General features: G+C 71.8%; 67 protein-coding genes and 7 pseudogenes. 36 read left to right on the top strand and 38 right to left on the bottom strand.

The genetic code is table 11. The features are described 5' to 3' along the window. A pseudogene (locus RM812_RS28395) lies at positions 1-261 on the top strand (hypothetical protein); the annotation flags it as partial. 17 nt (positions 262-278) lie between these two features. Then, positions 279-1,043, top strand: coding sequence for a bestrophin-like domain (locus tag RM812_RS28390; RefSeq protein ID WP_311578272.1), 765 nt, complete (start codon positions 279-281; stop codon positions 1,041-1,043). Positions 1,044-1,177: 134 nt separating this feature from the next. Here RM812_RS28390 and RM812_RS28385 read toward each other — a convergent pair whose 3' ends face one another. Beyond that, positions 1,178-1,675, bottom strand: coding sequence for a hypothetical protein (locus tag RM812_RS28385; RefSeq protein ID WP_311578269.1), 498 nt, complete (start codon positions 1,673-1,675; stop codon positions 1,178-1,180). A 331-nt stretch (positions 1,676-2,006) separates the two neighbouring features. Between RM812_RS28385 and RM812_RS28380 the strand changes: the two genes are divergently transcribed. Beyond that, positions 2,007-2,687 carry a class F sortase gene (locus RM812_RS28380; RefSeq protein ID WP_311578266.1) on the top strand — a complete coding sequence of 227 codons (681 nt, stop codon included), beginning with the start codon at positions 2,007-2,009 and terminating at the stop codon, positions 2,685-2,687. A 33-nt stretch (positions 2,688-2,720) separates the two neighbouring features. Here RM812_RS28380 and RM812_RS28375 read toward each other — a convergent pair whose 3' ends face one another. Then, on the bottom strand, positions 2,721-3,557 hold the full coding sequence (locus RM812_RS28375) for a polysaccharide deacetylase family protein (protein ID WP_311578262.1): 837 nt from the start codon (positions 3,555-3,557) through the stop codon (positions 2,721-2,723). Between the two features lie 110 nt (positions 3,558-3,667). On the opposite strand from RM812_RS28375, the gene RM812_RS28370 reads away from it, so the two are divergent. Both RM812_RS28370 and RM812_RS28365 read left to right on the top strand, forming a co-directional pair. After that, positions 3,668-4,129: a universal stress protein gene (locus RM812_RS28370; protein ID WP_311578260.1), complete on the top strand. Its 462-nt coding sequence runs from the start codon at positions 3,668-3,670 to the stop codon at positions 4,127-4,129. A gap of 101 nt (positions 4,130-4,230) precedes the next feature. After that, complete coding sequence (locus RM812_RS28365; RefSeq protein WP_311578257.1) at positions 4,231-5,649, top strand: amino acid permease; 1,419 nt, start codon at positions 4,231-4,233, stop codon at positions 5,647-5,649. Between the two features lie 10 nt (positions 5,650-5,659). Here RM812_RS28365 and RM812_RS28360 read toward each other — a convergent pair whose 3' ends face one another. Further along, positions 5,660-6,475, bottom strand: a complete 816-nt coding sequence (locus RM812_RS28360) for an alpha/beta fold hydrolase (RefSeq protein WP_311578254.1) — start codon at positions 6,473-6,475, stop codon at positions 5,660-5,662. 58 nt (positions 6,476-6,533) lie between these two features. Between RM812_RS28360 and RM812_RS28355 the strand changes: the two genes are divergently transcribed. Further along, complete coding sequence (locus RM812_RS28355) at positions 6,534-7,007, top strand: MarR family winged helix-turn-helix transcriptional regulator (protein ID WP_311578251.1); 474 nt, start codon at positions 6,534-6,536, stop codon at positions 7,005-7,007. 82 nt (positions 7,008-7,089) lie between these two features. Here the strand turns inward: RM812_RS28355 and RM812_RS28350 are convergent. Next, positions 7,090-7,254: pseudogene (locus RM812_RS28350) on the bottom strand (CapA family protein); the annotation flags it as partial. A gap of 231 nt (positions 7,255-7,485) precedes the next feature. Here RM812_RS28350 and RM812_RS28345 point away from each other — a divergent pair. Beyond that, positions 7,486-8,040: a sigma-70 family RNA polymerase sigma factor gene (locus tag RM812_RS28345; protein ID WP_311578275.1), complete on the top strand. Its 555-nt coding sequence runs from the start codon at positions 7,486-7,488 to the stop codon at positions 8,038-8,040. A gap of 140 nt (positions 8,041-8,180) precedes the next feature. Next, positions 8,181-8,696, top strand: coding sequence for a hypothetical protein (locus RM812_RS28340; protein WP_311578248.1), 516 nt, complete (start codon positions 8,181-8,183; stop codon positions 8,694-8,696). Positions 8,697-8,941: 245 nt separating this feature from the next. Here RM812_RS28340 and RM812_RS28335 read toward each other — a convergent pair whose 3' ends face one another. Continuing rightward, positions 8,942-9,805, bottom strand: a complete 864-nt coding sequence (locus tag RM812_RS28335; RefSeq protein ID WP_311578245.1) for an Fpg/Nei family DNA glycosylase — start codon at positions 9,803-9,805, stop codon at positions 8,942-8,944. Between the two features lie 48 nt (positions 9,806-9,853). Further along, the gene (locus RM812_RS28330) at positions 9,854-11,974 is read right to left on the bottom strand and encodes a SpoIIE family protein phosphatase (protein ID WP_311578242.1); all 2,121 of its coding nucleotides are present in this window, start codon (positions 11,972-11,974) and stop codon (positions 9,854-9,856) included. 134 nt (positions 11,975-12,108) lie between these two features. Here RM812_RS28330 and RM812_RS28325 point away from each other — a divergent pair, with 134 nt between their 5' ends. After that, entirely contained in the window at positions 12,109-13,530 is a 1,422-nt protein-coding gene (locus tag RM812_RS28325) for a lipase maturation factor family protein (RefSeq protein WP_311578239.1), read from the top strand. 53 nt (positions 13,531-13,583) lie between these two features. Here RM812_RS28325 and RM812_RS28320 read toward each other — a convergent pair whose 3' ends face one another. Genes RM812_RS28320 through RM812_RS28295 form a run of 6 tightly spaced genes read right to left on the bottom strand, consistent with a single transcriptional unit; the run spans position 13,584 to position 23,147 of the window. Then, positions 13,584-16,607, bottom strand: coding sequence for an alpha-mannosidase (locus RM812_RS28320; RefSeq protein ID WP_311578236.1), 3,024 nt, complete (start codon positions 16,605-16,607; stop codon positions 13,584-13,586). A 31-nt stretch (positions 16,608-16,638) separates the two neighbouring features. Then, a complete protein-coding gene (locus tag RM812_RS28315; protein WP_311578232.1) occupies positions 16,639-18,672 on the bottom strand; it encodes an endo-beta-N-acetylglucosaminidase in 2,034 nt (677 codons plus the stop codon). Continuing rightward, positions 18,669-19,964, bottom strand: a complete 1,296-nt coding sequence (locus tag RM812_RS28310) for a glycoside hydrolase 5 family protein (RefSeq protein ID WP_311578229.1) — start codon at positions 19,962-19,964, stop codon at positions 18,669-18,671. The genes RM812_RS28315 and RM812_RS28310 overlap by 4 nt, the downstream gene beginning before the upstream one ends. Before the next feature lie 49 nt (positions 19,965-20,013). Next, complete coding sequence (locus tag RM812_RS28305) at positions 20,014-20,925, bottom strand: carbohydrate ABC transporter permease (RefSeq protein WP_311578226.1); 912 nt, start codon at positions 20,923-20,925, stop codon at positions 20,014-20,016. Beyond that, positions 20,922-21,848: a carbohydrate ABC transporter permease gene (locus RM812_RS28300; protein WP_311578223.1), complete on the bottom strand. Its 927-nt coding sequence runs from the start codon at positions 21,846-21,848 to the stop codon at positions 20,922-20,924. Before RM812_RS28300 ends, RM812_RS28305 begins: the two co-directional genes overlap by 4 nt. 6 nt (positions 21,849-21,854) lie before the next feature. Further along, on the bottom strand, positions 21,855-23,147 hold the full coding sequence (locus RM812_RS28295; protein ID WP_311578220.1) for an ABC transporter substrate-binding protein: 1,293 nt from the start codon (positions 23,145-23,147) through the stop codon (positions 21,855-21,857). A gap of 215 nt (positions 23,148-23,362) precedes the next feature. On the opposite strand from RM812_RS28295, the gene RM812_RS28290 reads away from it, so the two are divergent. Then, positions 23,363-24,409: a LacI family DNA-binding transcriptional regulator gene (locus tag RM812_RS28290; RefSeq protein ID WP_311578217.1), complete on the top strand. Its 1,047-nt coding sequence runs from the start codon at positions 23,363-23,365 to the stop codon at positions 24,407-24,409. Positions 24,410-24,540: 131 nt separating this feature from the next. Here RM812_RS28290 and RM812_RS28285 read toward each other — a convergent pair whose 3' ends face one another. Then, on the bottom strand, positions 24,541-25,023 hold the full coding sequence (locus RM812_RS28285; protein ID WP_311578215.1) for a GNAT family N-acetyltransferase: 483 nt from the start codon (positions 25,021-25,023) through the stop codon (positions 24,541-24,543). A 55-nt stretch (positions 25,024-25,078) separates the two neighbouring features. After that, positions 25,079-25,255, bottom strand: coding sequence for a hypothetical protein (locus RM812_RS28280; protein WP_311578212.1), 177 nt, complete (start codon positions 25,253-25,255; stop codon positions 25,079-25,081). A 472-nt stretch (positions 25,256-25,727) separates the two neighbouring features. On the opposite strand from RM812_RS28280, the gene RM812_RS28275 reads away from it, so the two are divergent. Further along, entirely contained in the window at positions 25,728-26,171 is a 444-nt protein-coding gene (locus RM812_RS28275) for a hypothetical protein (protein ID WP_311578209.1), read from the top strand. 211 nt (positions 26,172-26,382) lie between these two features. Here RM812_RS28275 and RM812_RS28270 read toward each other — a convergent pair whose 3' ends face one another. From RM812_RS28270 to RM812_RS28245, 6 genes are all read right to left on the bottom strand, one after another. Continuing rightward, on the bottom strand, positions 26,383-27,876 hold the full coding sequence (locus RM812_RS28270) for an SDR family NAD(P)-dependent oxidoreductase (RefSeq protein ID WP_311578206.1): 1,494 nt from the start codon (positions 27,874-27,876) through the stop codon (positions 26,383-26,385). 103 nt (positions 27,877-27,979) lie between these two features. After that, positions 27,980-29,320, bottom strand: coding sequence for a wax ester/triacylglycerol synthase family O-acyltransferase (locus RM812_RS28265; RefSeq protein ID WP_311578203.1), 1,341 nt, complete (start codon positions 29,318-29,320; stop codon positions 27,980-27,982). Positions 29,321-29,577: 257 nt separating this feature from the next. Next, the gene (locus RM812_RS28260; RefSeq protein WP_311578199.1) at positions 29,578-32,196 is read right to left on the bottom strand and encodes a PA14 domain-containing protein; all 2,619 of its coding nucleotides are present in this window, start codon (positions 32,194-32,196) and stop codon (positions 29,578-29,580) included. A 169-nt stretch (positions 32,197-32,365) separates the two neighbouring features. Beyond that, complete coding sequence (glgC, locus tag RM812_RS28255) at positions 32,366-33,586, bottom strand: glucose-1-phosphate adenylyltransferase (protein WP_311578196.1); 1,221 nt, start codon at positions 33,584-33,586, stop codon at positions 32,366-32,368. Positions 33,587-33,637: 51 nt separating this feature from the next. Then, positions 33,638-34,849 carry a glycogen synthase gene (glgA, locus tag RM812_RS28250; protein ID WP_311578193.1) on the bottom strand — a complete coding sequence of 404 codons (1,212 nt, stop codon included), beginning with the start codon at positions 34,847-34,849 and terminating at the stop codon, positions 33,638-33,640. Between the two features lie 118 nt (positions 34,850-34,967). Then, entirely contained in the window at positions 34,968-35,717 is a 750-nt protein-coding gene (locus RM812_RS28245) for a ferric iron reductase (RefSeq protein WP_311578186.1), read from the bottom strand. 228 nt (positions 35,718-35,945) lie between these two features. Between RM812_RS28245 and RM812_RS28240 the strand changes: the two genes are divergently transcribed. Next, the gene (locus RM812_RS28240; protein WP_311578182.1) at positions 35,946-37,091 is read left to right on the top strand and encodes a DMT family transporter; all 1,146 of its coding nucleotides are present in this window, start codon (positions 35,946-35,948) and stop codon (positions 37,089-37,091) included. On the opposite strand, the gene RM812_RS28235 is transcribed toward RM812_RS28240, so the two are convergent. Then, positions 37,081-38,391, bottom strand: a complete 1,311-nt coding sequence (locus RM812_RS28235; RefSeq protein ID WP_311578179.1) for a transglycosylase family protein — start codon at positions 38,389-38,391, stop codon at positions 37,081-37,083. The genes RM812_RS28240 and RM812_RS28235 overlap by 11 nt on opposite strands. Before the next feature lie 179 nt (positions 38,392-38,570). Between RM812_RS28235 and RM812_RS28230 the strand changes: the two genes are divergently transcribed. After that, complete coding sequence (locus RM812_RS28230) at positions 38,571-39,371, top strand: maleylpyruvate isomerase family mycothiol-dependent enzyme (RefSeq protein ID WP_311578177.1); 801 nt, start codon at positions 38,571-38,573, stop codon at positions 39,369-39,371. 134 nt (positions 39,372-39,505) lie between these two features. Here RM812_RS28230 and RM812_RS28225 read toward each other — a convergent pair. Beyond that, positions 39,506-39,766 (bottom strand): annotated as a pseudogene (locus tag RM812_RS28225) (glycosyltransferase); the annotation flags it as partial. A 524-nt stretch (positions 39,767-40,290) separates the two neighbouring features. Beyond that, positions 40,291-40,845 carry a DUF2690 domain-containing protein gene (locus RM812_RS28220; protein ID WP_311578174.1) on the bottom strand — a complete coding sequence of 185 codons (555 nt, stop codon included), beginning with the start codon at positions 40,843-40,845 and terminating at the stop codon, positions 40,291-40,293. Between the two features lie 561 nt (positions 40,846-41,406). On the opposite strand from RM812_RS28220, the gene gndA reads away from it, so the two are divergent. Next, positions 41,407-42,843 carry an NADP-dependent phosphogluconate dehydrogenase gene (gndA, locus tag RM812_RS28215; protein ID WP_311578171.1) on the top strand — a complete coding sequence of 479 codons (1,437 nt, stop codon included), beginning with the start codon at positions 41,407-41,409 and terminating at the stop codon, positions 42,841-42,843. A 778-nt stretch (positions 42,844-43,621) separates the two neighbouring features. On the opposite strand, the gene RM812_RS28210 is transcribed toward gndA, so the two are convergent. The 4 genes and pseudogenes from RM812_RS28210 to RM812_RS28195 form a co-directional block, all read right to left on the bottom strand. Beyond that, the gene (locus tag RM812_RS28210) at positions 43,622-44,260 is read right to left on the bottom strand and encodes an aspartate/glutamate racemase family protein (protein ID WP_311578168.1); all 639 of its coding nucleotides are present in this window, start codon (positions 44,258-44,260) and stop codon (positions 43,622-43,624) included. A gap of 70 nt (positions 44,261-44,330) precedes the next feature. Further along, positions 44,331-44,675 (bottom strand): GNAT family N-acetyltransferase, encoded by a 345-nt coding sequence (locus tag RM812_RS28205; RefSeq protein ID WP_311578165.1) that lies wholly within the window; start codon positions 44,673-44,675, stop codon positions 44,331-44,333. A gap of 34 nt (positions 44,676-44,709) precedes the next feature. After that, entirely contained in the window at positions 44,710-45,129 is a 420-nt protein-coding gene (panD, locus tag RM812_RS28200; protein ID WP_311578160.1) for an aspartate 1-decarboxylase, read from the bottom strand. Between the two features lie 397 nt (positions 45,130-45,526). Further along, positions 45,527-45,800 (bottom strand): annotated as a pseudogene (locus tag RM812_RS28195) (nucleotidyl transferase AbiEii/AbiGii toxin family protein); the annotation flags it as partial. Between the two features lie 56 nt (positions 45,801-45,856). Here RM812_RS28195 and RM812_RS28190 point away from each other — a divergent pair. Both RM812_RS28190 and RM812_RS28185 read left to right on the top strand, forming a co-directional pair. Beyond that, a pseudogene (locus RM812_RS28190) lies at positions 45,857-46,222 on the top strand (transposase family protein); the annotation flags it as partial. 48 nt (positions 46,223-46,270) lie between these two features. After that, positions 46,271-47,125, top strand: a complete 855-nt coding sequence (locus tag RM812_RS28185; protein WP_311578157.1) for a hypothetical protein — start codon at positions 46,271-46,273, stop codon at positions 47,123-47,125. A 149-nt stretch (positions 47,126-47,274) separates the two neighbouring features. Here the strand turns inward: RM812_RS28185 and RM812_RS28180 are convergent. The 4 genes and pseudogenes from RM812_RS28180 to RM812_RS28160 form a co-directional block, all read right to left on the bottom strand. Next, a pseudogene (locus tag RM812_RS28180) lies at positions 47,275-47,559 on the bottom strand (helix-turn-helix domain-containing protein); the annotation flags it as partial. A 686-nt stretch (positions 47,560-48,245) separates the two neighbouring features. Further along, positions 48,246-49,289 carry a hypothetical protein gene (locus RM812_RS28170; RefSeq protein ID WP_311578154.1) on the bottom strand — a complete coding sequence of 348 codons (1,044 nt, stop codon included), beginning with the start codon at positions 49,287-49,289 and terminating at the stop codon, positions 48,246-48,248. 31 nt (positions 49,290-49,320) lie between these two features. Continuing rightward, the gene (locus RM812_RS28165) at positions 49,321-51,267 is read right to left on the bottom strand and encodes a DNA/RNA non-specific endonuclease (RefSeq protein ID WP_311578151.1); all 1,947 of its coding nucleotides are present in this window, start codon (positions 51,265-51,267) and stop codon (positions 49,321-49,323) included. Between the two features lie 82 nt (positions 51,268-51,349). Beyond that, on the bottom strand, positions 51,350-54,733 hold the full coding sequence (locus tag RM812_RS28160) for an ALF repeat-containing protein (RefSeq protein ID WP_311578141.1): 3,384 nt from the start codon (positions 54,731-54,733) through the stop codon (positions 51,350-51,352). Between the two features lie 513 nt (positions 54,734-55,246). Between RM812_RS28160 and RM812_RS28155 the strand changes: the two genes are divergently transcribed. Further along, a complete protein-coding gene (locus tag RM812_RS28155; protein WP_311578128.1) occupies positions 55,247-55,918 on the top strand; it encodes a hypothetical protein in 672 nt (223 codons plus the stop codon). A 296-nt stretch (positions 55,919-56,214) separates the two neighbouring features. On the opposite strand, the gene RM812_RS28150 is transcribed toward RM812_RS28155, so the two are convergent. From RM812_RS28150 to RM812_RS28140, 3 genes are all read right to left on the bottom strand, one after another. Next, positions 56,215-56,457 (bottom strand): DUF5302 domain-containing protein, encoded by a 243-nt coding sequence (locus RM812_RS28150; RefSeq protein ID WP_311578123.1) that lies wholly within the window; start codon positions 56,455-56,457, stop codon positions 56,215-56,217. Positions 56,458-56,600: 143 nt separating this feature from the next. After that, complete coding sequence (locus tag RM812_RS28145) at positions 56,601-58,016, bottom strand: DEAD/DEAH box helicase (RefSeq protein ID WP_311578108.1); 1,416 nt, start codon at positions 58,014-58,016, stop codon at positions 56,601-56,603. 191 nt (positions 58,017-58,207) lie between these two features. Beyond that, on the bottom strand, positions 58,208-58,858 hold the full coding sequence (locus RM812_RS28140; protein ID WP_311578098.1) for a TetR/AcrR family transcriptional regulator: 651 nt from the start codon (positions 58,856-58,858) through the stop codon (positions 58,208-58,210). Positions 58,859-59,135: 277 nt separating this feature from the next. Between RM812_RS28140 and RM812_RS28135 the strand changes: the two genes are divergently transcribed. The 13 genes and pseudogenes from RM812_RS28135 to RM812_RS28075 all read left to right on the top strand — a co-directional run bounded on the left by RM812_RS28135 (position 59,136) and on the right by RM812_RS28075 (position 80,265). Then, positions 59,136-60,689 carry an MFS transporter gene (locus tag RM812_RS28135; protein ID WP_311578089.1) on the top strand — a complete coding sequence of 518 codons (1,554 nt, stop codon included), beginning with the start codon at positions 59,136-59,138 and terminating at the stop codon, positions 60,687-60,689. A gap of 103 nt (positions 60,690-60,792) precedes the next feature. Next, positions 60,793-61,092, top strand: a complete 300-nt coding sequence (locus tag RM812_RS28130; protein ID WP_311578075.1) for a hypothetical protein — start codon at positions 60,793-60,795, stop codon at positions 61,090-61,092. A gap of 170 nt (positions 61,093-61,262) precedes the next feature. Further along, positions 61,263-64,595: an alpha-L-rhamnosidase gene (locus tag RM812_RS28125; protein WP_311578072.1), complete on the top strand. Its 3,333-nt coding sequence runs from the start codon at positions 61,263-61,265 to the stop codon at positions 64,593-64,595. Between the two features lie 187 nt (positions 64,596-64,782). After that, complete coding sequence (locus RM812_RS28120; RefSeq protein WP_311578069.1) at positions 64,783-65,832, top strand: endonuclease/exonuclease/phosphatase family protein; 1,050 nt, start codon at positions 64,783-64,785, stop codon at positions 65,830-65,832. A 70-nt stretch (positions 65,833-65,902) separates the two neighbouring features. Continuing rightward, positions 65,903-66,250 (top strand): DUF1330 domain-containing protein, encoded by a 348-nt coding sequence (locus RM812_RS28115; protein WP_311578066.1) that lies wholly within the window; start codon positions 65,903-65,905, stop codon positions 66,248-66,250. Positions 66,251-66,301: 51 nt separating this feature from the next. Beyond that, positions 66,302-67,315: a LacI family DNA-binding transcriptional regulator gene (locus tag RM812_RS28110; protein ID WP_311578063.1), complete on the top strand. Its 1,014-nt coding sequence runs from the start codon at positions 66,302-66,304 to the stop codon at positions 67,313-67,315. Positions 67,316-67,726: 411 nt separating this feature from the next. Next, positions 67,727-72,012, top strand: a pseudogene (locus tag RM812_RS28105) (discoidin domain-containing protein). An 83-nt stretch (positions 72,013-72,095) separates the two neighbouring features. Next, a complete protein-coding gene (locus tag RM812_RS28100) occupies positions 72,096-73,106 on the top strand; it encodes a LacI family DNA-binding transcriptional regulator (RefSeq protein WP_311578060.1) in 1,011 nt (336 codons plus the stop codon). Between the two features lie 152 nt (positions 73,107-73,258). After that, positions 73,259-74,674 (top strand): extracellular solute-binding protein, encoded by a 1,416-nt coding sequence (locus RM812_RS28095; RefSeq protein ID WP_311578057.1) that lies wholly within the window; start codon positions 73,259-73,261, stop codon positions 74,672-74,674. Between the two features lie 67 nt (positions 74,675-74,741). After that, positions 74,742-75,701 carry a carbohydrate ABC transporter permease gene (locus RM812_RS28090; RefSeq protein WP_311578053.1) on the top strand — a complete coding sequence of 320 codons (960 nt, stop codon included), beginning with the start codon at positions 74,742-74,744 and terminating at the stop codon, positions 75,699-75,701. Positions 75,702-75,719: 18 nt separating this feature from the next. After that, complete coding sequence (locus RM812_RS28085; protein ID WP_311578050.1) at positions 75,720-76,595, top strand: carbohydrate ABC transporter permease; 876 nt, start codon at positions 75,720-75,722, stop codon at positions 76,593-76,595. Between the two features lie 163 nt (positions 76,596-76,758). After that, positions 76,759-78,363, top strand: a complete 1,605-nt coding sequence (locus tag RM812_RS28080; RefSeq protein WP_311578046.1) for a glycoside hydrolase family 13 protein — start codon at positions 76,759-76,761, stop codon at positions 78,361-78,363. Between the two features lie 114 nt (positions 78,364-78,477). Further along, positions 78,478-80,265: an ATP-binding SpoIIE family protein phosphatase gene (locus RM812_RS28075; RefSeq protein ID WP_311578012.1), complete on the top strand. Its 1,788-nt coding sequence runs from the start codon at positions 78,478-78,480 to the stop codon at positions 80,263-80,265. A gap of 4 nt (positions 80,266-80,269) precedes the next feature. Here RM812_RS28075 and RM812_RS28070 read toward each other — a convergent pair whose 3' ends face one another. Further along, positions 80,270-82,222, bottom strand: a complete 1,953-nt coding sequence (locus RM812_RS28070) for an ABC transporter ATP-binding protein (RefSeq protein WP_311577998.1) — start codon at positions 82,220-82,222, stop codon at positions 80,270-80,272. Between the two features lie 225 nt (positions 82,223-82,447). Here RM812_RS28070 and RM812_RS28065 point away from each other — a divergent pair, with 225 nt between their 5' ends. After that, on the top strand, positions 82,448-83,347 hold the full coding sequence (locus tag RM812_RS28065) for a lysylphosphatidylglycerol synthase transmembrane domain-containing protein (protein WP_311577995.1): 900 nt from the start codon (positions 82,448-82,450) through the stop codon (positions 83,345-83,347). Between the two features lie 253 nt (positions 83,348-83,600). Here the strand turns inward: RM812_RS28065 and RM812_RS28060 are convergent, their stop codons facing one another. From RM812_RS28060 to RM812_RS28050, 3 genes are read right to left on the bottom strand one after another with little or no spacing between them, the layout of a single operon-like run. Beyond that, complete coding sequence (locus RM812_RS28060; protein ID WP_311577985.1) at positions 83,601-84,818, bottom strand: NAD(P)/FAD-dependent oxidoreductase; 1,218 nt, start codon at positions 84,816-84,818, stop codon at positions 83,601-83,603. Beyond that, positions 84,815-86,218, bottom strand: a complete 1,404-nt coding sequence (locus tag RM812_RS28055) for an FAD-dependent oxidoreductase (RefSeq protein ID WP_311577975.1) — start codon at positions 86,216-86,218, stop codon at positions 84,815-84,817. The genes RM812_RS28060 and RM812_RS28055 overlap by 4 nt, the downstream gene beginning before the upstream one ends. Continuing rightward, a complete protein-coding gene (locus tag RM812_RS28050; RefSeq protein WP_311577971.1) occupies positions 86,215-87,654 on the bottom strand; it encodes an FGGY family carbohydrate kinase in 1,440 nt (479 codons plus the stop codon). The genes RM812_RS28055 and RM812_RS28050 overlap by 4 nt, the downstream gene beginning before the upstream one ends. A gap of 274 nt (positions 87,655-87,928) precedes the next feature. Between RM812_RS28050 and RM812_RS28045 the strand changes: the two genes are divergently transcribed. From RM812_RS28045 to RM812_RS28025, 5 genes are all read left to right on the top strand, one after another. Next, on the top strand, positions 87,929-88,930 hold the full coding sequence (locus RM812_RS28045; protein ID WP_311577938.1) for a hypothetical protein: 1,002 nt from the start codon (positions 87,929-87,931) through the stop codon (positions 88,928-88,930). A 34-nt stretch (positions 88,931-88,964) separates the two neighbouring features. After that, positions 88,965-90,557, top strand: coding sequence for an amino acid permease (locus RM812_RS28040; protein WP_311577926.1), 1,593 nt, complete (start codon positions 88,965-88,967; stop codon positions 90,555-90,557). 206 nt (positions 90,558-90,763) lie between these two features. Continuing rightward, positions 90,764-91,843, top strand: a complete 1,080-nt coding sequence (locus tag RM812_RS28035; RefSeq protein WP_311577923.1) for a mechanosensitive ion channel family protein — start codon at positions 90,764-90,766, stop codon at positions 91,841-91,843. Positions 91,844-91,971: 128 nt separating this feature from the next. After that, the gene (locus RM812_RS28030) at positions 91,972-94,191 is read left to right on the top strand and encodes an NADP-dependent isocitrate dehydrogenase (RefSeq protein ID WP_311577914.1); all 2,220 of its coding nucleotides are present in this window, start codon (positions 91,972-91,974) and stop codon (positions 94,189-94,191) included. Positions 94,192-94,517: 326 nt separating this feature from the next. Continuing rightward, positions 94,518-95,318, top strand: coding sequence for an N-formylglutamate amidohydrolase (locus RM812_RS28025; RefSeq protein ID WP_311577902.1), 801 nt, complete (start codon positions 94,518-94,520; stop codon positions 95,316-95,318). Positions 95,319-95,453: the final 135 nt, after the last annotated feature.

The following is a 95,453-nucleotide window of genomic DNA, read 5'->3' as shown; positions in this document are numbered from 1 at the left end:
GCGCGTCCCAAACCCACACCGACGCCGGCGCCGGCACCCACGCCGCCCCGGACTCCGGTCCCGGTCCGTCCTGCGGCGCCCGCGCCCGAGCCGTCCGCCACCGCGACACCGCGGCCGTCACTCAGCCCGGTGCACTACCCGCACTACCGCGCCACCCGGCCGCACCAGCGGTCCTCGCGCGGGGCCACGTCGCCGCTCGTCTTCGTCCTGCTCATCACGGTGCCCGCGGTGGTCGCCGTCGCCGCGCTCCGTGCGCGCTGATCCTCTGGAGGCCTCCCTTGCCGGAATGGCTTGTTCTCACCCTCGCGATGCTGGCCGCCTGTGCCGTGGTGGTCGTCGTCACCCTCGTACGGCACCGCACGGCGTCCGACGACGAGGACCCCACCGAGACCCCGGACGTCATCGAGTACATGACGATGTGGATCGGCGTGGTGTACGCCATCGTCCTGGGCCTGGCCATCGCCGGCGTCTGGGAGGCCCGCAGCGCCGCCCAGGACCACGTGCAGACGGAGGCCGTCGCGCTGCACGAGATCTCGGAACGCGTCCGGGTCTATCCGCCCGACGTCCGTGACCGCATCCGGGATGATGTCAACGCCTATGTCGGACACGTCGTCACCACCGAGTGGAAGACCATGGCCGACCACGGCCGGGTCACCGAACGCGGCACCGAACTCCTCGACCGTGTCCGCGCGGACGTCACCGACTACGAGCCGCGGTCGGACTTCGAGGCGCAGGCCTACCAGCCGCTCGTCGACCAGGTGACCGCGGCCGACCAGGCCCGCATCGCCCGCTCGGAGTCGACCGGGGCCACCATGCCGGGCGTGGTGTGGTTCGGGCTGATCGCCGGCGCCGTCGTCACGATCGGGATGGTCTTCGCCCTGCAGATCCGCCGTACGACACGCGAACTGGTCCTCGCCGGGCTGTTCTCGGCGCTGATCGCCTTCCTGCTCTTCCTGATCTGGGACTTCGACGCGCCGTTCAGCCGCGGCGTCGCGGCGTCGACGGAGCCGTTCCTGAACCTCTTCCCGGGGGTCGAGGGCTGAGGCGGCCCGCACGGGTGCTCTCCCGGCCCCCCGGTCGGCGGGCCCGCCCCCGAAGACGGAGTCCGCACGGTCGGAACGGGCACGGGAACCGGGACGGAGACGGGGGCCGGGACGGAGACGGGGGCCGGGACGGGTCAGAATCGGCGCTCGGCCCGGCGCCGCACCCAGAACAGGCCGCCGCAGGCGACGGCCGCCGCGACGAGCCCGGCGCCGATCGCCAGGTCGGCCCGGGTCGCCCTGCCGGAGCTGCTGCCGCCGACGCCGGCGCGGACACCGCCGATGACGGTGAAGGCCGCCGGACGGGTCAGCCGCCTGCCCGAGCAGTTCACCGTGACCGTGATGTCGTACGACCCCGGCCGGGCGTCCTGCCGGATGGTGGTGGTGCCCCTGGACGTGTCGTTGGCACCCGCCACCGGGGTCAGGGAGGTCGTCCGGAACGCGTCCGAGGTCATCGTTCCGCCCTGCGGGCAGCCGTCGACCGTGACGGTCATCAGGCCGCCGCGGGCGACCGTGCTGGGCAGGGCGACGATGTTGCTCGGGGTGTGGTCGGCGCCGGCGGTGGCCGTGGGGGCGGTCAGCCCGAGGACGGCGACCGCGGCGCCGACGGCCGCCAGGGAACGAGTGTTACGCATGTGATCCTCCGCGGAAGACGCCCCGGGACCCGTCCCCGGTCGATCGGCGAGACAGCGCCTTCCTGATAGACCCTCAGTTAGCGCGCGGTCCACCGCATTTCGGAGTGGTCCGTCCTGGTGAGAGGCACGACCACCACCTGATGCCGTCTCAGGTGACGCGGCGTCACGCGCCGTCGCAGGAACGTCCTCACCGGGAACATCCCGGACGGCTCACGGCAGGGCGTGGGCGCCACCCGTTCGCCGTCGTCCCGTCGCCGCTCGCACGCGCGGCGCCTAGCGTTCTCGTATGCGCGGACGGCGCGGCGACGGCCGGGCCGAGAGGGGATGGCGAATGTATGCGTCCGAGCTGGCCGAAGAGGAGGAGCGCCCCAGGAAGCGCGCTCCCTGGGGCGTACTGGCGCTGGTGCTGCTGACCGGGCTCGCGCTCATTCGAAACGGTTCGGGGGAGTTCGACGCGGGCCCTCCGCGGCCGGCGTCGGCCGCCGCCTCGGACAGCCGCGTCGCCGCCGGCGACAGCGCCGCGCGTGGCGACGGCGCCGCCGGCCGCGCGCCACTGCCGTACGCGGTGCCCGACCGGGTCTCCGTCCCCGCCATCCAGGTGGACGCGCCGATCATGCCCGTCGGTCTGGACGCCGACGGCTGGGTCGGCGCCCCACCGCCGGAGGACCCGAATCTGGCCGGCTGGTTCACCGGCTCCGTCTCGCCCGGGGAGAAGGGCACCGCCGTCGTGGTCGGCCATGTCGACAACAAGCAGGGCCCCGCGGTCTTCTACGGACTCGGGGCCCTGGAAAAGGGAAGCGAAGTGGAAGTCCACCGCCGGGACGGCAAGACGGCGGTGTTCGATGTCTATGGCATCGAGTTGTTCGAGAAGGACGATTTCCCCGGCGACCGGGTCTACGCCTCCAAGGGCAGCCCCGAGTTGCGGGTCATCACCTGTGGCGGCGGTTTCTCCCCGCAGAACGGCTACGAGGGGAACGTCGTCGTCTTCGCCCGCCTGGCCGGGGTTCGCTGAGCGTGCCACGGCCCGCGCGGGCGTACGGAGGTCTCAGACGTTCCGCCGCCGGGGGACGGTGAGGTGGTAGCCGGAGTCCAGCAGCTCGGGCAGATAGGCGCGCAGGGCACGGACGCTCTGCGAGCGGTCGCCCCCGGCGTCGTGCGAGAGCACCACGACGCCAGGGGCGGCGCCGTCCTCGACCCGGTCGACGATGGTGCCGGTGCCGGGGGTGGTCCAGTCGAGGGTGTCGACGGTCCAGGCGAGCGGTTCCATGCCGAGTTCCGCGCCGAGCTGGAAGGTGGCGCGGTTCCACGCCCCGTACGGTGCCCGGAACCAGCGCGGCGGCTCGCCGTACGCCTGCTCGACGACCTCGCTCGTGCGCTCCATCTCGGACCGGATGCGGCGCCGGGTGAGACCGGTCAGCAGCGGGTGGGACCAGGTGTGGTTGCCGACCACGTGTCCTTCGTCGGCCATCCGGGACAGCAGGTCCTTGTGGTAGTCGACCATCTCCCCGCACACGAAGAACGTGGCGCGCACGTCGTACTTCGCCAGGGTGTCCAGGATGTCCGGGGTGTAGCGGGGGTCGGGTCCGTCGTCGAAGGTGAGCAGCATGGTGCGGCCCCGGCCGGACATGCGCAGGATCGGCTCACTGCGCACCGGGGGCCGCCGGGGGGTGGCACCGGGCGCGTCGTACCCGGTCAGGGGCTGGAGGCGGTAGGCGGAGGGCCTGAGCGGGCGGTGTGCCGGGGGACCCGGGGCCGGGGCGACCGGCCGGGTCGGCCCGTCCCCCAGGCCCACCGCGAGCGCACCGGCGGTGCCGACCGCTCCCACGGCCGCGGCGCCGGCGAGCAGAGCACGGCGCCGTGTGAGCGACTGATCCTTCTGCATGACTCATCAGTCGCCCGGCCACGGTCCGACGCACCTGAGCAACACCGGCGCGGCGGCACCGAACCACCCGCCCGGCCCAAGATCAGGAACGACTCCGATAACCTCGCCGCGTGACGGAACAGCACTCCCATCAGTTCGAACGGGGCACGGACGGACCCAAGGTCATCGTCGTCGGTGTGGACGGCTCCGACTCCTCGCTCCGGGCCGCGGCCTACGCCGGCGGTCTGGCCCGGCGGCAGGGCGCGCTGCTCGCCGTGGTGTACGTGCAGCCGGTGCTGGCGGGAGGTGCGGCGCTCGGGGCGCCGGTGGTGGAGACGACCGACGAGATCGCCGAGGACCTGGTGGCCCACATCCGGGAAGCGGCCGAACGGGTCAAGGGGATATTCGACCTCCGCTGGGAGTTCCACACGTTCCGCGGCGACCCGTACGGCGGTCTGGTGAGGACGGCCGACCAGCTGAAGGCGGACGCGGTGGTGGTGGGAGCATCCGAGCAGGCCGGTCACCGGTTCGTCGGCTCCGTCGCGGTCCGGCTGGTGAAAGCGGGTCGCTGGCCGGTGACCGTGGTGCCGTAGGCCCCTCCGAGCGGTGCGTGCGTCGTGGCTTCCGTCGCGGGCGTGTGTGAGTCATCATGATCCACCGTCAGCCGTTTGCCGTTCACAAAGAGGTGAGGCGCATGGCCGGGTTCCGCATGGGTGAGGGCGTTCTCCGTCGCAAACCCATCGAGCACATCGAGGAGACCGAGAGCGCCGAGGGCGGGGGCCTGGAGCGCACGCTGGGGCTGTGGCAGCTGACCGCGATCGGCGTGGGCGGCATCATCGGGGCGGGCATCTTCACCCTGGCCGGCACGGTCGCCAACGGCACGGCCGGCCCGGCGGTGCTCGTCTCCTTCCTCATCGCCGGCGTGGCGAGCGCGGCGGCCGCGCTGTCGTACGCCGAGTTCGCCGGGCTGATCCCGAAGGCGGGGTCCGCGTACACCTACGGGTACGCGGTCCTCGGTGAGCTGGCGGGCTGGTTCATCGGCTGGGACCTGCTCCTGGAGTACACGGCGATCGTGGCGGTGGTCGCGATCGGCATCTCCGGCTACTTCAGCTTTCTGATCGGCGAGCTGGGCGCCGACCTGCCGAACTGGATGCTGGGCGCGCCCGGCACCGGTGACGGCCACCGGGTCGACCTGTTCGCCGCGGTGCTGTGCCTGTTCATCGCGTACCTGCTCACCCTCGGCATCAAGAACGCGGCCCGCTTCGAGATGGTCGTGGTGGTGCTCAAGGTGCTGGTGGTGCTCCTGGTGATCGCCGTCGGCGTCTTCCACATCGACGCCTCGAACTACCACCCGTTCTTCCCGTACGGGGTGAGCGGGGCGTTCACCGGGGCGGCGACGGTGTTCTTCGCGGTCTTCGGCTACGACGCCATGTCGACGGCGGCCGAGGAGTCGAAGGACTCCCAGCGGCACATGCCGAAGGCGATCGTCTACTCGCTGATCATCTCGATGGTGCTGTACGTGGCCGCCTGCCTGGTGCTGACCGGCATGCAGAACTACCGGGACATCGACAAGGAGAGCGGATTCTCGACGGCGTTCAAGTCGGTGGGACTGGCCGGCCTGGCCGATGTGATCGCGGTGGGCGCCATCATCGGCATCCTCACGGTCATGTTCACCTTCATGCTGGGCGTCACCCGTGTGTGGTTCAGCATGAGCCGGGACGGGCTGCTGCCCAAGTGGTTCGCCAAGACGCACCCGACGCGGCGTGTGCCGACCCGGGTCACCTGGATCGTCGGGGCCGCGTCGGCCGCGATCGCCGGGTTCCTGCCGATCGGCGAGGCGGCCGAGCTGACCAACATCGGCATCCTGCTGGCGTTCGTGGTGGTGTGCGCGGCGGTGATCGTGCTGCGTTACCGGCAGCCCGACCTGCCGCGCACCTTCCGTACCCCGTTGATGCCCGTCGTGCCGGCACTGGGGATCGTCTTCTCGATCTGGCTGATCACGTTCCTGCAGTGGCAGACCTGGCTCCGCTTCGCCGTGTGGTTCGCGGTCGGCCTGGTGGTCTACTTCGGGTACTCCTACCGGAAGTCGGAGCTGGCGCGCCGCCGGTCGTAGTCGGCGCGCGTCAGAGGGTGCGGAGGAATGCGGCGAGGATCTCGTTGAAGACCTCGGGCTTCTCCATGTTCGGGTAGTGCGCGGCGCCTTCGACGGTGACGGAACGGCCGTCCGGGACCGTACGGGCGAGCCGCTCCGCCTCGGCGATCAGGTCGGGCGCGTCCAGGCCGCCGTTGACGGTGAGGACGGGGACGTCGATCTTCGGGACGCGGGCCCACGTGCCGGTCAGGGGCACGTGCCGGTTCTCCTCGTCCGGGGTGTGCTTGGAGAGGGTGCCGAGGGCCATCTCGCGCAGCCGGCGCCCGATGGCCGGGTCGATGTCGTCGGGGCTTCGGTGCTCGCCGGGCACGAAGCGCAGGAAGGCCTCGAGCCAGCCCTCGACGTCGCCCTCACCCAGTGCGCGGGCCTGCTCGGCCTGCACCTGCCGCACCCACGGGTCGGTGTACTCGAACTCGCTGGTGGCCGCGCCACAGGCCACCACCGCGCGGACCAGCTCCGGGTACTCCAGCACCGTGTCGGTGGCGATGGCCCCGCCCATGGACACACCCACGAGCACCGCGGGGCCGGCGTCGAGGTGGCGCAGCAGGGCGGCGAGGTCGTCGGCCCAGCGGAACGGCCCGGTCGCGTTGGCCGAGGCGCCGTGGCCGCGCACGTCGGGGGCGATCACGCGGTACCCGGTGGCCAGGGCCGGTATCTGGGCGTCGAAGACCCGGTGGTCGGCGAATCCGGAGTGCAGCAGGACGACCAGGTCCCCGGCACCGGCGTCACGGTAGGCGAGGTCGCCGTCGGCGGAGGGGAAGAAGCGCAGATCCGAAGCAGCAGTCATGACAACCAAGGTGTCATCTTGTCCCCGGCTTTGGCAACTGAGATGTCATGATGACGAGGTGAACGACATCGACGGACCTCTCCCCCCGGACGTGCTCGCCCGCCGCCTCACCGAGGTGTACGACCTGATCGGCCCCCTCTACAGGCGGACCCAGCGCAGCGTCGAGCAGGGCCTGGCCGTCCACGGCCTGTCCGTGGGCGTCCGTGCCGTGCTCGCCCTGCTGCACCGCAACGGTCCGATGACCGTGCCGCAGATGGGCCGGGCCCAGGCGATCAGCCGTCAGTTCGTGCAGCGCATGGTCAACGACGCCGCGGCCCGGGGCCTGGTGGAAAGCGTCCCGAACCCCGCGCACCGACGGTCGTCGCTGATCCGGCTCACGGACGAGGGCCGGGCCGCGATCACCGCCGTCCTGGACCGGGAGCACCTGGTGCTGCGCGAAGTCGGCGGGGACCTCACGGACGCGGACGTCGCCACGTGTCTGCGGGTGCTCGGGGCCATGCTGGGCGCCCTCGACCACGTGGACCTCGCGTGACCTACTCCCCCGCCGCCGACCCGTCCTCGGCCGCGCCCCGGCCGAGGCGCACCACCCGGCCGGCGCCGGCGTCGGACCACCGCGGCGGCACGCCGCCGGAAGCGGCCGGCGTGAACACGCCGGCGTCCGCGGCGGAGGGGGCCGGGGCCGAGCGCGCCGCCGGCTCGTGATGGCGGGCCTGACAGGCCGCGCCGGCGGCGAGAAGGGCGGTCAGGACCAGGGCCACCTGCCGACTGCGTGTGATCATCCGTTCACTCCGCTGGGGTCGCACACACCAATGAAAGTCGCATTTACTGACAAATAGCTAAAGAGGCTCCCGTCGTCAGGGAGGACTCCGACACGCCCATTAGCCCGTCCGGCGTGGGTGAACCGGGTGCGCCGACCGTTCGTCGAACCGTTCGTCGACGCGATCGACCGTCCGCCGCACGCCCGTGCGCGCACCCTGTCCCCGGACGGCGCCCTGCGATGCCATACGGCCATGACGGCCGGAATCACCCTGACGGACAGGACGCACGGGACGACCGCCGAGCACGAGCTCGCCGCACTGCAGCGCGAGCACGGCCGGCCGCTCTTCGCACTGCTGCTGCGGCTGAGCGACGGCGACCGGCAGCGCGCCGAGGACCTGTTGCAGGAGACCCTGGTCCGCGCCTGGCAGCATCCCGAGGCCCTGCGCGCCGACGACTTCGACTCGGTGCGGCCCTGGCTGCTCACCGTGGCCCGGCGCCTCGCGATCGACGCCCGCCGGGCCCGGCAGGCGCGGCCCCCGGAGGTCGGCGACGCCGTGCTGGAGAACGCGCGGGTCTGCGCCGACCACGCCGAACGGGCCACCGCCGCCCTCGACGTGCGCGAGGCTGTGAAGACGCTCACTCCGGAGCACCGTGAAGTCCTGGTGCTGGTGTACTTCCAAGGGGCGAGTGTGGCGGAAGCCGCGGCAACCCTGGGCATTCCACCCGGTACCGTGAAGTCCCGCGCGTACTACGCGCTGCGCGCCCTGCGCAGGGTGCTGCCGGGATACACCGCCGACCTGCGGTGAAACCGTCCCTATGGTCAAGCCTCCGTAAAGCGCCTTGCCGTGGACCCCGGTTGAGTAATCGGCTGTCCTCATCCGTGTTCCGGGCGGGGGCCCGTGACCCGGGTCGTGCGACACGCAGCACCGGAGGAAGGCAGGAAGGGATGCAGCACACAGGTCCAGAGAGCACGGACGGCAGTGGCGGGGGCGAACTGGCCGTTCCCATGGCGTGGTTGTACGCCGAGTACATCGCCGACGAGCTGCTGCGGACCGGCGACCTGATGCCGCCGACGTCCTTCGAGTTCCGCGCCGGGCGCGACGCCCTGGCGCTGACCGTCTTCCTGTCCGACACCGACGACGAGCTGAGCGGCATCCGGGTCGTCACCCGGCTGGAGACCTGGCTGTCCCTCACGGCCTACGACCAGCCGTGGCAGGAGTGGGTGCGCGACCGTCTGGCCGAGGCCACGGCCGAGGCGGTCGCCGCCGGCCGGCACTCGCCGGACCTGGAGCTGGCCCGGGCCGCCTGGCGCTGGCTGCGGGAGACCGAGCTGCTCGCCCCGGACCTGGACGCGGTGCCCGGCGGGGCGCCGGTGACCGGGGAGGACGAGGGGCCCAAGGTGTGGACGCCGGCCTGGCAGCTGGGGCTGCCGCTCGGCCACCTCGCCATTCACCTCTTCTAGCTAGGGCCTGTCTGACCATTCCCGTCGTCCGCCCGGAGGGCGGGCCGCGCGGCGTCCGGTGCGTACGGGTGGGAGCACGGAGCAACCCCACCCGTACGCCGGCTGATGCTGTACCGACGGTCGGCGCCGCGTCTCGTCCATCCCACGACCAGGCCCGAGCCGGGAACCGGATCGCCCGCCACGAGGTGCGGACCGCGCAGGGAGAACGCCTGGTGCGCTGCCCGTCGGCTGACCGTGGACGGCCGTCACTTGAGCAGCCGGGACAGCCTCCGGTCCGCCAGCGGCCTGCCGCCGGTCTGGCAGGTGGGGCAGTACTGGAGCGAGGAGTCGCTGAAGGAGACCTCGCGGATGGTGTCGCCGCACACCGGACAGGGCTCGCCGGTGCGGCCGTGGACCCGCAGCCCGCTCTTCTTCTCGGCCTTCAGCCGGCCCGCCGCGATGCCCCGGGAGCGTTCGACCGCCTCGGTGAGCGTGCCGCGCAGCGCCGCGTACAGCCCTGCGGTCTCCTCGTCGGTGAGCGACCCGGCCGGCTTGAAGGGGGACATCCTCGCCGCGTGCAGGATCTCGTCGCTGTACGCGTTCCCCACCCCCGCGATCAGGCTCTGGTCCCTCAGGACGCCCTTGAGCCGGCGCCGCTCGCCGTCGAGGAGACCGGCGAGTCGCGCCTCGTCGAAGTCGTCGGCGAGCGGGTCGGGGCCGAGGCGGGCCACGCCCGGCACCTCACGGGGGTCGGCCACGACGTACACCGCGAGCCGCTTCTGCGTGCCCGCCTCCGTCAGGTCGAACCCGGCGCCGGTCTCCAGGGCCACGCGCAGGGCGAGGGGGCCCTTGCCGGGGCGGGGCGGACCGTCGGGGAGGCTGTCCCTCCAGTGCAGCCAGCCGGCGCGGGCCAGGTGGGTGACCAGATGCGGACCGTCGGCGGTCTCGACGTCGAGGAACTTGCCGTAGCGGTGCACGGCGGCCACCCGGTGGCCCTCCAGTGCGGTGAGCGGGGGGTCGTACGTCTTCAGGACGCTGATCGCCACGGGGAGCACGCGGACGATCTCGCGGTCGGCGAGGTGCTCGGTCAGGAAGTCCCTGAGCGCCTCGACCTCGGGCAGTTCGGGCATACGTCAAGAGTGCCACCGGGGGCCGACAGTGCCAGTTGCCAGTGGGGTTCAGTCTTCGCGGCGGGAGCCCTCGCGGCGAGAACCTTCTCGGCGGGACACCACGAACTCGGACCACACGCACTTGCCACCGCCCCGCGCCTCCACTCCCCATTCGTCGGCGAGCGTGTCGACCAGGAGCAGCCCCCGTCCGGAGACACCGGACTCCCCGGCCTCGCGGCGGCGCGGCAGGGCGCTGGAGTGGTCCTCGACCTCGACCCGCAACCGCCGGTCGGTACCGGTGAGGAGCCGCAGGGTGACGATCGCGGAGCCCTCGGTGTGCATGAGGGCGTTGGTGATCAGTTCGTCGGCGACGAGTTCGATCTCGTCGCTCTGCCCCTTCGCGCCCCAGGACCGGACCGCGGCGCGGACCATGTGCCGGGCCTCGGTGAGGGCCTCGGGGTCGCCCGGGGACACGTGCTGCCGGATCCGGCCGAAGGTCCGGGGTGCGTCCAGCCGGTGACGGCGCAGCAGGAGCAGCGCCACGTCGTCGTCGCCGCCGCGCTCCTCGGCGACGTCGATGAGCCGGTCGGCGAGGTCCCGTACGTCCCGCGGGCCCGAGGCGACCAGCGCCGTGAGAAGCCGCGTGCCCTCGTCGAGGTCGACGCCGGGCTGCTCGACCAGGCCGTCGGTGCACAGCAGCAGGGTGTTGCCGGGGTCCAGCTCGACGGTGGCGACCGGGTAGACGAGGCGTCCGAACTCGGCGGACAGGCCGAGCGGCAGCCCGCCCTCGACGGGAACCCGGCGGCAGGTGCCGTCGCCGTAGCGCAGCAGGGGGTCGATGTGTCCGGCACGGACCACCTGGACCACTCCGGTGGCCAGGTCGACCTCCGCGTACAGGCAGGTCGCGAAGCGGTCGGTGTCGAGTTCGTGGAGGAAGACGGAGGCCCGCGCCATCACGGTGGCCGGGGGATGGCCCTCGGCGGCGTAGGCGCGCAGCACGATGCGCAGCTGGCCCATGACGGCGGCGGCGTGCGTGTCGTGCCCCTGGACGTCGCCGATGACGGCGCCGACCCGCCCGCCGGGCAGCGGGATCAGGTCGTACCAGTCGCCGCCGATGTCCCGGCCGAAGGTGCCCCCGATGGTGGCCGCGCGGTAGCGGACGGCGACGTCGCAGCCGGGCACGCTGGGGATGGTGCGCGGCAGCATGGCCTGCTGCAGGCCCTGGGCGAGGTCCATCTCCTGCTCGTAGAGCATGGCCCGCTGCAGGCTCTGAGCGATGCCGCTGCCGAGCGCGACGAGTACGTTGCGGTCCTCCGCGGAGAAACCGCGCCGGTCGCTGTAGAGCAGCCCGATCGCGCCGATCGGCCGGGCCTGGGCGATCAGCGGCAGGTAGGCGGCCGCGGTGATGTTCAGGTGGATGATGTCCTTCCACAGCAGGGGGTAGCGTTCCGCGAACTCCTCCGGCGACTCGATGAAACGGGGGCTGAGGGTCCGTACGGCCTCGCTCATCGGGTACGGCTCGTCGATCCGGGTGACACGGGTGCCGGGGACGAAGCTGTCGTCGGGGCCGTCGGCGACCAGCCGGATGCGGCCGGCCTCGACCAGGCCCATGACCAGGCTGGTGGCGCCCAGGCGGGTGAGGCCGTGGGTGTCCCGCAGGACCTCGATGACGTCGTCCACCGTACGGGCGTGCGCGAGAGCCGCCGTGGCGAGCTGGACGACGTTGGTGAGCCGGCGGCTGGCCTCGTCCTGCGCGGCCTGCTCGTGGCCGCCCTCGATGTCGCCGACCTCCTGGGTGGCGTCGCGGACGATGCCGATGATCCGGCGGGGGCGGCCGGTCTCGTCCCGGCGGATGTAGCCCTGGGTGCGGGTCCAGCGCAGGGTGCCGTCGCGGCGGCGCAGGCGGAAGTAGGTGGCGTAGTTCTCGCTGCCGTCCTTCATGGCCCGGGCGACGATGGTGTCCATACGGCGTACCTCCGCCGTGGGCACGCGCGCCGACAGCGACTCGGGGCGGCCGTCGTACTCCTCCGGGCGCAGGTCGAACACCTCGTAGGCCTGGGCGTCCATGTGGAGCAGTCCCGTGTCCAGGTCCCAGTCGAAGCTGCCCATGCGGTTGAGCGCCAGGATCGGGTCCGGGTGGGCGGGCCAGTCGTCCGGGAGTGGCAGGGCACTCGCTCCCCGATCAACCATGGGCCCCACCTTGCCAGGGTTTGTCCGATTCTTCGACTCCTGGTCCACCGCCCGGGCCCCGCAGGTCCGGGAGACCGGGAGACCTCCGGCCGACCGGGGTACACAGAGCGTGATCGTACGAGAGGAGCGCGGCAGTGGAGTGGTTCACCGCACCCGACTACTGGCTGAGCCGGCTGGTCTTCCAGCGCGCCCTGGCCGTCGTGTACCTGGTCGCGTTCCTGACGGCGGCCCTGCAGTTCCGCGCGCTGATCGGCGAGCGCGGCCTGACGCCGGTGCCCCGCTTCCTGGAGCGGGTGCCGTTCGCACGGGCGCCGAGCCTGTTCCAGCTGCGCTACTCGGACCGTCTCTTCGCGGTCGTGGCGTGGGCGGGCTGCGCGGTGTCGGCGGCGCTGGTGGCCGGCCTGGACTCACTGCTGCCGCTGTGGGGGGCCATGCTGCTGTGGCTGGTGCCGTGGGCGCTGTACCTGTCGGTCGTGAACGTCGGACAGACCTGGTACTCCTTCGGCTGGGAGTCACTGCTGCTGGAGACCGGCTTCGTCGCCGTGTTCCTCGGCAACGACGAGGTGGCACCGCCGATCCTGGTGCTGTTCCTGCTGCGCTGGCTGCTGTTCCGCGTCGAGTTCGGGGCGGGGCTGATCAAGATGCGCGGCGACGAGTGCTGGCGGAAGCTGACCTGCCTGGACCACCATCACGAGACCCAGCCGATGCCGGGACCGCTGAGCTGGTTCTTCCACCATCTGCCCCGGCCGCTGCACCGGGTGGAGGTGGCCGCGAACCACTTCACGCAGCTCGTGGTGCCCTTCCTGCTGTTCACCCCGCAGCCCGTCGCGTCGGCCGCCGCTGCGCTCATGATCGTCACCCAGCTGTGGCTGGTGCTGTCGGGCAACTTCGCCTGGCTGAACTGGATCACCATCGTGCTGGCCCTGTCGGCGCTGCAGTTCCCGGCCGATCCGCCGTCCGTGTCCGCCGCGCCGCTCTGGTACGAGATCGTGGTCCTCGCGGTGGCGGCACTGCTGGTGTTCCTCAGCCACCGGCCGGTCCTCAACATGATCTCCCGCCGTCAGGTCATGAACCGCTCCTTCGACCCGCTGCACCTGGTCAACACGTACGGCGCGTTCGGAAGCGTCAGCCGGATCCGCTACGAGGTGGTGGTCGAGGGAACCGCCGACGAGGTGGCCCGCGAGGACTCCCAGTGGCTCGAGTACGAGTTCAAGGGCAAGCCCGGTGATCCGCGGCGCTGGCCCCGCCAGTTCGCGCCGTACCATCTGCGGCTGGACTGGCTGATGTGGTTCGCCGCGCTGTCGCCCGCGTACGCCGGGCCGTGGTTCGGCACCCTGGTGGAACGGCTGCTGGAGAACGACCGCGCCACGCTGAGACTGCTGCGCCGCTCCCCGTTCCCGCCCGATGCGCCACCGCGCTTCGTCCGCGCCCGGCTGTTCCGGTACCGGTACACGACGTGGCGCGAGCTGCGGGATACGGGCGCGTGCTGGGAGCGGACGTATGTGCGGGAGTTCCTGCCGCCGACGCGGCTGGCCGGGGTGCCGAAGAGCTCGTAGGACGGGCGTGGGCCCGGCGCACCCGTGCGGGTGGACCGGGCCCACGCGTGGTGCTACGCGCGCTTCAGCCGCAGGGTCATCAGCTGGAACGGACGCAGCCGTACGGCGATCCGGTCGCCGTCGGCCTCCACCGCGGCCGCCTCCTCGGCGAGCGGGCGCTCCAGCAGGTCGGTGACCGCCACGCCGGCGACCGGGAAGCCGGCCGTCAGGGTGGCCTTCACCCGGCCGCCGTGGGCCTCGTGGAAGCGGACCACCACGTCACCACTGCCGTCGTCGGCGAGCTTGACGGCGGTGACCACGACCGCGTCCCGGTCGGCCGACACCAGGGGCGCGACCTCCCCGGCACCCGACAGGCGCCGCTCGGGCAGGTTGATCCGCCAGCCCTCGCGCACGGCGTCGCCGATGCCCGCGCCGGGCACCAGCGCGTGCCGGAAACGGTGCACGCCCTGATCGGTCTCGGGGTCCGGGAAGCGCGGGGCGCGCAGCAGGGAGACCCGCACGGTGGTGGTCGTACCGGCGTCGCCGTCGGTGCGGACGGTACGGGTGACGTCGTGGCCGTACGTCGAGTCGTTGACAAGTGCGACGCCCCACCCGGGCTCCTCGAGGTGGAGGAACCGGTGGTTGCAGGCCTCGAACCTGGCCGCCTCCCAGCTGGTGTTGGTGTGGGTGGGCCGGTGGAAGTGCCCGAACTGGGTCTCCGACGCGTACCGTTCCGCGTGCACGTCGAGCGGGAAGGCGAGCTTGAGGAACTTCTCCGTCTCGTGCCAGTCGACCTCGGTGTCCACCTCCAGCCTGCGCTCACCCGGCGCCAGCGTCAGCACCTGGGTGACGTGGGAGGAGCCGAAGGAGCGGACGATCCGCACCGAGGCGCCGTCGTCGCCGGGGGCGGCCTCGTCGGCGTCGGTGAGGTCGGTGACCGTGTTGCGGTAGAACTCGTCGACGTCCCAGGCGTCCCACATGTTGGGGAAGTCGGGGTGGAGCTGGAGCAGGTTGCCCGCCGCGCCCGGAGCGACGGTCTCGCGGTCGGCGGTGACGTCGTACGCCGACACCACCAGCCCCCGGTCGTCGATCTCGACGCGCAGCAGGCCGTTGTCCAGGACGTGTCCGCCGCCGGGGCGCGGCGTGAGGTCCGTGCGGCCCTCGGTGGTGGGTGCGGCGGCGGCGCCGGCCGGGACGCCCGCCCGGGTGTGGGGGGCGGCGTTGAAGACCAGCGGGGTGTCGCCCTCGCCGGCCAGGGCGCGCTGGGCGGCGTCGATGATGCCGTTCAGTTCCCCGGCGACGCGGTCGTAGGTGGCGCGTGCCTCGCGGTGCACCCAGGCGATGGAGGAGCCGGGCAGGATGTCGTGGAACTGGTGCAGCAGGACCGTCTTCCAGATGCGGTCCAGGTGGTCGTACGGGTACGGGAACCCGGCGCGCACGGCCGCCGTGGCCGCCCACAGCTCGGCCTCCCGCAGGAGGTGCTCGCTGCGGCGGTTGCCCTGCTTGGTCTTGGCCTGGCTGGTGAGGGTGGCGCGGTGCAGTTCGAGGTAGAGCTCGCCGACCCAGACGGGCGGCTGCGGGTTCTCGGCCCGCGCCTTCTCGAAGAAGGCCTGCGGGGTCTCCCACTCGACCGTCGCCGAGCCCTCGAGGTCACGCAGCCGGGCCGCCTTGGCGACCATCTCGCGGGTGGTGCCGCCGCCCCCGTCGCCCCATCCGGTCGGGGCGAGGGAGTGCCGGGCGACACCCTTGTCCTTGAAGTTGCGGGCCGCGTGCGCGATCTCGCTGCCCTTCATGGAGCAGTTGTAGGTGTCGACGGGCGGGAAGTGCGTGAAGATCCGGGTGCCGTCGATGCCCTCCCAGCGGAAGGTGTGGTGCGGAAACTTGTTCGTCTGCGACCAGGAGATCTTCTGCGTCAGCAGGTACTTGGCGCCGGCCGCCTTGATGATCTGCGGCAGCCCGGCCGCGAAGCCGAAGGTGTCCGGCAGCCACGCCTCGTCGTTCTCGACACCGAACTCGTCGAGGAAGAACCGCTTGCCGTGCACGAACTGCCGGGCCATCGCCTCCGAGCCGGGCATGTTGGTGTCCGACTCCACCCACATGCCGCCGGCCGGCACGAACCGTCCGTCGGCGACCGCCTTCTTGACCCGCGCCCACACCTCGGGCCGGTGGTCGCGCACCCACGCCCACTGCTGGGCCTGCGACATGGCGAAGACGAAGTCGGGCTCGTCCTCGAGGAGGGCCGTCATGTTGGAGGTGGTGCGGGCGACCTTGCGCACGGTCTCGCGCAGCGGCCACAGCCACGCCGAGTCGATGTGCGCGTGGCCGACGGCGCTGATGCGGTGCGCGGAGGGGACGGCGGGCGCGGACAGTACCTCGGTGAGGCGGGAACGTGCCTCGTCCGCGGTGCCGTTGACGTCCTGGAGGTCGATGGCGTCCAGCGCCTTGTCCACCGCGCGCAGGATCTCCCAGCGCCGCGGCGACTCCACCGGCAGTTCGGCCATCAGCTCGCCGAGGACCTCCAGGTCGAGCACGAGGTTCCACACCGTCTCGTCGAGGACGGCGAGGTCCATGCGGGTGAGCGTGTACTGCGGCTCGCTGCCCGCCGTGTCCCTGTCGCCGAGCCGCGTGGGCACGAAGGGGTGGTAGTCGAGGATGACGGGGTTGGAGGCGGCCTCGATGTGCAGGCGCACCTCCTCACCGCCCTCGACGGGGGCCCCGACGCGCACCCACTGGTTGCGCGGGTTGAGGCCCTTCACCGGGGTGCCGTCGGGCCGGTAGACCAGGCCCTCGCACTGGAAGCCGGGCATGTTCTCGTCGAAGCCGAGGTCGAGGATCGCCTCGACGGTCTTCCCGGCCCACTCCTTCGGCACGGTGCCGGTGACCCGGAACCAGCTGGTGCCCCAGGGGGCGCCCCAGCGGGCGCCCACCTCGATGGGCTCGGGTGCGGCCGCGAGTCCCTCCTCGACCGGCACGGGCTCGCCGGGCGCGTGCCACACCGCCACGTCCAGGGGCACGGACTCGGGGTAGAGGGCGGGGCGGACACGCTCGTCGAGGACGCGCTTGAGGCGGGCTTCGACCAGGTTGCGGTCGTCATGCATGCGGGTGCTCCGGGGTTGGTGGGGCGGCTGGTTACCAGGAGTGGGTGACGGTTGCGGGAGCGGACGTGGTGTACAGCTCCCCCACGGCACGCAGTTCGAACCGTGCGGTCCGCTCGCCCGGTTCGGGCCGCAGTCCGCCGGCGAACCAGGCGTGCTGGCAGGTGCCGCCGAGGAAGCGGCGGGTGCCGTCGGGCAGGACGCGGTGGAGGGTGTGGTGGCGGACGTCGCCGAGTGCCCGGTTCCAGGCGAAGCGCAGGTCGCCGCCGGCCGAGCCGGTGATCCGCAGGGCCGTGGGCGAGGCGGGCGCCGTCGCCGCTCCCGTGCGGACGGCGAGGCCGCCGGCCCGCCACCGCACGGGGCCCTCGGTCGCGGTGAGCCGCACGCCGAGCGCGTGCAGGGTGCCGGACAGCCCCGTGAGCGGCACGGTGACCGTCTGCCAGCCGCCCACCGACTTCACAGTCCGCCCGGCCGTTACGGGCAGCATGCGGTACGGCGGTGCCGCGCCCGGTTCACCGGCGTCGGCCATGGCGACGGCGAGTTCGACGTTCACCGTGCCCGCGTCCGTGCGGTGCGTCAGCTCGACAACCGTGTCGCCGCCCACCGGGAGCCGGGTCGCGTACAGGTCCAGGACCGCCGGCTCGTCGAGTTCACCGTCGACCAGCACACTGCTGCCGCCCCGCCAGGCGTCCGCGAAGTCGAAGGAGACCGCCGGGCGCGCCCCCTCGGTCCGCACCACCCACCGCCTCGACGGCAGCCGGTCCTGGAGGCCGAGGTGGTTCCAGGGCGTGTCCGCGGTGACGGCGCCCTCCTCGTACCACCGCAGTCCGTGCCCGGTGTTGAACGCGGTCGCGAACGGCAGCGACGTGACCGTCGACCGGTCGGCGACCGAGACGGCGGGCGCCCGCCAGCCGGTCCCGCCGTCCGGTCGGGACGGGTCGAGCGACGCCCCCGTCCAGAACCGGTCGTCGGCGGCATGGAAGTCTCCGGGTGTCCGCCGGTCCGCCGGCAGGTGGTTGCGGGTCCACTCGGGCCGGTAGAGACCGATCGACGTGACGTGCGCCCGGTCCTTCGGCACGATCGCGTCCCAGTCCTCGGACGTGTTCCAGCCGTTGGCCTCCACGTCCACGCCGGCCCACAGCTCGTAGCGGCTGCGGCCCTGCCGCTCGGCTCGCTCCCCGGAGGAGGCGAGGCGGTCGGCCGTCCAGCGGAAGTCGACGAACATGTCGTCGGCGGCCTCGAAGAACGCCTGGTTCCGGTCGTTGAGCGCCCCCTGCCAGCTGACCGCCCCGTCCACGGTCATCGAGTCGTACCAGGTCACCCGCTGCCGCTTGGCCGAAGCGAGGGACTTCAGCTCCCGCAGGAAGCCCCTCATGTCCGCACCGAGCGCGGCGTCCCCTCCCCCGGTCTCGGCGTTCACGAACCAGCCGTCGAAGCCGTACGCCTCGGCGACCGCGACGAGTTGCGCGGCGAGCGGGAAGCGTCCGGCGGCGTCCTTGCGCACCAGGTCGCGGGTCCACCGCAGCTGTCCGCCGTAGGCGACGGGCGGCAGGAAGACGTTGCCGAGGACGGGCACGCCGTGGCGGTGGGCGGCGTCGACGATCGGCGCGTTCGGGGCGAGGATCAGGCCCTCGCCCGACGAGCCTCCCCAGAAGACGAGTTCGTCGACGTAGGCCCAGTGGGTGAGGGCGTAGTAGTCGGCGGTGGCCGAGCCCTGGGAGGGGTTGCTCGCGGTGGGGCCGAAGGAGACCAGGGACTGGACGCGGGCCTGACCGGCGCGGGCCGTGGTGTTCACGGGCGTGGGGGTGAAGCGGTCGGCGAGCGGTACGGAGGCCGTGTTGAAGGCGAGGTCGGGGTCGTTGTCCGCGCGCCACTCCCTGAGGCTGCGCCAGGTGATCCCGGCGCCCGGGGTGCCGGAGGGCAGCGAGTCGGGGAACCAGTAGGAGGCGTACGGCTGGAGTGCCGGGGCGGCCTCGGCGGCGCCCCGCGGTGCGGCGGTCGCGGGCAGGGCGGGCCACAGGGCGGCTCCGGCCCCGGCGAGCAGGACGGTGCGTCGGGTGGGGGTCACGAGCGGGTGCCTCCTTGGCGGACGTGGGATCCGTGCGGGGTGGGGAGTACCTGGTCGGGAGTGACGATCTCGGTGATGCCGCGCGCCGCGAGGTGCTCGGTGTCGCCGGCGCGCGCGTCGAGGACGGTGGTCGGGCGGGCGCCGTCGGCGACCAGCCGGAAGAAGGCGTCGAAGACGGCGCCGCCGGGGGCACAGGCCGAGCGCGCGACCGGGTCGGCCGGGACGGTCAACGCGGTGGTGCGGGCAGCGGGGGCGGGGTGGGATCCCTCGCGCGCCGAGCGCGCCGAGCGGGCGGCGCGGGCCAGGGCCAGGGCCGTGTCCTTGGGGCGGCGGTCGTTGGTCAGCAGGCCGAGCCCGTACTCCAGTTCGGGGAAGTCGGCCAGCGACCGGGACACGTCGTGGGAGCACCACCAGGTGATACCCCACAGGTCCGGGCAGTCCAGGGCGTTGGCGACGGTCGCCTCGGTGAAGGCGGCGGCGTGCTCGGCGGGGACGAGGGGTGCCGGGGCACCGACCTCCTGCAGCCAGACCGGGCGGTGCGGGTCCTCGGCCCAGGCTTTGCTCAGCTCGATCAGGTAGGCGGCGTGGTACTCGCTGGGCACGGAGGCGCGGCCGTGGCGCTGGGCGGTGCCGTTGAAGACCCAGGAGTGCACGGCCGTCACGGCGCCCTGCCGGGCGGCCTGGGCCGGGGTGAACGGCTGGTCGTCCTGGTACCAGGTCGCGTCGTACTCGGCGTGCAGGTGCATCCGGCCCGGGGCGCCCTCCTCGCAGGCGGCGAGCATCCGCTCCAGCCAGGCGTCGATCTGGGCGCTGGTCGCCCGGTCCGGGTCGGGGTGGGGCCCGGCGGAGAACTGGTTGACCTCGTTGCCGAGGGTCATGCCGAGGAAGTTGGGCCGGCCGGCCAGGGCGGCGGCGAGGGTGCGCAGGTAGGCGGCCTGGCCGTCGATGACCTCGGGGTCGGTGAACAGGTTGCGCCGGTGCCAGGTGCGGGTCCAGGCCGGCACGAAGTCGAAGCTGCTCAGGTGGCCCTGGAGGCCGTCGACGTTGACGTCGAGGCCGCGTTCACCGGCCGCGTCGACCAGCTCGACCAGGTGCTCGACCGCGCGCTCGCGGATCAGGGCGCGGTTGGGCTGGAAGTAGGGCCACAGCGGGAAGACGCGGATGTGGTCCACGTCCAGCGCGGCGACGGAGTCGAGGTCGGCGCGGACCGAGTCGAGGTCGAAGTCGAGCCAGTGGTGGAACCACCCTTCGCTCGGGGTGTAGTTGACGCCGAAGCGCACGGCAGGAGGCATGCGGTGTCCTTGTGAGGGGGGAACTGCGGGCATCGGCCCTCGGTACGGATCAGCCCTTGACGGCGCCCTCGCCGACCCCGCGGAAGAAGTACCGCTGGAGGCAGGCGAAGAGGACGATCAGGGGCGCCACGGCGATGATCGTGCCCGCGGCGACGAGGCGTTCGTCGTTGGCGAAGGTGCCGTGCAGGTAGTTGAGGCCGATGGTCAGGGTGAACTTGGAGGGGTCGCTCAGCACGATCAGCGGCCACAGGAAGTCGTCCCAGGCCCCCATGAAGGCGAAGATCGCGACCACGGCGAGGGTGCCTTTCACCGAGGGCAACGCGATGCGCAGGAACCGCTGCCACACGTTGGCGCCGTCGACGTAGGCGGCCTCCTCGATCTCGTGGGGGAGGTTGAGGAAGGCGTTGCGCATGAGCAGCACGTTCAGGGCACTGACGCAGCCCGGCAGCACCACGCCGACCAGGGTGTTGTTCAGGCCGAGCTCCCGCATCGTGGTGAACTGGGCGATGATGATGCCCTCCACCGGCACGAGCATCGCCAGGATGAAGACCAGGGTGGCGACGCGCCGGCCGCGGTAGCGCAGGCGGGCCAGGGCGTAGCCGGCGAGTGCGGCGCCGACGCAGTTGGTCACGACGTTGGCGGTGGCGACCTTCAGCGAGTTCAGCGCGTAGTCCCACACGGGGATGGTCTCGGCGACCCGCTCGTAGTTGTGCAGGGTGGGGTCGCTCGGCAGGAACTTCGGCGGGGAGCTGAAGATGTCCTCGGTCGGGCCCTTGAGGGACGTCGACAGCTGCCACAGGAACGGCCCGATGGTGAGGGCGAGGACGCCGAGCAGGAGCAGGTAGCGCAGGGCGAGTTCCCACACCCGTACGCGGCGGCCGTGTTCGTCCCTGATCCGGGGTTCCCGGCGAGCGGGGGCCGGCGGCTTCCCGGTGGGGCGTGCCTTCTCGGTGACGCTCATGACTCCTCCTTCCGGTCGGCGCGCAGGACGAGCAGCATCAGGGCGACGGTGACGACGAAGACGACGACGGAGATCGCGGAGGCGTACCCGACGCGGCCGGTCAGGCCGGTGCCGGTGCGCTGGACCAGCATGACGAGGGTGGTGTCCTCGCCGGCCGGGCCGCCGCTGGGGCCCGCCATCAGGTACACCTCGGAGAACACCTTGAACGCGGCGACCGAGGAGAGGGCCGCGACCAGGACCATGGTGGAACGCACGGCGGGCACGGTGACGGTGAGGAAGCGGCGGATCGCGCCCGCGCCGTCCACGGCGGCGGCCTCGTGCAGTTCACGGGGCACGTTGGCGAGCGCCGCGAGGTAGATGATCATGTAGTAGCCGAGGCCCTTCCAGACCGTGACGGCCATGGCGCTGAGCAGGATCAGCCACTGGTCGCTGAGGAAGCCGATCCGGCCGGCGCCGACCGTCTCCAGCAGGGAGTTGACCAGGCCCCGCTCGTCCAGCAGCCACACCCAGATCAGGCCGACGACCACGATCGAGGCGACGACCGGGGTGTAGAAGGCGGAGCGGAAGAAGGTGATGCCGGGGATGTTCTTCTGCACCAGCAGGGCGAGCAGCAGCGGCAGCAGGACGAGCGCGGGGACGACCCCGAGGACGTAGAGGGTGCTGTTGCGCAGGCCGGTCCAGAACATGTCGTCGTGCAGCAGCTCGCGGAAGTTGGCGAGGCCCACGAACTCGCCGGGGACCAGGGTGCGGCGGTCGGTGAAGGAGTTGACGAGGGTGGAGACGAACGGGTACAGGATGAACGCGCCGGTGATCAGCAGGCCGGGCGCCGCGAACAGCCAGGGACTGGTGGGCAGTTGGCGCCGCACTCGGCGGGTGGCGCCCTCGGTGCCGGGCCGGGTGCCGGAGACGGTGGGACTCGCCATGATGTCTCAGCCCTGCTGCTGGAGGAGCCGGTCGCACGCCTTGACAGCGTTGTCAAGGGCTTCCTTCGGGCTCTGCTTGCCCTGGAGCGCCTTGGCGACCTCGTTGCGCAGCTCGGTCTTCATCTGCTCGCTGAACAGCACCGGCGTGTAGTTGACGGCGGTCTTCAGCGACTTGGCGGCGGCGACCCGCACCCGGGTCTCGTCCGTCCCGTCCTCCTTGGTGAAGTACGGGTCGTCCAGCGATCCGGCGGTGCTCGGGAAGATGGCGACCTGCCGGGCGAAGGACATCTGGTGCGCCGCGTCGGTGACGAAGTGCGCGAAGGCGACCGCGGCGGGCTTGCGCGGGCTCTGGGAGTTGACCATCAGGCCCATCACGTACATGTTCACGTGGCCGGTGCTGGTGATCTGGTCGGTGATGCCGATGTTCTCGTACAGGTTCGGCGCCTGCTTCTTGAAGTTGGCGAGGTCGAGCGCGCTGCCCGGGTTCATGGCGACGGCCCCGGTGAGGAACTTCTTGCCGGCCGACTCGGGCGTCGCCGTCAGCGCCTGCGCGTCCAGGGCCTTGGCGTCGTACAACTCCTTGTACTTGGTGAGGAATTCGACACCCTTGGCGTCGTTGAACGTGAAGTTGGTGCCCTCCTTGTTCATGAGCGGTACGCCGTAGCGGCCGAAGTCCTCGATGGTGGGCACGTTGGCGAGCGTGGCGACCTCGCCGTCGGTCTTCTCGGCGATCCGCAGGCCGGCGTCGAAGAGTTCGTCGTACGTCTTCGGAGGCTGCCCGGCGTCGAGCCCGGCCTTCTCGAAGAGGGACTTGTTGTAGAACAGCGGGCCGGTGTTGAGGTACCAGGGGAAGGCGTACGTTCCGTCCGTGCCCGGTACCCGGTGACTGGCCCAGGCGCCCTCCAGGTACTCCTTCTCGTACTGGCCGGCGGCCTTGTCCAGGTCGAGCGCGAGGCCGGCCTTGGCGAGCGGGGCGACGAGGTCCGGGGAGACGTTGACGACATCGGGCAGGGTGCCGCCGGCGGCGTCGGCGCTGATCTTGTCGGCGTAGCCCTCACCGGGCTGGTCGACCCACTTGACGTGGGTGCCGGGGTACTTCTTCTCGAAGTCGGCGATCAGATCCTCGAAGTACGGCTTGAAGTTGGCCCGCAGGTTCCAGGTCTGGAAGGTGATGCCGCCCTCGACCTTGCCCGAGGCGTCGGTCGAGCCGCCGTCGCCGCCGCCGGAGCCGCAGGCGCTGAGCGGCAGGACGAGGGCGGCGACTGCGGCGACGGCGAATGTTCTGCGCGAGGTGGGCACGGTGACACGTCTCCCTGAAGGACATCGGCGACTGGATGCCAGCGACCATGCACGGCACGTCAGCGGAAAGTCAATGGATTCTCTGGAACTAATGCGGTCCGGACACCATTAGCCCAGGTCAGAGTAGGTGCCACGAGAGACTTGCCACGAACCACTAATGCGCTTTAGGCTCCTCACACTCAAGCGCTTTAGTCACGTTCAAGAAAGGGGCGCGCATGTCGGCCAAGCGGCCTGCCGCGCGCCGGCCGACGATGAAGGACATCGCACGGCGGGCCGGGGTCTCCGAGAGCGCGGTCTCCTTCGCGCTGAACGATCGGCCGGGGGTCTCCGAGATCACCCGGGACCGCGTGCGCCGGGTCGCCGAACAGCTGGGCTGGCGGCCCAGTACGGCGGCCCGCGCACTCTCCGGGGAGGGCGCGGCGACGGTCGGCCTGGTGCTGGCCCGGCCCGCGCACACCCTCGGCGTGGACTCCTTCTTCCTGCAACTGGTCTCGGGCATCCAGGAGATCCTGGCGCGGCGTCACCTCGGACTGCTGTTCCAGGTGGCGCAGGACGTCGACGACGAGTGCGCGGTGTACCGGCACTGGTGGGCCGAACACCGCGTGGACGGCGTCCTGGTGGTCGACCCGCGCACCGACGACCCCCGCCCGGCCCTGCTCGACGAACTCGGCCTGCCCGCCGTGGTGATCGGCGGGACGCCGGGCGGGCTCCACCCGGGGCTCTCGACGGTGTGGGCGGACGACGCGGGCGCCATGGCCGCGCTGGTGGACGGGCTGCACGCGCTAGGCCACCGGCGGATCGCGCACATCGCCGGACTGCCGGGCCTCGCCCACACCGAGCGCCGGATCCGCGCCCTGCGTGCCGAGGCGGGGCGGCGGGGCCTGGCCGAGGTGGAGTCGGTGACCACCGACTACTCCGACGCGGAGGGCGCCGCCGTCACGCGGCGGGTCCTGGAGGCTCCCGCTCCGCCGACCGCTCTGATCTACGACAACGACGTGATGGCCGTCGCCGGGGTCGCCGCCGCGTCCGAACTGGGCTTCTCGGTACCGGCGGACGTGTCCGTGGTGGCCTGGGAGGACTCGGCGCTGTGCCGCATGGTCAAGCCGTGGCTGTCCGCCCTGTCCCGGGACAGCGTGGAGTTCGGCCGCACGGCGGCGACGGAACTGACCGCCCTGCTGGACGGCGGCCCGGCCCGCACGGTGCGGGTGCCGGTACCGCGGCTGATCGAGCGGGACAGCACGGGGCCGGCGCGGTCCGCGTGACCGGTCCCCGGCCCCGCGCCGGGGAGTTGCGACCCCGGCGGCGCACGGGGCCCGCGGGCCCGGGCCTGTCCGACCATTCCCGTCGTCCCCGCGGACGGCGGGCGAGGCAGGCGGGGATGGTCGGACAGCCCCTACAGGGCGCGGTACATGATGTGCAGGCCCACCCGCCCGCGCCTCGGGTGCTCGAAGGCGTCCGGGACCGTGCCGAGGACGGTGAAGCCGAGGGAGGTCCAGAGCCTCACCGCCGGGTTGGTCTCGACGACGGCGTTGAAGACCATGCCCCGGTATCCGTCGGCCCGGGCGGCGGCCAGGACGTGTTCGGCGAGGGCCCGGCCGGTGCCACGGCCCGCCCGCCGCGGGTCGACCATGAAGCCGGCGTTGGCGATGCGGGCGGCGGGACCGCCGTAGTTGGGGGTGACGTACGCGGAGGCGACGACGGTGCCGGTGTCGTCCTCGACGACGTAGACGCGTTTGGCGGGGTTCATCCACAGGGCGCGGGCGTCCTCCTCGGAGGTGTCCGGGTCCCAGGCGTAGGTCTCGCCGGCGGCGACGATGCGGTGCCAGAAGGGCCAGATCTGCGGCCAGTCGTCGGCCGTCGCTTCCCTGATCAGCATGGGCGTGAGTCTCGCACGCCCACGCGTCCGGCGGACGGGAGGGTGCCGCTGCGGGTCAGTCCACGCTGGGCAGGATGTGGGGCTCGGCGAGGTCCTCCTCGTAGCCCGCGAGGCGGATGGGGGCGGACCGGGCCCAGACGTCGAGGATGCCGATCTCTCCGGGCCGGCGGCGCGCCGCCGCGGTGCGTTCCTCGGGGCGTTGTTCGGAATTCGTCGTCGTCTCCGGTGTCACCGCGCACTCCTTATGTGTCGGGTCACCCTCGGGGCCCGTCGGCCGGTCTGCTGTCCGGCACCCGGCGCCCGCGCGGGTTCGGGTCGAAAGCAGTTCGGACGCGGTGGCGCCGGTAACTCGTGCGGGTGCAGACCGTTGTGAACCGGCTGGCCCCAGGACGGATGGTGGGTGTGGGTTGGGCCCCGTACTGCTGTCCGTCGGCTCCAGACTAACCAAATGAGCGGGGGTGCGCTCTATGGGGACCGAAACATGGGGTAACCATTGCCTTTCGTTCCGTACTGGGTTGGCCAGGGTTTGCCCGGCTTCGTCGCGTTCCGCGCGATGGGCGGCTCACCTGTTCGACGTACTCGGCCGTGCGCAGCTTCGAATATCGGCGACGATGGTTGCGCAGTTAAGTTGCCGTTGGCCGCGGCGCAAGCCGGCCATGGTCTGCTGCCCGTCGGCAACGGCTGTCTCGTGGGAGGACCGAGGCGTGGAACTGCGCAGCGTCGAGGAGCTGATGGACCTGCTGTACGCCTGCCGGGGCGCGCGGCCGGCCGCGGGGCACGGCGGCGGACCCGCGGACCTGCATACGCACGCCCTGCGAACCGCCGCGCTGCTGCGTCGGCGCCGCCCGGCCGACAAGGAGCTCCAGGTGGCCGGTCTCGTCTCGCCCGTGGGCGGGCTCCTGTGGCCCGGCGACCCGGCCGGCCGCACCGGCGCGGTGGTACGGCCCCTGCTCGGCGAACGCGTCGCCCGCCTGGTGCACCACCACACCCTCCCGGACGCGCGGATCCACGACGACGACCTGCTCAGTCTGCGGCAGGCGTACGAGGAGGCCCGCACCGCCGTCTTCGACGCCGGGGTCCTGGAGGACTGGCGCACGGTACTGGAGCTGACGGCGGCTCGGAACGCGCGGCTGGGAGCCGTCGACTGAGGCCTCGGGACACTCGCGCGCGAGGTGTGCCCGAGGTCCGGGTCGGTCGCGCGGTGCCCCCGACGGGCGGCAGGCCCTTGGGCGGGCCTGTATGGGTTCGAACCACGAAGTACGCGTGACCGGCGCACCGGGCACACCGGCGCTCGTCCCAGAGTAGGTCGGCGTCCTGCCGACGGACCAGCGGATTACCGCCGTTGACCCGGCCCGCCCGTCACCACTTGCCCGGCGCGTAGTCCTTCAGGAAGACGCCGTACAGGTCCTCGCCCGCCTCGCCGCGCACGACCGGGTCGTAGACGCGGGCCGCGCCGTCGACCAGGTCGAGCGGGGCGTGGAAACCCGCCTCGGCCAGGCGCAGCTTGTCGTAGTGGGGGCGCTCGTCGGTGATCCAGCCGGTGTCGACCGAGGTCATCAGGATGCCGTCGGTGTCGAACATCTCCTGGGCGCTGGTCCGCGTCACCATGTTCATGGCGGCCTTGGCCGCGTTGGTGTTCGGGTGGCCCGCGCCCTTGTAGCCGCGGGCGAACACGCCTTCCATCGCCGAGACGTTGACGACGTAGGCGCGCTTCGAGGGCGCCTTGCGCGCGGCCTCGGCCATCGCCGGCCGCAGCGCGCTGATGAGGATGAACGGCGAGGTGTAGTTGCACAGCTGGGTCTCGAGCAGTTCCACCGGGGAGATCTGCTCGATGGTCTGGACCCAGGTGTTGGTGTCGACGACGTCGGGGACCAGGCCGCCGGCGTCGATGGCGGTGCCCTCGCGGTGCCGGACCACACTGGCGTTGCCGGCGACCAGGGCGAGGTCGGCCACCTTCTGCGCGTCGAGCCCCGAGGCACCGACGGGCAGTGCGGCCAGTCCGTCCACCGCGCCGGAGTTGAAGGCGCCGATGACATGGTGGGCGGGCAGTTCACCGGCCGGCAGCGGGGCGCTCTCGCCCTCGACGAGCGCGGCGTAGGCGGAGGGCAGGCGGCGCACGGTCTGGGTGGCGTTGTTGATCAGGATGTCGAGCGGGCCCTGCTCGGTGACCTGGTCGGCCAGGGCCACGGCCTGGGCCGGGTCGCGCAGGTCGATGCCGACGACCTCCAGGCGGTGGATCCACTCGGCGGAGTCGTCCATGGCCTTGAAGCGGCGGATGGCGTCCTTGGGGAAGCGGGTCGTGATCGTGGTGTGGGCGCCGTCGCGCAGCAGCCTGAGCGCGATGTACATGCCGATCTTGGCCCGGCCGCCGGTGAGCAGCGCCCGCTTGCCGGTGAGGTCGGCGCGGGCGTCGCGCCGGGCCCGGTTCTCGGCGGCGCACTTCTGGCACAGCTGGTGGTAGAAGTAGTCGACCTCGACGTACCGCTGCTTGCAGATGTAGCAGGAGCGCGGGCGCTGGAGTATCCCCGCGATCGACCCTTCCTCGGTGCGGGACGAGGGCAGGATGCCCTCGGTCTCGTCGTCGATGCGCTCGGCGGACCCGGTGGCGGTCGCCTCGGTGACCGCCTTGTCGTGGGCGGTCTTGGCGGCCCGGCGCTCCTGGCGGCGGCGCTGCTTGACCATGCGGTAGATGTGCGAGGTGGCCCGGCGGACCGCGATCGCGTCGGGGTGGTCGACGTCCAGCTCGTCGAGCTCCTCGAGCACCGCGAGGCAGACGGCGAGCCGCTCCGGGTCGATGCCCGGGCCGTACACCACCTCGTCCGTGGTCGCCGAACCGTCCTGTGTCACCGTCATCGCCGCTGCCGTTCCCTGGTCGCCGTGCGGCGCTCCGAGACGCGTCCGCTTTCGAACAGCGGATTTTATTCAGCGGCGGGGCACGGAGCCAAACCCGTCGGCCTCAGGCACCGCACGCGGTGAGCAATGTCTCCACCTCCTCGGACAGGGCCAGGGCGAACCGGTCGAGGTCCGGCACCGCCTTCGCGTCGGCGACCAGGCCGTAGTGGACCTGTCCGCGGTAGGTCGAGACGGCCACCGCCAGGGAGTGGCCGCGGGCCAGCGGTGCCAGCGGGTAGACCTCGGTGAGCGGGTGGCCGCCGAGCCGCAGGCCGAGGCTGGGCAGGGGCACGCTGGTGACCAGGATGTCGAACCAGAGCCGGGCGGCCTGCCCGACCAGCGGCCCGCCGAGCCGGTGGCCGAGTGCGGGCACGTGGTCGGCGAGCAGGGCGACGGCACCGGCGCCCCGGCCGGGCCCCGCGTCCTTGTTGCGGTCCATGGCGGCGCGGACCGCGCCGAGGCGGGACAGCGGGTCGGGGTCGCCGACGGGAAGCCGTATCAGGTAGCCGGAGAGCCGGTTGCCCTGGGGGTGGGCGGTGCGCGGGCGTCGCTTGGAGACGGGGATCAGCGCGCGGGGCGCGACGCCCTCGCTGCCGTCGCCGCGCTCGTCCAGCCAGCGGCGCAGGGCTCCGGCGACGACCGCGATCAGGACGTCGTTGACGGTGCCGCCGACCGTCTTGCGCACGCGGTGCACGTCGTCGAGGTCCACGGCGACGCCCGCGGTGCGGCGGGTGCCGGAGGACGCGGCGGTGAGCGCGGCCGAGGAGCGCACGTCGAGGGTGGACAGGGCCGCCGCGGCGCCGATGTCGAGGGCCCGGCCCGCGTCGGACAGGGCACCGCGCACCATCCCCGGCAGCCGGCGCACGTCCGGCAGCAGGCCGCGCGGGGGCTCCTCGGGGCGGGGCCGGGGCGCGGGCAGGTCCAGCGGGTCGAGGACGCCCGCGGCGAGGGTCAGCGCCCGCAGGCCGTCGGCCAGGGCGTGGTGGAACTTGAACAGCACGGCGAAGGAGTCGCCCTCGGCGCCCGGCAGCACGTGTGCCTCCCACGGCGGCCGGCCGCGCTCCAGCGGGCGTTCCATGAGCCGGCCCGCGCGGGCGTGGAAGTCCGCCGCCGGGCCGTGCAGCCGGACGTGGTGGAGCGGGTCGAAGCCGGGGTCGGGCTCGCGGGCCGCGCCGCCGAACGCGAACGGGCGTCGCAGGGCGAGCGGCGGCTGCCAGGTGTCCCGGATCCGCATCCGCAGTCCCGGCACCGAGGGGGCGCGGGCCGCGAGCAGGTCCGCGGCGTGGGCGCCCGCGGTGGGCGAGCGGGCCGGGAAGACCCCGAGCGCGCCGAGGTGCATGGGGTGCTCGGCGGTCTCGATGTTCCAGAACGCCAGGTCGAGCGGAGCGAGCGGTTCGGGAGTCAAGGGGTTGCCTCGCAGGGACGACGGGTGGACAAGCAGTCAATCGTCCTCCGCCGATTACGGTCAAGTACGATCAGGCTACGTACAGTTAACAGAAGATTAAAGTCCCGCCCCCGGAAAGGGGCGGGATTCATGCGGCACCTGTGGTTTTGCCGGTGCTGTCGGTGCCGCCCACGCCGAGGTGCCCCACCCGGACGGCTGCGGGCCGACCGTGCGGCCGAGCGACCGGATGGAGCACGTCCGCCGTGTCACTCGGGTGCTCAGGCGGCGGGGCACCCCGCCGGGGTGGGCCGGGACGCGTCCCGGACGAGTGCCTCGTGGGCGGTCCTCATCCGCTCGACGTCCGGCTTGAGGACCTTGCGGTCGTAGGTCGTCAGGCCGTTCAGCTCGCCCTCGACGTCCGAGATCTGGGTGTAGACGGCGCCGTTGCTGCCCCGGCAGACCAGGGCCCGCACCTCGTCGAGCTTGGTGAGGTAGTCGTCCGTGTACGTCTGGGGGTCGACGTCGACGTACGACTGCTGCACGGACCAGGCGTGTCCGGGCACCGCGAGGCCGAGACCGCCGTACTCGCCGCTGACCAGGGCGCGTTCGCCGTCCGGGCGGGGCGGCAGGGCGGGACTCGGGTAGCCGTGCTCGTCCATGATGTCGCCGGCGCCGCCGTCGGCCCCCAGGTTCAGGCCCGACTGGTTGTTGACGAGGCGGGTCGGGTCCCAGGCCTTGGCCTGCGCGGCGACGCGGCCGATGTCGTACTGGCCCCAGCCCTCGTTGAAGGTGACCCACATGATGATCGACGGGCTGCTGATGTGCTCGTCGATCATCTCCTTCATCTCCCGCTCGTACTCGGCGCGGGCGGCGGCGCTCGGGTTCACCCCGGCCGTCATCGCGGGCATGTCCTGCCACACCAGCAGGCCCAGCCGGTCGGCCCAGTAGAACCAGCGGTCGGGCTCGACCTTGATGTGCTTGCGCACCGAGTTGAAGCCGAGCTGCTTGTGCAGTTTCAGGTCGTACGCGAGGGCCTCGTCGGTGGGCGCGGTGTGCAGCCCGTCCGGCCAGAAGCCCTGGTCGAGGGTGGCCATCATGAAGACCGGTTCACCGTTGAGGAGGGTGCGCGGTACGCCGTCCACCTTCTCCACGGCCATGGAGCGCATCCCGAAGTAGCTCTCGACGCGGTCGCTTCCGACGGTGACCTTCAGGTCGTACAGGAACGGGTCGTCGGGCGACCACAGGCGCGGGTCGCGGATCCTGAGCGTCAGCGGCTCACCGGTGCGTCCGCTCACCGTGGCGACCTTGCGGTGTCCGGCGTACGCCGTCGCGCTGATCCGTACGCCGTCGCGCACGCCCTTCGGCTCGACGGTCAGCGTGCTCGCCGCCCCGTCGACGTGCGGGGTGAGCTTGAGGGAGTCGACGTGGTCCCGGGCGACCGGTTCCATCCAGACGGTCTGCCAGATGCCGGAGCTGGGCGTGTACCAGATCCCGCTCGGGTCCAGGCGCTGCTTGCCGATCGGCGGGTTCTCGCCGTTCGCCGCGTCGGTCGGGTCGTAGACGCCGACGATCAGCTCCTGGGTACGGCCCGGCTTCAACGCGTCGGTGACGTCGGCGCTGAACTTGTCGTAGCCGCCCTTGTGCTCGGCGACCTTGGTGCCGTTGACAAAGACCTCGCTCTGCCAGTCGACAGCACCGAAGTTGAGCTTCAGACGCTGCCCGGAGCCGATGTGCCAGTCGCGGGGCACGGTGAAGGTGCGGCGGTACCACATGCGGTCCTCGTGCCGCTGGATGCCGGAGAGCTGGGACTCCACCGGGTACGGAACGAGGATGCGCTCCTTCAGGTTCTTGCCGACCGGCGGCTGCTCGCCGGCCTCGGCGGCGGCGAACTGCCAGCGGCCGTTGAGGTTGCGCCAGGCGTCCCGCGTCAGCTGGGGGCGCGGGTACTCCGGGTGGGCGTTGTCCGGGCCCACCTCGTCGGCCCACTTGGTGCTCAGCTCGTAGGTGGAGTGGTTGCCGCCGCTGCTCCAGAACGGCTTGACAACGTTGCCCTCGGCGTCGGCCAGGCCGCCTTCTCCGTCGTAGCGGACGTCCGCGGTACCGGGGGCGGTGCCGGTCTTGTTGCCGACGACGGGTTCGCCGAGGGCGACGAGGAGGGCGGTGGGGTCGGTGGGGTCGACCCGGGCCCCGGACAGGGGCCACTTGGCGCCGCCGATCACCGCTTCGAGGTGGTCGGTGAGGCCGGCCGGCGCCGCCGCGAGCGGGCGGGCGAAGTCGAGCTTGAGGGTGCGGCCGGTACCGAGGACCGTCGTCGCGGTCGCCCCGTCGTAGTCGAAGCCGTCGGGCAGACGGAACGCCGACTGCGGGACGGGCTCCTTGCTGCCGCCCGGCTCGGTCCAGCGCAGGTGGAGGTTGGAGCCCCCGTAGTGCTCGAAGTACTCGAGCTTGAGGTCGTACGACTGGCCCGCCGTCAGCTCGATGGGCCGTGCGGTCTGTTCGCGGTCCCAGTCGTCGACCCAGTGGTCGATGGCTAGCTCGCCGCCGATCCAGAGGCGGAAGCCGTTGTCGCCGGTGATCGAGAAGGTGTGGGCGCCGGTCTTCTCCGGCACCAGCTTGCCGGTCCAGCGGACGCTGACGTCGTCGGACCGCCCGGTGGCGAAGTTCAGGCGCGGCTCCAGCGTGTCGAAGTCGAGCTGCGGGTCGAAGCCGGTGGCCTTGAGCTCGTGGAAGTCGAAGGCGCCGGGGGCGGACTGGGTGTAGTACTCGCCCTTGAGGCCATGGACCTCCGCGGCGGCGGCGTCGGCCGCGCTCGCGGGCGGCACGGCGGCGAGCCCCCCGACGCCGAGTGCCGCGGCGAGCAGGAGTGCCAGTCGGTCTCTGAGTCGTTTGGTGCGCACTTACCCTCTCCTTGAGGACAGGTGGTGGCTGATGGCTCAGGGACATCGATGTCATACATCGATGTAATAGCAGAGGCATGACAACACGGATTCCGCGTCGCGTCCAGGGACATGACAACGACCCCGGGTGCAACGCGGGCATCGCCCGCCCCGGGACCGCCGCCGTTCGTCACGACACCCGCTGCCCCTTGCCCAGTGCGATCACGCCACCCTTGGAGACGGTGTACAGCTCGGCGTCCCGCCCCGGGTTGACGCCGATCGTCGCGCCCGGCGGCACGTCGACGTTCTTGTCCAGCACCGCCCCGCGCACGACCGCGCCCCGGCCGATGTGCACGTTGTCGTGCAGCACCGAGCCCTGGACGACCGCTCCCGGGTCCACCACCACCCCCGGCGAGAGCACGGACCGCGTGACCTGCCCGCGGATCAGGCAGCCCGCGCTGATGATCGACTCGCCGGCCATGCCACCGGCGTTGAAACGGGCCGGGGAGAGCTGGGCGGAGTGGGTGTAGACGGGCCAGTCCCGGTTGTAGAGGTTGAACGCGGGGCGCTCGGCGATCAGGTCCATGTGGGCGTCGTAGTAGGCGTCGAGGGTGCCGACGTCCCGCCAGTAGCCCTGGTCCCGGGTGGTCTCCCCCGGCACGTGGTTGGCGCTGAAGTCGTAGAGCGCGGCCTCGCCCCGGTCGGTGAGCTGGGGCAGGACCGAACCGCCCATGTCGTGCACGGAGTCCGGGTCCTCGGCGTCGCGGTGCAGGGCCTCGACGAGGGCCTTGGTGGTGAAGACGTAGTTGCCCATGGAGGCGAAGACGCACCCGGGGTCGTCGGCGAGTCCGGGCGGGTCGGCGGGCTTCTCCAGGAAGCCGGTGACGGTCCGGCCGTCGGACCCCGGCGTGATCACGCCGAAGGACGGCGACTCGGCGCGCGGGACGCGTATCCCGGCCACGGTCACGCCCGCGCCGGACTCGATGTGCTGGGTGAGCATCTGGCGCGGGTCCATCCGGTACACGTGGTCGGCGCCGAACACCGCGACGTACTCGGGCTGTTCGTCGTGCACCAGGTTCAGGGACTGCAGGATCGCGTCGGCGCTGCCCAGGTACCAGCGGGGACCGAGACGCTGCTGGGCGGGGACGGGGGTGACGTAGTTGCCGAGCAGGCTGGACATCCGCCAGGTGGTGGTGATGTGCCGGTCCAGGGAGTGCGACTTGTACTGGGTGAGGACGCAGATCCGCAGGATGTCGCCGTTGACCAGGTTGGACAGCACGAAGTCGACGAGCCGGTAGGTGCCGCCGAAGGTGACCGCGGGTTTGGCGCGGTCCGCGGTCAGGGGCATCAGGCGCTTGCCCTCTCCGCCCGCCAGCACGATGCCGAGCACCGAAGGACCTCCACGACGCATGGCCGCTCCCCTCACCCTCGTTCACCCTCGGCCGCCCCTGGGCGGGACGGTCTACGTCTGCTTGAGGATCTCCTCGTAGAGCCGGACCGTGCGACGGGCGACCGCGTCCCAGCCGAACTCCTCCACCGCGCGCTCCCGGCCCGCCTCGCCCATCCGCCGGGCGGCCTCCGGGTCGCCGAGGACGGAGTCCAGCGCCCGCGCGAGGCCCGCCTCGAAGTCGTCGTCCCTGCCGTTGTCCGGGCCGTTGTCCACGCCGCCGCCCGGGTCGGCGTCCGGGGCGGCGTCCTTGGGGACCAGTACCCCCGTTTCACCGTCCGCCACGACCTCGGGAATGCCGCCGACGTCGGAGGCGACGACGGGCGTGCCGCAGGCCATCGCCTCCAGATTGACGATGCCGAGGGGCTCGTACACCGAGGGGCAGACGAAGACGGCGGCGTGGGTCAGCAACTGGATCACCTCCGGGCGCGGCAGCATGCGAGGGATCCAGTGCACGCCCTCACGGGCCCGGCTCAGCTCGGCGAAGAGGTCGCGGAACTCCTGGTCGATCTCGGGGGTGTCCGGTGCGCCCGCGCACAGCACGACCTGCGCGGCCGGGTCGATGTCCCGCACCGCGCGCAGCAGGTGGGGCACGCCCTTCTGGCGGGTGATGCGGCCGACGAACAGGACGTACGGACGGGAGCGGTCCAGGCCGACGCGGTCGAGGGCGTCGGTGCCGGGGTCCGGGCGGTAGAGCGTGGTGTCGATGCCGTTGTGCACGACGTGCACCCTGGACGCCTCCAACGCCGGGTAGCAGCCGAGGACGTCCTCGCGCATGGCTCGGGACACCGCGATCACCGCGTCGGCGGCCTCGAAGGCGGTGCGTTCGGCCCAGCCGGAGAGGGCGTAGCCGCCGCCGAGTTGCTCCGCCTTCCAGGGGCGCAGCGGCTCCAGGGAGTGGGCGGTCACGACGTGCGGGATGCCGTACAGGAGCTTGGCGAGGTGGCCGCCGAGATCGGCGTACCAGGTGTGGGAGTGGACCAGTTCGCGGCCTTCGAGCGCGGCGGCCATGGCGAGGTCCACGGAGAAGGTGCGCAGCGCGTCGTTGGCGCCGTCGAGCGCGGGCCAGGGGCGGTGGCGCAGTACACCGTCCGCGCGGCCCTCGCCCCAGCAGTGCACGTCCAGGTCGACGAGGCGGGCGAGCTGCCGGGCGAGGAACTCGACGTGGACCCCCGCGCCGCCGTACACGTCCGGCGGGTACTCGCGGGTCAGCAGTCCCACACGCACCCGGAACCTCCCGTGCTCGGCGGCTGGTCCCCTCATGGTCACCCAGACGGGGCGGCTGGGGAAGAGCGCGGGGGCGCGGGGGCCGCGGAGAGCGCGGGGTTCGCGGAGGTCACGGAGGTCACGGAGATCGCGGAGGTCGGGAGAAGCAGCAGTCCCCGCAGACGCCCCCGCCGGGCACCCGGTAGTAGAGGCAGCAGCTGCGGCGGCGGAAGGCGGTCCCGGTGAGGGTGCCGGTGGTGGCGAGCCGGGGGTGGCCGAGCAGGTCGGCGGTCAGGGAGCGGGCACGGGCGGCGACGTCCGTACGGCCGTGCCGGCGGGCCCAGCCTTCCAGTTCGCGGCCGGCGCCGGCCAGCGCGGAGGCCGCGTTGCCCCACAGCAGCCCGGTCGCGACGCGGTACCGGGCGTGGACGGTCGCCGTGAGCGGGGCGAGATGGGCGCGGAGCACGACGCCGCCGATCGTGCGGGCGTCGGCCGGCAGGGGGTGCACCTCGGTGAGCCACAGGTCGTCGGGGGACGCGGCGTCGGGATCCCAGTGCAGCAGGGGCGGTGCGAGGTCGGGGACGCGTTCGTACAGGGCGGCGCAGCCGAGCGTCACCGACCACAGGCGGGCCGCGAGCCCCTGGTGGGCCACGGAGGCGGCGACACGGGTCTCGGGGGTGCCGAGCGCGGCGCCGACCTTCCGGACGCGGAACGCCAAGGGGTCCGTCAGCGCCGGGGCGTCCTTCTGGACGTCCGGTGTCGCCTCGCCGTATCCCAAGGTGTGAAGGTGTGCGAGCGTGGGCAGCGGCCGGGGCGGCGGCTGCGACGCGTGCAGGACGCAGAAGCCGCCGAGCGGACGGAGGGCGGCGAGGGCGCGGTCGAGGTCCACACAGAGCAGTAGTATCAAGGCCCCTAAGGGGTGCGGGTCGGGGGCCCGGGACGAAAGTAGCCCACCCTGGGGAGGACGGCACCGCCGTCATACTCCATCGGTAGTAGGACCCAATGAGTGCTCAGGGACGACGACGGGAAGCCCCTGAGACGGCATCGTGTTGTCCATGGAAGACGACCGTTCGCCGCGCCGGCCCCAGGGCCCCCGCCTCGCGCAGAGGAGCAGCCGATGAGCGCCCTCGCGTTGTCCGTGCTGCTGTCGCTCGTCTCCGCCGTGGCGTACGCGGGCGGAGCGATCGTGCAGGAGCAGGTGGCGGTGTCCTCCCCGGGTGCCCAGTACGCTCCGCTTCGCCGGCCGGGCTGGTGGGCGGCGGTCGCGCTCAACGGCCTCGGCGGCCTGCTGCACGTCGTGGCCCTCGCCCTCGGCCCGCTGAGCCTGGTGCAGCCGCTGGGTGCCCTGACCATCGTGTTCGCCCTGCCCATGGCGGCGCTGTTCGTGCGCCGCAGGGCCGGTGCGACGGCCTGGCGGGGCGCGCTCATGGCGACCGTCGGTCTCGCGGGTCTGCTGTCCCTCGTCGGCTCGTCCGACGCGCAGTCGCTGGGCACGGCGCAGCGGGTCGGGGCGGCCGTCGTCACCGGTGGTGTGGTCGTGGCACTGATGATCGCCGGCCGGGCCGCGCACCGGCATCCGGCGGTGCGCAGCATCCTGCTGGCGACCGCGTCCGGCATCGCCTTCGGCATGTCCTCGGTGTTCACCAAGACGGTCGCGGTCGACTGGACCGGCAGTGTGTCGGCCGCCGACCTGCCGTCCCTGGCCGTGATCGGCGTGCTGGCCACGGCCGGCATGCTGCTGTCCCAGGCCTCCTACCGGGGTGCCGGTCTCGCGGCCCCGCTGGCCACGCTGACGGTCGTGAACCCGGTGGTGGCCGCGGTGGTCGGCATCACGATGTTCGGCGAATCCTTCCGCTACGGCACGACCGGTACCGCCCTCGCCCTGGGGTGTGGCGTGGTGGCCGCGGGCGGGCTGATCCTGCTGACGACGGAGCGGATCGCGCGGGAGGCCGCCGAGGGGGCCACGGCGGCTGCGGAGGACGGCACCGAGCCGGTGCCGTCCGAGGGCGCGCCGGCCCGGGACGTGGTCGAGCCGCGGACCCCGGCCCCGCTGTCCGACAAGGTCTTCGTGCCGTCCCCGGCGTCCGCCTCACCGCCGGTTCCGGACTCCGTGCCCGCCGAGGAGAGGCACGACGAGACGTACGAAGCCCCCAGACCGCCGGTGGGTTCCGGCGCGGCGCAGCTTCCCTACGCCTCTTTCTACGGCGGCCCGTTCGCCGCAGTGCCTCGGCTCGACCGGCGCCGGGTGCGGATCAGATCCTGACCCCGCCGGCCCGCAGATACGCCAGCGGGTCGACGTCCGAACCGAAACCGGGCCCCGTCCGCACCTCGAAGTGCAGATGCGGACCCGTGCTGTTCCCGGTGGAGCCGGAGCGGCCGATGCGCTGGCCGGCGCCCACGGACTGGCCGTCCTTCACGGAGATCGCCGAGAGGTGCGCGTACTGGGAGTAGCGGCCGTCGTGGTGCCGGATCACCACCTGGTAGCCGTACGAACCGTCCCAGCCGGCGCTGACGACGCGGCCCGCCGCGACCGACTTGACCGAGGTTCCGGTGGGGACGGGGAAGTCGACGCCGGTGTGGTAGCCCTTCGACCAGGACGAGCCGGCCTGGTGGTACGGCGTGCCGGTGGGGGCGTCGACGGGGGCCGAGAGCCCGTTGCCGGCCCTGACCTTCTCCTCCTTGCCCGCCTTCTCCGCCTTCTCCGTCTTGGCGGTCTTCGCCTTGTCCGACTTGGTGTTGCCGGTGTCCGAGGACGGCTTCGTCGGTTTGGCCGGCTTGCCCGGCTCGGCTGCCGTGGGCTTCTTCGGCGTCGTCCCGGCTTTCCCGGGCTGCTTCGTCTCGGGGCGCGGGACCGTGGCGGCCTTCTCGCCACGCAGGGACAGCCGCTGGCCCGGCAGGATCAGGTCGGGGTCCGCTCCGACCTCGGCGCGGTTGGCTTCGTACAGCCGCTGCCAGCCGCCCCGGACCTGCTGGGAGTCGGCGATGCCGGAGAGTGTGTCGCCGGTGATCACCGTGTACATCCGGGCCTGCCCGGCCCGGGACTGCGGCGTGGTCTGGGGCTGGACATCCTTCACCGAACCGGACGACCCGGCGGACGTCCCGGCACCCTTGGCGGCCGGCTTTCCGGCGGACCTCTCGGCGCCCTTCTGCACGCCTCCGGCCGGACGTAGGTCGGGGGTGCCGCCGCCCCGGGTCAGTCCGGCCCGCTCGGAGCACACCGGCCAGGCGCCCGGCCCCTGCCCGTCGAGCACCTTCTCGGCGACGGCGATCTGCTGGTCCTTGGTGGCCAGGTCCGCACGCGGGGCGTACTCGGTGCCGCCGAACGCCTCCCAGGTCGACTGGGAGAACTGCAACCCGCCGTAGTAGCCGTTGCCGGTGTTGATGTCCCAGTCATGGGTGGACTCGCAGGCCGCGACCTTGTCCCAGGTCTCCACGTCGGCCGCCTGGGCGGTGCCGGTGCCGATGAGCGGGAGGGCCAGTCCGGCGCCCCCCGCGGTGACGGTCAGTGAGGCGCGGTTGATCCTGTTCGGCTGATACCGGCGGTGCCGGCCGCGTACGGCCATGGGAATCCCCCTCGACATTGCGTCAGGAGGGGCAAAAGTAAGCGCTGCTAACAGGCCATGACAAGACGGCAATCGGTCGGTTGGTCACCCCCCGTGGCGAATTCCGGGTGCCCGTGGCCGGATGATACGGCTGTGAAAATCGCTGTTCGATTGTCGGAACGCGGTGATAGAGATTCCGTGTGACGACAACCCTCGAGTTCCCCGCTCTGCTGCGACTGATCGACGAACGGTCGACCGCCTTCCGCGCAGCGGTCGCCTCCGCGCCCAGCCTCGACGTTCAGGTGCCGACCTGCCCCGAGTGGACGCTGTTCGATTTGGTGCAGCACCTGGGCGAGGGGCGCCGTTCCTGGGCCGCCACCGTTGCCGCAGGGCCTGCCGCCGCGGCCAAGTCCGTGCCGGAGGGGGCCTCGGCTGCGCCTCGGGAGGGCGCGGCCGTGTCGGCCTGGTTGACCGCGTCGACGCAGGAGTTGCTGGACGCGCTGCGGGAGGCCGGCCCGGATCGCGGTTGCTGGACGTGGTGGGGTACGTCGCAATCGCCGCAGACCTGTGGCGCCGTCGCCCGGCACCAGCTCCAGGAGATCGCGGTGCACACCTACGACGCGCAGGTCACTGCGGGTGCCCCGCAGCCGCTGCCGGACGATGTGGCGCTCGATGGTGTCGAGGAGTTCCTCTCCACCTGCGTCACGACGACGAGTGCCTGGCCGCACAAGCCCACGGCCTTCGACTTCCACGCCACCGAGGGCCGTTCCTGGCGCCTCACGGTCGACGGCGACGGCGCACGCTCCGCCCGTGTGCCCGCGCCCGGCACGACGTCCGTCACCGCTGCCGACGAGGGCCTGGACGCGGCCGGCGTCTCCGTCCGCGGCACGGCCGGCGAACTGGTCCTCTTCCTGTACGACCGCATCCCGGCGGACTCCCTGCGGATCGACGGAGACGCAGGTCTGCTCGACCTGCTTCGGGCGTGGGAGCCGGAGGAGTAGACCGTGACGATGCGCCTCCTCCGCCCCGAGGACGTGGCTCTGGCCAACGGCTGAAGCCACACCGTGGTGGCTCCGGTCCGCCGGCCTGGTGGAGCGGCGGCTCGCCGAGCGGCCCGTCCGGCCCCGTTCGCACGTCATCCTGCGGCTCCCGCTGAACGGAGCAGCCCTGCCAGGGTTGTGTAGGAGCGCTTCCAGGTCCATTCCGTCCGGACCCGGTGGCGGCCCTTCTCGCCCATCTCACGGGCGAGTTCGGGGTTGCGGAGCAGTCTGGTCAGGCGGTCCGCCGTCGCCGCCACCGAGTGGCCGTCGACGACATGGCCGGTCTCGCCGTCGCGTACCGCGTCGGGGGCACCGCCCGAGTCGCCTGCCAGGACGGGGAGTCCGCACGCGGCGGCACCCGTCCCCGGAGGACTGGCCCCGCCCGACCGGTGCGCTGCGGTCGTACGGGTCGACGCCCGGGCCCGCTTCTCCCGCCTGGCGGTCTGTGCCGAAGGCGGGGTGAAGGGCGGGGTGAAGGGCGGGGTGAAGTAGCCCGTGGGGGCACCGCCGCCGTCGGTCATGTCAGCACCAGCTCCCGTCGCACGATCGTGCGCACGATCTCGTCGTCACCGCCCGCGTCCGCGCGGGTGACCGGGTGGACGAAGGCGACGTCGGCGGTCACCTGGAGCGCGCCGCGCTCGCTCTCCCGACGCGAACCGGCTGACGCTGCCGCAACGACGTGACTGTGACGGAAGAGGCTGGGGACGCCGTTCGACGCTGCGGCACTCGTGACGCCCCGGGGACCGCCGGGCGGAGGTGCCGGAGCCGCTGCAGCGCACGACACCTTCACTCCCGCCTCGGGCAGGGCGGCCCGTTGGCCTGGTGTGTGACCTGCGGGGCGCCGTGCCCCGAATCCGGTCCTGCTGACGCACCCTCCGGGTCACCGCCAGGCTGTCGCCTCGGTCGCATGGATGCAGTAGCGCTCGTAAGTGCTCTCGCCGCCGGATCTGGGGACCGCGCAGGCGGAGACCTGGAACTCGCCGTCGCCCACGCTCACCATGCTGGTGAACTGGTCGTTCCCGTACTCGATCTCGGCAGTGCGCTTGGTCCCCCCGGTGACCTCTGCCGTCACCAGGTCTCCCGGGCTTCCCCGCTCGATCCGCCCCCACACCGCCTGGCAGTCCTCGCTGTAGCGGAGCTGAAGGAGGGCGGGGTTACCGACGGCGGGCTTGAAGGTGCGCGCGTCCTCGCCGCATCCCTGGTTCTGCGGGTTCTTCCCCTCGCAGGCTTCACCCGGACAGGTCGGTTCGTCGAGGAGAGCCTTCATGACGTGTTCGCCGAGCGGGGACAGAACGGCCGCCGCCACGGCGCCGACGATCGCCACGGCGTAGGCCAGGGTCGTCGCGCTGTTGCGCCTGCTCCGCCTGCCCGCGGGCGGCCGTGACCCGGGCTCGGGGGACGCTGCGGAGTTGTCGCTGGTACTGCTCGTCGTCATAGGGACCACCTAGGTGCGCTGGCCGGGTGAGACAGAATCCGCCCCTGTTGCCACAGGGGAAAGGCGCACGCCGGAAGCATCGAAGGCACTCAAGCCCCTCCTCATGCGCCCCTCACTCAGGCAACGACAACATCCGGGCCAGGCAACGGGGCCCTCGGTCGGAGGTTGACGCAGGCTCAGCCCGTCGAAGACAAGAAGGTGAGCCGACGGGTTCGTCGGGTTGGCCGGCGAACGGAAGTCGGTGGGCTCGACCGTGCGTGTCGAGGGCTGCTCTCGTACAGAGGTTCGGCGGTCCTGCGGGGGTCGTCGGTCGTGATCGAGTCAATGAACCGCCGGGCCTGTTTCCCCTGCCGGGTCGTGCCGGGTGACCGGCAGGCCGAAGGCCAAGTCGGGGCCGTCCACCCGTGCCTCCCGACGACGGCTGAAGTACACCTCCAACCCTCAGGGCACCTCACGCCGGATCTCCACCTGGTCGGCACTCGGTCATTTCCCGCCCCGCCACCGGTCGGCGCACTACTGTCGGGAATCACGGTGTGCAACAACCGATCGAAAGAGGACCGGATGAAGACCAACGGAGCCGCCAACATCGGCGTCGTCGGACTGGCGGTGATGGGATCGAACCTGGCTCGCAACCTCGCCTCCCGCGAGGGCAACAGCGTCGCCGTCTACAATCGCACGTATGCCCGCACCGAGAGCCTCGTCACCGAGCACCCGGAGGCAGGCTTCATCGCCGGCAAGTCGATCGACGAGTTCGTCGCATCACTGGCCAAGCCCCGAACGGCCATCATCATGGTGCAGGCCGGAGCGGGTACGGACGCCGTGATCGACCAGCTCGCCGAGCGGTTCGAGCCGGGCGACATCATCGTCGACGGCGGCAACGCCAACTTCCAGGACACCATCGCCCGGGAACAGCGGATCGCCCCGACCGGCATCCACTTCGTCGGTGTCGGCATCTCCGGTGGCGAGGAAGGAGCGCTCAAGGGCCCGTCGATCATGCCGGGCGGCTCGGAGGAGTCCTACCGGACCCTCGGCCCCATCCTCGCTTCGATCGCCGCGGTCGTCGCGGGCGAGCCCTGCGTCACGCACGTGGGCACCAACGGCGCCGGGCACTTCGTCAAGATGATCCACAACGGCATCGAGTACGCCGACATGCAGTTGATCGGGGAAGCCTACGATCTGCTGCGGACAGTAGGGGGCCTCCCCCCGCACGCTGTCGCCGACATCTTCGCCCGGTGGAACGAGGGCCCGCTGGAGTCCTACCTCGTCGAGATCACCGCTGACATCCTGCGCCACGTCGACCAGGCCACAGGCCTGCCATTCGTGGACGTCGTGCTGGACCAAGCCGGTTCCAAGGGCACCGGCGTGTGGACCGTGCAGAACGCCCTCGACCTGGGCGTGCCCGTGGGAGGGATCGCGGAAGCCGTCTTCGCGCGCGCCGTTTCCGGAAAGGCCGAACAGCGCGCCGCGGTGCGCCGGCTGGTCACCTCCCGGCCGGAAGTACAGAAGGTCTCCCCCGAGTTCGCGGAGGACGTGTCCGCGGCTCTCTACGCCTCGAAGATCGTCGCCTACGCGCAGGGCTTTGACGCCATCACCGCGGGCGCGGAAAAGTACGGCTGGAACATCCACAAGGACCAGATCGCCAAGATCTGGCGCGGGGGCTGCATCATCCGGGCGCGGTTCCTCGACCGCATCACTCAGGCGTACACCGAGAACCCGGACATCACCACACTGCTCGAAGCGCCGTACTTCGCGCAGGCCGTCGCCGACGGAGAGGCCGCCTGGCGGCGTGTGGTCGCCACCGCCGCCCTGTCCGGCGTACCCGTGCCAGGTTTCAGCTCCGCACTCAGCTACTACGACTCACTGGCCGCCGAGCGCCTGCCGGCCGCGCTCGTCCAGGGCCAGCGGGACTTCTTCGGCGCGCACACGTACCGGCGGACCGACCGGGACGGTGCGTTCCACACGTTGTGGGGCGGGGACCGGTCGGAGGTCACCGCGTAGCGGTACGCCGACGAAGCGAACGGGCGGTGGGCGGCCGGTGCGGTCGCCCACCGCCCGCTGTTCCTTTCTGCCGGCGTTTCCCCGCGGCTCAGGTGAGCGGCGGCCCCGGTTCCGGGTTGGGTACCGGCTCCGGCCCCGGCGGGATCGGCGACGGGGACGGCTCGGGGGGACCCGGGTGCGGAGGTGGCGGCGTCGGGCCGGGGCCCGGCGGCTGGGGCGGCGGCTCCGGGCCGGGGCCCGGGGGCGGAGGCGTCGGTTCCGGGCCGGGGCCCGGAGGCGGTGGCGGGGGTGTGGGGCCCGGTCCGGGGGGCGGCTCCGGAGGCGGAACCGGGTCCGGACCGGGCGTGGGTCCCGGCGTCGGTCCCGGGGTGGGCCCGGGCGGTACGGGATCCGGATACGGGTTCGTCATGGCGGTGTCCTCCGGCCAGTCGGTCGACATCGGCTCTGGACTTGTCCCCCGCCTACCCGACGGCCGCGTCTCCAGTCACTCCCCCGCATGAACTGCGGGGCCCGGGTGGCTCAGGAGGCCGGGGCGGACCGGGACGCCCCAGGGGCGAGGTGGCACGGAGGCCCGAGGCTGGGAAGGGCGAAGAGGCCGGGAACGGCGAGGTGGCCCAGAAAGCCGGGGGCCAGGTGCGCCAGGTGGGCTCCGCCGGAGCGGCAGAATGGGCGGCGACCGGCGACCGGCGCACACTCCCGGAAGAGAACCGCCCGCACCGGGAGTGACCGGCAACCGTCGGCAGCCTGACGGCACACGCCGGAGGCGAGCCGCACCGCGTCACCCGGGGCGCACTGCGTCGGCCCCGGCGGCCAGTCCCGCCGCAGGGCTGGCCAGCACCGGCACAGAGGTCTTCGTCCGCTCCCGGGCCGGCGCCATGGAGGCCTGGGCCAGAACGATCGCGTCGGCATCACCGACGGCCTCGGCCGCTTCGGCCACCAGACGCAGATAGCCCTCCGTGTCGCCGGCCTCGAACCGTGGCCAGGCTCCGTCGACCAGGCGGGTCCGCACCTCCACCGGGCGTCCGGCGCGCCGGGCCTCCTCACCGACCAGTGCCGCCGTGGGCGCGAGCGTGCTCTCCAGGGCGGCGAGGACGACGACGCGCGGACCGGCGGCCACCGCGGCGGCGGCCATCGGCCGGTCGACCCGCAGCACCGGCACCCCGACCCCGTCGGCAGCCGCCTCGGCAACACCGCCGATGGTCGAGCAGGTGCACAGAACGGCCCGCGCCCCGTCGGCGACGGCCTGCCGCAGCGCGGCCCGCACCTCGTCCGTCACCGCCGCCGGCCCGTCGCGCCGGGCCCGTTCCAGCAGCTCGACATCGACGTGGTGCCGCAGCTCCAGGCCGGGGTGTGCCTCGTCGCGCAGGGCGTCGAAGACCGGAACGTGGACGGGCGAGGTGTGCAACAGCCCCAGCACGCGCACCCCCCCTTGTCGTCGTCTCGTCGTCTCGTCGTCTCGTCGTCTTGCTTCTTCGGCCTCGTCCCCGTCAGAACCGCCCGGGATGCGCCACGAGCCACTCCTTCGCCGCACGCAGCAGCTCGGGATCGGCCGCGGGCGCCTGGTCCGCGTGACGCTCGGCCCACTTCGCGACGTACGGACACAAGGGGGCCACGGCGACGCCCTCGCGCCGCGCGAGGGCGTACAGCTCGCGCGCCAGCGAGCCCGCGATGCCTTTGCCCTCGTGGGCCGGCTCGACGATGGTGTGCACGGGGACGAGGGCGCGCTCGGGGGCGTCCAGGACGAAGTACTCGATGCGACCGACGGCCTCGCCGGCCCCGACCGCCTCCAGACGGCCCGCCGTCCGGTCGTCCCGGATCTCTATGTCGCTCACGGCCACGCTCCTCGTCCGCGCAGGTTCGATGACGTCAGGCCGACACGGCCTGCGGGCTGCGCTCCTGGTCCGAGCCCGGCACCGGCTCGGACGGGTCGCCGCCCAAGGCGACGATACGGTTGTCGCCGTCCACATGCACGACCCGGGGCCGCAGCGACCGCGCCTCGGCGTCGGTGACCTGGGCGTAGCTGATGATGATCACCAGGTCGCCCGGGTGGACGAGGTGAGCGGCGGCCCCGTTGATCCCGATCACGCCGGAGCCGCGCTCGCCCTCGATGACGTACGTCTCCAGGCGGGCGCCGTTGGTGATGTCCACGATGTGCACGAGCTCACCGGGCAGGAGATCGGCGGCGTCCAGCAGGTCGGCGTCGATCGTCACGGATCCCACGTAGTGCAGGTCGGCCTGGGTGACGGTGGCACGGTGGATCTTGGACTTGAACAGAGTACGCAGCATTTGGGACTCCTGAAAGACGGCTCCCTGCCTGCTTTGTGCAGGTCAAGGGCGTTGTTCACTGTACACCGGCGCACGTTGGAGTCGAAGATTTCGGGAAACATCGATTTCACTCGGGCAAGAAGGCTCCTCGCCTGCGCTTCCGCGTAGACCAGGCTGTTGCACCATCGGCGACCAACGCACCCACTCGAGCACCTGTCTCGGAGTGTGCGAGAACTCATGCTGACCAGATGCTGACTTACTGACGATGCGCCAGGTGAGTACTTCGTCGAGCACGGAGCCATCCGCTGCATCGACCTGGAAGTCGTTTCAACGCACCCGGCATCCCGGGCTTCATCCGATCCCAAACCATCAGGTGCTCGAGTGGACCTGCGACTGAGCCGGCTCCAGCCGGAAGCCTTCCGGTGTCCGGATCGGTGACAAGGAACCGGCCGCCGAGCGGATCGGTCTGGACGTGCGTGGTCCGCCATCCGCGCGCGCTGCGGCCTGCTGTGAGTGAGGCGACGATCTCCTGCATCGGAGCGGGGTTCTCGGTGGCGACGCCAAGGTCACGGCTGAAGCGTTCGACCACGCCGTGGCCTGCACGGCGTATCCGCCGGTGAGGGCCAGGGGGAGGGGGAGCCGAGGTCGAGGATGTCGGCGAGGAGACGCTCGTGGAGCGGAGTGAGCTTCACGCGGCGGTCGCGTCGGCCGGAGCGCTGTGTCTCGTTGGTCTCCTGTCCTGCCGCACGTGACCGACCCGGCCGGGCACGTGCTGTGGATGTCGCCGGCCTTGCCGGGCCGGTGCCACGACCTGACCGCGGCCCGCACCCACCGGATCCTCCGGATCTGCGGACGCCAAGGCGTCCCCATCCTGGCCGACCGCGCCTACCAGGGCGCCGGCCCCTGGGTCACCACCGGACGCAGACGGCCGCCCGGCGGGCAGCTGTCCCCGACACATCGGACGGTCAACCGGGCACTGGCCACGTCCCGGGCGCCCGTCGAACGGGGCCTGGCACTGCTGAAGTCCTGGCGGATCTTCCGAAGGTCCCGGATCGGTCCCAACCGCATGACGTCAGTCGCCAAGGCCGTCCTCACCCTGGAGAGGCAGCGCTGAAAACGCTCACTGACGATCAACTTCTGGCACAGACACTACAATCCCGCCATGGCGGAACCCGTGAGTCCACAACAGGGCAGTGTCCGCAGCCTGTTCACCGCCCGGCTGAGACGACCGTACCCACGCGGGCGAAGGCGACTCGTCATCGGCACGGGAGCCGCTCTGGCCGCGGTCGCCACGACGCTCGCCCTCTGTTCCGGCCCCGAGCCCGGTGATCACGCACCGACTGTGGTGTGCTCCGACACCGACAACACCAGCCTGACCGCCGACGTGGACGCGGACGGGCAGCTGGACGAGATACACGACCCCGACCGCTCGGGAAAGGGTTCCGTCCTCTTCAGCCGGGCCGATGACCGTATCGAGGTCGGTGTCGGCGAGGCTCTCGGCGTATGGCAGAAGGCCCGTGGCCTGCTGACGTCGGACCTGGAGACCAGGGGCACGTTCGGCGACTTCGACGGCGACGGCTATCTCGATCTGGCATTGTTCCGCAGCCAGGAGGACATCGGGGACAGCCCCCGCTCCAATCTGCTCGTGCATGAAGTGCGCTACGGACCGCTCGCCCGGGACCTGAGTGGCAGCCGGAGCGGCACCATCCGCGTTCAGGTCTCGTTTTTCGTCGCCGTGGTGCGTGCGACCGACGAGGACCAGGACGGGCGCGCCGAGCTGCACGTGTTCCAGTCTGCCGGAGACGGAGGATACGCGGAGTACATCGGCCGTCACAAGGACGGCGGCGTGACCCTGAGCGAAGCCGACACCGGCTACTACGGCCATGGTGACTGGGATGAGCTCCAGCCGGGGTGGAGCGACTTCGGTACCTGCGTGTACACCAGCCCCGAGAGCACGCCGTCGGTCCGGAGAGAGCCTTCGGATGTCACGCCCGCATCAGGAGCGAGGCGAGGGTGACGGGTACGACGCAGAGCCCCTTCTTGAGGGGAAGCCGCTGGTGGCGGCAGACGAGTCGGGCTGCACGCCGGGGTCTGCCCCGCTCAGGGAGTGATCACACTCTGACCTGCACGTTTATGGGCACCCGGCGGCTGTTGCAACCCCAGGGACAGCAGGACGTACTCCGGTCCATGCTCGCGCAGGACCTTGAGTCGACCGGGTGCCCGGGTGGCCAGGAGGTCGATCACCGCAGCGGTGTAGGCGTGGGCGGTGCCGCCGAAGCCGGCGGAGATCTGGGCCAGGGTGTCGTGCTTGCGCAGGTACACCAGACCCACGAGCGCGCGTTGGTGCGGCGGGAGCTTGCAACGGCGGTCACCCTCGCGGGTGACGATGAGCATGGTCACCCCCTCGACCAGCGCAGGGGACAGGTCGAGTGCGGCGGGACAGGAGACCAACGAGTCACCTGCGCTGATGAGTTGAGAATTCGAACACCTCCCTCAACGGCACCGGTGCCTCGTGCGTTGCGCCCTCGCAGCTGTCGCCCCATCGGCGGCCACTCTGAAAACGCTCACTGTCGTCCACGCGGCGGGCGCCCGTCTCGCACGACTCCTCGCGGTGACCGAGCTGCACTCCCGGGGCCGCTTCGCAGGAGCTCACGGAGCGTGCCGAACTCGTCGTCGCGGAGCCGGCCGCCAACACCGTCCTGCACGACCGCGTGTCCGGCCGCCGCTTCCGGGCTCACGCTCGCCCTGGACCCGACGGCCGGCCGCCTCCGCGTCGAGGTCAGCGACGCCCGCGGAGACCTCCGCCCACTCCCCCGCCCCACGGACACCGCGCCCGACGCGCTCCCCACCGGTGGACGCGGCCTGGCCCTCGTCACCGCCCTCGCCGACCACTGGGACTGCGTCCCCTACCCACCCAGCGGCAAGACCGTCCGGGCGTTGCTCTTGTGCCCACGCGCCAAGTCACCCCGAACGCCGCGGCCACCTTTCCGCGGCGGGAGCGAAGTACCGCTTCGGGAACCGGCCGCCCCTGGACTGCCGCCGCGCGGCGTCCTCGGCTTCCGCGGCCTGCGGGCCGGATCGGCGGCCACCCCGCCGCGGCGGGGTGGTGGGACTCATGACGGCTGCCGGCGTGCCGGTTACGGGACCAGCTCGATGTGGGGGTGGGACGGGTCGGCCGGGCAGGCGTGGAGCTGGAGGTTGCAGCCGCCGACGATGTCGATCAAGGTGAAGTTGCCGTCCTGGGCGCCCAGGGGAGGCGGGGCCGGGTTCGCCGGGTCCTCCTCGGCGATCCAGGAATGGCTGATGCCGTCCCATTCCGAGGAGGCGATGGTGAGGAGCGGGACCTCCTCAGTGCCGCACTCGGGGCAGGAGCGGTCGGCGGGGTCGGTGGCCTCCCAGCTGGTCCAGCCGCCGGTCTTCCAGCCGGGGGCGGTGGAGAGGTTGCCCAGGTAGAGCTCGCCCGGGTCATACGCGTACGTGCGGTACCGCGCGGGGTCGATCGTCTCCCAGCGGCTGGAGTCGTCCAGCTGGTCCCGGAGTTCCTTGTCCAGCTCCCCGGGGTGGGGGTATTCGGTGACCTGCTCCGGCGCGAACAGGCACGGCTCCGGGAGGTAGTGCGCGGACTGGATGACCGGCGGCTCGGGCGGCGCGTCGAGGACGTCGATGACGGTGGCGGCGGAGCGCCAGAAGAGCGCGGTCCGAGGGTGGGGGTCTTCCGCGTGGTCGAAGGGGCACCACAGGACCTGGAGGAGGTCCGCGTCGTGCGGGCACGGGAAGGGGGCGTCACGGGCGTACAGCTGGGCGACGGGAAGGAGGGGGATCGGTCCGTCGAACCACGGGCGGCCCACCTTGATCCGCTCCCAGTTCTCCCGTTCCTCCGGGGTGACCTCGGGCGCCTCGGGGTCGAGACGCAGCCGCTCCTCCGCAGCGGCGAGATCGCGGCGTAGCAGCCGGACATCGTCCGGCGAGTGGACCGTTTGTGACGCGTGCCTGTCGTGCGGCTCGTCGCAGTACGGCCACGGCTCGTCGGCGGGCCACAGGAGCGGCCCGCCGACGGAGCTGTCGTGCACAGTGGGCGACCCCGGCCGCGGGTGCAGCCGGGTGGCCGTCCGCGCCAGCGGAGCCAGTTGAGGGAAGAGCGCGGCGATGTCGAACGGCCGCGGTGGGGTGGTGAAACTCATGCAGGCTCCCGCCGGTGCGAACTGGTCGTGATCAGTTACCGAGGTTGAGCGTCCCGGTGTTCTGGTAGGTATTGGTGACGTAGACGTTGGGGAACAGTTCCTCGGTTGTCCCGTTCGCCCGTTGGATCGTCGCGTGCATCGTGACCCCGGTCGGGATGGTGCTGCTCGCATCCTTGTAGACGGGTGTCACCTCGTAGAAGACCGCGTCGTTCGCCCCGAAGGCGGCGAGGGGGCCCTTGATGAGATTCCGCGTCTGGTCCTCGTACGTCCGCATGCTGGGTGTGCCCGTGTTCATCCCGGTGTGCCAGCAAGGGACGAGGTTGGTGCGAGTCTTTTCACTCGTGCCCTGACCGCCGAGGATTCTCGCGATGAGATGGCACCGGTCCTGCGAATAGGTGACACCGGCCGCGACCTTGAACGCGTCCGCATCCTCCATCCCGGTAACCGGGTTGCTGGTCCCGGTCCCGCCGCCGGTATTGCGACCCAGGCACGCCTGTGCCCGGGTCGGCCGCTGTCCGGGTCCGCTCGTGGGGACGGTCTTGTTGACGAGCGGAACCGCCTCGGTGGTGTTCCAGAACCAGCCGTCACCGTTGGGCAGCGAACCGGTCGGCCCTTGGGCGGCCAGGCAGTCCGCCTGCCCCGTCGTGTCCGGCGTCGAGATCGGCAGCTCGAACTCGTCGGCGTCGATCACCCGCTGGTCCTTGAAGCCGTCGGCGAGCTGTGTGTCGGCGAACTGCTTCTCGGTGGGCGTGACATGGGCCTGCACGCAGGGCACGGCGGGGTCGTGCGTATGGGCGTTGTTCAGGATGTACGTGTCCCATTCGCCGTTGCCGAGATTGGGGATCACCTCGGCGCACAGGTCGCCGGCGGCACCGCCCTCCTTCGCCTCCCCGAAGGGGAAGTCGGCGCAGGTGTCGGTGACGACGAGGTCCGGCTCGGCCGTGAAACCGCCGCAGGTGGCGGCGGTGCGGCCGGCCACGCCGCTCGTCGACCGGGTCAGCGGGCTGCCCTTCTTCCCCCAGGCGCCGTTGAGGTTGTTCTGGGCCCAGCCGTAGGCGGCCACGGCGCCGCCCGCGTCCGCGCTCGTCGCCTTCATCGGCACGACGGCCATGACGGAGGGGACGGCGCAGCCCGCCACCGAAGTGCCGCCCACCGCGTCGTCGCACCTGATCTGACGCGAGTTCTTCCACGACGCGTTCGGGTCGGTCGCCGTCGCGCCCGGGGACGTCACGTACATCGCGTAGGACGTGAGGAAGGAGGCGGAGGAGCCCGTCGTCTGGGGCGAGGAGTAGGTGACGGTTCCGGTCAGGGTCTGGCCGAGGGTGATGTTGCCGCCGTACCAGGGGGCGGTCTTGGTGGCCGTGCAGCCGGCGCCGCAGGAGGCGCGGAACTTGGCGTTCAGGGCGGCGACATCACCGAAGGCGCTGGTCATGGTGACGTTGACCTGTTCGTTCCAGGTCGTGGCTGTCGCGGAGAGGTCGGCGCTGGTGGAGACCGCCAGGGTGCCGCGTCCGATCTCCGCACCGTTGCCGTCGCGGAGGATGTAGGTGACGTTGATGCCTGTCACGCAGTACGAGAAGCGCCCGTAGCTGTAGTTGCCGGGGCTGGTGATGTCGCAGCTGCCGGCGGCGGTGGAGGCGGAGGCGGTGGTGGCGGCGACACCGGTGCGGGTCTTCGCCTGCGCGGGGGCGGGGGTGACCGTCACACAGGACTCGACGGCACCCGCGCGGCGCTCCTTGGAGCCCGGCGCGGTGGCGGTGCAGTCCTCACCGGAGCCGGCCGCGAACCTGCTGGTCTCGGTGGGCTCCGCGCTGGGCGCCGCGGACTTGGCGGTGGACGAGGCCTTCGCCGTCTCGGGCGGTTCGGCCGCCTGGCTCGTCGCGGCTGTCGTGAGGACGAGGGTCAGGGCGGTGAGGACGGTCAGGACCGTCGAGCGGGCGCGTCTCCTTGGGGAGCGCCCGCCACGTATTCCATGCATGGGGCAGGAACTTTCCGTGAGGGGAGGGAGTAGGGGGCGCCGCCTGATTGCGGCGCCCCCGGGGAGAGCTAACGGAGCGGGATCAGGCCGCCAGGTCCCAGAGGTCGCTGAGGCCCTTCGTGATGCCGGAGACCAGGTCCTCGCCGGTGTCCGTGATCTTGCTGACGACGGGCTTGACGAGGCCGCCGCCGAGCGCCTTGTCGGCGGCGCCGACCCACTTGTAGGCGCCGAAGGAGACCAGGCTCAGGCCGGTGCCGACGGCGGACTCCCAGAAGGCGCCGCTGGTGAAGCCGTGCTCGATGCCCGTGAAGAGGGAGCCGAGGGCGCCCGCGCCCGCGGAGACGCCGGCGAAGAAGCCGGCCGCGGCGAGGGCCGGCGGGAAGACGAAGGCGGCGAGGGCGCAGCCGGCTGACAGGAACCCGGCGCCGATGCTGACCACGTTGGCGGCGTCGGCGTAGAACTGGGCGTCGTTCCACCACTCGTCGGCGTCGCCGTCCGCGGTGCCGTTCGGGTTGACCCGGTTGTTCTTGTCGTTGTTGGCCGGGTCCTGCTTGGCCTCGCGTTCCTTCTGTGCCTTGAGCGCGGCTTCCTTGGCCTTCGCGATCTCCTCGGCCCGCTTCTTGGCGGCGGCGATCTGCTTGGCCTCGGCGTACGCGACGGCGGCGGCCCTCGCGTCGGCGGAGGCGGCGAGCTCGGCGGCGCGGGCCGCGGCGGCCGAGCGCTGGGCCTCGGCGGAGGAGGCGAGGGCCGCGCGCGCCGAGTCGACGGCCTTGTTGGCCGAGTAGTTGGCGGAGCGGGCGGCGCTGCGGGCGGTGGCGGCGGCGTTCTTCGCCTTGGTGGCGGAGGCCTGGGCGGCGGCGGCCGACTTGTCGGCGGCGTCGGCGTTGTCCCGCGCCTGCTGGGCGTAGTCCTCGGCCTTGGCGGCGGAGTCGAGCGCCTTCTGCGCCCACTTCTGGGCCTCGGTGGCGGCCTTGCGGGCGTCGGCGGCAGCCTTCGAGGCGAGGGCCGCGTCCTCCTGCGCCTTCTCCGCGATCTTGGCGGCGGCGGCGATGGCCCCGCGGACGGCGGCGACGTGGGTGGCGGTGTCGAAGTCGAGCTGGGCCGTGCGGTACTGGATCACGGAGATGAAGTTGCGCAGCATCCACTGCGGTCCTTCGAGCGCGACCTCCGCGTAGGCCTTGGTGAAGGCGCCCGCGGTGTTGATCAGCTCGCTGGCCCGGACCCGGTCGTCCTCCTGGATGGCCAGCGGGTAGGTGTGGTCGAAGAAGTGGTTGAGGGATTCGGTGGTGTTCTCGTTCAGCGCGTCGTTGGCGGCCTGGATGACGGCCTTGCCCGCGTTCTCGGCGATGATCTTGCCGATGGCGACGCGCAGGTCCTCGTCCGAGGCGCGCTTCATGCCGCCGGTGAGGAAGTCGCCGACGGCCTTGGAGTCGGTGCTCTCCAGCGCGGCGGCGGCGGCCGCGGCGACGTTCGGTCCGGCGATCGTCGCCACGTGGAGGGTGGTCTCGCGGTCGTCCTGCGTCTGGGCGAGAGCCCGGTCGAGGTCGATCCAGGCGTAGACGTCGTCGTCGGAGCCGGCGAGGGCGTGCTGGGCGGCCTGCCGGGTGTTGGCCCCGCGGGCGTCGATGAGGGCGACCGCGGCCTGCCGGCCCAGGGTCGCGGCGACCGACATGTCGCCGGAGTACAGGGCCTCTTCCGCCCTGGAGATGAGGTCCTTGGTCGCTTGGGTGGTGCGTTCCTCCATCAGCCGCTTCTCGCGGACGTCGGAGAGCTCGGCCTGCTCGATGGCGGCGAGCTGCTGGGCCTCCTCGATGGCCTGCTGCTTGTCCTGCTCGAGGGTCTGTGCCTCGGCGGCGCGGGCGTTCTTCTCCACCTCGATGGCGTCGCTGACGGCCTGGGTGGCGAGGTTGGCGGCCTTCACGGCCTCCGCGGCGTGGGCGGTCGACTTGTTGGCGTAGTCGACGGCCTTTCCCGCGTACTTCACGGCTTCCTCGGCGGCGTCCGCGGCCTTGTCGGCGTGGTCGGCGGCGGAGTTGGCGGCGTCGCGGGCGGTGCGGGCCGCCTTGGCGGCGGCGGTCGCCAGTGCCTGGGCGGCGGAGGCGGCGTTGGTGGCGCGGTTGGCGGCGCTGGTGGCGATGGCGGCCTGGCGCCTGGCCTCGTCGGCCTCCGCCTTGGCGGCACCGGCGGACACGGCGGCCTGGGCGGCGGCGGTCGCGGCGGCGGCCGAGTTGCGGGCGGCGGAGGCGGCGGCCAGGCCGGCGGCCGAGGACGCGTCGCCGGCGAGGGCCGCCTTGGCGGCAGCGGCGGCGGCGCTGCGGGCCTTGGAGGCGGCGTTGCGGGCGGCGACCGCGGCGTTCTTGGCGTTCTCCGCCTTGCCGGCGTCCTTGGACGCGGCGATCGCGGCGTTGTAGGCGCGGGCGGCGGCGTTGCCGGCCTTCGCGGCGGCCTGGGCGGCGCCTGCGGCGGCCCAGGATGCGCGGCGGGAGGCCTTCACGGCGGCGTTGGAGGCGTTGACGGCGTTGCGGGCGGCGTCGGCCGCGCCCTTCGCCGCGCTCGCCGCCTTGCGGGCCGCGGCCCCCGACTTCTGCACGTCGCTCTGGGCGGCCGCGGCCTCGGCGGCGGCCTTCTCGGCGGCCTCCTTGGCCTTGGTGGCAGCGGTCTCGGCGCGGGCCCCGGCCTCGACGGCCAGGTTCGTCTCGCGCTCGGCGCGCTTGCCCTCGCGCTCGACGACGGCCACCAGCTCCTCGATGGTCGCCGACTCCTGGTCGCGGGCGCGCGCGATGTGCTGGCCGGTCTCGATGAACCACTCGATGTCGTTCGCGGTGCCGCTGAGCGCGCGGTCCGCGTACTTCTTGACCTCCGGACCGCCGGTCACCAGCATGGTGCTGACCTGGACCCGGGTGTCCTCCAGCCGCGCGTCGTACTGATCGTCGGCGAGGAAGGTGATGAGGGCCTGCTCGGTGCCGGCGTCGAGGGCGGCGTTGGCCTCGCGCTTCACGGCCTTGTCGCCGGTGGACGCGACGATGCTGGTGGCGACCTGGAGGTCCTCCATGATGGCGGGGGCGAAGCCCTCCGAGAGGAAGCTGGCTATCGCTTCGTCGCCGTTGTCCAGGGCGGCGACGGCCTCGCGGCGCAGACCCTTGCCGGCACGGTCCAGGCTGCGGGCGATCGCGACCCGGTTGTCCTGCACGGTCTGCTGCGGCAGCGTCTCGGCGAGGAAGGTCTGGATCTCGGTGTCGGTTCCGTAGAGGGCCGTGGTGGCGGCGGCTTTGACGCCCTTGCCGCCGGTCAGCCACGCGCGGACGACCTTGGCGCGTTCGGTGTCCGGCAGCGGCACCGGGTCGGCGCCTGCTGTCTCGGCGGCCGCGGCGGTGGCCGGCCGCAGGACCGAGGGGGTGGCGGCGACAGCGGTCGCGGCCGCGAGCGCGCCGAGGACGCGGCGTCTGCTCCAGAAGGCTGTCTGCATACGGGGCTTGCCCTTCTACGAGTAATGCGGTGACGTGTCGGATTTCGCGCCGTGGCGGACGGCCGATCCGTGGACCGACGCCCGCCACAATTCGCGAACAGTATCAACGTCGTAGGAATTCTGCGGAAGTTGCGCCGGCTGATGCTCCAACGTGCACCGAAACATGTGGATTTGACGGGGTCGGTGCAATTTTTGCGAAATCATGACGCCGGTCCATACAGCCTTTTCTCGGCGTGACGCAGGTCATGGAAAGCTTGCTTCCAATGTCCGGGTATGGGCAGTTCACGGTGCTGGACGTGGGTGCGCCGCCGTGCTGGGATGCCAGGGCCGTTGACGATCACCGACGTTCGAACAGTGCGTCGCGGAGGCGCGCCGATGGTACGCAAAGGAGGCTTTCATTCCGCGTGTGCCATTTCCCCTGTTCGCGACCGGTGGCTTTCAAGTGCGGGCGGTTGCCGTGAAATCAGGGGTGCGATGAAGGAAATCAGCACCACCGCCGGAAAGCCGCGGAGAATGCTGTTCGCGGTACGGGTACTCGGCGCCGCCGCCGACACCGCCGCGCTGGTCGCGGAGGACGCCCCCGGCTGTGCCGTGGAGGACTTGACCTCCCTGACTGGCACCGAACCGGCAGGGATGCCGTTGGTGTGTTCGGGGCCTGGCGAGATTGCGGCGGAGACGGTGTGGGTGGCGCGGGGCCTGTGGTCGGGGACGGACCAGTCGACGAACTCGCGGCTGGAGCAGTCCAGCAGAGTCGCAAGACAGCGACCTCGGCACGGCCCCGACTCGATACCGTGGGACTCCAGTCGGCTGGAGGGGGCTCACATGAAGTATGGAGATGCGGACTGCACGGCCGCCCGGGACGCCATGACGGAGATTCTGAGGGGGTGGGCCCGAGAGGGCCGGACCGACACCTACAAGGCGCTGAGCGAGGCCCTGGCACCGGAGCACCGGGTGCACTACCACGGCCGGATGATGTCGCTGCTGCTGGCAGACGTCTGCCGCCGGGACAGCACCGGTCCCGAGCCGATGCTGTCAGCACTGGTGGTCAACGGATCCAGCCGGAAGCCTTCCGACCGGTTCTTCGAGCCGGCCGTTACCGAGTTCCACCGTCGGGACCCGGACTGGACCTGGGAGTGGGAGCGGGAGGCAGTGTTCGACCGTTACCGCAGCCCGGTTTCGCCCTGAGTCCCCCTGCGGGTCATCGCTCGGCCTGCCCTGCCCTGCCCGTCCGCCGTGCGGGGCAACCGCCCAAGGAACGCGGGGGTCCTCGGCCGGGACGTAACGGCCGCGATTCCAGCATGGCGACACCCCGAGCCGCACCGGCCGCAGTTGGGCCCTCTCGCAGCCGAGAGACCGCCCGCTACGCCTCGCCCGCAACGCGCGCAGGGATATGCGCACGTTGCGGGCCACGGCACGGGGCGCGTCAGGGGACAGCGCGCAGAGTGCCGGTGAAGCGGTCAGGCCGCCGCGGGACTGATCGCTCAGCCGCCGCTCTTGCGCCTGAACGACCGCTGGCTCGCGGCCGGGCCGTGCGCCGCACGCACCTTCGACGCATCCGGGTTGGCGGCGACATCGGCCGCCTCCGCCTGCGCACCGCGCTTGCGCTCCAGGGCTTCACGGAACTTGCGCTTGAGGTCGTAGTTGCCGTCGCTGTCCGGCGCCAGAGGGGGCGTCTCGGGGGCCGGCGGCTCCGAACCTTCCGTGGTTACGGGCTCTGCGGTCATGGTGACCTCCTGGGTTCGGGGGTGGGCCAGTACAGCTTGTCATGCCGGCGCGGTGCGGTGGGCCGGCAACATCATCCTGCTCTGTTCCGGCGGGTGTCCGTCGCGCGGCCGTGGGCGTTCGCTTCGTACCGGGGCAACGGCTCTCAGCCGTTGCGACGCACGAGGGCGGCCTTGCGGGCCTCGGCGAGCTTGCGGGCCTCGCCGGACTTCCGGGACTTGCCGCCGGCGCCGCGGGAGGGGTCCTTGCTGGTGCCGAGGCCGCGGAAGGGAGCGTTGTTGTTCTTGGGCCGGGGGGCGGCGGGCCCGCCGTCGAGCGGAGTGCCGGAGGGAGCCTTGGCGCCGGTGATCCGGCTCAGCTCCGCCTCGCCCGAGCGCACCTTGGTGACGGTCGGCTCGATGCCGGCCTCGGCCATCATGCGGCTCGTCTCGCGGCGCTGGCCCGACAGCACGAGCGTGACCACGCTGCCGGACTCACCGGCGCGGGCGGTGCGGCCGGCCCGGTGCACATAGTCCTTGGGGTCGGTGGGCGGGTCGACGTTGACCACGAGGTCGAGGTCGTCGACGTGCAGGCCACGGGCCGCGACATTGGTCGCCACCAGGACGGTGATCCGGCCGTTCTTGAACTGCGCCAGGGTGCGTGTGCGCTGTGGCTGGGACTTGCCGCTGTGCAGGGCCCCGGCGTGCACCCCGCTGGCCCGCAGGTGCCGGGTGAGCTGGTCGACGGCGTGCTTGGTGTCGAGGAACAGCAGTACGCGGCCGTCGCGGGCGGCGATCTCCGTGGTGACGGCGTAGCGGTCGGGCCCGTGGACGACCAGAACGTGGTGCTCCATCGTCGTGACCGCGCCCGCGGACGGGTCGACCGAGTGGACGACGGGGTCGTGGAGGTAGCGGTGGACGAGCTGATCGACGTCGCGATCCAGAGTGGCCGAGAACAGCATCCGCTGACCGTCGGGGTGCACCTGGTCGAGCGCGTCGACGACCTGCGGCAGGAATCCCAGGTCGCACATCTGGTCGGCCTCGTCCAGCACGGTGATCCTCACCCGTCCCAGGCGGCAGGCGTTGCGCTCGATCAGGTCGTGCAGGCGTCCGGGGGTGGCGACGACCACCTCGGCCCCCTCGCGCAGCGCGGTGATCTGCCGGCCGATCGACATGCCGCCGACGACCGCGGCCATCCGCAGCCGCAGTGCCTCGGCGTACGGCGCCAGCGCCTCGGTGACCTGCTGGGCCAGCTCCCGGGTCGGCACCAGGACCAGGGCGAGGGGCTGCTTCGGTTCGGCGCGCCGACCGGCCGTACGTGTCAGCAGCGGCAGGCCGAAGGCGAGCGTCTTGCCCGATCCGGTGCGCCCCCGCCCCAGGACGTCGCGCCCCTTCAGGGCATCGGGCAGTGTGGCGGCCTGGATCGGGAAGGGTTCGCTTACCCCGAGTCCGCTCAGTGTCCGCAGCACCTCCGCCGGCAGTTCCAGGCCGGCGAAGGAGACGGCCGGTGGCAGCGTCGGGGTCGTGGCCCCGGGCCGGGCGGGACCGCCGTGAGCGATGCCGGAGTCATCGGGATGCTTCATGAACAACCTTCCGCAGGGAACGTACCGAGGAAGGCCCGGCAGGATCGAACAGCCCACGTACAAGCGGAACCGAACGTGCAGAATCGCCCACCGCGACGACCACGCAAACGCATGACACTAACACGGGGGCATGTCCTGTGCGATCCGTGCCCGCTCCCGCACTCAGGTGGGTGGGGCTGGGCCGCAGACCGTCAGGCGGAGTCCGCCCTGAGTATCGAGGTGAGCGTGCGGTCGAGGATCCCGGGGATCTCCTTCTTCTTCAGGTGCCGTTGCTCGCCTTCGAGCGCCGCCGCGTGCAGCAGGCTGTAGAACGTGGTGACCAGCCAGTTGGTGGGGAGGTCGGTGCGGAAGGCACCCTCCTCCTGACCGCGCCCGAGGACGGCTTCGACGCGGCCGAGGACCTTGGCGTGGTGCTTGCGCAGCTGGGACGCCGGAACGGTGCCCTCGGCGATCGAGAGCAGAAAGGCATGCTGTTCCAGGATGCCCCAGCTGGACCGCACCAGCCGCGAGAAGGCCTCCCCCGCGTCTCCTTCCTCGAGCCGCTGCGCGGCCAGGGCGGCGTCGGCCCGCTCGACGGAGTGCGCCAGCACGGCCGCGAGCAGAGCTTCCCGGGACGGGAAGTGCGCGTACAGAGTCACCCGGCTGACCCCGGCGGCGTTCGCCACCGCGGTCAGGCTCGCTCCTGGGTCCTTCCGGAAGCAGTCGAGCGCGGCGTCGACAATGGCGGCGATGTTCCGCGCCGCATCGGCACGACGCCTGGGACCGGCAGCCTTCGCCGGTGACGCCTTGGGCGCGGACGCGGCGGGCGGGGACTTCCGGGCTCGTTGCGGCGACGTGGACATGGGGCGGAGCGTATGCCACCTCTTTCTCGCGGTGCCACACCGAAGCGCCGTTGCCGGCGAGGTGCAGCCGCCCCGCAGGGGGCACCGACCGGCGACCTCGGGGGCGGGACGTTCGGTGAGGGGACGTGAGGGGACGTGCGGGGACGTGCGGGGGCGTCGCCCGCCCCGGCAGATCCCCGGCGACAGCGCACACCGAAAAACTGAACACCACTGTTCAAGTTCACGTCGGGGACCTACAGTAACCCTGACAGTGGTGTTCAGCTTAAAGGAGCGACCGGTGACACCGGAGAGCCAGGCCAGGACCCCCGCACACGGGCAGCCGGGCGACAAGCCTCACCCCCGTCGTGCCGAGGAGCACGAGCACCACGACCAGGCCCGGGGGCATCGGCACCACGAGGGGGCGCACCCGTCCCCCACCGCACCGAATCCGCGTCGGTGGTTCATCCTGACGCTGATGTGCATGGCCCAGTTCATGCTCATCGTGGATGTGACCGTGGTGAACGTCGCGCTGCCGTCGATCGGCGATGACCTCGCCCTCTCGCCGGCCGCGACGACCTGGGTCGTCACCGCGTACACACTGCTCTTCGGCAGCCTGCTGCTGCTCGGCGGGCGGCTCGGCGACTTCCTCGGCCGACGGCGTACGTTCCTCGGCGGCCTGGCGCTGTTCACCGCGGCGTCACTGGTCTCGGGGCTGGCCGAGACCAGCGGCGTGCTGATCGCCGCCCGCGCCGCGCAGGGTGTCGGCGCGGCCTTCCTCTCGCCTGCCGCCATGGCCATGGTGATGGCCACGTTCCAGGGTCCCGAGCGCCATCGCGCCCTGGGTGTCTGGGCGGCGATCGGCGGCACGGGCGCGGCGTTCGGCGTGCTCCTCGGCGGCGTGCTGACCTCGGGGCCGGGCTGGGAGTGGGCGTTCCTCGTCAACGTACCGATCGGCCTCATGGTGCTCTTCCTGGTGCCCGTCCTGGTCAGGGAGGACGGGCCGACCACCGGGCCCGGAGGCCGGCACAAGGGCGTGGACCTGCCGGGAGCGCTCACCATGACGGCGATGCCCGCCCTGCTCATCTACGGCCTGGTGCAGGCCCGCGACCACGGCTTCGGTGACGCGTTCGCGTGGGGCCCGCTGCTCGCTTCGGCGCTCTGCGCGGCCCTGTTCGTGCGGGCGGAGCGCGCCGCGGTCTCCCCGCTCGTGCGGCTCCCCTTCCTGGCACGGCGCTCCATGGCCGGCGGCTGCCTGCTCATGCTGGCCTCCGCGGGCGTGCTGATCTCCGGGTTCTTCCTGTGCTCGCTCCACCTGCAGCACGTGCTGGGCCACAGCGCCCTGCGCACCGGCCTGATGTTCCTCCCGGCGGCGTTGGCCACCACCGTCGGAGCACATCTGGCCTCCCGGGCGGTGCCGCGGATCGGTTGGCGCCCGACGTCCGCCTCGGGTCTGGTCCTCGCAGCGGTCGGCGCTCTGCTCCTGTCCGGTGTCGACCGCGGCAACGCCTGGACCGAGGTCCTGCCGGGATTCGTCCTGCTCTCCTTCGGCCTCGGCATCGGTTTCGTCTGCGCCATCACCAGCGCGATGCACGGCGTGGGCCACCTGGACGCGGGGCTCGGTTCGGGTCTGGTGAACACCGCGCACGAACTCGGCGCCTCGCTGGGCATCGCGGTGGTCACGGCCGTCGCGGGCACGAGCCTGGAGGGCGCCGCCGGCACCCCTTCGCTCGACGGCCTGGGCAACGCCTTCGTGACCTGTGCGGTCATCTCGGCCGTCGCGGCCGTCGGCGGCCTCATGCTGCTGCCCAAGGAACGCCCCGACCCGTCGGCGGGACCCGTCATGGCCCACTGACCCACTGACTCGCCGCCCCGCCGGCGCCGCACCGGCCGGGTGCGGCGCCGTACGGCACGGGATCGCCCTTTCGGGAAATGCCGACGGGGCGATTCGGCGTGCCGTGCGTAACGACTTCGGAGTCGACGGCAACTTCTCCGGCCCGGGCGATGACTCCCTGCACGCGGACAATGTCCGGCTGCCCACGGTCCGCAAGGCCGACAAGATCGTCGTCGTCGACGACGGACGGATCACCGAGGAGGGCGACCACGCGACTCTGCCGGCCCGTGACGGTGCCTACCGCCGCCTGTACGACAGGTACTTCCACCACCAGCGGCCCGACGACGACCCGCGCCCGCTCTCCGCCACCGCCACCGCCACCGCCACCGCCGAGAGCGCCGTCTCGGGCTTCTTGAAACGATAAACGGAGACACCACCACGGATCGACCCACACATCCAGGCCCGACTCAACAGAAGCCGTCAGACCCGTTGCCCCTCCCACCCTCAGCCCCTATGGTTACCTCGCTCCTCCCGATTGAATCGTTCAAATAGGTCCGCCGAAACGGCTGACCCGCTGATGCGTCAGGGAGACACATGACAACTCTCACCTCCCCGCCGAGACCCCCGAGGGTCGGCTCGAGGGGACGACTGCTCGCATGGGGCACCTGTCTTGCGGTCCTCGTCGGTCTGCTGGTGTCACCGGTGGCCGCCACCGCCTCGGCGGCCTCCGCGCCCGTCGTGGGCGGACTGACGACCAACGGGCGTGTCGATCCACTCGGCATACCCGGTCAGGACCCGGTCCTCGGCTGGCAGACGGAGTCGGTCCGGCGCGGCGTCACGCAGTCCGCGTACGAGATCAGGGTCGGTTCCTCACCGAGGGCCGCCGACGTGTGGCACTCGGGGCGGGTCGTCTCCTCCCGACAGGTGGATGTCGCCTACGGCGGGCCGGCCCTCAGGTCCGGCACCCGTTACCACTGGAGCGTCCGTGTCTGGGACGACAGGGGCACCGCGAGCGCGTGGAGCGCGCCGGCCTGGTTCGAGACGGGGCTGCTCACGGCGGACGACTGGGGGACGGCGGCGTGGGTGGGCAGGCCCGCCCCGTCGTACCGAGGCTGGACCGACTACTCGGCGACGCTGGAGTTCAGGCTCAACAGCGAAGCGTTCGGCACCTTCCTGCGCGCTCAGGGACCGGACAACGCCTACATGTGGCAGATCAACGTGGGCACCTCGAGTTCGGCCGTACCCCAACTGGCGCCGCACCGCCGGGTCAAGGGCACGTACACCAAGCTGGCGACGGTCGACCTCCGGCCGTTCGGCTTCACCCGGGACGCGCTGCTCGAGGGTACGCACGAGGTGACCTACGCCCTGGCCGGCGACACCGTCACCACCACCCTCGACGGTGTGGTCGTCGACACCCGGACGGTGACGGACTTCGGCCACGGCCAGGTGGGGTTGCGCACGTACGGTGCGGAGTCGGCCACCGTCACCTCGCTGAAGGTCACCGCGCCCGACGGCACGGTCCTCGCGGAACCCGACTTCGCGAGAAACCCCTTCGGCGGAGGGACGTTCGAGGGCCGGCAGGTCACCGTGTCGGGCAGCACCGACGCACTCCTCGTGCTGCCCCAGGACCACCAGCCCCTGCTGCGCACCGGTTTCAGCACCGCCGCGGGCAAGACCGTCAGGAGCGCGCGGATCTACGCCTCGGCCCACGGCGTCTACGAACTGTCCCTCAACGGCCGCAAGGTCGGTGACCAGTTCCTGGCACCGGGCTACACCGAGTACGCCAAGCGCGTCCAGTCGCAGACCTATGACGTGACGGACCTGGTCCGGGCGGGCGGCAACGGGTTCGGCGCCAGGCTCGGGGACGGCTGGTGGGCCGGGAAGATCGGGCTCGCGGGCAAGGGGCAGTACGGTACGGACCTGGCGCTCGTCGCGCGGCTGAGGATCACCTACAGCGACGGCAGCGTCCAGTGGGTGGACACCGACGACGGCTGGAAGTGGACTCCGGGGCCGTTCGTGGCGACGGACAACCAGCTCGGCGAGACCTACGACGCGCGCCACGAGCAGACCGGCTGGGACCGCGCGGGCTTCGACGACTCCGCCTGGGAACCGGTCGTCGTACGCACCTCCGACACGGCCAGGCTGTCCCCGCAGCCGGACGAGCCGGTGCGACAGACCCAGGTCCTCCCCACCGTCGCCGTCACCCGGCCCGGCAACGGCGTGACCGTGTACGACCTGGGGCAGAACATGGTGGGTGTGCCATGGGTGAGGATGACCGGCAAGGCCGGTCAGACCGTGCGGATCCGGCACGCCGAGGTGCTCAACCGGGACGGCACCATGTACACGGCGAACCTGCGGGCCGCCCTGGCGACCGACCACTACACCTTCGCCGCCGACGGCACGATCACCTACCGGCCGACCTTCACCCAGCACGGCTTCCGGTACATCGAGGTCACCGGCCTCGGCCAGGCTCCCGCCGCGGCGGACGTGAAAGGTGTCGTCCTCGGCTCCGACCTGCCCGGGACCGGAACTCTGCGGACCTCCGACGCCATGCTCAACAAGCTCGTCAGTAACGTCTCCTGGGGAGCGCGGGGCAACTTCCTGTCGATCCCCACCGACACGCCCGCTCGCGACGAGCGACTGGGCTGGACCGGCGACATCGGCATCTTCGCTCCCACCGCCGGCTACCTGAGTGACACCCGCGCCTTCCTCGGCAAGTGGATGCTCGATGTGCGCGACGAACAGAAGGGCAGCGGATCGATCCCGGCGGTCGTCCCGTCGACCAACGGCGCGTTCGACTCCAGCGGTGTCGGCTGGGAGGACGCCGTCATCACGGTGCCCCACGCGGTGTACCGGGCCTACGGCGACACCCGGATCGTGCGGGACAACTACCCCGCCATGAAGAAGTTCTTCGACTACGCCCGCACCAGCGCCGGTGCCGACCTGCTGGAGACCGGCCGGACCACGTTCTTCACCGGTGACTGGCTGCACCTCGACGATCCTTCCGACCAGGGCGTGATCGGCACGGCCATCTGGGCGCAGGACGTACGGATGATGGCCGAGATGGCGCGTGCCGTCGGGCGCGACGCCGAGGCGGACGAGTACGCCGGCCTCCACGAGGACGTGCGGCGGGCGTTCACGAACGCCTACGTGGCCCAGGACGGCACGGTGCTCGGGAACTCGCAGACCGGATACGCCCTCGCCCTCGGCATGGACCTGATCACCGATGCGACCCTGCGGGCGAAGGCGGGCCAGAGGTTCGTGGCCAAGCTGGCCCGGACGGACAACCACCTGCGGACCGGCTTCATCGGCACCCCGTGGCTGCTGCCCGCGCTGTCCCGCATCGGCCGGGACGACCTGGCCTACACGCTGCTCCTCAAGGAGGACTACCCGTCGTGGGGCTATGAGATCAAGAACGGCGCCACCACGATCTGGGAGCGCTGGAACTCCATCCAGCCCGACGGCTCCTTCGGGCCGGTGGACATGAACTCCTTCAACCACTACGCCTACGGGGCGGTCGCCGACTGGATGCACCAGAACATCGGCGGTGTCCGGATCAACGACCCGGGTTACCGCAGCAGCGTCATCGAGCCCCGCATCGGTGGTGGACTGTCGGCGGGAGAAGGCCGCCTGCGGACCGTCTACGGCCTCCTGTCGAGCGCGTGGAAGGTGGCTGACGACGGTCTGACGATGAAGGTCACGGTGCCGGTCAACACCACGGCGCGGGTCGTCGTCCCCTCCGACCACCGGTACGCCGTCAAGGAGTCCGGGAAGCCGCTCGACGCGGTGGCCGGCGTCCGGGAGGTGGCCTACGACGAGGCCGGGCGGGCGACCGTGGTGACGGTCGGGTCCGGCACCTACACGTTCCGGGTGGCGGAGTCCTCCGTACCGCCGACCGGACCCGTCACGCGGTCATCGGTTTCGTAGCGTTCCCGCGTTCCGGCCGAGCCGGGGCTTTCGAGGCCGGCGTGGAGGAAGAGGACCCGCTCCTCACCACGTCGGCCTCCGTGCCCGTGGACGGTTCCACTGCCGCCTGCCGACCGGTGGGACCCGTACGGAACCCGATCCTCCCGTTCACTCGTCCTGGCAGGTGAGGACACGTGGACGGGAGACGATGGTGGAGCGGGTGGGCCGGGTGACGTCGGTGGTGCGGGCGGCGGCGCAGTGGTGGGCACGGCGCCCGGCGTGGACGCGCCCGGCGTGGAGGCGACGGGCGGGTGCGCGGGCCGGGTCGGCCTGGACGCGGGGGCGGGCGCTCGCCGCGGCCGCGGTGCTGACGGCCGCCCTGCTGGTGTTCCACAGGGCGGTCCCCAACACCGCGGTCGGGCTGGGCAGTCTGCTGGAGTCCTTCCTGCCGTGGCTGGGCCTGGTGGTCGTGGTCCTGCTCGCCCTGGCACTGCTGCGCCGTTCGGCCCTGGCACTGGTGGCCCTGCTCCTGCCGGTGGCGGCCTGGACGTACCTGTTCGGCCCGCTGCTCCTGCCCGCGCCGGACTCCGGCCCCGAAGACCTGGTCGTGGTGCAGCACAACGTCAGTGACGAGAACACCGATCCGGCGGGCACGGCCCGTGCGTTGGCCGCTGCCGAGCCCGACCTCATCGCGCTCCAGGAGCTGGTGCGTCCGGCGCTCGACGTGTACGTGAGAACCCTCGCGCCGGACTACCCGTACCGGACGGTCCGGGGCACGGTCGGGCTCTGGTCGAAACATCCGCTCACCGCCGACCGGACGCTCGACATCAAGCCCCGGGGCATCGAGGAGGAGTGGAGTCGCGGACTGCGGGCCGCAGTGCGCACCCCGCACGGCGAGATCGCCGTGTACGTCGCGCACCTGCCCTCGGTCCGTGTCGGGGCGGGCGGCCTCGCGTCCTCCTGGCGCGACGAGAGCGCCGGGCTGCTCGGCAGGGCCGTGGCGGCCGAGGAGTTGAACACGGTGATCCTGCTGGGCGACCTCAACGGCACGGTCGACGACCGCGCGCTGGATCCCCTGACCACACGGCTGAACGTGGCGGAGCGGGGCGTCGCCCTCAGCTTCCCCGCCGCCTTCCCGCTGGCCCGCATCGACCAGGTCATGGCCCGCTCGGCGACCGTCGGCCGCATCCGCGCCCTGCCCGCCACCGGCAGCGACCATCTGCCGGTGGTCGCCCGGGTCACCCGCCCTTACCTCTGACGTCATCGACCGCGGAACGGCACCGCGGCAGGATCGGTCACGTCGAAGCCCAACCGGCCGGAAGGACGCCATGTCTGCCTACGCGATAGCCCACTTGCAGGAAGCCGCCCCGCACCCGGAGATCGCCGAGTACATCGACCGCATCACCGCCACCTTCGAGCCGTACGGCGGCCGATTCCTCGTGCACGGGGCGCGGCACGAGGTGAAGGAGGGCGAGTGGCCGGGGCATGTCGTCGTGATCGGCTTCCCCTCACTCGCCCGGGCGCGGGCCTGGTGGGACTCCGCCGAGTACCAGGAGATCGCGCCGCTGCGCTCGCGGCACGTCGAGGGGGACATCATCCTGGTGCCGGGCGTTCCCGAGGACTACGACCCCATGCACACCGCCGGGGCCATGCGGGAGGCGCTGTCCGCGCGGTGACCGAGGACCGGAGAGCAAGCCCCTTGCGCGGCTTGCGTTAGCCTTGCGGTTGTGACGCGACGACTGGCTCAGGTGGCGAAGAAGGTTGGGGTCAGCGAGGCCACGGTCAGCCGGGTCCTCAATGGCAAGCCGGGGGTTTCCGAGGCGACCCGGCAGTCCGTGCTGAGCGCGTTGGACGTGCTCGGTTACGAGCGTCCGACGCAGTTGCGGGGTGAGCGGGCCCGGCTGGTGGGGCTGGTCCTGCCCGAACTGCAGAACCCGATCTTCCCGGCGTTCGCCGAGGTCATCGGTGGTGCGCTGGCGCAGCAGGGTCTGACGCCGGTGCTGTGCACGCAGACCAAGGGCGGCGTCTCCGAGGCCGACTACGTCGAACTGCTCCTGCAGCAGCAGGTGTCCGGGGTGGTCTTCGCGGGTGGGCTGTTCGCGCAGGCGGACGCGCCGCACGACCACTACCGGCTCCTCGCCGAGCGCAACATCCCGGTGGTCCTGATCAACGCGTCCATCCCCGACCTCGACTTCCCCTGCATCGCCTGCGACGACGCGGTGGCCGTCGAGCAGTCATGGCGGCACCTGGTCTCTCTCGGCCACGAACGCATCGGCCTGGTCCTCGGCCCCTCCGACCACATCCCCTCCCGCAGGAAGCTGGCCGCCGCACGGGAAGCCGCGGGCGCCATGAACGCGGAACTCCCCGAGGAGTTCGTCGAACGGTCGATGTTCGCGCTGGAAGGCGGCCAGGCAGCCGCGTCCCGTCTGCTGGAACGCGGGGTCACCGGCATCATCTGCGCCAGCGACCCCCTCGCACTCGGCGCCGTCCGCGCCGCCCGCCGGCGCGGACTCGCCGTACCCCGCGACGTGTCCGTCGTCGGCTACGACGACTCCGCCTTCATGACCTGCACCGAACCCCCGCTCACCACCGTCCGCCAGCCCATCGAGGCCATGGGCCGCGCCGCCGTCGACCTGCTCTGCGCCCAGATCCAGGGCAGCGAAGTACCCCACGGCGAGCTGCTCTTCGAGCCCGAACTCGTCGTCCGCGGCTCCACCGCACAGGCGGCGTCCGCCCAGTAGCGGTCCACGCGCATCCGCACACGCGCGCATCCGCACACGCGCACATGGCACATGCGCACATCCCCACATGGCACAGCGCCCAACGCCCGGCGCACACACTCGCGCACCCGCGTCGTCGCGGTGGCGCGCAACTCCCTTGCGTGAAATGGCAGTCGCTTGCGGCTGCGTGACGTAGCGCGTGAAAGTCCCTGATCCGGGGCGTCACCCGAGGCTCACCGAGGATTCACGGAGAACTTCCGGCCTGCCCGGCACCAAGATCGGCCTGCCCGGCCTGTGGACGACTCGACAGTTCTCTGCAACTCTCTGAGCGCTCAACGTAAATGCTGAAGAACTTTGAGTGTCCACACGGTGAGCGCATCCGACTGAGCCGTGCCTCGACGCCGTCCGGCGCGAGGCGGAGATCGGGGACAGATGAGAAACCGGAACTGGAGATCGCGGGCCCTGTGTGCCGTGGTCGCGGGCAGCCTCCTGGCGTTGGGAGGGCCCGTGCTGTCGGCCTCGGCAGCCGGTGGCCCCAACATCGCCTTGGGAGACGCCGCGTCCGCGAGCAGTGCGCACAGCGAGTACGGCGCCGCGAACATCACCGACGGCAACCAGAACTCGTACTGGCAGAGCGGAGGCACGAGCCTGCCCCAGTGGGTGCAGACCGACCTCGGCACCACCGAGCGGATCGACGAGGTCGTCCTGCGGCTGCCCGCCGGCTGGGAGCGGCGCGACCAGACGCTGTCCGTCCAGGGCAGCGCCGACGGCACCAGCTTCAGCACGCTGAAGACCTCCGCCACGCACCTTCAGCCCGGCGTCGGGCAACACGGTGACCGTGAGCTTCCCGGCCACGCAGACGCGGTTCGTGCGGGTCGGCGTCACGGCCAACACCGGGTGGCAGGCGGCCCAGCTCTCCGAACTCGAGGTCCACGCGGCCGGCGAGTCGTCGGTGAACCTCGCCGCCGGTCGCCGCCTCACGGCGAGCAGTTCGACGGGCCCGTACACGCCCGGCAACGGCAACGACGGCAACAAGGCCACCTACTGGGAGAGCACCAACAACGAGCTTCCGCAGTGGCTCCAGGCCGACCTCGGCACGTCCCGCCGGATCGACCGCGTCGTGCTGCGCCTGCCGGACGGCTGGGGAGCCCGCAGCCAGACCGTGAAGATCCAGGCGAGCGACAACGGCTCGGACTTCACCGACCTGACGGCGTCCAAGGCGTACACCTTCGACGCGGCGGGCGGTCAGTCCGCCACGATCGCCTTCGACGCGGCCACCACGCGCCACGTGCGCGTCCTGGTGACGGCGAACACCGGTCAGCCCGCCGCCCAGGTCTCCGAGCTCGAGATCTACGGCCCGGCAACAGGTGACACCCAGGCCCCGACCGCACCCGCGAACCTCGCCCTCACCGAGCCCGCGACCGGCCAGGTCAGGCTGACCTGGACCGCGTCCACGGACGACACGGCCGTCATCGGCTACGACGTCTACGCCAACGGGGACCTGGTGACGACGGTCGCCGGCGACGTCACGACGTACACCGACACCCGGCCGACCGGCACGACGGTCACCTACTACGTGCGGGCCAAGGACGCGGCCGGCAACCAGTCGGGCAACAGCAACAGCGTCACCCGCCGTGCCGACACCGGTGACACCCAGGCACCCACCGCGCCCGCGAACCTCACCCTCACCGAACCGGCGGCCGGTCAGATCAAGCTGACCTGGACCGCGTCCACGGACGACACGGCCGTCACCGGCTACGACGTCTACGCCAACAACACGCTCCGCAAGAGCGTCGCGGGCGACGTGACCACCTACACCGACACGCAGCCGGCCTCGGCGAACGTGACCTACCACGTGCGGGCGAGGGACGCGGCCGGCAACCAGTCGGGCGCCAGCAACTCCGTGACCCGCGACGGTACCGGGGACGGTTCGAACCTGGCCGTCGGCAAGCCGATCAGCGCCTCGTCCTTCATCCACACCTACGTGGCCCGCAACGCCAACGACAACGACGTGGCGACCTACTGGGAGGGGGCGGCGGGCAGCTACCCGAATACGCTCACCCTCGATCTGGGGGCCGACGCGACCTCAGCGGTGTCGTGCTCCAGCTCAATCCGGACCACAGCTGGTCGAAGCGCACCCAGACCATCCAGGTGCTCGGCCGGAAGCAGGACGCCTCCGGCTTCACCAGCCTGGTGGCCGCGAAGGACTACGTCTTCGACCCGGCGAACGGCGGCAACAAGGTGACCGTGCCCGTCGACGCCCGCGTCGCCGACGTCCAGCTCAGGTTCACCTCCAACACCGGTGCGACGGCCGGGCAGATCGCCGAGTTCCAGGTCATCGGCACCCCCGCGCCCAACCCCGACCTGGAGGTGACGAAGCTGACCTCCTCCCCCGCCTCGCCTGTCGAGTCGGACGAGATCACCGTGTCCGCCACCGTCCGCAACAGCGGCCCGGCCCCTGCTCCGGCCGGCGAGGTCGCCCTGCGACTGGGCGACACCGAGGCGCCACGGCCGAGGTCGGCGCCCTGGCGGCAGGTGCGCAGAGCACGGTCAGCGCGTCCGTCGGGGCACGCGAGGCCGGCTCCTACGAACTGAGCGCGGTCGCCGACGCGGCGAACGAGATCACCGAGCAGAACGAGACCAACAACACCTACACGAGGCCGGAACCGTTGGTGGTCAAGCCGGTCCAGAGCTCCGACCTGGTCGCCGCCTCGGTCACCCCCTCCCCCTCCGGCCCCGCCGCCGGTGACGACGTGACGTTCAAGGTCGCGCTCCGCAACCAGGGCACCCAGGACTCCGCGGGCGGCGGCCACGCGGTGACGCTCGCCCTGGTCGACTCCAAGGGCGCCACGGTGAAGACCCTGACCGGCGCGCACTCCGGAGTCATCGCCGCCGGCACGACGGCCCCGGCCGTGGGTCTCGGCACCTGGAAGGCGGCCAACGGCTCGTACACCGTGAAGGTGACGGTCGCCGACGACGCGAACGAACTGCCGGTCAAGCGGGAGAACAACACCTCCACGCAGCCGCTGTTCGTCGGGCGCGGCGCCAACATGCCGTACGACATGTACGAGGCGGAGGACGGCGCGGTCGGCGGCGGCGCCGAGGTGGTCGGCCCCAACCGGACCATCGGCGACCTCGCGGGCGAGGCGTCCGGCCGCAGGGCCGTCCACCTGGACGCCACCGGCGAGTACGTCGAGTTCACCACGAGGGCGGACACCAACACCCTGGTGACCCGCTTCTCGATCCCGGACGCGCCGGGTGGCGGCGGCATCGACTCCACGATCAACGTGTACGTCGACGGCGTCATGAAGAAGGCGCTCCCGCTCACGTCGAAGTACGCCTGGCTGTACGGCAACGAGGCCGCGCCCGGCAACTCCCCCGGCGAAGGCGCGCCGCGTCACATCTACGACGAGGCGCACCTCATGCTGGGCGAGACCGTCCCGGCGGGCAGCAGGATCCGGCTGCAGAAGGACGCCGCGAACACGACCGACTACGCGATCGACTTCGTCAACCTGGAGCAGGTCGCCCCGGTGGCGAACCCCGACCCGGCGGCGTACGCGGTGCCCGCCGGATTCACGCACCAGGACGTGCAGAACGCGCTGGACCGGGTCCGCATGGACAGCACCGGCACGCTGGCCGGTGTGTACCTGCCGCCCGGCGACTACCAGACGTCGAGCAAGTTCCAGGTGTACGGCAAGGCGGTCAAGGTGGTGGGCGCCGGTCCCTGGTTCACCCGGTTCCGGGCGCCGTCGACGCAGGGCAACACGGACGTCGGTTTCCGGGCCGACGCCACCGCGAAGGGCTCGTCCTTCGCGAACTTCGCCTACTTCGGCAACTACACGTCCCGCATCGACGGGCCGGGCAAGGTGTTCGACTTCTCCAACGTGTCGGACATCGTGATCGACAACATCTGGAACGAGCACATGGTGTGCCTGTACTGGGGCGCCAACACCGACCGGATCACCATCAAGAACTCCCGGATCCGCAACATGTTCGCCGACGGCGTCAACATGACCAACGGCTCGACCGACAACCTCGTCTCCAACAACGACGCCCGCGCGACCGGTGACGACAGCTTCGCGCTCTTCTCGGCGATCGACGCGGGCGGCGCGGACATGAAGAACAACCTCTACGAGAACCTCACGACGACGCTGACCTGGCGCGCCGCGGGTCTCGCCGTGTACGGCGGCTACAACAACACCTTCCGCAACATCCACATCGCCGACACGCTCGTCTACTCCGGCATCACCATCAGTTCGCTGGACTTCGGCTACCCGATGAACGGCTTCGGCACCGATCCGACGACCTTCGAGAACATCTCGGTCGTCCGGGCCGGCGGTCATTTCTGGGGGCAGCAGACCTTCCCCGGCATCTGGGTGTTCTCCGCCTCCAAGGTGTTCCAGGGCATCCGCGTGAACAACGTCGACGTCGTCGATCCGACCTACAGCGGCATCATGTTCCAGACGAACTACGTGGGCGGGCAGCCGCAGTTCCCGATCAAGGACACGGTCTTCACCGACATCTCCGTCACGGGCGCGCACAAGAGCGGTGACGCGTTCGACGCCAAGTCCGGTTTCGGCCTCTGGGCCAACGAGATGCCCGAGGCGGGGCAGGGCCCGGCGGTCGGCGAGGTCATCTTCAACGGGCTGAAGCTCGGCGACAACACCGTGGACATCCGGAACACCACGTCCACCTTCAAGATCGTCCGAAACCCGTAGACCGCACGGGCCGTGCCGACCTTTGTCGGTCGGTTCACTGACAGGCGCAAGTCTCTTGCGAGGCTTGCGCTAGTCTTGCGTATGTGACGCGACGACTTGCTCAAGTAGCGAAGAAGGTTGGGGTCAGCGAGGCCACGGTCAGCCGGGTCCTCAATGGCAAGCCGGGGGTTTCCGAGGCGACCCGGCAGTCCGTGCTGAGCGCGTTGGACGTGCTCGGTTACGAGCGTCCGACGCAGTTGCGGGGTGAGCGGGCCCGGCTGGTGGGGCTGGTCCTGCCCGAACTGCAGAACCCGATCTTCCCGGCGTTCGCCGAGGTCATCGGTGGTGCGCTGGCGCAGCAGGGTCTGACGCCGGTGCTGTGCACGCAGACCAAGGGCGGCGTCTCCGAGGCCGACTACGTCGAACTGCTCCTGCAGCAGCAGGTGTCCGGGGTGGTCTTCGCGGGTGGGCTGTTCGCGCAGGCGGACGCGCCGCACGACCACTACCGGCTCCTCGCCGAGCGCAACATCCCGGTAGTGCTGATCAACGCGTCCATCCCCGACCTCGACTTCCCCTGCATCGCCTGCGACGACGCGGTGGCCGTCGAGCAGTCCTGGCGGCACCTGGTCTCCCTCGGCCACGAACGCATCGGCCTGGTCCTCGGCCCCTCCGACCACATCCCCTCCCGCAGGAAGCTGGCCGCCGCACGGGAAGCCGCGGGCGCCATGAACGCGGAACTCCCCGAGGAGTTCGTCGAACGGTCGATGTTCGCGCTGGAAGGCGGCCAGGCAGCCGCGTCCCGTCTGCTGGAACGCGGGGTCACCGGCATCATCTGCGCCAGCGACCCCCTCGCACTCGGCGCCGTCCGCGCCGCCCGCCGGCGCGGACTCGCCGTACCCCGCGACGTGTCCGTCGTCGGCTACGACGACTCCGCCTTCATGACCTGCACCGAACCCCCGCTCACCACCGTCCGCCAGCCCATCGAGGCCATGGGCCGCGCCGCCGTCGACCTGCTCTGCGCCCAGATCCAGGGCAGCGAAGTACCCCACAGGGAACTGCTCTTCGAGCCCGAACTCGTCGTCCGCGGCTCCACCGCACAGGCGGCCGTCCGGTAACAAGCACCCCGTCATCTGCGGCTTGCTGTCATACAATTACGAAATCAGCGCGAGATATTGCGTTCACTTGTTCACGGTGGTTGAGTGAGCGGCGCCCCACAACGCATCGGCGGTGGGGCGCCTTCCACGTTCATGCCCGAAGGGGACCACCCATGAGAAGTGCTCGGTTCCGCCGTACTCGCCGTGCCGGCGCCATCACGCTCGTCTCCGCTCTCACCCTGACCGCTCTGGCCGCCTGCGGCACGAGCAGCAGCGACGACGGCGGCGGTTCCGAAGGCGGCAGTGGGTCCTCCGACCCGGCTGCTCCGCTGGACCCGAAGACCAAGGTGACGATCACCATCGACTGCATGCCCCCGGCGGCGAAGGCGGCCGAGCTGAAGGAGTGGAAGGAGGACGTCAAGGAGTTCAACAAGACGTACCCCAACGTCACCATCGAGGGCCGTTCCACCCCGGGCCAGTGCCTGGAGCCGCCGCGCTTCACGGCGATGCTGAAGGCCAAGTCGCAGCCCGACGTCTTCTACACGTACTTCACCGACCTCCCCCAGGTACTGGACAACGACGGCGCCGAGGACATCACCGCCTACGTCAACGACAGGACGGTCCCGCTCCTGAAGGACATCGACCCGAACGTCCTCGGCTCGCTCAAGCACGGGAACAAGCTCTACGGCCTGCCCACGAGCAACTACACGATGGGCCTGCTGATCAACCGGAAGCTCTTCGAGAGGGCCGGACTCGACCCGGACGCCCCGCCGCGCACCTGGGACGAGGTCCGCACCGCCGCCAAGAAGATCGCCGACCTGGGCGACGGCATCGCCGGCTTCGGCGAGTACAGCGCGGGCAACACCGGCGGCTGGCACTTCACCGCCCAGATGTACAGCCTCGGCGGCGAGGTCGTCGACGCGAGCGGCAGGAAGGCGGCGTTCAACGACGAGCTGGGCAAGCAGGTCGCCGAGAACCTCCACGCCATGCGCTGGGAGGACGAGAGCATGGGCAAGACCCAGCTGCTCAAGTGGGGCGACCTGCAGAAGCAGATCGCCACCGACAAACTCGGCATGTTCCTCGCCGCCCCCGACGACATCACGTACATGGTCCAGCAACTCGGCGCGGACTACGAGAACTTCGGCATGGGCCCGATCCCGGGCGAGAAGAACACGCTGGCCGGCGGCAACAACTACATGATCAAGAAGGGGATATCCCCCGACAAGATCAAGGCCGGTGTCGCCTGGCTGAACTTCCAGAACCTCACCGTCGGCGAGGGGCAGTTCAACTGGGCCCGCAAGAAGACCGACAAGCTGCCGGTCGGCCTCCCGCAGCCCAACTTCTGGCTGAACGACTCGAAGAAGAAGGACGACGCGGCCCGGGTCGAGCACGCCACCATGCCGGTCGAGAACTTCAAGACGTTCATGGACAACCCGGTCCCGGGCATGGCCGAGCCGCCGAAGGCGCAGGAGGTCTACAAGGTCCTGGACAACGTGATGTCCGGCATCCTCACCAACGAGGACGCCGACATCGACAAGCTGCTCTCCACCGCCGAGCAGCAGGTCAACCAGGTTCTGGCCACGCAGTGACCGGCCTTCTCGGGGGGCGGGCCGCACCGCCCCCCGGGGCCCATGAGACCAGTCCCAAGGAGCGACGATGTCGGCCCCCAGCCTGACCCCGAGCAAGGCGGCGAGAGCCCGCCACTCCCAGCCGCCGGTGGACGGCCCGCCACCGCCCGGCGGGTCCTTCGGCAGGAGCCTGAGGCGCAATCTCACGGCGCACGGCTTCCTGATCGGAGCGGTCCTCTGCTTCGCGCTGTTCTCCTGGTACCCCATGGTCCGGGAGTTCTTCCTCGCCTTCCAGAAGACGGACCGGGGCGAGGTCTCCTGGGTCGGCCTGGACAACCTGGAGACGGTCTTCAACGACCCGGCCTTCTGGCAGGCGTGGCGCAACACACTCCTGTTCACCGTGCTGGCCCTGCTCTTCGGCTTCGCCGTGCCGTTCGTCGTCGCGATCGTCATCAACGAACTGAGGCACGGCAAGGGATATCTGCGGCTGCTGGTGTACCTGCCGGTGATGCTGCCCCCGGTCGCCGCCGTGCTGCTCTTCAAGTACCTGTACGACCCCGGCTACGGCCTGCTCAACGAGCTGTTCGGCGCCGTAGGACTGCCTGAGCAGCAATGGCTCCAGGACCCCGACCTCTCCATGCTCTCCGTGGTCATCGCCTCGACCTGGATGAACATGGGCGGCGCGGCCCTCATCTACCTCGCCGCGCTCCAGGGCATCCCCGGGGAGCTGTACGAGGCGGCGGAGCTGGACGGAGCCGGGCTGCTGCGCAAGATCTGGCACGTGACGATCCCACAGACGCGGCTCATCCTCTCGCTGATGCTGCTCATGCAGATCATCGCCACCATGCAGGTCTTCGTCGAACCCTTCCTGCTCACCGGCGGCGCCGGCCCCGAGGGCTCGACCACCACCGTCGTCTACCTCATCTACCAGTACGCCTTCAACTTCAACAACTACGGTGCCGCGGCGGCCCTGGGTCTGCTGCTCCTCGTACTCCTCGCCGGATTCTCGGCGGTGTACGTGAAGCTCAGCCGCGCCGAGGACGAGTAGGCCGGGGGATCACCACAGATGTCCACACGCACGCTCATCTCGCCGGCCCAGCTCGCCAGGCCCCGCGGCAAGGTCCTCTACTGGGTGACGTTCGGCGTCGTCGTCACGGTGTTCACCGTGGTCTTCCTCGGCCCGATGTACTGGATGATCTCCAGTGGGTTCAAGGACACCCAGGAAGTCGTCCGGACACCGCCGACGCTGGTGCCCGACTCCTTCGAGCCCGAGAACTACTCGCGGGCGTGGGACGTCATGGACCTGGCCGGCCTGCTGGGGAACACCCTGTTCTACGCCTTCGGCGCACTGGCCTTCCAACTGGTCCTCGACGTGGCGGCGGCGTACTCGCTGTCCAAACTCCGCCCGGTCTTCGGCAAGGCCATCCTCGGCATGATGCTGGCGACGCTGATGATCCCGGCGACCGTGCTGGTCGTGCCGCAGTACCTGACGGTGCTCGACGTGCCGGTCTTCGAACGCAATCTGCTCAACACCCCGTGGGCGATCTGGCTCCCGTCGGTGACGAACGCCTTCAACATCTTCCTGCTGAAGCGGTTCTTCGACTCGATTCCGAAGGAGCTGCTGGACGCCGCCGCCATGGACGGCGCCTCGCCGATGCGCACGCTCCGGTCGATCGTCCTGCCGATCTCGCGGCCGATCCTCGGCGTGGTGTCCATCTTCGCGATCGTGGGCGTCTGGAAGGACTTCCTCTGGCCCATGCTGACGCTGCCCGACCCGTCCAAGCAGACGCTGAACGTCGGGATCTACTCCCTGTCCAACGGCGTGCCCATGAACGTGCTGATCGCCGCGCTCACCATGGCCTCACTGCCGACCCTGATCATCTTCCTGATCTTCCAGCGCAACATCATGAGCGGGCTCACCGCGGGTGGGCTCAAGGGCTGAGGCCCCGGCCCACCCGGAAGCCTCCCACCCGCACGGAAGCCTCCACCCCCGCACGGGCCCCCGCCCGCACGGCTCGTCCCCTCAAACCTTCGCCGCCGGCCCGTCCGACGCCCCGCTGTCCGGGCCGGCGGCGGAGATCACCCCTGCCCGAAAGGACCGTCACGTGGCAGCCCCTCACCCGCACCGCACCGAAGACTGGTGGCGCGACGCCGTCATCTACCAGGTGTACCCCCGCAGTTTCGCCGACGGTGACGGCGACGGCACCGGTGACCTCGCGGGCGTCCGGGCAAGACTGCCGTACCTCGCCGAACTCGGCGTGGACGCCGTCTGGTTCACCCCCTGGTACGTCTCGCCGCTCGTCGACGGCGGTTACGACGTCGCCGACTACCGCACGATCGACCCCGCCTTCGGCACCCTCGGCGAGGCCGAGAAACTGATCGCCGAGGCCCGGGAGTCGGGCATCCGCACCATCGTCGACATCGTCCCCAACCACGTCTCCGACCAGCACGCCTGGTTCCAGGAGGCGCTGGCGGCCGGCCCGGGCAGCGCGGCGCGGGAGCGCTTCCACTTCCGTCCCGGACGCGGCGAGCACGGTGAGCTCCCGCCCAACAACTGGCCCTCCCAGTTCTCCGGACGCACCTGGACCCGGGTCCCCGACGGCGAGTGGTACCTCCACCTCTTCGCCCCGGAGCAGCCGGACCTCAACTGGGCCCACCCCGAGGTGCGGCAGGAGCACGAGAGCGTGCTGCGCTTCTGGTTCGAACGCGGCGTCGCCGGGGTACGCATCGACTCCGCCGCCCTGCTGGCGAAGGACCCCGCGCTCGCGGACTTCGAGGAGGGCGTCGACCCGCACCCGTACATCGACCTCGACGAACTGCACGACATCTACCGCTCCTGGAGGGCGATCGCCGACGAGTACGGGGCCGTCTTCGTGGGGGAGGTGTGGCTGCCCGACGCCGAACGCTTCGCCCGCTACCTGCGGCCCGACGAACTGCACACCGCCTTCAACTTCAACTTCCTGTCCTGCCCCTGGGACGCGGACCGGCTGCGCCGCACGATCGACGACACCCTCGCCGAGCACGCCCCCGTCGGCGCCCCCGCCACCTGGGTGCTCTGCAACCACGACGTGACCCGCACCGTGACCCGGTACGGCCGTGCGGACACCGGGTTCGACTTCGCGAAGAAGGCCTTCGGCACCCCGACCGACCTGGTGCTCGGGACCCGGCGCGCCCGGGCCGCCGCACTGCTGACCCTGGCCCTGCCCGGGTCCGTGTACCTGTACCAGGGGGAGGAACTCGGCCTGCCCGAGGCCGACGTCCCGCTCGTCCGCATCCAGGACCCGATGCACTTCCGCTCCGGGGGCACCGATCCCGGCCGGGACGGCTGCCGGGTCCCGCTGCCCTGGTCGGCCGACGCCCCGTACTGCGGTTTCGGCTCCGACACGGAGCCCTGGCTGCCACAGCCGGAGGGCTGGTCGGCGTACGCGGCGGACCGCCAGAGCGCCGACCCGGAGTCGATGCTCTCGCTCTACCGCGATGCACTGCGCCTGCGACGCTCCACCGAGGGTTTCGGCGACGGCCCCCTGAGTTGGCTGCCCGCGCCGGACGGCGCGCTCGCGTTCGCACGCGCGGACGGCCTGATCTGTGTCGTCAACCTGGCCGAGGAGCCCATCGGACTGCCCGCGCACGACACGCTCCTGCTCCGCAGCGGGCCCCTCGACGCGGACGGCCGGCTGCCGCGGGACACGGCGGTGTGGCTGCGCGCCTGAGGTGACGCGGGCGGCGCCCCGGCCGGTGGGCCGACCGGTCGGGGGCGGCGCCGTCGCCGGTCGCCCCGGAGGGAGGCAGAATCGGGGCAGGAGGCCGTGGGAGGAGGCGAACGCGTGCGGGAACGACCGTGGCTGCACGAACGCCGTCCTCCGCAGCCCCTCGTCGGCGGCCGCCGGGCCCTCAAGGCCGCCCTGCGGCCGGTGACGGAGGCGGTGCGCGCCCGACGCCGGCTGGCCTGGCTGAACGAGGCCGGCATGCGCATCGGGACCACGCTGGACCTGCGGCGCACGGCCGAGGAACTGGCCGGCTTCACGGTGCCCGAACTGGCCGACGGGTGCGCGGTGGACCTGCTGGAGTCGGTGCTCCGGTTCCAGGAGGGGGACCGCCTCGGCAGGAGGTCGGGCACCGGCATCCCCGAGCTCCGCGCCATGGCGGTCTGCGAGGTGCCGGGGCTCGACCTGGCGCCGGACCCGGTCGGCGAGGTCTCCGTGTACACCGCCGACCGGCTCGTGCACAGGTGCCTGGCCACGCGGAAACCGGTACTGGTCACCCATATGGAGTCGTCCGACTTCCACGCCGTCGCGCCCACGCCCGAGGCCGCGGACCTGATGCGCCGCGCGCGTGTCCACTCGTACCTGGCGGTGCCGCTGATCGCCCGCGGGGTGCTGCTGGGCCTGGCCGACTTCGTCCGGGCCGGCAGCCGGTCGCCGTTCACCCGCGCCGACGTGGCGCTGGTCATGCAGCTCGCGTCCAGGGCCGCCGTGTACATCGACAACGCCCGGCTCTACGGACGGGAGCGCGAGCACGTGGTGACGCTGCAACGCGCCCTGCTCCCCCGCTCCAGCCCGAGCACGCCCGGCCTCGACGTGTCCTCGAGCTACGTCCCGGCCGGCGATCCGGCCGCAGTGGGCGGTGACTGGTTCGACGTCGTCGCGCTGCCCAGCGGCCGTACCGCGCTGATGGTGGGCGATGTGATGGGGCGCGGACTGGCCGCCGCCGCGACCATGGGCCGGCTGCGCACGGTGGCCCGGACCCTGATGGCGCTCGACATCGCACCCGAGCGGCTCCTGTCCCGGCTGGACCTGGCCGCCCGCGACCTGGAGGAGGACCAGGTCGCCACCTGCCTGTGCGCCGTCTACGACCCGTGCGGCGGCAGCTTCCGCATCGCCAGCGCCGGTCATCCGCCGCCGCTGCTGACGGGGCCGGACGGCACCGCCTCGTTCCTGGACGTGCCCGTCGGGGCGCCGCTGGGGACCGGCGTGATCCCGTACGACCCCGTCGACTGCCCCGTGCCGGAGCGAGGGCGGCTGACGCTCTACACGGACGGGCTGATCAGGTCGCGCGCCACCGACCTCACCACCCAGATGGACCGGCTGCGCCGAGCGGTCGCCGAGGACCTGCCCGGGGACGGCACGGTGTGCCAGGCGGTCACCGATCGGGTCGGCGGCGACCGGTCCGACGACGCGATCGTGCTCGTCGCCGCGGCCCGGCCCCTCGCTCCCGGGGACGAGGTGTACGTACGTACCCTCCTGCCGGACGGAAAGGCGGCCGGGCAGGCGCGTGCCGCGGTGCGCGAGCGGTTGGCGGCGTGGGGCCTGGAGGACCTGGTCGACACCACGGAGCTGGTGGTCAGCGAGCTGGTCGGCAACGCCCTGCGCTACGGGAACGCCCCGGGCGAGCTGCGGCTGCTGCGGCACGAGCGGCTGTCGGTGGAGGTCTCCGACTCCGGACCGGACCTGCCGCAGATCCAGCACGCCGGCGTGAGCGACGAGAGCGGGCGCGGTCTGCAGCTGATCAACATGCTGTGCCGACGCTGGGGCTCGTGCCGCACTCCCGACGGGAAGGTGGTCTGGGCCGAGCAGGACCTGCCGGTGCGGGCCGGACTGCCCGGCCCGCAGTGAGCGGCTACGCGACCTTCTCGCCCGAGTCCGCCGCGACCGCCTTGTCTGCCTTGTCTGCCTTGTCTGCCCTATTCGTCTTGTTCGTCTCGTTCAGTGCTCGGCGTCCGAACTGCGTCCGGCTCAGCTGGGCGTAGCGGCCGTCGGCGGCCAGGAGCTCCTCGTGCGTGCCGCGTTCCACGATGCGGCCGGCCTCGACCACCAGGATCTGGTCGGCCGCCCGGACGGTGGACAGCCGGTGTGCGATCACGATGGCCGTCCTGCCCTCCAGGGCCTCGGCGAGGGCCTCCTGGACGGCCGCCTCGGAGGTGTTGTCGAGGTGGGCGGTGGCCTCGTCGAGGATGACGACGCGCTGGCGGGCCAGCAGCAGCCGGGCGATGGTCATGCGCTGGCGCTCACCGCCGGAGAGCCGGTAGCCGCGCTCGCCGACCACGGTGTCGAGGCCGTCGGGCAGGGACCGGACGAGGTCGACCAGGCGGGCGCGGCGCAGCGCGTCCCACAGTTCCGTCTCGGTGGCCCCGGGGCGGGCCAGCAGCAGGTTGGCGCGGACGGTGTCGTGGAAGAGGTGGCCGTCCTGGGTGACCATGCCGACGGTGTCGCGCAGTGACCGGGCGTTCAGGTCGCGGACGTCGACGCCGCCGACGCGCACGGTGCCGGCGTCGGTGTCGTACAGGCGCGGCAGCAGCCCGGCGATGGTCGACTTGCCGGCGCCGGAGGACCCGACGAGTGCGATGGTCTGCCCCGGTTCGGCGCGGAAGGAGAGGCCGTGCAGGACCTCGGCGCCGCCCCGGGTGTCGAGGGAGGCGACCTCTTCGAGGGAGGCGAGGGAGACCTTGTCGGCGGACGGGTAGCCGAAGCGCACGTCCTCGAACTCGACCGCGACCGGGCCGTCGGGGACCGGGCGGGCGTTTGGCTTCTCGTCGATGAGCGGGGGCAGGTCCAGCACCTCGAAGACCCGCTCGAAGCTGACGAGGGCGCTCATCACCTCCACGCGGGCCCCGGCGAGCGCGGTGAGCGGCGCGTACAGACGGGTCAGGAGCAGGGCCAGCGCCACGACGGCGCCCGGGTCCAGGGTGCCGCGCAGGGCGAACCAGCCGCCGAGGCCGTAGACGAGGGCGAGGGCCAGGGCGGAGACCAGGGTGAGCGCGGTGATGAAGGCCGCCTGTGCGGTGGCCGTGCGGACGCCGATGTCGGCGACGCGGCGGGCGCGGTCGGCGAACTCGGCCGACTCCTCCTCCGGGCGGCCGAACAGCTTGATCAGCGTGGCTCCGGGCGCCGAGAAGCGCTCGGTCATCCGGGTGCCCATCGCGGCGTTCAGGGTGGCCGCCTCGCGCTGCATGCGGGCCATGCGGCGGCCCATGCGCCGGGCCGGGAGCACGAACACCGGCAGCAGTACCAGCGCGAGCAGGGTGATCTGCCAGGACAGGGTGAGCATGACGGCGAGGGTGAGCAGCAGGGTGACCAGGTTGCTGACCACGCCGGACAGGGTGTTGCTGAAGGCCCGCTGGGCGCCGATGACGTCGTTGTTGAGCCGGGAGACCAGGGCTCCCGTACGCGTACGTGTGAAGAACGCGACCGGCATGCGCTGGACATGATCGAACACAGCCGTGCGCAGATCGAGGATGAGTCCCTCCCCGAGCATGGCCGAGAGCCTGCGGGAGAGGATGCCGAGCACCGCCTCCGCGACGGCGATGAGCGCGATCAGCAGGGCGAGGCGGACAACCGTGCCCTCGTCGTCGCCCGACACGATCGCGTTCACGACGCGTCCGGCCAGTACGGGGGTGGCGACGGCGAGCAGCGCGGTCACCACCCCGAGGAGGACGAACCGGGTGATGCGGCGGCGGTGCGGGCGGGCGAACGCGCCGATGCGGCGCAGCGTCGCGCGGGCGAGTGGACGGCGCTCCTGCTCGGCGTTCATGACGCTGTGCAGCTGGGTCCAGGCGGTGGTCTCCATGCTCATGGGCATGACGATAGAACCTCAATCAACCTTGAGGTCAAGGTCGCCGGGGTGGGCCGGCCGCCCGCGGTCCGTAAGCCCTCGTCCGCGCGTCGGTCATCCCTGGTTGGCTCGGCTGGGGGAGTCTCTGGTGATGTGACAGCGGTACGTCTTCGCGAGCAGTCCCCCTCCGGACACCTTCCGGTCCGGCGCGGCGGCCGTGCCCGCCGGGTCCGTCGGGTCCTCTGCGTGGTTCCGCTGCTGCTGGTCGCCGTGGTCGCGGCGCGGCACCGGTCCGTGCTCGCGGAGGGCTTCGGCCATCTCGCCACGGCCCGGTGGCCCTGGCTGCTGGCCGCGGTCGGCGCGACCTGTTTGACCTGGGTCGCCGCTGCCTGCACGCGGCAGGGTGCCGTGGTGGAGCGGCTGCCCCGGCGGCGGCTGCTCGCCGCGCAGTTCGCGGCCGGGGCGGCCAACCACCTGCTGCCGACGGGGCTGGGCGCGAGCGCGGTCAACCTCCGGTTCATGACGGTGTGCGGGCTGCCGCTCGCCCGTGCGTCGGCCGCCCTCGCCCTGTATCTGCTGGCGGAGAGCGTCGGCAGGCTCGCCCTGCTGGGCGTGCTGCTGATCGCGTTCCCCGACGCGCTGCGGCTCGGCGCGCCGGCGCCCGGGGCGGCGATCGGGCCGTTGCTGGTCGCCGCGGGCGCCGTGCCGGTGGTGGCGGCGGGCGTCCTGGCGCTGCTGCCACGGCTGCGTACCTCGGTGGTCTCCTTCCTGCGGACGGCGCTGGGCGAGGCCCGCTCGGTGCACGCCCGTCCGGCGCGGGCGCTGGCGCTGTGGGGCGGCGCGCTCGCCTTCCCCGCGCTCCAGGCCTCCGCCCTGGTCCTGGTCGGTCGGGCGCTGGGGCTGCCGGTGCCGCCCGCCCACATGGCGGTGGCGTACCTGGCGGCGACGATCGCCGTCGCGCTGGTGCCCGCACCGGGAGGTGTCGGCTCGGTCGAGGCGGCACTGGTCGTGGCGCTGGTGGCGGCGGGCGGCCCGGCGGCCGTGGCCACGGCGGTGGTGCTCGCGTTCCGGCTCCTCACCGTCTGGCTGCCGCTGCTGCCGGGGGCGCTGACGCTGGTGGCGCTGGTCCGGATGAAGGTGATCTGAACGCGGGCGGCGCCCCGGACACCTTCGCGTACGCCGGAGGCGCCCCGGGCACCTTCGCACACCCGGTGAGCGCCCCGGCACTTCGCGTACCAGGGCACCACCGCCGCGCGCCCCGGCCACCCCGCCAAACCCCACGCATCACCGCACGCGACCCGGCCACCCCGCCCAACACCCTGGGAGCCACCGTGCGCAACCCGCCGAACACCCCACGCGCCACCGCGCGCAACCCGGGCGCCGCCGTGTGCCGTGTGCCTCAGGTGACCGTGACGTGTACCGGTCCGCCCTTCGGGTCGACCCGGTGCGTCCAGCGTGCGGTCAGCGTCAGGGGGCGGTGCGGGACGGCCGGGACGAGGGTGGGCCGTTCGCGGTGGAGCGGGCGGCCGTCCTGGGTGACGTGCAGGACCGGGCGGGTCAGCGGTGTCGCCGTGCGCAGGAGGTACGGGAGGCCGTCGGCCGGGGTGACGCGGTTCGGGGTGATGCGGCGCAGGGGTTGATCGGCGATCACGGGTACGCCGTCGGGCCACTCGGAGTCCCGCGCGAGCCGGTCCCGTACGGCGGTCGCAGCATACGCGCCCTCGCGGACGGCCGTCGCCGCGCTCTCCACGGCGTGCAGCACACTGCCGACCGCGAAGACGCCGGGCCGCGAGGTGCGCAGGGCGCCGTCCACGGCGGGGCCGCGGGTGCCGGGGTCCAGGGTGAGCGCGCCGCGCCGGGCGAGTTCGTGGTCGGGGACGAAGTCGCCGGTGAACACGACGGTGTCGCAGGGCAGCGTCGCCGTACGGCCGTCGTGGCGGCGGACGCGCACGGCCGACAGGCGCCCGTGGCCGAGGAGTTCGGTGACCGTGGTGCCGGTGAGGAGGGGGACGCCGTGACGCAGGCGGGCGTCGAGGGCGCGCGCCGGGTGGGTCAGGGCCCGGGGCAGGTCCGTGACCAGGGCGACGACTCGGGCGCCGGCGGCCCGTACGGTGTCGGCGGCGGCGTAGGAGACGTCCTCCGCTCCGATGATCAGCACGCGGGTGCCGATGTGCTGCCCGTACAGGTGGACGGCCTGCTGGAGTTCGCCGGTGGTGTACACGCCGGCCGGGCGGGTGCCGGGGACGAGACGTGCGGCGCGGGGGCGTTCGCGGGCGCCGGTGGCCAGGACGACCGCCCGGGCGGCCACCGTCTCCGGGCCGTCCGGTCCGACGGTGGCGAGCGAGCACGGCCCCGCCCAGTCGAGGGCGGTGACGCCGGTCCGTACGTCCGCCCCGGCGCGGACCGCCGCGCCGGCGAGCAGACGTGCGTAGGCCGGACCGGTCAGCGCGTGCGGCCAGTTGCCGAAGCCCCGGTGCGCGCAGTGCCTCGGCACTCCTCCGGCCCGCTGCTCCCGCTCCAGGACCTCCACGCGTGCGCCGGTCACCGCGAGGAGGGACGCGGCCACGAGTCCGGCGGGGCCGGCCCCCACCACCAGGACGTCGACCTGACGGGTCATCGCTGGGCCTCCTCGAACAACGCCCGTACCGCGGCCCCGCAGTAGAAGCCCTGGCAGCGGCCCGCCCGGGCCCGGGTGCGGCGGCGCAGTCCGTCGAGGGAGCGGGGCGGGATCGTACTGGCGAGGGCGTCGCGGATCTCGCCGTGGGAGACGCGTTCGCAGTGGCAGACCAGGGTGCCGTACTCCGGGTCGGCGGCCACGAGGTCCGGCCGCTGATGGGGACGCGGGAAGGCCTCGCCGAGGTTCGGCATGCGGACCGGGTCCGGCGGGCGCTGCGGGCCGAGGTCGAGTCCGGTTTCGGCGAGCAGACCGGTGACGTGCGCGGCGATGGCGAGGGAGGCGGTGAGGCCGGTGGAGCGGATGCCGCCGACGGTGACGTAGCCCTGGTCGGGGTGGGCGGTGATCCGGTAGTCGTCGTGCTCGGTGGCGGCCCGCAGGCCGGCGTAGACGGCGGTGACCTCTTCCTCCAGCAGCGCGGGCAGGATGCGGCGGCCCTGTTCCCGCAGCCTGCGCAGGCCCTCGGCGGTGGAGCCGGTGGCGCGCCTGTCGTCGAGGTCCTCGGCGGTGGGGCCGAGCAGGACGTTGCCGTGGACGGTGGGGGCGACCAGGACGCCCTTGCCGAGGGCTGTGGGGACGGGCAGGAGGATGTGGCGGACGAGGGCGCGGGCGAACCTGTCGTGGACGATGAGCTGGCCCCGGCGCGGGGTGACGGTGAAGTCGTCGTGGCCGAGCCGCCGGTCGAGGGTGTCGGCGTGCAGTCCGGCCGCGTTGACGAGCCGGCGGGCGTGCAGCGGGCCGCGCGGGGTCGTCAGACGGTGGACGCCGGCCGTGTGACCTGCGTGCTCGACCGGCGAGTCGAGGTGCAGGTCGACTCCGCCGCGGACCGCCTGGGTGGCGTACGCCAGGGTCGTCGTCCAGGGGCAGATGACGCTCTCGCCGGGCACGTGGAGGGCGCCGAGCGCGCCGGGGCCGAGGTGGGGTTCGCGGTCGTAGAGCTCGGCGGGGCCGAGGAGGCGGGTGGCGTGGTACTCGTTGCGCTCGGCCTTCTCGGCGAGGCGGGGCAGGGCCGCGAGCTGCTCCTGGTCCCAGGCGACCAGCAGCGCGCCGACCGGCTCCACGGGGATGCCCGACTCCGCTGCGTAGGCGGCGAGTTCGCGGGCGCCCTCACGGACGAGCCGGGCCTCCAGGGAACCGGGCACGGCGTCGAATCCGGTGTGCAGGATGGCGGTGTTGGCCTTCGAGGTGCCCTGCCCGACGTCGTCCTCGGCCTCGACGAGGGCGACGCGCAGGCCCGGGTGGTGCGCGAGCCGGCGGGCGATCGCGCAGCCGACCACACCGGCGCCGACGATCGCCACGTCGTACGGGTCGGTGGGCAGGGGGCCGGAGGTGGTGACCGTCATGCCGGGCTCCCCTCGAGCAGCGCGGTGACCGCCGCGCGGAAGCGGGCGAGGCGTTCGGCGGCCTCGTCGGCGGAGATGCGGGGTTCGTACACGGCGGCCGGCTCGCCGTCGGGCAGTGCCTCGGCGACCGTCAGTCCCGGGTCCGCGCCCAGCCGGGCCAGGGCGCCGACGCCGAGCGCGGTGGCGTCCGGCAGGGCGGACACCTCCACGGGGCGTTGCAGCAGGTCGGCCTGGGTCTGCATAAGCAGCGCCGAGCGGGTCAGCCCGCCGTCGACGCGCAGGACGGTGAGCGGGCCGCCGAGGTCGGCGGCCGCGGCGTCGGCGAGTGCGACGACCTGGGCGGCCAGGCCCTCGCACAGGGCCCGCACCAGGTGCCCGGGGCCGGTGTCGAGGCCCAGACCGGTGAGCGAACCGCGCACGTCACCGCGCCACCAGGGGGCGGCGAGCCCGGCGAGCGCCGGGACGAAGGTGACGCCGCCGGAGTCCGGCACCGTGCCGCCCACGGTGTCGAGGTCGGCGGCGCCGGCGATGACACCGAGGTCGGTGAGCCAGCGTACGGCGGACGCGGCCGTGTACACCTGCCCGTCGAGGCAGTGGTTCGTCACTCCGCCCAGCCGCCAGGCGACACAGCTGACCAGGCCCGAGGTGCCCCGCCGAGGAATGTCGCCGGTGTGGGCGAGGAGGAAGGCGCCGGTGCCGTAGGTGCACTTGGCGGCCCCGGGTTCGGTGACACGCTGGGCGAGCAGGGCGGCCTGCTGGTCGACGGCGAGGCCGGTGAGCGGGAGTTCGGGGCCGAACGCCGTGGTCGTGCCGACGTGGGCGGCGTTGTCGACGACGTCCGGGAGCCGTTCGCCGGTCAGCCCGTACACCTCCAGTGCGCGCGGCGACCACGCGGCGCGGTCGAGGTCGAGGAGCTGGGTCCGGGAGGCGGTCGCGGCGTCGGTGACGCAGACGCCGGTGAGCCGGTGGACCAGCCAGGTGTCGGAGGTGGTGACGCGTCCCTCGCGGGTGAGGTGCCGTCGGATCCAGGCCATTTTCGGCGCGGCGAAGTACGGGTCGAGGGGCAGCCCGGTCAGGTGCCGCAACTCCTCGCCGTACTGGGAGAGTTCCGCGCACACGGACTCGGCCCGGCGGTCCTGCCAGACCAGCGCGTCGGTCAGGGGCCGGCCGGTGTCCGGGTCCCAGGCGAGCACGGTCTCGCCCTGGTTGGCCAGGCCCAGCGCGGTGACCGGCTCGCCCGCCCCGGCCAGGGCGCGGCGGCCGGCCTCGACCACCGAGTCGTACAGCTCCTCCGGGTCGGCCTCCACCCGGCCACCGGGCAGGTGCCGGGGGCGGACCTCGGCGAAGCCGGAGCCGATGACACCGCGCTCGGGGCAGATCACCAGGGCCTTGGTGCCGGACGTCCCCTGGTCGACGGCGAGCACCGAGCCTGTCATCGCGCCCCTCCCCCGGCTCTCGCGCCGACGGCCTCGGCGATCACTGGCCGCAAGCCTGCCGCCGCGCGCACACCGCGTCAAGGCCGACTGACTGTCAGTCAGTTCCCGCTGGTGATAGAGGAATTGCACACCTGAGGGAAAACCGCCAGAGGCGGAACCTCCGCCTCTATAGTGGCCGCCGACCGGCACGACCGCTCGACCGCCGCCCGGGGGAGGCCTGATTGTTACTCCACCCTGCCGTCCCACCCGTCCCGTTCCCGGAGGCGGGCGGGTGATGGCCAGAGACGGAGCACGCCCCGCCTACGATCCCGCCGGCCACGACACCGCGCTGCGCTCGGCGCTGCAGGAGCTGCGCGCCGGGCGCTGGATGTCGATGCGCACCCTGCTGGAACAGACCACCTCCTGGTGGCAGTGGACGCAGCGCACACAGGTCCTGGCCGCCTCGGCCGCGGGCACGGACGTGGTGCGGGCCTGGCTCGCGGAGGAACCGCACAGTGCGCCGGCCCTGGTGATGCACGCCCGGGTCGTGGTGGAGCGCGCGCTGCGCGCGCACCGCGAAGGCCACCACCGCACGCGGGAGCTGTGGCTGGAGGCCTGGCACGCCTGCGACGCGGCGGCCCGCATCGCACCGCACGACCCGGTGCCGTGGGTGTGCCTGCTGGCGCTGGCCCGGCTGGACGGGGAGCAGAGCTGGGCGGAGCACCGGGTGGCGCCGCCGGAGCCGATGCTGCCACCGGGTCCGTGGGGCCTGCTCGCCGAGGCCGGCAAGCGGGACCCGTACAACCGGGAGGCCCACCACCGCATGCTGCAGTTCCTGTATCCGCGGGGCGACTCCGAACGGCTGGCCCAGGCGGCGGGGTTCGCGCACTGGGCGGCGGGGTCGGCTCCGCCGGGGTCGGCGCTGCACGTGCTGCCGTTGTACGTGCGGGTCGAGCGCTACCGCCGCTCGGGCGGGCGGGAGGCCGCCCTCGATCTGCACTGGGTGGCCGAGGACGCCACCCGTGAGGCGCGGCAGGCGTTCCACTCCTGGTTCACGCTCACCCAGAACGCCGAGCGGTCCCTGCTGGACATGAACCACCTGGCCCACGCCCTGTGGGGCGCCCTCCAGTTCCGGGAGGCGGTCCAGGTGTTCGACGCGCTCGGCCCGTACTGGACGCCCCTGCCCTGGGCCCATCGCGCCGCGGGGCCCGGTGACTCCCAGCGGGCGGTGGAGGTCTTCCTCCAGGCCCGCGCGCGCAGTCGGTCCGCCGCCCGCGGCGGTGGCCGGCGCGGCTGACCCCCCAACCCTTTCCGTCCCCGGAGGTTTTCGCATGTCCCGCCCCTCTGAACCGTCCCGTTCCAGATCGTCCCGTTCCAGATCGTCCCGTTCCGGGCCGTCCGTTTCCGGGCCGTCCGTTTCCGGGTCGTCCGCCGCTCCCGACGAGGAGCAGCGTCTGCGCGAGCTCGGCTACCGGCCGGTGCTGGCCCGCCGCATGGGCGGCTTCGGCAACTTCGCGATCAGCTTCTCCGTGATCTCGATCCTGTCCGGCTGCATGACCCTGTACGGCTTCGGCATGGGCACCGGCGGCCCCGCCGTGATGCTGTGGGGCTGGGCGGGCGTCGGCCTGTTCGTGCTGTGCGTGGGGCTGGCGCTGGCCGAGGTCACCAGCGCGTACCCGACGTCCGGCGCCCTGTACTACATGGCCGACCGGCTCGGTGGCCGCCGCTGGGGCTGGTACACCGGCTGGCTGAACCTGCTCGGGCTGCTCGGCGCGATCGCCGGGATCGACTACGGGGCCGCGCTGTTCACGGGCGCGTTCCTGAACCTCCAGTGGGGCTTCGAGCCGACGCCGGAGAAGACGATGCTGATCTTCGTCGTGATCCTGCTGCTGCACGCCGTGCTCAACCTCTTCGGCGTGCGGCTGGTCAGCGTGCTCAACTCCATCAGCGTGTGGTGGCACCTGGCCGGTGTGGCGCTGATCGTCGGCGCGCTGGTGATCGTCCCGGACCACCACCAGTCGCCGTCCTTCGTCTTCACCGAGTTCGTGAACGACACCGGCTGGGAGAGCCCGCTGTACGTGGCCGCGATCGGCCTGCTGCTCGCGCAGTACACCTTCTCCGGCTACGACGCCTCCGCCCATCTGTCCGAGGAGACCTCGAACGCCTCGGTGTCGGCGGCGCGCGGCATCGTCCGGGCGATCTGGGTGTCGTGGCTGGCGGGCTTCGTGCTGCTGGCCGGTCTGACCTTCGCCATCCAGGACTACGACGCCACGCGCGACACCGCGACCGGGGTGCCGCCCGCGCAGATCCTGCTGGACGGCCTGGGCACGGACGGCGCGAGCGCGCTGCTCCTCGTGGTGATCGTCGCGCAGTTGTTCTGCGGCAACGCCGAGGTCGCCGCCGCCAGCCGGATGGTGTTCGCCTTCAGCCGGGACGGCGCCCTGCCCGGCTCGGCGCTGTGGCGCAAGGTCTCCGCGCGCACCCAGACGCCGGTCGCCGCGGTCTGGCTGTCGGTGGTGGTCGCCTGTCTGCTCGCGCTGCCGTCCCTGTACTCGGCGACGGCGTACGGCGCGGTCACCGCCATCAACGTCATCGGCATCACACCCGCGTACGCGATCCCGGTGCTGCTGCGCCTGCGGGCGGGCGACCGTTTCACGCCGGGGCCGTGGAGCCTGGGCCGGTGGAGCAGACCGATCGGGTGGGTCGCGGTGGTGTGGGTGGCGTTCGTCACCGTGCTGTTCTGCCTGCCTCAGTCGTCGCCGGTGACGGTGGACACGATGAACTACGCCGCCGTCGCGCTGGTCGTGGTCCTGGTGCTGGCCACGGCGTGGTGGTTCGTCGCCCGCCGTACGTACGGCACGCCCACGACCGCGGCCTACGGAGACGACCGTGAGCAGGCCGAACTGGCCGAGGGCATCGTCTGAGCACCCCGTCCGGACCCTCGGCACGGTACGGACCACTGCTCGGCGTACGGCAGGATGAACGATCGCCCCGGACCAACCGTTTTGCGGACCGGGGCGATCGCACATCCCGAAATCCAGCAGGTATCGAGCAGGTGAGACGTGACGCGACTTCACATCCGGCCGTCGGCGAGGCACATCGCCGCAGCCGTGCCCCCCGGCGGTGACCGGTGACGGACGAGCTGACCATGGACCACCTGGTGCCCGCCGGCATCGCGCTGGCGGCGGGGCTGCTGGGGGCGTTCCTGCTGCGCCTACTGCTGCGCTGGCTGGCGGGGCACGCCGGACGCACCCGCTGGAGCGGTGACGACGTCATCGTCGCCGCGCTGCGCACGGTCGCGCCGTGGGCGGCGGTCGCGGGCGGCGCGGCGGGGGCGGCGGCGGCACTGCCGCTGACGCGCACGGTGCAGCACAGCGTCAACCAGGTGCTGACGGTCCTGCTGATCTTCGTGGCGACCCTGACGGCGGCCCGGGTGATCGCCGGTCTGGTGCGGACGGTGACGACGTCCCGCTCCGGGGTCGCCGCATCGGCCACGATCTTCGTCAACATCACCCGGATCCTGGTGCTGGCCCTCGGTTTCCTGGTGATGCTGCAGACGCTGGGCGTCTCCATCGCGCCGATGCTCACCGCCCTGGGCGTCGGCGGCCTGGCGGTCGCGCTGGCCTTGCAGGACACGCTGGCCAACCTCTTCGCGGGCATCCACATCCTGGCTTCCAGGACCGTGCAGCCGGGTGACTACATCCAGCTCAGCAGCGGCGAGGAGGGCTATGTGGAGGACATCAACTGGCGGCAGACGACCGTGCGTGAACTGTCCAACAACCTGGTCGTGATCCCGAACGGCCAGCTCGCCAAGTCGAACATGACCAACTTCATGCGGCCCGAGCAGCAGCTGACCATCATGGTCCAGGTCGGCGTCGCCTACGACAGTGACCTGGACCACGTGGAGCGGGTGACCACCGAGGTGGTCGCCGAGGTGATGACCGGGATCACCGGCGCGGTGCCGGAGCACGAGCCCGCCGTGCGCTTCCACACCTTCGGCGACTCCCGGATCGGTTTCACGGTGATCCTGGGCGTCGGCGAGTTCAGCGACCAGTACCGGATCAAGCACGAGTTCATCAAGCGGCTGCACAAGCGCTACCGCGAGGAGGGCATCCGCATTCCGTCGCCCGCCCGGACGGTCGCGCTCCAGCAGGGAACCGTGGTGTTTCCGCAGCAACGCGGGGGCGAGGACGCCCCCACTCCCCTCTGATCGCTCGTTTGTTCGGCGGGGTCGCGCGGCCGGTTGTCCGGAATCGCCGCGTGACCCCTGTCGAGCCGGGGTCGATCACGAGATATCTTGATGTCGAGCAATGTTGCAGACGTGGAGCGGAGCACCCGGTGACTGACTCGACCATCATCTATACACACACTGACGAGGCCCCGGCCCTGGCGACGTATTCGTTCCTGCCGGTGATCCGGGCGTACGCCTCGCAGGCGGGTGTCGCCGTCGAGACCCGCGACATCTCGCTGGCGGGCCGCATCATCGCCCTGTTCCCGGAGTACCTGGCCGAGGACCAGCGCATCCCGGACGCCCTCGCGGAGCTCGGTGAGCTGGCCAAGACGCCCGCCGCCAACATCATCAAGCTGCCGAACATCTCGGCGTCCATCCCGCAGCTCAAGGCCGCGATCGCCGAGCTGCAGGGCCAGGGCTACGCGCTGCCGGACTACCCGGACGACCCGAAGACCGACGAGGAGCGCGAGATCCGCGCCCGCTACGACAAGGTCAAGGGCTCCGCGGTCAACCCGGTCCTGCGCGAGGGCAACTCCGACCGCCGCGCCCCGGCCTCGGTGAAGAACTACGCCAAGACCCACCCGCACCGCATGGGCGCCTGGACCGCCGAGTCCAAGACCAACGTGGCGACCATGGGCGAGAACGACTTCCGCTCCACCGAGAAGTCCGCGGTGATCGCCGAGGACGGCGCGCTGCGGATCGAGCTGGTCGGCGACGACGGCACCACCACCGTGCTGCGCGAGTCCGTACCGGTGAAGAAGGACGAGGTCGTCGACGCCTCCGTGCTGCGCGTCGCCGCGCTGCGCGAGTTCCTCACGGCGCAGGTCGCCCGCGCCAAGGCCGAGGGCATCCTGTACTCGGTCCACCTGAAGGCCACGATGATGAAGGTCTCCGACCCGATCATCTTCGGCCACGTGGTGCGCGCCTTCTTCCCGAAGACCTTCGCGAAGTACGGCGAGGTGCTCGCCAAGGCCGGCCTCACCCCGAACGACGGCCTGGGCGGCATCTACAAGGGCCTGGAGGCCCTGCCCGAGGGCGCCGAGATCAAGGCCTCCTTCGACGCCGAGCTCGCCGAGGGCCCGGAGCTGGCGATGGTCGACTCCGACAAGGGCATCACCAACCTGCACGTCCCCTCGGACGTCATCATCGACGCCTCCATGCCGGCGATGATCCGCACCTCCGGCCACATGTGGGGCGCGGACGGCCAGGAGCACGACGCCCTCGCCGTCATCCCGGACTCCTCCTACGCCGGCGTGTACCAGGCCGTCATCGAGGACTGCCGCGCCAACGGCGCCTTCGACCCCTCCACCATGGGCTCCGTGCCGAACGTCGGCCTCATGGCGCAGAAGGCCGAGGAGTACGGCAGCCACGACAAGACGTTCGAGATCCCCACCACGGGTACGGTCCGTCTGGTCGACCAGGCCGGCAACGCCGTCCTGGAGCAGACCGTCTCCGCCGGTGACATCTTCCGCGCCTGCCAGACCAAGGACGCCCCGATCCGCGACTGGGTGAAGCTGGCCGTCACCCGCGCCCGCGCCACCGGCGACCCGGCGGTCTTCTGGCTGGACGAGGGCCGCGCCCACGACGCCAACCTGATCGCCAAGGTGAAGCAGTACCTGCCGGAGCACGACACCGAGGGCCTGGACATCCGGATCCTGAACCCGGTCGAGGCGACGAAGCTGTCGGTGGAGCGCATCCGCCGCGGCGAGAACACCATCTCGGTCACCGGCAACGTGCTGCGCGACTACCTGACCGACCTGTTCCCGATCCTGGAGCTGGGCACCAGCGCCAAGATGCTGTCGGTCGTCCCGCTGATGGCGGGCGGCGGCCTCTTCGAGACGGGCGCGGGCGGCTCCGCGCCGAAGCACGTCCAGCAGCTGGTCAAGGAGAACTACCTGCGCTGGGACTCCCTCGGCGAGTTCTTCGCCCTGGTGCCGTCCCTGGAGCAGTACGCCGAGGTCACGGGCAACACCCGCGCCAAGGTCCTCGCCGACACCCTGGACCGCGCCACGGCGACCTTCCTCAACGAGGACAAGTCCCCGACCCGGCGCGTCGGCGGCATCGACAACCGCGGCAGCCACTTCTTCCTGTCCCTGTACTGGGCTCAGGAGCTGGCGCAGCAGACCGACGACGCGGACCTGGCCAAGGCCTTCGCCCCGCTCGCCGAGACGCTCGCCGCCAACGAGGCGAAGATCGTCGACGAGCTGAACGCCGTCCAGGGCAAGCCCGCCGAGATCGGCGGTTACTACCAGCCCGACCCGGCCAAGGCCGCCGAGGTCATGCGCCCGTCGGCCACCTGGAACGAGGCGCTGGCGTCCCTCGCCTGATCCCTCGCCGGGCCCGCACAGGCCCCCTCCGCACCCCGTCCCCGCTCCGGCGGTGGCGGGGTGCCCCGTCTCTTCACCGGTCTCGGGGGCCGATGTGCTCCCCCGTGACCGCATCCGCGTCCACGTCCACGTCGAAGACGCCGCAGCCCCGGGCGACGAACCGGAAGTCCTCGCCGGTCTCCGCACGGCCCCCGCGGAAACGGATGTGCGGTCACCCGCCGGGGGGGTGACCGGCCTGACGCTCCCCGTCCTCGTTCCGGACTCGGGCCCCCGACCCGCCACTCCGGTCCTGCCGCACGCCCTGACAACCTCCCTGGAGCAGTCCCGTGACCGACGCCCCGCACCCCACCTTCGAGCTGCTGCCCGGCGCCGCGCAGTCCCCCGTGATCCTTCACGTGCCGCACTCCTCGCGGGCGATACCGGCCGACGTCCGCCCCGGCATCGTCCTGGACGACGCGGCACTGGAACGGGAGCTCGACCACATCACCGACTCGCACACGGCGGACATCGCCGAGGCGGCCGCCGGGCTGGCCGGCGTCACGCCCTGGCGGTTCGTCAACCGGGCGTCGCGGCTGGTGGTCGACCCGGAGCGGTTCCCGGACGAGCGGGAGGAGATGACAGCCGTCGGGATGGGCGCCGTGTACACGCGGACCACGCACCGCGAGGCGCTGCGGCCCGACGGCACCGACCCGGAGCCGCTGCTCGAGCGGTACTTCCGGCCGTACGCGCGGGCGGTGACCGAGGCGGTCGCCGACCGGCTCACCGCCACCGGGCGGGCCGTGATCATCGACGTGCACTCCTACCCGACCGAGCCGCTGCCCTACGAACTGCACGGCACCGGCCCGCGTCCGCCCGTCTGCCTGGGAACCGACGGCTTCCACACGTCTCCCGCGCTGCTCGCCGCCGCCCGGGAGGCCTTCGCGAGCTGCGGGGAGACGGGGCTGGACAGCCCGTTCAGCGGGACGTACGTGCCGCTGGAGTTCTACGGAAAGCGCGCCGAGGTCGGGGCGCTGATGGTGGAGATCCGCCGGGACACCTACATGACCGAGCCGGGCGGACCGGCCGGGCCGGGGCTGTCCCGCCTCGCGCAGTCGCTGGCGGCGCTCGTCGACGCCACGTCCGTCTGACCGCGGGCCCGGGCCCGGCTCGCCCGCGCCCTCGGCCCGGACGGGCCGGAGCCGACCCGGTCCGCGCCGGTCCGACGCGGCTCGCCCGCGCCGACCGGCCCGACCGCGCCCCGCTGCGGCGGGCGGACGCGGGGG

This window comes from Streptomyces lancefieldiae (assembly GCF_031845825.1).
GTDB lineage: Bacteria > Actinomycetota > Actinomycetes > Streptomycetales > Streptomycetaceae > Streptomyces > Streptomyces lancefieldiae.
This window is presented reverse-complemented; position numbering and strand designations above follow the sequence as displayed.

Bases quoted from the DNA above. Each gene is read 5' to 3' on its own strand.
- RM812_RS28385 (WP_311578269.1), bottom strand. From the start codon at position 1,675: ATGCGTAACACTCGTTCCCTGGCGGCCGTCGGCGCCGCGGTCGCCGTC.
- RM812_RS28380 (WP_311578266.1), top strand. From the start codon at position 2,007: ATGTATGCGTCCGAGCTGGCCGAAGAGGAGGAGCGCCCCAGGAAGCGC.
- RM812_RS28375 (WP_311578262.1), bottom strand. From the start codon at position 3,557: ATGCAGAAGGATCAGTCGCTCACACGGCGCCGTGCTCTGCTCGCCGGC.
- RM812_RS28365 (WP_311578257.1), top strand. From the start codon at position 4,231: ATGGCCGGGTTCCGCATGGGTGAGGGCGTTCTCCGTCGCAAACCCATC.
- RM812_RS28360 (WP_311578254.1), bottom strand. From the start codon at position 6,475: ATGACTGCTGCTTCGGATCTGCGCTTCTTCCCCTCCGCCGACGGCGAC.
- RM812_RS28345 (WP_311578275.1), top strand. From the start codon at position 7,486: ATGACGGCCGGAATCACCCTGACGGACAGGACGCACGGGACGACCGCC.
- RM812_RS28340 (WP_311578248.1), top strand. From the start codon at position 8,181: ATGCAGCACACAGGTCCAGAGAGCACGGACGGCAGTGGCGGGGGCGAA.
- RM812_RS28335 (WP_311578245.1), bottom strand. From the start codon at position 9,805: ATGCCCGAACTGCCCGAGGTCGAGGCGCTCAGGGACTTCCTGACCGAG.
- RM812_RS28330 (WP_311578242.1), bottom strand. From the start codon at position 11,974: ATGGTTGATCGGGGAGCGAGTGCCCTGCCACTCCCGGACGACTGGCCC.
- RM812_RS28320 (WP_311578236.1), bottom strand. From the start codon at position 16,607: ATGCATGACGACCGCAACCTGGTCGAAGCCCGCCTCAAGCGCGTCCTC.
- RM812_RS28310 (WP_311578229.1), bottom strand. From the start codon at position 19,964: ATGCCTCCTGCCGTGCGCTTCGGCGTCAACTACACCCCGAGCGAAGGG.
- RM812_RS28305 (WP_311578226.1), bottom strand. From the start codon at position 20,925: ATGAGCGTCACCGAGAAGGCACGCCCCACCGGGAAGCCGCCGGCCCCC.
- RM812_RS28300 (WP_311578223.1), bottom strand. From the start codon at position 21,848: ATGGCGAGTCCCACCGTCTCCGGCACCCGGCCCGGCACCGAGGGCGCC.
- RM812_RS28290 (WP_311578217.1), top strand. From the start codon at position 23,363: ATGTCGGCCAAGCGGCCTGCCGCGCGCCGGCCGACGATGAAGGACATC.
- RM812_RS28285 (WP_311578215.1), bottom strand. From the start codon at position 25,023: ATGCTGATCAGGGAAGCGACGGCCGACGACTGGCCGCAGATCTGGCCC.
- RM812_RS28270 (WP_311578206.1), bottom strand. From the start codon at position 27,876: ATGACGGTGACACAGGACGGTTCGGCGACCACGGACGAGGTGGTGTAC.
- glgC (WP_311578196.1), bottom strand. From the start codon at position 33,586: ATGCGTCGTGGAGGTCCTTCGGTGCTCGGCATCGTGCTGGCGGGCGGA.
- RM812_RS28240 (WP_311578182.1), top strand. From the start codon at position 35,946: ATGAGCGCCCTCGCGTTGTCCGTGCTGCTGTCGCTCGTCTCCGCCGTG.
- RM812_RS28235 (WP_311578179.1), bottom strand. From the start codon at position 38,391: ATGGCCGTACGCGGCCGGCACCGCCGGTATCAGCCGAACAGGATCAAC.
- RM812_RS28220 (WP_311578174.1), bottom strand. From the start codon at position 40,845: ATGACGACGAGCAGTACCAGCGACAACTCCGCAGCGTCCCCCGAGCCC.
- gndA (WP_311578171.1), top strand. From the start codon at position 41,407: ATGAAGACCAACGGAGCCGCCAACATCGGCGTCGTCGGACTGGCGGTG.
- panD (WP_311578160.1), bottom strand. From the start codon at position 45,129: ATGCTGCGTACTCTGTTCAAGTCCAAGATCCACCGTGCCACCGTCACC.
- RM812_RS28185 (WP_311578157.1), top strand. From the start codon at position 46,271: ATGGCGGAACCCGTGAGTCCACAACAGGGCAGTGTCCGCAGCCTGTTC.
- RM812_RS28170 (WP_311578154.1), bottom strand. From the start codon at position 49,289: ATGAGTTTCACCACCCCACCGCGGCCGTTCGACATCGCCGCGCTCTTC.
- RM812_RS28165 (WP_311578151.1), bottom strand. From the start codon at position 51,267: ATGCATGGAATACGTGGCGGGCGCTCCCCAAGGAGACGCGCCCGCTCG.
- RM812_RS28160 (WP_311578141.1), bottom strand. From the start codon at position 54,733: ATGCAGACAGCCTTCTGGAGCAGACGCCGCGTCCTCGGCGCGCTCGCG.
- RM812_RS28155 (WP_311578128.1), top strand. From the start codon at position 55,247: ATGCTGTTCGCGGTACGGGTACTCGGCGCCGCCGCCGACACCGCCGCG.
- RM812_RS28150 (WP_311578123.1), bottom strand. From the start codon at position 56,457: ATGACCGCAGAGCCCGTAACCACGGAAGGTTCGGAGCCGCCGGCCCCC.
- RM812_RS28145 (WP_311578108.1), bottom strand. From the start codon at position 58,016: ATGAAGCATCCCGATGACTCCGGCATCGCTCACGGCGGTCCCGCCCGG.
- RM812_RS28140 (WP_311578098.1), bottom strand. From the start codon at position 58,858: ATGTCCACGTCGCCGCAACGAGCCCGGAAGTCCCCGCCCGCCGCGTCC.
- RM812_RS28125 (WP_311578072.1), top strand. From the start codon at position 61,263: ATGACAACTCTCACCTCCCCGCCGAGACCCCCGAGGGTCGGCTCGAGG.
- RM812_RS28120 (WP_311578069.1), top strand. From the start codon at position 64,783: ATGGTGGAGCGGGTGGGCCGGGTGACGTCGGTGGTGCGGGCGGCGGCG.
- RM812_RS28115 (WP_311578066.1), top strand. From the start codon at position 65,903: ATGTCTGCCTACGCGATAGCCCACTTGCAGGAAGCCGCCCCGCACCCG.
- RM812_RS28095 (WP_311578057.1), top strand. From the start codon at position 73,259: ATGAGAAGTGCTCGGTTCCGCCGTACTCGCCGTGCCGGCGCCATCACG.
- RM812_RS28090 (WP_311578053.1), top strand. From the start codon at position 74,742: ATGTCGGCCCCCAGCCTGACCCCGAGCAAGGCGGCGAGAGCCCGCCAC.
- RM812_RS28085 (WP_311578050.1), top strand. From the start codon at position 75,720: ATGTCCACACGCACGCTCATCTCGCCGGCCCAGCTCGCCAGGCCCCGC.
- RM812_RS28070 (WP_311577998.1), bottom strand. From the start codon at position 82,222: ATGAGCATGGAGACCACCGCCTGGACCCAGCTGCACAGCGTCATGAAC.
- RM812_RS28060 (WP_311577985.1), bottom strand. From the start codon at position 84,818: ATGACCCGTCAGGTCGACGTCCTGGTGGTGGGGGCCGGCCCCGCCGGA.
- RM812_RS28055 (WP_311577975.1), bottom strand. From the start codon at position 86,218: ATGACGGTCACCACCTCCGGCCCCCTGCCCACCGACCCGTACGACGTG.
- RM812_RS28050 (WP_311577971.1), bottom strand. From the start codon at position 87,654: ATGACAGGCTCGGTGCTCGCCGTCGACCAGGGGACGTCCGGCACCAAG.
- RM812_RS28045 (WP_311577938.1), top strand. From the start codon at position 87,929: ATGGCCAGAGACGGAGCACGCCCCGCCTACGATCCCGCCGGCCACGAC.
- RM812_RS28040 (WP_311577926.1), top strand. From the start codon at position 88,965: ATGTCCCGCCCCTCTGAACCGTCCCGTTCCAGATCGTCCCGTTCCAGA.